The 115343-nt window shown below is 39.7% G+C and carries 95 protein-coding genes, 1 tRNA gene and 3 pseudogenes (2 of these 99 running past the window's edge); 56 read left to right on the top strand and 43 right to left on the bottom strand.

All coding sequences use genetic code 11. From position 1 onward, the window contains the following. From EAH57_RS01995 to EAH57_RS01980, 4 genes are all read left to right on the top strand, one after another. Positions 1–276: the 3' end of an AEC family transporter gene (locus EAH57_RS01995; RefSeq protein ID WP_121928617.1), read on the top strand. 630 nt of this gene lie to the left of the window's left edge; 276 of the gene's 906 nt are visible here — the last part of the coding sequence; the start codon falls outside the window, past its left edge; its stop codon occupies positions 274–276. Positions 277–404: 128 nt separating this feature from the next. Further along, positions 405–1424, top strand: a complete 1020-nt coding sequence (locus tag EAH57_RS01990) for a molecular chaperone DnaJ (RefSeq protein WP_121928616.1) — start codon at positions 405–407, stop codon at positions 1422–1424. Positions 1425–1636: 212 nt separating this feature from the next. Further along, entirely contained in the window at positions 1637–2155 is a 519-nt protein-coding gene (locus EAH57_RS01985) for a hypothetical protein (protein WP_121928615.1), read from the top strand. Then, positions 2124–2783 carry an HIT family protein gene (locus EAH57_RS01980; protein WP_121928614.1) on the top strand — a complete coding sequence of 220 codons (660 nt, stop codon included), beginning with the start codon at positions 2124–2126 and terminating at the stop codon, positions 2781–2783. Before EAH57_RS01985 ends, EAH57_RS01980 begins: the two co-directional genes overlap by 32 nt. 43 nt (positions 2784–2826) lie before the next feature. On the opposite strand, the gene EAH57_RS01975 is transcribed toward EAH57_RS01980, so the two are convergent. After that, positions 2827–5727, bottom strand: coding sequence for a valine--tRNA ligase (locus EAH57_RS01975; RefSeq protein ID WP_121928613.1), 2901 nt, complete (start codon positions 5725–5727; stop codon positions 2827–2829). 254 nt (positions 5728–5981) lie between these two features. On the opposite strand from EAH57_RS01975, the gene EAH57_RS01970 reads away from it, so the two are divergent. The 4 genes from EAH57_RS01970 to EAH57_RS01955 all read left to right on the top strand — a co-directional run bounded on the left by EAH57_RS01970 (position 5982) and on the right by EAH57_RS01955 (position 8964). Next, positions 5982–6662, top strand: a complete 681-nt coding sequence (locus tag EAH57_RS01970) for a hypothetical protein (RefSeq protein ID WP_121928612.1) — start codon at positions 5982–5984, stop codon at positions 6660–6662. A 115-nt stretch (positions 6663–6777) separates the two neighbouring features. Next, complete coding sequence (locus EAH57_RS01965) at positions 6778–7449, top strand: hypothetical protein (RefSeq protein ID WP_121928611.1); 672 nt, start codon at positions 6778–6780, stop codon at positions 7447–7449. A 4-nt stretch (positions 7450–7453) separates the two neighbouring features. Further along, positions 7454–8260, top strand: a complete 807-nt coding sequence (locus EAH57_RS01960; protein ID WP_121928610.1) for an SDR family NAD(P)-dependent oxidoreductase — start codon at positions 7454–7456, stop codon at positions 8258–8260. Then, positions 8257–8964 carry a diphthine--ammonia ligase gene (locus EAH57_RS01955; RefSeq protein WP_171407359.1) on the top strand — a complete coding sequence of 236 codons (708 nt, stop codon included), beginning with the start codon at positions 8257–8259 and terminating at the stop codon, positions 8962–8964. Before EAH57_RS01960 ends, EAH57_RS01955 begins: the two co-directional genes overlap by 4 nt. Positions 8965–9005: 41 nt before the next feature. Here EAH57_RS01955 and EAH57_RS01950 read toward each other — a convergent pair whose 3' ends face one another. From EAH57_RS01950 to sdsA, 8 genes and pseudogenes are all read right to left on the bottom strand, one after another. After that, positions 9006–9446, bottom strand: coding sequence for a YbjQ family protein (locus EAH57_RS01950; protein ID WP_004669264.1), 441 nt, complete (start codon positions 9444–9446; stop codon positions 9006–9008). A gap of 9 nt (positions 9447–9455) precedes the next feature. Next, on the bottom strand, positions 9456–9806 hold the full coding sequence (locus EAH57_RS01945; RefSeq protein WP_121928608.1) for a YbjQ family protein: 351 nt from the start codon (positions 9804–9806) through the stop codon (positions 9456–9458). A 107-nt stretch (positions 9807–9913) separates the two neighbouring features. Next, on the bottom strand, positions 9914–11371 hold the full coding sequence (gene adeK, locus EAH57_RS01940) for a multidrug efflux RND transporter AdeIJK outer membrane channel subunit AdeK (protein WP_121928607.1): 1458 nt from the start codon (positions 11369–11371) through the stop codon (positions 9914–9916). After that, positions 11371–14550, bottom strand: coding sequence for an efflux RND transporter permease subunit (locus EAH57_RS01935; RefSeq protein WP_121928606.1), 3180 nt, complete (start codon positions 14548–14550; stop codon positions 11371–11373). Before EAH57_RS01935 ends, adeK begins: the two co-directional genes overlap by 1 nt. A gap of 12 nt (positions 14551–14562) precedes the next feature. Further along, positions 14563–15786, bottom strand: a complete 1224-nt coding sequence (locus EAH57_RS01930) for an AdeA/AdeI family multidrug efflux RND transporter periplasmic adaptor subunit (protein WP_121928605.1) — start codon at positions 15784–15786, stop codon at positions 14563–14565. Then, positions 15773–16421, bottom strand: a pseudogene (locus tag EAH57_RS01925) (phosphatase PAP2 family protein). The gene EAH57_RS01930 and the pseudogene EAH57_RS01925 overlap by 14 nt, the downstream one beginning before the upstream one ends. Before the next feature lie 159 nt (positions 16422–16580). Beyond that, entirely contained in the window at positions 16581–18623 is a 2043-nt protein-coding gene (locus tag EAH57_RS01920; RefSeq protein WP_121928603.1) for a site-specific recombinase, read from the bottom strand. Positions 18624–18637: 14 nt separating this feature from the next. Next, entirely contained in the window at positions 18638–19615 is a 978-nt protein-coding gene (gene sdsA, locus EAH57_RS01915; RefSeq protein ID WP_004669250.1) for an All-trans-nonaprenyl-diphosphate synthase, read from the bottom strand. Between the two features lie 451 nt (positions 19616–20066). On the opposite strand from sdsA, the gene rplU reads away from it, so the two are divergent. Then, the gene (gene rplU, locus EAH57_RS01910) at positions 20067–20378 is read left to right on the top strand and encodes a 50S ribosomal protein L21 (RefSeq protein WP_121928602.1); all 312 of its coding nucleotides are present in this window, start codon (positions 20067–20069) and stop codon (positions 20376–20378) included. A gap of 18 nt (positions 20379–20396) precedes the next feature. Further along, complete coding sequence (gene rpmA, locus EAH57_RS01905; protein WP_005296333.1) at positions 20397–20651, top strand: 50S ribosomal protein L27; 255 nt, start codon at positions 20397–20399, stop codon at positions 20649–20651. A 59-nt stretch (positions 20652–20710) separates the two neighbouring features. Here rpmA and EAH57_RS01900 read toward each other — a convergent pair whose 3' ends face one another. Beyond that, positions 20711–21589, bottom strand: coding sequence for a pirin family protein (locus EAH57_RS01900; protein ID WP_121928601.1), 879 nt, complete (start codon positions 21587–21589; stop codon positions 20711–20713). A 608-nt stretch (positions 21590–22197) separates the two neighbouring features. On the opposite strand from EAH57_RS01900, the gene lolA reads away from it, so the two are divergent. The 5 genes from lolA to EAH57_RS01870 all read left to right on the top strand — a co-directional run bounded on the left by lolA (position 22198) and on the right by EAH57_RS01870 (position 27220). Beyond that, positions 22198–22893, top strand: coding sequence for an outer membrane lipoprotein chaperone LolA (lolA, locus tag EAH57_RS01890; RefSeq protein ID WP_121928600.1), 696 nt, complete (start codon positions 22198–22200; stop codon positions 22891–22893). A 117-nt stretch (positions 22894–23010) separates the two neighbouring features. Continuing rightward, the gene (locus EAH57_RS01885) at positions 23011–23790 is read left to right on the top strand and encodes an RsiV family protein (protein ID WP_121928599.1); all 780 of its coding nucleotides are present in this window, start codon (positions 23011–23013) and stop codon (positions 23788–23790) included. Between the two features lie 96 nt (positions 23791–23886). Further along, positions 23887–25158 (top strand): serine--tRNA ligase, encoded by a 1272-nt coding sequence (gene serS, locus EAH57_RS01880; protein ID WP_005195541.1) that lies wholly within the window; start codon positions 23887–23889, stop codon positions 25156–25158. A gap of 66 nt (positions 25159–25224) precedes the next feature. Beyond that, positions 25225–26601 (top strand): siroheme synthase CysG, encoded by a 1377-nt coding sequence (cysG, locus tag EAH57_RS01875; protein ID WP_121928598.1) that lies wholly within the window; start codon positions 25225–25227, stop codon positions 26599–26601. A 145-nt stretch (positions 26602–26746) separates the two neighbouring features. Continuing rightward, the gene (locus EAH57_RS01870) at positions 26747–27220 is read left to right on the top strand and encodes a tRNA (cytidine(34)-2'-O)-methyltransferase (protein WP_121928597.1); all 474 of its coding nucleotides are present in this window, start codon (positions 26747–26749) and stop codon (positions 27218–27220) included. An 85-nt stretch (positions 27221–27305) separates the two neighbouring features. On the opposite strand, the gene EAH57_RS01860 is transcribed toward EAH57_RS01870, so the two are convergent. After that, on the bottom strand, positions 27306–27689 hold the full coding sequence (locus EAH57_RS01860; protein WP_121928596.1) for a winged helix-turn-helix transcriptional regulator: 384 nt from the start codon (positions 27687–27689) through the stop codon (positions 27306–27308). Positions 27690–27806: 117 nt separating this feature from the next. Between EAH57_RS01860 and EAH57_RS01855 the strand changes: the two genes are divergently transcribed. Next, positions 27807–28364 carry a flavodoxin family protein gene (locus tag EAH57_RS01855; protein ID WP_121928595.1) on the top strand — a complete coding sequence of 186 codons (558 nt, stop codon included), beginning with the start codon at positions 27807–27809 and terminating at the stop codon, positions 28362–28364. A gap of 58 nt (positions 28365–28422) precedes the next feature. Here the strand turns inward: EAH57_RS01855 and EAH57_RS01850 are convergent, their stop codons facing one another. The 6 genes from EAH57_RS01850 to rpoD form a co-directional block, all read right to left on the bottom strand. Beyond that, positions 28423–29820 (bottom strand): APC family permease, encoded by a 1398-nt coding sequence (locus tag EAH57_RS01850; RefSeq protein WP_004669233.1) that lies wholly within the window; start codon positions 29818–29820, stop codon positions 28423–28425. A gap of 315 nt (positions 29821–30135) precedes the next feature. Continuing rightward, positions 30136–31320, bottom strand: coding sequence for an iron-containing alcohol dehydrogenase (locus EAH57_RS01845; RefSeq protein WP_121928594.1), 1185 nt, complete (start codon positions 31318–31320; stop codon positions 30136–30138). A gap of 1 nt (position 31321) precedes the next feature. Then, positions 31322–31855 (bottom strand): hypothetical protein, encoded by a 534-nt coding sequence (locus tag EAH57_RS01840; RefSeq protein WP_121928593.1) that lies wholly within the window; start codon positions 31853–31855, stop codon positions 31322–31324. Positions 31856–31936: 81 nt separating this feature from the next. After that, positions 31937–32593, bottom strand: coding sequence for a lipoyl(octanoyl) transferase LipB (gene lipB / locus EAH57_RS01835; protein ID WP_121928592.1), 657 nt, complete (start codon positions 32591–32593; stop codon positions 31937–31939). 425 nt (positions 32594–33018) lie between these two features. Next, complete coding sequence (locus EAH57_RS01830) at positions 33019–33306, bottom strand: YbeD family protein (protein ID WP_004669225.1); 288 nt, start codon at positions 33304–33306, stop codon at positions 33019–33021. A gap of 154 nt (positions 33307–33460) precedes the next feature. Next, complete coding sequence (rpoD, locus tag EAH57_RS01825; protein WP_004669224.1) at positions 33461–35338, bottom strand: RNA polymerase sigma factor RpoD; 1878 nt, start codon at positions 35336–35338, stop codon at positions 33461–33463. A gap of 346 nt (positions 35339–35684) precedes the next feature. Between rpoD and EAH57_RS01820 the strand changes: the two genes are divergently transcribed. Continuing rightward, a complete protein-coding gene (locus EAH57_RS01820) occupies positions 35685–35891 on the top strand; it encodes a PA3496 family putative envelope integrity protein (RefSeq protein ID WP_004669223.1) in 207 nt (68 codons plus the stop codon). Positions 35892–35963: 72 nt separating this feature from the next. Further along, entirely contained in the window at positions 35964–36491 is a 528-nt protein-coding gene (locus EAH57_RS01815) for a YecA family protein (RefSeq protein WP_121928591.1), read from the top strand. A 129-nt stretch (positions 36492–36620) separates the two neighbouring features. Here the strand turns inward: EAH57_RS01815 and EAH57_RS01810 are convergent, their stop codons facing one another. Then, entirely contained in the window at positions 36621–37226 is a 606-nt protein-coding gene (locus EAH57_RS01810; RefSeq protein WP_121928590.1) for a LysE family translocator, read from the bottom strand. 102 nt (positions 37227–37328) lie between these two features. On the opposite strand from EAH57_RS01810, the gene EAH57_RS01805 reads away from it, so the two are divergent. Beyond that, the gene (locus tag EAH57_RS01805; RefSeq protein ID WP_121928589.1) at positions 37329–38204 is read left to right on the top strand and encodes a LysR family transcriptional regulator; all 876 of its coding nucleotides are present in this window, start codon (positions 37329–37331) and stop codon (positions 38202–38204) included. 78 nt (positions 38205–38282) lie between these two features. On the opposite strand, the gene tmpT is transcribed toward EAH57_RS01805, so the two are convergent. The 3 genes from tmpT to EAH57_RS01790 form a co-directional block, all read right to left on the bottom strand. Then, positions 38283–38927 (bottom strand): thiopurine S-methyltransferase, encoded by a 645-nt coding sequence (gene tmpT, locus EAH57_RS01800; RefSeq protein WP_121928588.1) that lies wholly within the window; start codon positions 38925–38927, stop codon positions 38283–38285. A gap of 26 nt (positions 38928–38953) precedes the next feature. Beyond that, positions 38954–39565 carry a DedA family protein gene (locus tag EAH57_RS01795; protein WP_121928587.1) on the bottom strand — a complete coding sequence of 204 codons (612 nt, stop codon included), beginning with the start codon at positions 39563–39565 and terminating at the stop codon, positions 38954–38956. 143 nt (positions 39566–39708) lie between these two features. Next, positions 39709–40641, bottom strand: a complete 933-nt coding sequence (locus EAH57_RS01790; RefSeq protein WP_121928586.1) for a rhodanese-related sulfurtransferase — start codon at positions 40639–40641, stop codon at positions 39709–39711. A gap of 110 nt (positions 40642–40751) precedes the next feature. Here EAH57_RS01790 and EAH57_RS01785 point away from each other — a divergent pair, with 110 nt between their 5' ends. After that, positions 40752–41243 carry a DUF1289 domain-containing protein gene (locus tag EAH57_RS01785; protein ID WP_121928585.1) on the top strand — a complete coding sequence of 164 codons (492 nt, stop codon included), beginning with the start codon at positions 40752–40754 and terminating at the stop codon, positions 41241–41243. 87 nt (positions 41244–41330) lie between these two features. On the opposite strand, the gene gltA is transcribed toward EAH57_RS01785, so the two are convergent. Further along, positions 41331–42605: a citrate synthase gene (gene gltA / locus EAH57_RS01780; RefSeq protein ID WP_121928584.1), complete on the bottom strand. Its 1275-nt coding sequence runs from the start codon at positions 42603–42605 to the stop codon at positions 41331–41333. A gap of 902 nt (positions 42606–43507) precedes the next feature. Between gltA and sdhC the strand changes: the two genes are divergently transcribed. The 9 genes from sdhC to sucD all read left to right on the top strand — a co-directional run bounded on the left by sdhC (position 43508) and on the right by sucD (position 55370). Next, positions 43508–43909 (top strand): succinate dehydrogenase, cytochrome b556 subunit, encoded by a 402-nt coding sequence (gene sdhC / locus EAH57_RS01775; RefSeq protein ID WP_051064201.1) that lies wholly within the window; start codon positions 43508–43510, stop codon positions 43907–43909. Beyond that, positions 43909–44274, top strand: a complete 366-nt coding sequence (sdhD, locus tag EAH57_RS01770; protein ID WP_004669203.1) for a succinate dehydrogenase, hydrophobic membrane anchor protein — start codon at positions 43909–43911, stop codon at positions 44272–44274. The genes sdhC and sdhD overlap by 1 nt, the downstream gene beginning before the upstream one ends. Before the next feature lie 9 nt (positions 44275–44283). After that, complete coding sequence (gene sdhA / locus EAH57_RS01765) at positions 44284–46179, top strand: succinate dehydrogenase flavoprotein subunit (protein ID WP_121928583.1); 1896 nt, start codon at positions 44284–44286, stop codon at positions 46177–46179. Positions 46180–46193: 14 nt separating this feature from the next. Continuing rightward, positions 46194–46904 carry a succinate dehydrogenase iron-sulfur subunit gene (locus EAH57_RS01760; RefSeq protein ID WP_121928582.1) on the top strand — a complete coding sequence of 237 codons (711 nt, stop codon included), beginning with the start codon at positions 46194–46196 and terminating at the stop codon, positions 46902–46904. A 726-nt stretch (positions 46905–47630) separates the two neighbouring features. After that, positions 47631–50471 carry a 2-oxoglutarate dehydrogenase E1 component gene (locus EAH57_RS01755; RefSeq protein WP_121928763.1) on the top strand — a complete coding sequence of 947 codons (2841 nt, stop codon included), beginning with the start codon at positions 47631–47633 and terminating at the stop codon, positions 50469–50471. After that, the gene (gene odhB, locus EAH57_RS01750; protein ID WP_121928581.1) at positions 50471–51634 is read left to right on the top strand and encodes a 2-oxoglutarate dehydrogenase complex dihydrolipoyllysine-residue succinyltransferase; all 1164 of its coding nucleotides are present in this window, start codon (positions 50471–50473) and stop codon (positions 51632–51634) included. The genes EAH57_RS01755 and odhB overlap by 1 nt, the downstream gene beginning before the upstream one ends. Before the next feature lie 97 nt (positions 51635–51731). Further along, positions 51732–53165: a dihydrolipoyl dehydrogenase gene (gene lpdA, locus EAH57_RS01745; protein WP_121928580.1), complete on the top strand. Its 1434-nt coding sequence runs from the start codon at positions 51732–51734 to the stop codon at positions 53163–53165. Positions 53166–53300: 135 nt separating this feature from the next. After that, positions 53301–54467 carry an ADP-forming succinate--CoA ligase subunit beta gene (sucC, locus tag EAH57_RS01740; protein WP_121928579.1) on the top strand — a complete coding sequence of 389 codons (1167 nt, stop codon included), beginning with the start codon at positions 53301–53303 and terminating at the stop codon, positions 54465–54467. Positions 54468–54479: 12 nt separating this feature from the next. Further along, positions 54480–55370 carry a succinate--CoA ligase subunit alpha gene (gene sucD / locus EAH57_RS01735; protein ID WP_004669189.1) on the top strand — a complete coding sequence of 297 codons (891 nt, stop codon included), beginning with the start codon at positions 54480–54482 and terminating at the stop codon, positions 55368–55370. Between the two features lie 71 nt (positions 55371–55441). On the opposite strand, the gene EAH57_RS01730 is transcribed toward sucD, so the two are convergent. The 3 genes from EAH57_RS01730 to trpS all read right to left on the bottom strand — a co-directional run bounded on the left by EAH57_RS01730 (position 55442) and on the right by trpS (position 59259). After that, positions 55442–57151 (bottom strand): flotillin family protein, encoded by a 1710-nt coding sequence (locus EAH57_RS01730; protein ID WP_121928578.1) that lies wholly within the window; start codon positions 57149–57151, stop codon positions 55442–55444. Between the two features lie 32 nt (positions 57152–57183). Further along, positions 57184–57828, bottom strand: a complete 645-nt coding sequence (locus EAH57_RS01725) for a YqiJ family protein (RefSeq protein ID WP_121928577.1) — start codon at positions 57826–57828, stop codon at positions 57184–57186. A gap of 417 nt (positions 57829–58245) precedes the next feature. Then, a complete protein-coding gene (gene trpS, locus EAH57_RS01720) occupies positions 58246–59259 on the bottom strand; it encodes a tryptophan--tRNA ligase (RefSeq protein ID WP_005195577.1) in 1014 nt (337 codons plus the stop codon). A gap of 164 nt (positions 59260–59423) precedes the next feature. Here trpS and EAH57_RS01715 point away from each other — a divergent pair, with 164 nt between their 5' ends. From EAH57_RS01715 to EAH57_RS01690, 7 genes and pseudogenes are all read left to right on the top strand, one after another. Beyond that, complete coding sequence (locus EAH57_RS01715; RefSeq protein WP_121928576.1) at positions 59424–60347, top strand: DUF808 domain-containing protein; 924 nt, start codon at positions 59424–59426, stop codon at positions 60345–60347. Positions 60348–60384: 37 nt separating this feature from the next. Continuing rightward, positions 60385–61278, top strand: coding sequence for a neutral zinc metallopeptidase (locus EAH57_RS01710; RefSeq protein ID WP_121928575.1), 894 nt, complete (start codon positions 60385–60387; stop codon positions 61276–61278). Between the two features lie 130 nt (positions 61279–61408). Next, on the top strand, positions 61409–62908 hold the full coding sequence (locus tag EAH57_RS01705; RefSeq protein ID WP_121928574.1) for a cation:proton antiporter: 1500 nt from the start codon (positions 61409–61411) through the stop codon (positions 62906–62908). A 374-nt stretch (positions 62909–63282) separates the two neighbouring features. Continuing rightward, positions 63283–63582, top strand: a pseudogene (locus EAH57_RS16250) (BapA/Bap/LapF family prefix-like domain-containing protein); the annotation flags it as partial. Between the two features lie 252 nt (positions 63583–63834). Further along, positions 63835–69978, top strand: a pseudogene (locus EAH57_RS01700) (BapA/Bap/LapF family large adhesin); the annotation flags it as partial. Between the two features lie 113 nt (positions 69979–70091). Beyond that, positions 70092–71756, top strand: coding sequence for a poly alpha-glucosyltransferase (locus tag EAH57_RS01695; protein WP_121928572.1), 1665 nt, complete (start codon positions 70092–70094; stop codon positions 71754–71756). A gap of 19 nt (positions 71757–71775) precedes the next feature. Next, positions 71776–73482, top strand: a complete 1707-nt coding sequence (locus tag EAH57_RS01690) for a CapA family protein (RefSeq protein ID WP_121928571.1) — start codon at positions 71776–71778, stop codon at positions 73480–73482. Here the strand turns inward: EAH57_RS01690 and EAH57_RS01685 are convergent. After that, on the bottom strand, positions 73479–74210 hold the full coding sequence (locus EAH57_RS01685; protein WP_121928570.1) for a metalloprotease: 732 nt from the start codon (positions 74208–74210) through the stop codon (positions 73479–73481). The genes EAH57_RS01690 and EAH57_RS01685 overlap by 4 nt on opposite strands. A gap of 90 nt (positions 74211–74300) precedes the next feature. Here EAH57_RS01685 and EAH57_RS01680 point away from each other — a divergent pair, with 90 nt between their 5' ends. Together EAH57_RS01680 and EAH57_RS01675 are read left to right on the top strand one after the other, a co-directional pair. Beyond that, complete coding sequence (locus tag EAH57_RS01680; protein WP_121928569.1) at positions 74301–74618, top strand: MGMT family protein; 318 nt, start codon at positions 74301–74303, stop codon at positions 74616–74618. A 98-nt stretch (positions 74619–74716) separates the two neighbouring features. Then, complete coding sequence (locus tag EAH57_RS01675) at positions 74717–75220, top strand: hypothetical protein (protein WP_121928568.1); 504 nt, start codon at positions 74717–74719, stop codon at positions 75218–75220. A 127-nt stretch (positions 75221–75347) separates the two neighbouring features. Here EAH57_RS01675 and EAH57_RS01670 read toward each other — a convergent pair whose 3' ends face one another. The 5 genes from EAH57_RS01670 to carA all read right to left on the bottom strand — a co-directional run bounded on the left by EAH57_RS01670 (position 75348) and on the right by carA (position 81673). Next, complete coding sequence (locus EAH57_RS01670; protein ID WP_121928567.1) at positions 75348–75785, bottom strand: universal stress protein; 438 nt, start codon at positions 75783–75785, stop codon at positions 75348–75350. A gap of 231 nt (positions 75786–76016) precedes the next feature. Next, complete coding sequence (locus EAH57_RS01665) at positions 76017–76640, bottom strand: CatB-related O-acetyltransferase (protein ID WP_121928566.1); 624 nt, start codon at positions 76638–76640, stop codon at positions 76017–76019. Positions 76641–76713: 73 nt separating this feature from the next. Beyond that, positions 76714–77190 (bottom strand): transcription elongation factor GreA, encoded by a 477-nt coding sequence (gene greA / locus EAH57_RS01660; RefSeq protein WP_121928565.1) that lies wholly within the window; start codon positions 77188–77190, stop codon positions 76714–76716. Between the two features lie 92 nt (positions 77191–77282). Beyond that, positions 77283–80516 (bottom strand): carbamoyl-phosphate synthase large subunit, encoded by a 3234-nt coding sequence (carB, locus tag EAH57_RS01655; RefSeq protein ID WP_121928564.1) that lies wholly within the window; start codon positions 80514–80516, stop codon positions 77283–77285. A 17-nt stretch (positions 80517–80533) separates the two neighbouring features. Further along, positions 80534–81673, bottom strand: a complete 1140-nt coding sequence (gene carA, locus EAH57_RS01650; protein ID WP_121928563.1) for a glutamine-hydrolyzing carbamoyl-phosphate synthase small subunit — start codon at positions 81671–81673, stop codon at positions 80534–80536. 362 nt (positions 81674–82035) lie between these two features. Between carA and EAH57_RS01645 the strand changes: the two genes are divergently transcribed. Next, positions 82036–82578 (top strand): hypothetical protein, encoded by a 543-nt coding sequence (locus EAH57_RS01645; RefSeq protein ID WP_121928562.1) that lies wholly within the window; start codon positions 82036–82038, stop codon positions 82576–82578. A 53-nt stretch (positions 82579–82631) separates the two neighbouring features. Here the strand turns inward: EAH57_RS01645 and EAH57_RS01640 are convergent, their stop codons facing one another. Both EAH57_RS01640 and yhbY read right to left on the bottom strand, forming a co-directional pair. Next, positions 82632–83168: a DOMON-like domain-containing protein gene (locus EAH57_RS01640; RefSeq protein ID WP_121928561.1), complete on the bottom strand. Its 537-nt coding sequence runs from the start codon at positions 83166–83168 to the stop codon at positions 82632–82634. A 5-nt stretch (positions 83169–83173) separates the two neighbouring features. Continuing rightward, positions 83174–83497 carry a ribosome assembly RNA-binding protein YhbY gene (gene yhbY / locus EAH57_RS01635; RefSeq protein ID WP_004669144.1) on the bottom strand — a complete coding sequence of 108 codons (324 nt, stop codon included), beginning with the start codon at positions 83495–83497 and terminating at the stop codon, positions 83174–83176. A gap of 65 nt (positions 83498–83562) precedes the next feature. Between yhbY and EAH57_RS16200 the strand changes: the two genes are divergently transcribed. The 7 genes from EAH57_RS16200 to EAH57_RS01605 all read left to right on the top strand — a co-directional run bounded on the left by EAH57_RS16200 (position 83563) and on the right by EAH57_RS01605 (position 90610). Next, the gene (locus tag EAH57_RS16200; RefSeq protein WP_265596653.1) at positions 83563–83691 is read left to right on the top strand and encodes a hypothetical protein; all 129 of its coding nucleotides are present in this window, start codon (positions 83563–83565) and stop codon (positions 83689–83691) included. Between the two features lie 32 nt (positions 83692–83723). After that, positions 83724–84374, top strand: a complete 651-nt coding sequence (gene rlmE, locus EAH57_RS01630; protein ID WP_004669142.1) for a 23S rRNA (uridine(2552)-2'-O)-methyltransferase RlmE — start codon at positions 83724–83726, stop codon at positions 84372–84374. Positions 84375–84511: 137 nt separating this feature from the next. After that, positions 84512–86407: an ATP-dependent zinc metalloprotease FtsH gene (gene ftsH, locus EAH57_RS01625; protein WP_121928560.1), complete on the top strand. Its 1896-nt coding sequence runs from the start codon at positions 84512–84514 to the stop codon at positions 86405–86407. A gap of 131 nt (positions 86408–86538) precedes the next feature. Further along, complete coding sequence (gene folP, locus EAH57_RS01620; RefSeq protein ID WP_121928559.1) at positions 86539–87399, top strand: dihydropteroate synthase; 861 nt, start codon at positions 86539–86541, stop codon at positions 87397–87399. Positions 87400–87516: 117 nt separating this feature from the next. Further along, positions 87517–89112, top strand: coding sequence for a vWA domain-containing protein (locus EAH57_RS01615; RefSeq protein WP_121928558.1), 1596 nt, complete (start codon positions 87517–87519; stop codon positions 89110–89112). A gap of 87 nt (positions 89113–89199) precedes the next feature. After that, a complete protein-coding gene (locus tag EAH57_RS01610) occupies positions 89200–90120 on the top strand; it encodes a pyridoxal-phosphate dependent enzyme (protein ID WP_121928557.1) in 921 nt (306 codons plus the stop codon). A gap of 175 nt (positions 90121–90295) precedes the next feature. After that, on the top strand, positions 90296–90610 hold the full coding sequence (locus tag EAH57_RS01605; protein WP_121928762.1) for a DUF5713 family protein: 315 nt from the start codon (positions 90296–90298) through the stop codon (positions 90608–90610). Between the two features lie 35 nt (positions 90611–90645). On the opposite strand, the gene EAH57_RS01600 is transcribed toward EAH57_RS01605, so the two are convergent. Then, positions 90646–92241, bottom strand: coding sequence for a CocE/NonD family hydrolase (locus EAH57_RS01600; RefSeq protein ID WP_121928556.1), 1596 nt, complete (start codon positions 92239–92241; stop codon positions 90646–90648). 157 nt (positions 92242–92398) lie between these two features. Next, positions 92399–93349 carry a DMT family transporter gene (locus EAH57_RS01595; RefSeq protein WP_121928555.1) on the bottom strand — a complete coding sequence of 317 codons (951 nt, stop codon included), beginning with the start codon at positions 93347–93349 and terminating at the stop codon, positions 92399–92401. A 404-nt stretch (positions 93350–93753) separates the two neighbouring features. Between EAH57_RS01595 and pnuC the strand changes: the two genes are divergently transcribed. Continuing rightward, the gene (gene pnuC, locus EAH57_RS01590) at positions 93754–94329 is read left to right on the top strand and encodes a nicotinamide riboside transporter PnuC (RefSeq protein ID WP_121928554.1); all 576 of its coding nucleotides are present in this window, start codon (positions 93754–93756) and stop codon (positions 94327–94329) included. 48 nt (positions 94330–94377) lie between these two features. Here the strand turns inward: pnuC and EAH57_RS01585 are convergent, their stop codons facing one another. Together EAH57_RS01585 and EAH57_RS01580 are read right to left on the bottom strand one after the other, a co-directional pair. After that, positions 94378–95523, bottom strand: coding sequence for a glycerophosphodiester phosphodiesterase (locus tag EAH57_RS01585; protein WP_121928553.1), 1146 nt, complete (start codon positions 95521–95523; stop codon positions 94378–94380). 171 nt (positions 95524–95694) lie between these two features. After that, positions 95695–97308 carry a phosphoethanolamine transferase gene (locus EAH57_RS01580; RefSeq protein ID WP_121928552.1) on the bottom strand — a complete coding sequence of 538 codons (1614 nt, stop codon included), beginning with the start codon at positions 97306–97308 and terminating at the stop codon, positions 95695–95697. Positions 97309–97639: 331 nt separating this feature from the next. On the opposite strand from EAH57_RS01580, the gene EAH57_RS01575 reads away from it, so the two are divergent. The 3 genes from EAH57_RS01575 to EAH57_RS01565 all read left to right on the top strand — a co-directional run bounded on the left by EAH57_RS01575 (position 97640) and on the right by EAH57_RS01565 (position 103006). After that, entirely contained in the window at positions 97640–100741 is a 3102-nt protein-coding gene (locus EAH57_RS01575; protein ID WP_121928551.1) for an efflux RND transporter permease subunit, read from the top strand. A 269-nt stretch (positions 100742–101010) separates the two neighbouring features. Continuing rightward, positions 101011–102348, top strand: a complete 1338-nt coding sequence (gene mgtE / locus EAH57_RS01570) for a magnesium transporter (protein ID WP_121928550.1) — start codon at positions 101011–101013, stop codon at positions 102346–102348. A gap of 73 nt (positions 102349–102421) precedes the next feature. After that, positions 102422–103006: a DUF4112 domain-containing protein gene (locus tag EAH57_RS01565; RefSeq protein ID WP_121928549.1), complete on the top strand. Its 585-nt coding sequence runs from the start codon at positions 102422–102424 to the stop codon at positions 103004–103006. Positions 103007–103064: 58 nt separating this feature from the next. Here the strand turns inward: EAH57_RS01565 and htpX are convergent, their stop codons facing one another. Together htpX and EAH57_RS01555 are read right to left on the bottom strand one after the other, a co-directional pair. Next, the gene (gene htpX, locus EAH57_RS01560; RefSeq protein ID WP_004669119.1) at positions 103065–103970 is read right to left on the bottom strand and encodes a protease HtpX; all 906 of its coding nucleotides are present in this window, start codon (positions 103968–103970) and stop codon (positions 103065–103067) included. Between the two features lie 219 nt (positions 103971–104189). Continuing rightward, positions 104190–105071: a lytic transglycosylase domain-containing protein gene (locus EAH57_RS01555; RefSeq protein ID WP_171407342.1), complete on the bottom strand. Its 882-nt coding sequence runs from the start codon at positions 105069–105071 to the stop codon at positions 104190–104192. A gap of 494 nt (positions 105072–105565) precedes the next feature. Here EAH57_RS01555 and ttcA point away from each other — a divergent pair, with 494 nt between their 5' ends. Next, a complete protein-coding gene (ttcA, locus tag EAH57_RS01550; protein ID WP_005195634.1) occupies positions 105566–106471 on the top strand; it encodes a tRNA 2-thiocytidine(32) synthetase TtcA in 906 nt (301 codons plus the stop codon). 197 nt (positions 106472–106668) lie between these two features. Continuing rightward, positions 106669–107052, top strand: a complete 384-nt coding sequence (locus EAH57_RS01545) for an SCP2 sterol-binding domain-containing protein (protein ID WP_121928548.1) — start codon at positions 106669–106671, stop codon at positions 107050–107052. 46 nt (positions 107053–107098) lie between these two features. On the opposite strand, the gene EAH57_RS01540 is transcribed toward EAH57_RS01545, so the two are convergent. Beyond that, on the bottom strand, positions 107099–108208 hold the full coding sequence (locus EAH57_RS01540) for a transglycosylase SLT domain-containing protein (RefSeq protein ID WP_121928547.1): 1110 nt from the start codon (positions 108206–108208) through the stop codon (positions 107099–107101). Positions 108209–108583: 375 nt separating this feature from the next. Here EAH57_RS01540 and greB point away from each other — a divergent pair, with 375 nt between their 5' ends. From greB to EAH57_RS01520, 3 genes are all read left to right on the top strand, one after another. Next, positions 108584–109072: a transcription elongation factor GreB gene (gene greB, locus EAH57_RS01530; RefSeq protein ID WP_121928546.1), complete on the top strand. Its 489-nt coding sequence runs from the start codon at positions 108584–108586 to the stop codon at positions 109070–109072. A gap of 96 nt (positions 109073–109168) precedes the next feature. Next, positions 109169–109258, top strand: a tRNA-Ser gene (locus tag EAH57_RS01525). 577 nt (positions 109259–109835) lie between these two features. After that, positions 109836–111134, top strand: coding sequence for a dicarboxylate/amino acid:cation symporter (locus EAH57_RS01520; RefSeq protein WP_121928545.1), 1299 nt, complete (start codon positions 109836–109838; stop codon positions 111132–111134). A gap of 243 nt (positions 111135–111377) precedes the next feature. Here the strand turns inward: EAH57_RS01520 and EAH57_RS01515 are convergent, their stop codons facing one another. Further along, positions 111378–112259 (bottom strand): LysR substrate-binding domain-containing protein, encoded by an 882-nt coding sequence (locus tag EAH57_RS01515; protein WP_121928544.1) that lies wholly within the window; start codon positions 112257–112259, stop codon positions 111378–111380. 134 nt (positions 112260–112393) lie between these two features. Here EAH57_RS01515 and EAH57_RS01510 point away from each other — a divergent pair, with 134 nt between their 5' ends. Next, complete coding sequence (locus tag EAH57_RS01510; RefSeq protein ID WP_121928543.1) at positions 112394–113809, top strand: aspartate ammonia-lyase; 1416 nt, start codon at positions 112394–112396, stop codon at positions 113807–113809. A 68-nt stretch (positions 113810–113877) separates the two neighbouring features. On the opposite strand, the gene EAH57_RS01505 is transcribed toward EAH57_RS01510, so the two are convergent. Continuing rightward, entirely contained in the window at positions 113878–114834 is a 957-nt protein-coding gene (locus EAH57_RS01505) for a M15 family metallopeptidase (protein WP_121928542.1), read from the bottom strand. A gap of 3 nt (positions 114835–114837) precedes the next feature. Further along, positions 114838–115343: the 3' portion of a hypothetical protein gene (locus tag EAH57_RS01500; protein ID WP_121928541.1), read on the bottom strand. 88 nt of this gene lie beyond the right edge of the window; only the last 506 of its 594 coding nucleotides appear in the window; the start codon falls outside the window, past its right edge; its stop codon occupies positions 114838–114840.

The following is a 115343-nucleotide window of genomic DNA, read 5'->3' as shown; positions in this document are numbered from 1 at the left end:
ATGCAGATGAAAAAAGATATTGTAGTGTTATTAGCTGATACTTTTGCCCGACTCTTGGCTGTACCTGCATTGGCTTTTCTCGTATGTACATGGTTGGGCTTGCCAAGTTTACAAACTCAAATTTTAGTGGTGTTCTTTGCTCTGCCAACGGCTTCTGCGGCTTATATTTTAACAAAGGTGTTGGGTGGAGATAGTCAACTGATGGCCGCCGTAATTAGCTTTCAGACCTTATGTGCCGCCGTGACCTTGCCATTGGTGATTTGGTGGATATCTTAAGCGATGAATACCTGAGCTAGCCACTTTGGGTTCTTTTAAAAATACCATGCTGTTTCATACACAAAGGAAGGTTTACTACCTTCATCGTTTGATTGTTGCTACACTTTTTCCTTTTCAGGTGGATGAGCATGTCCTTTGGTCTCAAAGTCAGCTTACAGCAAGGAGCTGAGCCGTCTGCACAGCAGAAAAAGCTGAATCGCCTGATTGATAAAATAGAACAGCAAAAAATCAGTCTTTCCACATGGAAAAATGCCCAAGCCGAAATTCAACAGCACACGCGGCAAAAACTGATGCCTGTGTATCATGAACTACATGAGGTGTTATTTCAGCAGTTAGAGCAACTGTGGAATCTGTTGCACAGCCATGAGTTTTCCAAAGTTGATGTGCAACAACTAGATGAGAAAATTGCCCAACTTGCGCACATGTTGAAACGCTCTCAGATGTTGACTGATGAACAGTTAAAGCTGGTGCAGCAAATCGATAGCTTTTATCAGCAACATGCACAACAATCGATTAAAAAGTCTAAGAAGGTGCAGTCAGCCAAGTTTGAACAAAATGAGAGTTTTGAGCAAAGTGCAGAATTAGAAGAAGATAATTTTGAGCAGTATGCTGCGGAACAACAACAAGCTCGTGAACAAGCCAAACAACTTAGACAACAACAGAAACGTGAACAAGCTGAGCAAATGGCAGCACAGTCGCTAAAAACAGTGTATTTAAAAATTGCTGCCATGATTCATCCTGACCGTGAACAAGATGAGACCAAGAAAGAAGAAAAAACTGAGTTGTTTCAGCAGGCAAGTCAGGCCTATGAACAGCAGGATTTGTTTTATTTGTTGAAACTCCAGTTACAGCTTGAACAGAATAAAGGTATAGGGGTGAAAGAGTTATCAGCAGAGCAGGTGAAGTTTTATAAACTGGCTTTGGATGCGCAAAGTCAGCAGCTTGAAAGTCAAATTAGTGAGATTTTAGATTCTTTTCAGTTGGCGAAGAAGGTGAAAGCGGAGCATGTGCATATTAGTGATGTGTATAAAACTATAGATGCAGATTGTGCTGAGTTAAAGCAGCAGTTGAAGTGGGAAAAAGAACGTTTAAAGCATATGAAAAAGGTGAGTGGGGTAGAGATGTTGTTGGGGTATGGGGTGCTTTAATTCATTCTCCATCTGTAGAAAGGAGATAGTATTGTTATTATGTATCAAACAAGAGGTAAATATTTAAAAGATACTTTCCTTTTTATTGAGAAAAAACATTTAAATGAATTGAGAAATTTATGAAAATAGGCTTGATAAAAGGAAGATATTTAAATCATAAAAAATGTATAATTGATTGTATTTAAATAATTATAAATTTATAGGGGAGAAACGTGTCAAACGATTTAAAAGTAAGTGACTTAGTACCTTTTTTCAAAGAAGGGAAGCACCAAATAATTTTTGAATTTTTCTACTTGTTAATAAGTCTTTTTATATGCTTAGGATTTATTTTTTCACTTCTAACAACAAATTGGACAATTTTTGAACTATTTGATGAGGGGAAAAAGACTTTAATGCTTAGCTTTTTAGCTGGTTATTTGGGTGGTTGGGCTTTTGTTGCAAAATGGTTCTATCGAGTTACTGCTCGTGGTCGGAATGATCAATATCAGTGTATATGGCAATCTAGTAAATTTTATTGGCGCATATTATCACCTTTAATATCAGCTTTAATTGCATTTACTACTTATTTGCTTGTCATTTCAGATTTTTTCCCCCTAGAGTTAAAAAATGGGCTTAATAATAAGACGGCATTTGCGTTCAGTTTTTTACTAGGATATTTTTCGGACATTATTTTAACAAAATTATCTAAATGGATTGAAAATGTCGTCCCAGATCGAAATTCAAATGAATGAATGCAATTTATGTGCAGAATTAAAAAACGAACATCTTTTAAATGGTTTTAATTTAAAGAATCTATTTGAAGATCAGTTTATTTTGTATTCGGACAATTTTTTTTCAATAGTACCAAGTATAGGTGCTTTAAATGATAGCCATATACTGCTTGTACCCAATAGGCATGTAAAGAATTTTTCAGTACTTTCAGATAGTGAAAGGCAGCATCTGTTAGAGGTTATATGTAAAATTGAAAATTATTATTTAGAAAAATTTCAATCTCAAGTTCTCTTTTTTGAACATGGTACAGGCTTTTCAAATAGGAAAAATTGTATAGAACACGCCCATATTCATTGTGTTTTGGACCATAAAGCAGTTTTGCCATTTTTTTTAGAGAATTTATCTGTTACGAAAATTTCGCAGTCATTTTTTTTAGATAATACAGAATTAAAATCAATTAAAAGTAGTGGCTATATTTGGTTTAAAAATAATTGTGGTGAGTGGGTTGGAACTGATGAAAATGTGAAATCACAATATCTTAGGTATCTTTATAAAACAGCAATAGGTGAAACTGATTGGGATTGGAGAATAGAAAGAAATATATCTTCAATTAAAAAAGTTATTTTAAACTTTGAAAATTTTATATAAAAAATCCCCTCATTCGAGGGGATTTTTTGAATCGAACTAGTGCCTAAAGCGCAGCAATCTGCTCCATATTCGCTTTAATCTTCACTAACTGATCAGCAAACTCAGCCAATTTCACTTTTTCACCTTCAACCACAGCCGCAGGTGCTTTCGCGACAAAACCTTCATTGCCCAATTTAGTTGCAATTTGGTCATGCTGCTTTTGCACTTTGTCTAAGTCTTTTTGTAGGCGACCGAGTTCAGCTTTAGGATCAATTAAGCCTTTCATTGGTACAAATACTGATACATGACCCACAACAGAAGAAGAAGACAATGGTGGTTGCTCAGCATCAGCCAAGAACGTAATACTTTCTACTTTTGCCAAAGCTTTAAACAACGCTTCAATACGTGTGATCTGTGCTTTTTCAGCTTCAGTGGTGTTTTGAAGCAACACTGGCAGTAAACGTGCATTACCTAAGCCCATTTCACCACGGATGTTACGCACCGCACCAATCAAGCCTTGTAACCACAACATATCAGCTTCGGCTTGTTCGTTTACACGCTCAGGATTCGCAACAGGATATTGCGCAAGCATAATACTTTCGCCTGAGATACCAAGTTTCGGTGCAAGTGTTTGCCAAATTTCTTCAGTCAAATACGGCATCAACGGATGTGCAAGACGCAAAGATGCTTCCATTACTGCAAGGAGTACACGACGCACTTCAGCTTTACGTTCAACCGATACATTTTCATCATTCAGAACTGGCTTAGTCAGTTCAACATACCAGTCACAGTATTCATTCCAAATGAATTCGTAAATCGCTTGCGCAGCCAAATCTAAACGGTAAGTCGCAAAGGCTTGTTGTACCGCAGCTTCTGCTTTTTGCAGACGACTTACGATCCACTGTTCAGGCAGTTCCCAAAGATCTTGACGGATTTCAGAACTAATTTCTTGGTTTTCACAGTTCATCATGACGAAACGCGTTGCGTTCCAGATCTTGTTGGCAAAGTTACGATAGCCTTCAACACGCTTCATATCGAACTTAATGTCACGACCTGTGTTGGCTAGGGCGCAGAATGTGAAGCGAACTGCATCCGTACCGTAAGCTTGAATACCTTCTGGGAATTCTTTGCGCGTTGATTTTTCAATCTTCGCTGCTTGTTTCGGATTCATCAAACCCGTGGTACGTTTTTGTACGAGGTCTTCAAGGTCGACACCGTCGATCAAATCGAGTGGGTCTAGTACGTTACCCTTAGACTTCGACATTTTCTGACCTTCGCCATCACGGACTAAGCCATGAACGTAAACCGTTTTAAACGGTACTTGTGGCGTACCATCTTCATTCTTCATGAAATGCATCGTAAACATAATCATACGAGCAACCCAGAAGAAGATGATGTCAAAACCAGTGACTAAAACATCTGTTGGGTGGAAAGTCTTGAGGAAATAGTTTTCTGCATCTTTCTTGGCATCACCGGTCCAACCTAAAGTTGAGAACGTCCAAAGCGCAGATGAGAACCATGTATCGAGTACATCTTCATCTTGGTTTAATGCAACATCAGCAGGGATGTTGTTTTTAGTACGCACTTCAGCTTCGTCACGACCAACATAGATATTGCCTTCAGCATCGTACCAAGCTGGGATACGGTGACCCCACCAAAGCTGACGTGAAATACACCAGTCTTGGATATTATTCATCCACGCCATGTACATGTTGCTGTACTGTTCAGGTACAAATTTAATGTCACCATCTTTCACCGCTTTAATCGCAGGTTCAGCCAATGGCGCAATTTTTACATACCATTGATCCGTTAATAATGGCTCAACGATCACGCCCGAACGGTCACCGCGAGGTGGTTTCAACGTATAAGGTTGAATTTGGTCTAACCAACCTTCAGCTTCTGCTTGTTCAACCAGTTTCTTACGTGCTACAAAACGCTCTAAACCAATATAGTCCGCAGGAGCAGGGGTGGTTTTAGAAATTTGCTCACCTGCTTTCGCGATGTATTCAAACTCAGCCAATACTTCTGCATTTTTATTGAAGATATTGATGATTGGCAATTCGCAACGTTTACCGACTTCATAGTCATTGAAGTCATGTGCGGGGGTGATTTTTACACAGCCTGTACCGAATTCTTTATCGACATATTCATCTTTAACGATTGGAACTGCACGACCTGTGATTGGTAGGATAATGTTTTGACCCACAAGGTGCGAATAGCGTTCATCATCAAGCGCTACGGCAACTGCGGTATCACCCAATAATGTTTCAGGACGCGTTGTTGCAACCACGATGTGGTCTTTACCATCATGCGTACGCAGTGATTTGTCTTCAAAGAAATATTTGAAGTGCCACAGTGAACCTGCTTCTTCTTTATCAGATTCTACTTCTAGGTCAGAAAGGGCGGTTTGTAACTTCGGATCCCAGTTAACCAGACGTTTACCACGATAAATCAAACCATCTTCATGTAGTTTTACAAAGACTTCTTTCACTGCATTCGATAAACCTTCATCCATGGTGAAGCGTTCACGTGACCAATCTACCGAAGAACCTAGACGACGGATTTGACGTGTAATCGTACCGCCTGATTGTTCTTTCCATTCCCAAACTTTTTCGATGAATTTTTCACGACCTAAGTCATGACGGCTAACACCCTGAGCACCCAATTGACGTTCAACCACCATTTGCGTTGCGATACCTGCATGGTCTGTACCTGGTTGCCACAAGGTGTTTTTACCTGACATACGGTTATAACGGGTCAGTGCATCCATGATGGCATTGTTAAAACCATGCCCCATATGCAAGCTACCAGTGACGTTCGGCGGTGGAATCATGATACAGAATGATTCACCTTGACCTGACGGTTTGAAATAACCTTTTTGTTCCCAAGTTTGGTACCATTTTTTCTCGATCTTAGTTGGATCGTAAGTGGTTGCGATATTTTGAGCAGATTGAGCGTCAGTCATAGTACAGAAGATCAAAATAGAATAAAAAATTGTGTCTATTGTAGCAAAAATCTGTCGAATCTGTTGTCATTTCACTGATGCCTAAGCTTATCTCATTAAATAACTTCACAAAGTTGCAACAAGCCGACGAAATGCGTTGGTTTTTTACGAATAAAACGTTAAGTTTATGTATATTGGATCACATAACTAAATAATGATGATGCATAAAACAACAAAATAACAATGCTAAAAACTTAAATAAAGGGATGGTTCATATGAGTTATTCAATTCTTTTGAAAATTAACGACGTTACACATGGGCAGTTTGAGTCGATCCGGCAACAATTAAATGCGGGCAGTAATGAAAGCCAATCCCGCGTTTTGGGGGAGGTGCTTTCCGAGATTGCATGTGACATCGTTGAGCAAGTATTCTCGGTCTTACTGATTCAAAACCGTAAACCCTCCCATTTGACCCAACAAAATTCAGCAGAATCAGAAAAAGTCATTCAGCAAATCACGGGCGCAGTACGCAAATATATGCCGTGGTCGATTGCTCTGTTTAGCAATGATCGTTTATGTCCTTTTGTCAATTATTTTTCAGATATGATCAAATATCATGATGAACAGGTCTATGTTTCTTATCCGATAGACCAGCACTTGGTACAACAAGTACATACCTTGGTGGAACAATTAAAACAAAATGAAATCAAGGACATGATGGATGTTTTTCAAACATTGATTCACATCGTAGATTTAGGTGTAACCAATTTGATTCGTGAGCCGAAGAAATGTCTGAACTTTAATCGGGTGGTGGATAAAACATTAAGTGGCGTTATTAATGTGACCGCACAATTAAGTTATAAGCGCTTAGAGAAAATGGGAACACAGGTCGACACTGGAGCAGCTACCGCATGTGTGAATCATTTTTTGGCACTTATGCATACAGAACCGAATTAGGTTGTGCTAAAGTCGGTAGGGAAAGCCAAAACGATATAAAAGATCATTTAATTTGATGAAAGGCTTGTTTTGACAAGTCTTTTTTTATGGAACTCAAAAAATTAAGGTTGTGAGGATGAAGACCGCCGTTTATTTAAATATTCATGCAGATACTTACGCAAGATTTGCCCATATTCGGACACAATTATTGCAAGCGAGCAAAGAAAGTCAGGCAAATGCATTGGGGAGTGTTCTGTCTGAAATGGCTTGTGAAGTGATTGAACAAGTCTTCATGGTGCTATTACACGAAAATCAAGACTATTCTAAAACAGGTGAATCAGAAAAAGTCATTCAGCAAATATTAGAAGCTGTTCGGAAATATATGCCATGGTCTATTTCATTTTTTAGCAATGAACGTTTAGTCCCTTTGGTGGAATATTTATCGAAAACGCTTTTAATCGAAGATGACATGATTTACATGACTTATCCTGTAGAGCAAAAGCTTGCTGAGCAGGTGATGACTTCAGCCCAAAAACTTGCTGAAGGCGATAGTCGTGAAATTGCAAATGCTCTGAAACGATTGACAGAAGTGATTGATGCAGGGGTTACCCACTTAATTCGTGAACCTAAAAAATGTTTAAAGTTCAATTTTGTGGTCGATAAAACTTTAAATGGTGTGATCAATATGACCACACATCTCGGTTATAAGCGTCTAGAAAAGTTAGCGACGCAACTTGATCAGCAAGTGGCAGTAACTTATGTTGATTATTTCCTAAAATTTATGCGTCACCCAACTGACAGAGGATAGAGATATGGCAAAGCTTAAAACTCTTGAAAATAAAGTGGTATGGATTACTGGAGCATCTTCTGGTTTAGGTAAAGCCTTGGCACGTGAATGTGCTTTGCAAGGTGCGCAGGTGGTGTTGACCTCACGCCGTTACGACGAGTTAGAAGCCGTTCGCATCGGTCTACTCAAGCCTGAGCAACATATTTCAATTGCCGCTGATATTACCGATGAAGCACAAGTTCGTCATGCTTATGAGCAAGTCTTGGCATGTAAAGGACGTATTGATTGGCTTATCAATAATGCTGGACTGAGCCAACGCGCTTTGATTCAAGACACCACTATGCAAGCTGAACGTACTATTATGGAAGTGGATTATTTCTCGCAAGTGTTCTTGACCAAAACGATATTGCCGACTTTTTTAAAGCAAAAATCAGGTCGTGTGATCTTTGTTTCGAGTGTCGCTGGTTTGTTGGGTACGCAATACCGTGCGAGTTACTCTGCTGCCAAAGCCGCAATTCACATGTGGGCAAATAGCTTGCGTGCCGAAGTGGCTAAAGATGGGGTTGACGTGTCCGTGGTGTTCCCTGGTTTTGTCAAAACCAATGTTTCCTTTAATGCCTTAAATGGTGAAGGAAAGCCACAAGGTCATCAAGATGAAGCGATTGAAAATGGCTTAGATGCTGATATTTTTGCGGAACGTGTGGTTGCATCGCTAATGGCTGGTGAAGAGTATATTGTGGTCGGCGGTAAAAAAGAGCAACTAGGTGTGTTGGTATCGCGCTTGTCACCAAGTTTGTTGTACAAAATGATTCGTAAAAGCAAAGTGAAATAAGTGTGAGTAGTCGTAAAAAAGCAGTCTTTAATTGGAGTGGCGGAAAAGATTCAGCTTTAGCGCTTTATACTGTATTGCAGCAAAATGAGTTCGAAGTTGTTGCATTATTAACAACGGTCAATGAAGAAACTGAATTGTCTTCGATGCATGCCATTCCACATGCGCTGCTTGAAAAGCAAGCTGAAAGTATTGGGATTCCGTTGTACCCAGTGCTGTTGCCCAAAGATATAAATATCTATGAACAACGAATGCAGGACGCGGCAAATCATTTTAAATCACAGGGTGTTCAACATTTTATCTTTGGGGATATTTACCTCAGTGATGTACGCAAATATCGAGAAGATCGTTTACATCCTTTAGGGATCGAAGTGGTTGAACCGATATGGAATCTCAATTCAACTGAGGTGATGCAGGATTTTCTAGCTTCTGGGATTCGCACCAAAATTATTGTGACCGATGCGACCAAGCTAGATGACAGTTTTATTGGGCAAGATATTGATGCAGCCTTAATCGAGCGAATGCCCGCAGAGGTTGATGTATGTGGTGAAAATGGTGAATACCACACTTTCGCTTATGCAGGGGCGATATTCAAGCATCCTGTAGATTTTGAAATTATTGAAACTCGCAAGATGTCTTATGAGTTTAAATTGGAGGATGGTGAGGAAAAAATCTATCACTATTGGCAAGCGATTTTTGCAGCGTAAGGTGGATGTCCTGTCCAATTGAAATTGCACAGGACATTTTTTTAATGCGGTGTGATGATCACTGTGCCATAGGCAAACACTTCAACCATTCCACCTTGCATTCCCATTTCAGTGGTGCTGAGGCGCACGCCTAAAATCTGATTGCCTCCCATGGATCTAGCTTGTTGTTTTAAACGGACAATCGCTTCGCGACGAGCGCGTTCGACGACACTTTCATAACTGATTAAGCGGCCACCTAAGATATTTTTAATCGATGCAAGTATGAATTTAAAATAATCATGTGAAATGACCACATTGCTGCTAATTAAATGCCCAGCATGCTCGCTGCTTGCAAATCGACGGCTATCCAATTGAATATCGGCCAACAAGCGCTCTTTTTCATCTAGCTCTCTCAAATGTTTTTGTTCGTTATAACGACCAAAGCCCCAACCTACAGAAAAGAGAATCAGGAAAATGACAATTTGAAAAATTAAGCCATCCATTGCATTTTCCTATGAACTAAATGGATCTGGGAGTTTTGGAACAATCGGTTGTACCACCACAGCAGTGCCATAAACAAAAAGCTCTGAAGCGCCTTGTGCAATATTCGATGTGGAAAAACGAATCCCGACGACAGCATTGGCACCCAAGCCTTTTGCTTTCTCAATCATACGTTGCATCGCTTCTTGGCGAGACTCTTCTAACAATTCGGTATAGGCTGTTAATTCTCCCCCGACAATATTTTTTAGACCAGCAAGAAAGTCTCGACCGACATGTTTACTGCGAACTGTACTGCCATAAACAACATCAATTTGACGTAAAATCTCGTGACTGGGAACAGATTCTAAATTGCTCAATAACATCGTATTTTTTATACCATTAAACATTGACCTTGAAGATAAGAAATATTGAGCATGCTTGCAATAAAAAAGCCCACCGAAGTGAGCTTTTCTTGAAAAAAACACAAAGATTATGGTGTGTAGTGCTTTTCAGAACTCGAAAGCTGAGGTGCTACAGTTTCATTCGTTGTGGCTTTTAGACCACCACCCAATGTTTTATACAGCTCAACCTGATTATTTTGTTCAGCTTGTTGTAACAACAATAGACCTTGTTCTGCTGAGTACGCAGAACGCTGAGCATCCAATACGGTTAAGTAGCTATCAATACCTGCACGGAAGCGAGCATTAGATAGTTTATAGGTGGTATTGGTTGCTTCAACTAAACGGCGTTGAGCCGTTAGGCGTTCGCCAATATTGGCGCGTGTTGCCAGTGCATCATTCACTTCACGGAACGCAGACTGTACAGACTTTTCATAGTTAGACAGTGCAATTTTCTGATCAGTTTCAGAGATTTTGATATTGGCTTTACGAGTGCCCCAGTCAAAAATTGGTAAATCGAGACTTGGTCCGATTGACCATGATGCATTGCCTGATTTGAAAAGATCACTCAAATCGGTTGATGCATAACCTGCTGTACCTGTCAGACTAATGGTCGGGAATAATCTCGCTTTTGCAGCACCAATATTTGCGCCTGCAGCACTTAAATTATATTCCGCAGCTTTAACATCAGGACGGTTATTGAGTAAATCACTCGGTAAACCAGCAGACGATACATTTTGCTGCGTAACACGTTGCACAGGTTGCTTAGGCAATAGGTTTTGCGGTACAGGTTGACCTACCAATAGGTTCAACAAGTTGCTTGCCTGAGCAATTTGAGTTTTATAATTTGCAACATCATTACGCGCAGTTTCAACTGAAATCTGAGCCTGACGTAAAGGCACTTCACTGTCGATACCGACATCAAAACGCTTTTTGTTCAGGTTATAAGAGTCTTGTTGTGCTTTAAATGTCTGTTCTGCAAGTTTCAAATTTGCAGTCGCAAATGAATAACTCAGCCACGCTTGTGTCACTTCACTAATCAAACTGATTTGTGTTGAGTCACGCGCACTTTGAGTCGAAAGATAACTGTCGAGTGCAGCGTCTTTTAGGCTACGAACTCGGCCCCAGAAATCTAACTCATAAGCGGTCACACCCAAACCAACTTGATAAGTTGAATATGGGTTATTTGGATCACGGGTAGGGGTAACTTGACGAATTGCACTACCACTTGCCCCAATTGTTGGGAGTTGGTTGTTTTGTGTAATTCGATACTGTTGTTGCGCACGTTCAATATTTAAAGTTGCTGTACGCAAGTCACGGTTGTTACTCAAAGCTAAATCAATCACTTCAAGCAGGCGAGGGTCAGCAAAGAATTGCTTATAACCCTGTTCAGCAATAGAAGTACCAGAAGCGCTGTTATATGCATAGCTTTCTGGAATATCGGTTTTCACGACCGGTTCTGGGCCGCGCATGCTTTGACATGCAGTCAAAGCAAGCGCAAGTGCAGATACCGCAATGCTACGACCTGAAATAGACCATACTGTTTGCATCACGATTTATGCTCCTGAATGTTTGTAGTTTTTGGTTGGTACTTAAAGATACTACGAATCCACACGAAGAAGACAGGGATAAAGAAGATACCTAAAAGTGTTGAAGAAAGGACGCCACCCAATACACCGAAACCAACAGAATGTTGACTAGCTGCACCAGCACCGCTTGAAAGCGCTAATGGTAAAACACCTAAGCCAAATGCAAGTGTGGTCATAATGATTGGACGTAAACGCATTTTTGCAGCATGTAATGTTGCTTCAAAAAGCTCTTCCCCTTGTTCTTGCAATTCTTTGGCGAACTCAACGATCAGGATCGCATTTTTTGCAGAAAGACCAATCACGGCAACAATTGCGACTTGGAAGTAAATGTTAAAGGATAAATTTGGATCTCCTTTAATTGTCATGCCTAACCACGTCAAAGTAAATGCGCCAATAATACCGAGTGGGACCACCAGCAAGACAGCTACGGGTACAGACCAGCTTTCATATAATGCAGCAAGACACAAGAATACGATCAGTAATGAGAAGACCAATAATGGACCCGTCTGGCTACCAGAATCACGTTCATCTAAAGATAAACCTGTCCATTCATAGTCGAAACCTGTTAAGCCCATTGAAGGTAGTTTGGCAATAATCTCTTCCATTGCTAACATTGCGTCACCAGAGCTGACACCTGGTGCAGGTGTACCTTGAATATTTACAGATGATACGCCGTTATAACGTTCCAGACGCGGAGAACCATAAGTCCATTCACCTTTAGCAAATCCAGAGAAAGGAACCATTTCAGCTTTGTTATTACGCACATACCATTTGTTCAAATCTTCAGGCATCATGCGGCTATCAGCGTTACCTTGAACATAAACTTTCTTCACACGACCACGATCAACGAAATCATTGATATAAGAGCCGCCCCAAGCCATGCTCATGGTACTGTTGATGTCTGCAATGCTGACACCCATCGCACTTGCTTGCGCTTGGTCGATTATGATTTGATATTGAGGTGTATCTTCTTGACCATTTGGACGAACACCTGCAAGACGTTTGTCTTGTGATGCCATACCTAAAATTGCATTACGTGCAGCAATCAGTTTTTCATGACCTTGTCCGGCTGAATCTTTCAACTGGAAATCAAAGCCTGAAGCGACACCGAGTTCTGGCATTGCAGGTAATTGTAATGGCATGATGTATGATGCATCTTTGACGATCATATTGAGTGCCATACCACGCTGAATGATGGCTCCGATTTTTGATTCAGGTGTCTTACGCTCACTCCAATCTTTTAACTTAATAAAGCCAATACCTGCATTTTGTCCCACACCTGTAAACGAGAAACCAGAAACTGCAAAGATTGACTCTACATGCTCTTTTTCCTTATCAAGGAAATGATCAGTTACCGTGTCAATGACTTTATTTGTTCGTTCAAGGCTTGCACTTGGTGGTAATTGAACTAAAGTCATGACCACGCCTTGGTCTTCATCGGGTAAGAATGAAGTTGGTAGCATTTTATATAAGCCAAAAATACCAACGAAAGTAAGAAGGTAGACGATCAGAGAAAACATCGAATGGTGAGTCATACGATTCACACCATTTTTGTATTTTTCTGAGAGCTTTTCAAAGCTACGGTTGAACCATCTAAAGAAGCGAGCAAAAATATTATTGCTTTCTTTTTTGTTTGGATCATGTTGTTTTAACAAGGTCGCACATAGGGCAGGGGTAAAGGTTAAAGCAATGATTAATGATAAGATCATTGCAGTAACGAGCGTAATCGAGAACTGGCGGAAAATAACCCCAGTTGTTCCGCTGATGAATGCCATTGGTACGAATACGGCTGTTAAAACACTGGTAATACCAACCAAGGCACCAGAAATCTGTTTCATAGACTTTTCAGTCGCCGCAACAGGTTCTAAGTGTTCCTCGTGCATCACACGTTCAACGTTTTCTACCACAACGATGGCATCATCGACCAGTAGACCGATTGCCAGTACCATCGCAAACATGGTTAATGTATTGATCGAGAAACCAAAAATATTGATGACGGCAAAGGTACCCAATACTACTACTGGGATTGCCAATGTTGGAATAATGGTGGCACGCCAGTTCTGTAAGAACAGGAACATGACGATAAAGACCAAGATCACCGCTTCAATTAAGGTATGAACAACACTCTCAATCGATAGCTTAACAAATGGTGTGGTGTCATACGCAAGCTTATCTTCTAAACCACTTGGATAGTTATGGCGTAATTCAGATAAGCGTTCTTCAATAGCTTCTGCGGTATCTAATGCATTGGCACCTGTTGCAAGTTTAATCGCAACACCACCTGCAGGTTTACCATTAAATTTAGAATCAAACTGATAATTGTCCGAGCCTAATTCAACGCGTGCGACATCGCTTAAACGAACTTGTGCGCCGCCTGCCGTATTTTTTAGGAAAATATTTTTAAATTGTTCTGGTGTTTGCAACATGCTTTGTGCATTCACCGTTGCATTGAGCACTTGGCCTGCAGTTGATGGCGCACCACCTAACTGACCGACTGCTACTTGCGAGTTTTGAGCACGAATTGCTACCGCTACATCAGCAGGTGTCAAATTAAAACTGGTTAGCTTTGCTGGATCTAACCAGATACGCATCGCGTATGATCCACCGAAGACTTGTATTTCACCGACACCAGCAACACGACTGAGCGGTTCAGAAATATTTGAGTTTACATAGTCTTTAATATCTGCGTCTGACAAACTATTGTCTGGCGAATAAAATGCGATGACCTGCATGAAGCTTGCGCCAGACTTGGTCACTTTTACGCCTTGGCGTTGTACGTCTTCAGGCAAAAGCGCCGTTGCTGATTGTAGTTTATTTTGAACTTGGACCTGAGCAATATCTGGATCGATACCTTGTTCAAAGTTCAAGTTAATAGATGCTTGACCATTCCCAGCACTGTTAGACGAAATATAACGCAAACCATCTAAGCCATTCATCTGTTGTTCGATGATCTGGGTGACCGTGTTTTCAACAGTTTGAGCTGAAGCACCTGGATAGATTGCAGAAATCGTAACAGTTGGTGGGGCAATCGTTGGATATTGTGCAACTGGCATTTTTGTGAGCGTAATGATACCCGCCAACATAATGACTAGTGCAATCACCCATGCAAAGATTGGGCGATGGATAAAAAATTGAGCCATTCAATCTGCCCCTTATGCTTTCACAGTTGCTTTTTGTTCTGCTTGAGCTGGTTTCGTTGCATTTTGTGGATTTGCTGGTTGAGCTTGATAAGGTTTTGCTGAAACTTCCTGACCATCTTTCACTTTAGCAACACCATCAACAATCACTTTGTCTCCAGCTTTAAGCCCGTTGGTAATGACCCAGTTTTGGCCTTGTACATTTGCAGTCTCGACTGGGCGTGTTTCAACCGTACCTTTGGCATTGACCAGCATGACCGTCGCCTGACCTGTTGGTAAGCGTGTCACTGCAGCTTGTGGAATCAAATAAGCATTCGGAACCACACCCTGAACAATTTGCGCCGTCGTATACATGCCTGGAAGTAACAAATGGTTTGGGTTCGAGAACACCGCACGTAAGGTTACTGTTCCAGTATCTTGGTTAACCGAAGCATCAGAAAAAGTGAGTTGCCCTTCTATTGGATAGGTTGAACCATCTTCAAGTTTTAACTTCACTTTGGTGTTGTTGCTGTTGCTTAAACTGCCTTTGCTGAGTTGTTGGCGTAAACGCAATAACTCGGCGCTAGACTGGTTAATATCAACATAAATTGGATTAAGTTGTTGAATCGTCACCAAAGGCGCAGCTTGGTTCGCTGTAACCAACGCACCTGCTGTTACAGATGAACGGCTTGATTGACCTGAAATAGGCGAGCGAATCGTTGAATAACCAAAATCAACTTCAGCATTATTAACTTGAGCCTTAGCCGCTGAAACTTGTGCTTCAGCGACATTCACTTGGCCAAGTAAGTCATCATACTCTTGCTTCGATACAGCGTTGCTAGAAACAAGCTGTTGGTAACGGTTTAGCTTAGTCCGAAGAGACGCTAAATTTGCTTGTTGTTGCAAGAGCGAAGCTTTGGCCGTGTCTAATGACGCACGGTTAGCACGAGAATCAAGCTCATAGAGTGCTTGACCTTCAGAGACATAACTGCCTTCAGTAAACAGACGTTTTAAAATAACACCACTGGTTTGTGGGCGAACTTCTGAAATTTGATAAGCAGATGTTCGGCCTGAAAGTTCAACGTTTTGTTCAATACTCTGCGGTTGTGCAACAATAACACCGACTTCAGTAGGTGGCATTTTTTGTGCAGCAGCAGCTTGCTGTGCATCTTCTGGATCTTTGCTACAACCAACAAGTGCAATGCTTGTTGCTAATGCGCAAGCAGTGAGGGCGGGTGCCCAAAGCTTAGCCGACATCATTGTTCCACCTCAATTTAGATTTTGGATCTAAAAAAATTATTGTTAAAATTGCTTTGATACAGCCATAACCAAAGCAACGAAGTCCAAATTAACCCAATTCCCCAACCAGCGAGTACATCTGTCGGGTAGTGAACCCCTGCATAAATTCGCGATATCCCCATCATAATAAACCACAAAGTAGATACTAAAATGACAGGAGTACGGTATCTGTGCTGTTGCAGCAGCAACATAACTAAACTCGCAAGGGTCGCAGCATAAAGACTATGGCCACTTGGGAACGATGCGCCATAAGTTTGGACCAAGTGGTAAACCTCTAAAGGTCTTGCTCGATCAATGCTCCATTTCAGAAGCCAACCAATCGTAATACTTCCACTTACACTCAATGTGATAAAAATTAAACTTTTATAGTTTTGAATCCAAGTTTGATATGCACACAAAAAAGCAGTGAAAAATAATGAAAATGGCATTCCACCGAATAGCGAAAGCAAAATAGCGACATGGTTCAATGCCGTTGAACGATGTTCAAATAATGCTTGAATACTCAATGGATCTAAAGTTGATGTGGTTGGATAAAACAATCCAACCCCACTCAAAACTAAAAAAAAGCAACCAATACAAAGTAGTAGGTACGGCATGCGGAACTCGTTATTTGTATAACCATTTTTTCAGGCTATAGAAAGTTTAAAAGTGTACTCTTGAGTACACTTTAGGTCAAGTCTTGAGCTTTTATAATAATTTATTTCGACGTGTTTTTAAGGTTTAGTAAAAAAACATAACAAAATTTGATGGGTGTCTCACTTTTTATCTGTTGTACTTTTTTCTTCCACGGCAACGGGTTGCTTAGGTGGCCAGAAAAAATCACTTGTTCGAGTGAGGAAATGCGTCATGACCAAATTCGCCAAAGGTTTCCATTGTGCAAAACGAACACGACGGGCACGTAAAGCCACGATAATGGTCAGGGTGAAGCTCACAAATAAGTTAGTTAAACCAATCAGCAGTACACCTAAGAATGACACAACAATTAAACCAATGTCAGGTGATCCAATGGTCATCAAACCTTGAATGAAATTGGCAGAAGCAAAGGCGATGTGACGGATATCTAAAGGAAGACCTAAAATAAAGCCAATGGTTCCCATACTGCCTAACATGATCCCAAACAGGAAATTACCAGCCAAAGCCCCTAAGTTTGTTTCAATATAATTGGCAAACTTGTCGAGACGTTGTTGCCCCATCCAGCGTTTCAAACGGCGATGCTGTCTTAATCGAGGACCGACGTTGCGGTAAACAGCTAAATTATCGAAATAACCCGCAATTAAACCTGAAAAGAATAAACACACGCCCGCGATTGCTGCATGAGGAACTGCAAGTGATGTAAAAGGATTTAAGCTATGTAGTAAGGCTGCTGATTTGGCGTGATTGAGTAAAGGTTCATCCAAATAAAACTGCCATGAAAAAGTGATCAGAGCTGCAACAGGGATCGCAATCGAGATATTGCCGAGGATCGCAATAAACTGAGTACGGATAATATTAATAATCAGCGCTGCTAACTCAGCTATTTGTGCGGTTTTACTGCCTTTTTGCTGTTGAACGGTCGAGGCCAGTGCAGCGGCGGTCATTGCAGGTTGTTTGGTCGCAACAGTGAAATGCAACACATGGATCAACATAAAACCCAAAGAATAATTCATGCTATACAAGAATGCGTGGGCAAAAGGTGCAAGTACCAAGCGAGCGGTTAATATCTTCAAGGTTGCCATCATGGCAATAATCGCACCTGCACCAGCCGCCGCTTTGTACATGCCAAAGAAACCTGCTTTGTCTGTGCTTACATAATGCTCGCCTGTTTTACTTGCATTTTCAGTCACTTGCAACGCAATCAGTTCACTGGTTGAAGAGAGCAAGTGGCGGACACTTTTTTCATCATAATGGGCTTTGGTTAAGTCGATCAGAAGTTCGCCCAATGACTTATATCGGATTTCATCTTTACTGGCCAATAAGCTCAGTAACAGTTCGATGCGGTCTATGGCTTGTTCTAATAACGAAAGCAAATAAGTCAAACTAATGCTGACACCAATTCGCCTCGTGGCGCGACGAATCTTGAGTACAACATCACGACATTGATCTAGCATTACAAAGGCTTGCGAAGCATCTGGCGGTGGAAGCACCACAACTGCATCTTGGTCGTCGATTTGTTTTTTATACTTCTCAATGAAATCAACAATGTCTCGGTTTTGTGCCAAAAACGGAGATTCATATTCGGTAATATCAGGCTGAGCATTAATAAATTCAGGGTATAGACCAATACCGCTAATCCGATAAGACAAAACCGTAATGGCTTTAATCAGTTCATTTTTAGAAATTTGTTTTTCGAGTGTATTACTTTGACCTTCGCCAATTAAATTAAATAGCGTAATCCAGTCTTGGTTTTCAATCAGATCCAACCACTCATGATCATTTTCTTGATGAAAAACTTTTCCAATCAGTGTTCTGAGTTGATTGCCTTGTTCGACTAAGGGAAGAAAGTGCGCACCTAGGCGTTGACTTAACTGATTCCAAAAACCATCTAAAGATAAAATTCCACTATCAGCATATAAGCTAATCTGTTTGTATTGACTCATCAATCTGACGATGAAGTCTTGTAATAAAGTTGCGGAAGTGGGGGTAAGTAACAATATTCTGACGAAGGCTTGAAGACGTTGTTTAACCTCTTCAGCGTCATTGGGGTTTTTTGGACGTAAACGATTGACCAATTCAATAATCAGGTTTTCGTCAAGAACAGCTTGTGGTTGATCAAGCTGTTCCTGCATTTTTAAAAATAAATCAGATAAATTTAAATGCATGGACACTCAGAAAGTTATTGTAGTCGATGTAATGCCATTAAAGTCAAATTGATCAATGCTTGGCGATATTCATTATCTGGTAGAGCTTTTAAGGCTTCTAAAGCGGCATCCGTTTCCTGTTGAGCACGTTTTTGACAATAGTCTAAACCGCCCGAGTTGTGCACTATTTCAATGACTTTATCCAAATGTTCAACACCACCAGTAGCGATGCTACGACGAATAATCGCATGATCTTCACCAGTAGAGTGAGCCAATGCAGAAATTAACGGTAAAGTAGGTTTACCTTCCATCAAATCATCGCCAATATTTTTACCTAATGTTTCTGCATCAGAGGTGTAGTCTAAAATATCATCAATAATCTGGAATGCATTGCCAAAATGACCTGCAAATCGACGTAAAGGCTCACGATATTCCTCTGTACCCGCCAAAATTGCAGCACCTTCGGTTGCGAGCTCAAATAAACGAGATGTTTTTCCGTGAATAATTCTTAAATAGGTTTCTTCAGTGGTGTCTGGTTGATGTTGTGATTGAAGCTGTAAGACTTCACCTTCAGCAATTTCACAAGTACCTGTCGAAAAATCTTTTAATAAGGTCATGTTATTTAAATCGACCAAAAGATCGAACGCACGTGAAATCAAGAAATCGCCGACTAAAACAGCAGTCTGATTGTTCCATGTTGCATTGGCCGTTGGTCGTCCACGACGCAAGTTAGACTCATCGACAACATCATCATGAACTAAGGTTGCAGTGTGTAGCATTTCAATCACAGCCGCCAAATGTTGTGCTTGTTGCATGTTGGCTAAACCACAGGCACGAGCAGCGAGTAGGCACATAATTGGGCGCATACGTTTACCGCCAGCTTCAACCACATGTTTACTAACCGACATAACCAAGCCAACTTTAGAGCTGATCCCTTCATTGATGAGTTGATCCATCGCAGCAAAATCTGTCGCAACAGGGGAGAGAATGTCTTGCTTGAAATCGACGACCATATGAAGAAGAGCCTCGTATAGATGGGTGAATGGTGTAAGTGTACCAAGTAATCTGTTGCTAAACAGTGATAGCAACTGTGTAATTTGTCATTTAAAACATGACGATGTATTTTCTGATCTTAATTTAGCCACAAACAGCGCGCTTCTCAGATAATGCAGAGACGGCACTGAGTGAGGCCTTCTATAAACACAGTTCATTTTGGTCATATTTACTTTTTGAAAATGTATTGCAAATCACAGAAAGAATCAATCAAAACAATGTGTCATCAATCTATTTGATTTTATTATAAAAAATAAATAATGCGTGTATATGTGTGCATTTATGCAAAATAACTTGTTGTTTGATCAAATTTCACTTAAAATTTGTGCCCTTGTATAATCCCAGTGGCGTACGTCTTAAGATCGATATATCCCTTTATCGGCACGGCGACACGGGCATGTTGGAGTACGTATGTACGCAGTAATCCAAAGCGGTGGTAAACAGCACCGTGTAATCGAGGGTGAAACCCTTAAAGTTGAATTATTGAAAGCTGAAACTGGTGCAACTATTACGTTTGATGACGTATTAATGCTTGTAAACGGTGACAACATTCAAATCGGTGCTCCAGTTGTAGCTGGCGCTAAAGTAACTGCAGAAGTAGTTGGCCATGGTCGTCACGACAAAATTCGCATCATCAAAATGCGTCGTCGTAAACACTACCGTAAGCAACAAGGTCACCGTCAATGGTTTACCGAGTTGAAAATTACTGCTATCGCAGGCTAACACGAGGAGTAAATAGACATGGCAACTAAAAAAGCCGGTGGATCGACGAAGAACGGTCGTGATTCGAATCCTAAGATGTTGGGTGTTAAAATTTACGGTGGTCAAACTGTGACTGCTGGCAACATCATCGTTCGTCAACGTGGTACTGAATTCCACGCTGGTGCAAATGTTGGTATGGGCCGTGACCATACTTTATTTGCTACTGCTGACGGCGTAGTAAAATTTGAAGTGAAAGGTCAATTTGGCCGTCGCTATGTAACTGTTGAAGCTTAAACTTTAATTGTTCAGAAAAACCCGCATTTTGCGGGTTTTTTTATGACTGCTTTTTGGACTTATGTGTTTTCGTTTGAATATTTCCCAAACTTTCCTGTTTTTAAGTCTTCGTAAGCTTGTAAAATTTCATCATAGTTATTCATCACAAAAAAACCATGCCCATTTAGCGGTTCATGTAGCGGCTGGGCTGATAAGAATAAAAAATCGCAATTTTCTAAAGCGGTGATTTCAACATCTGTGTCAAAGCTAGACATCATCGCCATCGCTTGTTCTTCCAAAATATCTTCGTCTACGCTGAACTGAATTTTTCCTCTACGCAAATAAATCAGCGTGGTATCACCATGACTCGCAGGAAGTATAGTTCGATGACCTTTTTTAAGGTGTACATCCAATACGTTCATTGGAGTAAAGGTTTGGGCAATGCCTTGAGTCTTTTGGTATTGACCGGCAATGATACGGACATAGCCAGTATCATTTTCAAATAAGATTTTGGGAATATTTTGATTTAATAAACTTTGGTAACGTGGCGCAGACATTTTATCTTTCGCGGGTAAGTTGACCCATAACTGTAGCATTTCGAAATAGCCACCTGTCTCACGAAATTTAGGGCTAAATTCTTCAATATGTTGTATACCTGATGCAGCGGTCATCCATTGCACATCACCTTGTTGAATAATCCCATGATTACCCGTCGAATCAATGTGCTGTAATTCACCTGAGAAAACAAAGGTGACTGTTTCGAAACCACGATGTGGATGTTCACTTACACCCTTTTTATTACTTTTAGGCTCTAAACGACCGGGTCCGAGATGATCCAGTAACAGAAAAGGCGATGTGGTATTGCCAAGTTCATGGTGAGAAAATACAGAAAGTGCAGGGTAGAAGTCCCCGATGGCAAATCGAGTGTCATTGCGATGGATAAAGGCCAGGCTTTTCATTATTTATACTTTTCCAGTGAGTCGTCTTTAGACTAAAAAATCCCGCATTGCGTTTAGTTTATTCTTTATCCAACACTTCTACTATCTTAAAAGAATGGGAAAAGTTGCAGGGCTATTTTAGGGCCTGTTGATATTTCACCTTACGAGCTATAGCTCTCATTGCGACAGTGGATGTTTTTTAGATGGTACAAGGCATGTTTTGCGAAATCTAGTCATTCTAAATGATGAGAAACACTGTTTCGCAAGATAACGCAGTACGAGGAACAACGTTCCGCAAGTAAAATATCCCTGTCCCGTAGGGTTATGGCTAAAACCTCCCTAAACTTCGTTATGAAATTTGACAAGGGGATCGCCATTGTCTGCATTTCACGCCTTGTTTATGTCGTTTTTGCCTATAACGCAATGCATAGCTGAAATGTCAACAGACCCTAGTCATTCAAAATCAAATTTTTGCTATTACAATATCTACATAAAGCCTGCAACTTCATACATAATGCAGAACTTTGCGACACGAACTACACAAAACCGATGCTTTTCTTCATTCTTTTCATGATTGAAAACAGTAAGATGTCGTCATTACAGTAGAAATTTGATAGAAGGTTCACTTTATGAATTTCGTAAAAAAAATAGCTTATGCTGCAACGCTTAGTGCAATGACACTGGCTCCTGTTGTAACGACTCAGTTATATGCTGCACCTGTCGCTGCATCGGCTCAGCAAGCAACCACAAGTTTAGTTCAGCAGTTATCCAGCTTACAACGATTCACTGCGGATTTTGAACAAACCACTAAAGTGACCAATAATAAAGCAGTACAAAGAAAAGGACTAACTGCTCAACACATGAATCAAACCTTTAAAGGGGTGATGAAGGTTGAGCGTCCAGGGAAATTCTTCTGGGAAATCACCAGTCCTTCTAAACAAACGATTGTGACTTCTGGAAAAACTGTTTGGATTTATGATCCAGATTTGCAGCAGGCAATTCGTCAAAATTTAGATGATCAAGTTGCCAATACTCCAGCATTGTTGTTATCGGGTAATACTAATCAGATCATGCAGTCCTATCGAGTGACTCAACCTGATCGCTCTAAGCTGTATTACACATTGTTCCCTAAACAGGAAGATAGTACATTTCAGAGTTTAACCATTAGCTTTGGTGCAAATAAAGCGCCAAACTTGATGATTTTACAAGATTCATTGGGTCAAACCACGTATGTACGTTTTAGTAATGTAAAAGTCAATCAAGCCATTCCTGCTTCGGTCTTTAATTTTGAGCCACCGAAAGGCACAGATATTATTGATCAGTGATCATTTTGATCAACTCAGCAAAAAAGCCGCATTTATTGCGGCTTTTTGCTAGATACATTTCTTAATTTCAACTCTGAACAAAGCTTTGTATAGTGGGCTAAAAGATCTGAGACTTGTATGACAATGAATCCGTTAAAATTATCAAAAATTATTCCAGCACTTTCTATTGTTACGGTGATTGTATTTACAGGGTGCCAACCGAAGCAAGATCCGCAAAATAATAGTGCGACAGACGCGACAAACAAAGTAGATATTCCATTGATTCAGGCACAAGTGGTGGCTGTTAAACTGCCTAAACAGCAAGTATGTTTGGAAGATGGTTGTACCAATTATGATCTTCAAACCGTAAAAACCAATCAGCAGTGGATTGATGATTATTTTATCAATCGTATGAAGAAAGCAGAGCCGAATGCATTTGCTGATTTATCAGATCAACAAGTAAAAGTACCAGAAGGCGAGCCATCTTTAAGTGAGAGTAGTACTTATGTGCGCTTTGTCGGACAGAACTACAATCTGGCGACATTTTCCATTCATAGTTATGCTTATCCCGCTGGTGCAGCACATGGTATGTACCATCAAGAATTTGTAAATTTTGATTTAGCGACTAAAAAAAATATTAGTGTGAGTGAATTGATCAAAGACGGTGTGGAACAAGAATTGCGAGATGAGCTGTATGTTGCAAATCAAAATTGGTTAGATGAGCACAATATTAAAAAAGATCAATTACAGGTCAGCGATAATTATTACTATGGTGTAAATGGCATTGTCTTTGTTTACCCACTGTATGAGCTGGCTTCCTATGCAGAAGGGATGAGTGAGTTGAACTTGCCATATTATGCTGCAAAAGAATTTATCAAAGCAGAATACTTACCAAGCTTGCCTAAAGTCCCGAACTAATCTAAATACAGCATCTGCAATTGCGAGGTAGATGCTGTATTTTTTTAGGTTAAAGCCTTACACTATAGCCAGTTTTTTCTCTATTTATGATTGATTATGATCGACCCAAAATTACTTAGAAATAATATCGAAGTGGTAAATGCTGCTTTGGCAAAACGTGGTATTCAGCTCAATGTACAAGAGTGGGCTGATTTAGAAGTACGCCGTAAAGATTTGCAATCCAAAGCTGAAAACTTACAAGCAGAGCGTAATGCTGGTGCAAAGCAAGTGGGTCAGATCAAGAAGTCGGGTGGAGATGCTTCAGAAATCATGGCGCGTATGGCTGCGATTGGTGATGAAATCAAAGCGGCTGAAGTGGCTTTAGCCGAGTTGCAAGCTGAACTTGAACAAAAGTCGCTTGCGCTTCCAAATTTGCCAGATGAGTCTGTACCCGCAGGTAAAGATGAAAGTGACAATGTAGAAATTTTGAAGTGGGGCACACCGCGTCAATTTGACTTTGACATTAAAGACCACACTGATCTTGGTGAATGGATGGGCGGTCTTGAGTTTGAAACTGCAACCAAACTCACGGGTTCACGCTTTAGTGTATTGAAAGGACCTTTGGCTCGCTTACAACGTGCTTTAACCCAGTTCATGCTCGATACGCATACCCTTAAAAATGGTTATACCGAAGCTTATGTTCCGTACTTGGTCAATGCTGATACTTTGCGTGGTACAGGGCAACTCCCTAAATTTGAAGAAGATTTATTTAAGCTTCAAGGCGAAAAAGAATACTATTTAATCCCAACGGCTGAAGTGCCCATCACAAATTTCGTTCGTGATGAAATCATTGACGCAGATCGCTTACCGCTTAAATACACTGCACATACCCCATGTTTCCGCAGTGAAGCAGGTTCTTATGGCCGTGATACACGTGGTTTGATTCGTCAACATCAGTTCGACAAGGTCGAAATGGTGCAAATCGTGAAACCAGAGCACTCAATGCAGGCACTTGAAGACTTAACTGCACACGCAGAGGGCATTTTGCAGGCATTAGGCCTACCATATCGCAAAATTTTGCTCTGTGGTGGTGATATGGGCTTTGGTGCAATCAAGACTTATGACTTAGAAGTGTGGGTACCAAGCCAAGAAACTTACCGCGAGATTTCTAGTTGTTCGAATATGGGCGATTTTCAAGCACGTCGTATGAAAGCACGCTACCGTGTGGATCAGAAGAAGATCGAATTGGTGCATACTTTGAATGGTTCAGGTTTAGCGGTTGGGCGTACTCTACTTGCTGTGATGGAAAACTACCAGCGTGCTGATGGTTCTATCGAAATTCCTGAAGTTTTACGTCCATATATGGGTGGTATTTCGTATATCGACTAAAATGCATCGAATTTGTGCATAGTTTTTGCTTTAACTCAATCAGATCTAAAAATATAGAGGCATAGCGTGGATATTTTCCCAATCTCTTTAAAGTTGCAACAGCAACGTTGTCTGATTGTGGGTGGTGGGCATATTGCCTACCGCAAAGCAAATCTGCTAGTCAAAGCTGGTGCAATTGTTGATGTTATTGCACCAGATATTGAGCCTGAACTGCGTTTATTGTTAGAAAAATCATCAGGGCAATATATTCAAACGGCTTTTTCTGAAAATGTTTTGGCAACGCCATATCGCTTAGTTATTGCGGCAACAGATCAAGCCGAAGTGAATAAAACGGTATTTGAGCAATGCGAACAGCGTAATATTTTAGTGAATAGTGTGGATGATATTCCACACTGTCGTTTTATGGTACCTGCGATTATTGATCGTTCACCTTTGGTCATTTCAGTTGCTTCAAATGGCGCTTCGCCAGTGTTATCTAGACAGTTGCGTACTCAGATTGAAACGATTGTGCCGCATGGCATGGGTAAGCTTGCAGAGTTTTCTGGACAATGGCGCAAACAAGTCAAAGCAAAAATTTCCAATCCTGATGAACGTCGTATCTTTTGGGAAAATTTGTATGCCAGTCCATTAAAAGAGCAGGTCTTTAATGACAACGTGGATGTGGCAAATGATCTGATTCAGCAAGCACTCACTGAATGGACTGCACCCAAGGGTGAGGTCTATTTGGTCGGTGCTGGGCCGGGTGATCCTGAGTTATTGACATTAAAAGCATTACGTCTCATGCAACAAGCCGACGTAGTGATTTACGATCGTTTGGTTTCAGCACCGATTATGGAACTTTGTCGCCGCGATGCCACTAAGATTTATGTGGGTAAGGCACGTTCCAATCACTCTGTGCCACAAGATGGCATCAATGCCTTGCTGGTTGAGTATGCGCAACAAGGTAAACGTGTTTGTCGTCTAAAAGGCGGCGATCCGTTTATCTTTGGTCGTGGTGGTGAAGAGATTCAAGAACTTGTTGAGGCAAATGTCACTTTCCAAGTCGTGCCTGGTATTACTGCTGCTTCTGGCTGTTCTGCCTATGCAGGTATTCCGTTGACACATCGTGATTATGCCCAAAGTGTACGGTTCCTCACGGGGCATTTAAAGGAGGGTTCACCTGAACTGCCTTGGAATGAACTGGTTTATGAAAATCAAACTTTAGTTTTATATATGGGCTTGGTTGGTTTGGAACGCATTTGCCAACAACTCATTGCTCATGGTCAGCGCCCAACCATGCCTGTTGCCTTAATTTCTAAAGGCACAACCCCTGAGCAAAAAGTTGTGGTGGGAACATTGGCGGATATCGCCACCAAAGTATCTGAACATCAAATCGTAGCGCCGACTTTAACCATTATTGGTGAAGTCGTCAGTCTACGTGAACAGTTAAAATGGCATGAGTGAGGGGAAGCAGAACAACGTTCTACCCTGAGGAATTAAGTTCCGCAAGAAGGCGAAGGTTATGCCTGAGAGACGCTCATGATTATATTCCCTACTAAATTAGGGTCCTGTGCCAAGCTAGCCAATATATGTATAAGTGAGTAATTAAGTGATTCATGTCGTCCTATACGAACCTGAAATTCCAGCGAATACAGGTAATATCATCCGTTTATGTGCCAATACGGGTGCACAACTACATTTAGTCAAACCATTAGGTTTTGAACTAGATGATAAAAAGTTAAAACGTGCAGGACTGGATTATCACGAATGGGCAAGAATGCAAATTTGGGACAATATTGAGTTATGTCTTGCTGATTTAAAAGCCAAAGGTGTGGAGCATGTCTTTCCGCTCACTACCAAAGGAACTGCTACACCACATACAGTTGATTTGAATCGTCCTATAGCTTTGCTGATGGGGCCTGAAACGCGAGGTTTACCTGAACAGGTGCGCATGATGTTTCCGGCAGAGCAGTGGATACGTCTGCCAATGGTTGAAAATTCAAGAAGTTTGAATTTATCCAATGCCACGGCTGTGATTGTGTATGAGGCGTGGAGGCAACAAGGCTTTAAAGAGTTGATCTGATTTGATCAACTCTTTAAATATCACCATACGTGCTAGCTACAACTAATGTATATCCATTTGGATCTTTAAACCAAACCTCTCGATATTATTCAGTTTGTTCTGCTTGTATTTCATCAAAACGTTGTTGAGCCAGTATGATTTCTTCAATATTTTGCTCAGCCCAATCTTTGAGTTGATACGCCATTTTTGCGATCTCTAAACCTAATAAAGTTAACGAATAATCAACGCGAATGGGGGAGGTATTTTGTACTTTTCGCTCAATAAAACCATCTCGCTCAAGCATTTTCAATTTCTGAGAAAGCACCTTAGGTGAAATGCCTTGAATGCTTTTTTTCAATAAATTAAAGTGCTGTGTTTCCTGCTCAAGTTTGTTCAATATCAATAAAACCCATTTATCAGCAATTTTTTCAAAAAATAATCGAGCAGGGCAATGTTGTTGATAAATATTATATTTTAAGCTTTTGATCATACTGATTACCTTTGATTTTTCGATTGAATATACCCAGTTACCAAATGGTAACTAATTGACATCTAGTTTCTAAAATATATCATTAAATCGAACTTTTTAAAAATTCTAGGTGATCTCATGACAAAAATTGTGGTTGTTTATTACTCAGGCTATGGTCATACCAAAGTTATTGCAGAAACGTTTGCTCACGCTATACAAGCTTCTTTGATTGAAATTGATCAAAATGGAGATATTACAGAACAAGATTGGCAAACACTAAATGATGCACAAGGCATTGTCTTCGGTGCGCCTACCTATATGGGTACTGCACCGTGGCAATTTAAAAAGTTTGCTGATGCATCTTCGAAAGTCTGGTTTACACGCGGCTGGCAAGATAAGGTGTTTGCTGGTTTTACTAACAGTGCAAGCTTAAATGGTGATAAGCAGGTCACGTTAATTCAACTACAAACCCTCGCTTCACAACACGGTGGTATTTGGGTGAGTCTAGGCTTACTTCCTGCCAATACTAAGGCAGCAAAACGTGAAGATATCAATAACTTGGGTGGATCGGTTGGCTTATTGGTCCAGTCGCCATCAGATGCGAGTGTTGACGAAATTCCTACAGGGGATTTAGAGACAGCAAAACACTATGCCCAACGTGTAAAAACAATCGTAGATCGTCTTTCTAAGGCGTAAAAAGAAAGGTGCAGTTCTATGAACTGCACCTTTCTTTATGAGTCAGATAGCGACTAAATTAGTGTTTATCGTCAAACTCATTATATTGTGGTGCATTGTACTTAAAGCCCTTGGTTTTATAACCGAGGTAAAGCACACCAAACATCGCCCACCATAAGCCATATTTCAATGCTGTTTCTTCAATCTCGAGCCATAAGGCAAAGATACTGATAAAACCACATAATGGAACGACCACATAGTAGATGATGTCCTTTATATTCTTGGTTCGACCATCACGTAGTGCATAACGTGAGATTACCGACAAGTTTACAAAGGTAAAGGCTGTTAAAGCACCAAAACTGATTAATGAAATCACTGTATCGAGTTTCATAAAGCCTGCAGACAACGCCACGATACCTACGATCACGATGTTGTATGAAGGTGTAAAACTTTTTGGACTGATGTGACCAAAAATCTTTTTGTTAATGATGCCATCACGACCCATCACATACATCAAGCGAGAGACGCCTGCATGGGCAGAAATTCCTGAAGCCATGACCGTTACAATTGCAAAGGCCAATACATACGATTGGAATAATGAACCACCCACCAACAGTAAAATCTCAGGTTGGGTTTCAGCAATATCTTTAAAGTAACTGCTTGGGTTACCCGGGAAATAAAGCTGAATGAAGTATGTGCTGATAATGAAGATTACGCCTGCAAATAAAGCAGTTAAGAAAATTGCTTTAGGCAGAGTCTTCTCAGTATCTTTGGTTTCTTCAGCAAGTGAACTCAATGAGTCAAAGCCGGTAAATGAGAAGCAGAGCAGGGTTGCACCAGTTACTAATGCACCAACTGAGGTGAGCTCATTCCAGAATGGTTCTAAACTCCAGAGTTGGTATTGGGTTTCGGCAGTGATCGGACCATCCGCGTTTACACCCATCTGCAATTTGCTGTAAACCAAGTAGGTAAATGTACCGATAACAATTAACTGTACCAATACGATCCAACTATTAAAGTTTGCAACGAAACGCACACCGCGTAAGTTAACGCCCGTCATAAAGGCCGTCAATAGAATCACCCAAACCCAATGATTAACACTTGGGAATAGTGCAGTAAGATAAATTCCTGCAAGGATGATATTGACCATTGGTGACAATAGATAGTCTAACCACGATGACCAACCCACCATAAAGCCGACATTCGGATGAATTGATTTTTGAGCATAGGTATAGGCTGAACCAGACGATGGATAACGTCTAATCATATGTCCATAGCTAATCGATGTCAGCAAAATGGCAACCAGTGCGAAGATATAAGAGGTTGGGACGTGGTGATTACTTGCTTCCGATACTAGACCGAAAGTATCAAATAACGTCATTGGTTGAATATATGCCAAACCAATAATGATGACGTGCCACAGACCTAATGTTTTTTGCAGTTTAGCTGCTGATTGAGTCCCAGAGATGTTTGTCAACGGCGTTACCCTCGTTATCGTTGATCAAGGATCAGCTATGGTTTAAGGATCATTTGAGACGGAAATGATCCCCCCTACAGAAAAAAAAGCGAAGTGCGCCAATCTATCCTAAATTGGCATAAATTGTCAGCCCTTTTATGCTTTTTTAGCAATTTTTTTGCCAATTGGGGAGAAAAGTAGATGAATTATGGGTTCATTTGAAATAAAAAAACCCTGAGTACCATTCTTGCGGAGTCATGTTCCTTGTGCTTGGGTTGCACGGCAAGGCTAGGGTATCAGGGTTTTGAGTAATAATTATTTATTTAAATAAATGAATTACCAAGCTTTTTGTAAAATCTCACGAAGTTCTTTGATGTTGGCTTCTTTTGGATTGTAAATGATAGAACCATCATTTAAAGCCTTTTCAGCCACTTCATCGAGTTGCACTTCAGTAATTTTACCTGTTTCTCGTAAAGTGCGCGGAAGTTTGGTCAGGCTATATAAACGATCACGCATGGTCAAAATTGTCGCAATTGCTTTATCTGCACGTTGGTTTGCTGGCGTTTGCGAATAAATGTCTGCACCTGCAAGTGGCAATAATAACTCACCAATTTTTTGACCATTGACTTCTTTGTTGTATTCCAACACATATGGCAGGAATAAACTCATGCATAAACCATGAGGTAGGTGAGCAACTGCACCCAAAGCATGACCGAGTGAATGCACTAAACCAACCATTGAGTTAGAGAATGCAATCCCTGCCATAGTTGACGCTTGTGCTAGTTCTAAACGACCTTGGGCATCACTTGGATTGTCTAAAACTTTAAATAGATTTTCACTAATCTTTTTAATACCCGCACTTGCATAAGCATCACTTAATGGATTTGCAGCTAAACAGGTATAGGCTTCAACACAGTGAGTAAGTGCATCCATACCTGTCATCGCTGTAAGATGAGGAGGTAGCGTCATGGTCATGCGTGGATCAAGAATCGCAGCATGTGGCATCAGGTAATATGATGCGAAAGCCAATTTTACATTACGTTGCGTATCCGAAACTACAGCCACCATGGTTGCTTCTGAACCCGTACCTGATGTAGTCGGAATAACAAAGAATGGTTTTAATGGTTTTGGTAGATTATGTGCACCTGAGTACTGGAGTAGGTCATCGCCGCCCTCAGATACTAAGATGTTAGTTGCTTTAGAGGTATCAATGACAGAACCACCGCCAATCGCAATAATCGCATCACAGTTTTGTTTGCGGTAAAGTTCAGCCGCTAAACGTACTACCTCTAAGCTTGAATCTGGTGGAACATCATCAAAGATTGCACCGATGACCGCATCCGTAGTGCTGAACGCAGCTTCGATTGGGCTAAGTAGACCGTTTGCGCGCACGCCTTTATCTGTAATGATGAGCGGGCGTTTAGAGCCTAAAGTCGCAAGTTCAAATGGGATATGCTCTAACGCAGCGTTACCAGCAATGACTTTTACAGGACAGAAAAATTCGTAATAAGGCTTAGCCATGTTAAGCGCTCCGTTTGAAATATGATTTAGCGACTTTGAGATAAATGTTTTTTGCACCTGTGAATTTTTCTTTTAATGTCAATTCAGTTGGGTAGCGTTTTACTGCAAGTGAAGCGACCAATTTAGGCAAGATCAACGCTTCCATTTTATTTAAGCAACGTACTAGACGAATTGCACTGGATACATCGCCATCAGCAATCATGCGATCATTGGCAAAGGCTTGAGCTGTACTTTCCTGAAAAGAGAAAACCAAGAAAGCATGGGTCAAATGTTTAAAGGTAATGGTTAAATCAGGCTTGCCTTTGTAATTAGATAAAAGCTCTAATGTTTTATCTTCTGTCACTCGTGCAACAAATGCAGGTCCATTTGGAAACACATTCATTGAAAGTATAAAATGAACAGGAAACTTTGACACTTCCTCGTGTACTTCATCATCCACTTGACTTGCCATGACTAAACCGCGACCCACGACATCCATCATGAGTTTGACGTAGGCAAGTTGCAAAGTGGGCTTCACTGCTTTGGTTGAAATCACTTGCGTATCCCTTGTTAAAATTGTGCAAAAGCAAATTTAGAGTATTTACTCTAATTTATTTTTTTGAAATTGAAAAGTAGTTTATTCAGATTTGACTGAGAGGTCACGAAAGAAATCTGTATTCTGTAAATAACAAATAAAATCCTGACTGACTTGCTCAAAGCTTGGGTAATTCTTTAGCAAGTCTTGTAAGCGTACCATTTCTAAACCTGCGTATCCACAAGGATTAATGGTCTGAAAACCCGCAAGGTTACAATCAATATTGAGCGCTAAACCATGATAACTCCGACCACGGCGAATTTTAAAACCGAGCGAACCGATTTTACGGTCATCGACGTAAACGCCAGGAGCATCGGACTTGGCATAGGCTTTAATTTGGTATTGTTGAAGTATATCGATCATGGCTTGTTCAGTGAAACTAACTAAGCTGCGCACATTCCACTTCAAGCGATTTAAATCAAAGAGGAAATAAGCCACGAGTTGTCCTTGGCCATGCCATGTGATTTGTCCACCACGATCAGTCTGAACGATCGCGAGATCACTTTGCATCAGGATATGTTCGGCTTTGCCTGCTTGTCCCTGAGTCAGTACATCTTGATGTTGTAATAACCAGACCTCATCAGGTGTATGTTCATCCCGAGTCTCGGTAAAGATTTTCATGGCTTCAAAGCGATCTGTGTAGTCTTGTAGATCATTGAAGCAACGAATGATTAAAGAGGGCTTATGATCAACGCTCATTACAACCTTATTTCCTTTGGTTTTTTCAACTTTATGTAGGGGCTGTTGACATTTCACAGATGCTTGCGACAGTGGAAATTTTTTAGATGGTACAAGGCATGTTTTTCGAAATTTAGTCATTCTAAATGAGAAAGACATAACGTAGTAACAGCAAAAAATGTCCCTGTCCCATAGGGTTATGGCTAAAACTTCCCCAAACTTCGTTATGAAACTTGACAAGGGGATCGCCATTGCCTGCGTTTCATGCCTTGTTTGAGTCATTTTTGCCTATAACGCAATGCATGGTTGAAATGCTAACAGACACTAATTATTTGAATGATATAAACAGAGAACCGTTAAAACGCTGTGTCATGATCTAAGTTTTTGCGTATCTTTTCCCGTTTAAAAGAAAAATCCAAAACACTTTCGTATTTTGGATTTCTTCATTAAAGCGCTGTCTTAATTAAAGGACAAGCCGCAAGATCTGCGTATAAGGCATGAACTTGTTCCAATTCTTCAAAACGCAATTGCGCTGTTAAAGAATGGTATTTGCCTGTACGTGAAGGCTGAACTTTTACTGTTTCGCCATCAAACTCAGGGAAGTGCTTCTGCAAAATATCAACAACAGCCACTCGAAGTTCATCCCCTGCATTACCAATCAATTTGATCGGATAGTCCATCGGGAAAACCCAAAGATGTTCTTGCAATTCACGAGAAGGAGTGCGGTCTAACATGAGCAACCTCTTTTAATTTGAAACGCCTGCATCAGCGCAGGCGTTTTTGATCTAATAGATAAATGGGGATGAAGTGTTTAACTTCAAGTCCTGCACGATCACCTTGTAGCGTATACTTCTCAAGCTTTGATCGTAGCGCAAAACTTCCTCAATATTAGTCGTTTTCCAAGAATGAACGTAAGTGTTCTGAGCGAGAAGGGTGGCGAAGTTTACGCAAAGCCTTTGCTTCAATTTGACGAATACGCTCACGTGTTACATCAAACTGTTTGCCTACTTCTTCTAAAGTATGATCGGTTGGCATATCGATACCAAAACGCATTTTCAATACTTTCGCTTCACGTTCAGTTAAGTTTTCAAGTACTTCGCGGGTTGCTTCTTTTAGACCTTCTGAAGTGGCAGCATCGATTGGAGAGGTGATGTTACCATCTTCAATGAAGTCACCAAGATGCGAATCTTCATCATCACCGATCGGTGTTTCCATCGAAATCGGTTCTTTTGCGATTTTTAGTACTTTACGAACTTTAACTTCGTCCATTTCCAAACGTTCGCCCAATTCTTCAGGTGTAGGCTCACGCCCCATTTCCTGAAGTAGCTGACGAGAAACACGATTGATCTTGTTGATGGTTTCAATCATGTGTACTGGAATACGAATGGTACGTGCCTGATCCGCAATCGAACGCGTGATCGCTTGACGAATCCACCAAGTTGCATAGGTCGAGAATTTATAACCGCGACGATATTCAAACTTATCTACGGCTTTCATTAAGCCGATGTTACCTTCTTGAATAAGATCGAGGAATTGCAGACCACGGTTGGTATATTTTTTCGCAATCGAAATAACCAAACGTAAGTTTGCTTCAACCATTTCTTTCTTAGCGCGACGAGCTTTCGCTTCACCAACAGCCATACGTTTAGAAATATCTTTAATATCCTTAACGTTTAACTCAAGCTCTTTCTCGATATCGGCAATCTTTTGTTGGAAAGCCAATACATCAGGACGAACTTTTTCTAAATGTCCTTTGATCTCAGCAGGTGCTTTCGCGATTTGCTCATCTAACCATGCTGGGTTGGATTCTTGTTCAGGGAACGAAGTACGGAACTGGTGTCGATCCATACGGCCACGACGTACTGCATAGCGCATGATTTCACGTTCATTGGTACGGATTTGTTCATGTGTACCACGAATCATTTCAGAAATGATGTCAAATAGACGAGGGGTAAATTTGAACATCATAAAGACAGTTGCGAGTGACTCGAGCGCAACTTTTGCTTCTTCGCTATTGCGACCATGTTCTGCGATAACCGTCTTTGTTTCGTTCCAAGCTCTTTCTAATTCAGTGAAACGCGCTTTAGCAATTTCTGGATCTGGACCTGAGTCTGCTTCAGAATCATCATCGCTTTCAGATTCTTCTTCGTCATCATCGTCTAGTTTAACTTCTTTGGTTGTCTTTACAGAATCAGTTTCTTCTACAAGTTCAGCTTCTTCAATGACTTCAGGAATTTCTTCGTCAGATTCTGGGTCTAAATAACCAGACAGAATATCGGCAAGACGACGTTCACCTGTTAAATAATCATTATATTCTTGTAATACCACTTCGACTGCGTTTGGCCAGTATGCGATAGAATGTAAAACATCACGTATGCCTTCTTCGATACGTTTTGCAATACTAATCTCGCCTTCACGAGTAAGGAGTTCAACTGTACCCATTTCACGCATATACATACGTACAGGGTCAGTCGTACGGCCAGGTTCGCTTTCAACCGACGCTAATACAGCAGCAGCTTCTTCTTCAGCAACTTCATCTGTTGTTTCAGTAGATTCACCAAACATGGTGTCATCGGTTTCTGGTGCACGTTCATGCACAGGAATACCGACATCTTGAAGCATTTGAATAATGTCTTCAATTTGCTCACTTTCTGTAATTGAGTCTGGGAGATGATCGTTAACCTCAGCGTAAGTTAAGTAACCTTGTTCTTTGCCTCGGCTAATCAGAGCCGCTACTTGTGAAGTAGGGGAATGCATATCGCTCATCTTTGCTTACTCTTTGTTGAATCTGTGGCGGTGAAAAACCGTGCATGATAGCACAATTCACTGGGAATGTTTTGGATTTGATCCGTTTGCTTTAAATAAAAAATATGTTTGATTTTAAGGTCGTGTGTTGAATATGGGGTTAAGCAATATTTTTTCAAGACTTAAATTCCTAAAAGCGTTTTTTATTGGTAATGTCCTTAGACTATAAATACACAAAAAAACCGCCGAAAAAAAGTACAAAACATCATTTTATAGCTAAAAAATCAAATAAAACTTGACACGGAAATCTAAGAAAGATAAATAGCGGCTAGACCCATTTATATTTTTGCATTACGAGGTAGTGTTAGTGTCTTCTACAGATTTTGAATTAGATGATGATAACTACGGTGAGGACGATGCTGGTTTTGATGAGTCGTCAAGTAAACTCACCGCTAAAGAATCATTAGAAAAGCGCCGTTTAATTGATGATCTACTGGCGCAGCGCCGTTTGGAACGAGAATTAAAAGATTTTGACTATGATTTCGACGACGATGATCTTGATGACGAAGACTAAGCAAAATTGCTGAGACTTTATGTCCTAAAATGTTATGCTGTTGTGGATGAATTTTTTAGAATTGGATAGAGAATGAGCACGTTAGATTTAGACTTATTGAGTAATTATCTTGACGGTGATCAAAACGAATACGGTCTAGATTTCGCTGCGACTCATGGCTTTTTGTGTGCGATTGCGGTCGGCCCAAAATTTGATCGTTGGTTAGATGAGTTATTCGATAGTAATCAAAAGAAAGTTCCAACTGAAGTGATTGAGCAAATCAAGCTTTGGTTGGAGGCGCTTCGCCAAAATTTAGCCAATGAAGATGGAATCGAATTTCCATTTGAAATCGAAGAAGCGGATGTGGAATCGAGCTTGGGTGATTGGAGTGTTGGTTTTGTTGATGCGATGTTCTTAAACGAAGATGCTTGGTTTGTACCTGAGTTCGAAGAGCAGTTGATTGATTTAACTTTGCCGATCATGGTGTTTAGTGGAATTGATGAAGAAGATCCACAAATGGAATCTTTCCGTCGTAATGGACAGTTAATGGATGAGTTAGCTGAAGAAATTCCAGATAACTTGAATGAAATTTATCTCATGTACCACACGCCAGCTAAATAAGTCTCAACGATCTAAGTTTAGTCGCTTACGATCCGTGTAAAAGATTAAAACGTCCCTAGAGGACGTTTTTTTTTTCAACTATTGCAAGTAAAGATAGAGTGATCATTGAGTGGATTGTTCTATTCAGCACTATAAATTTGCAAACAATAAACTCAGACCTAAAGCACTGAGTACAACACCAATGATACGATTGATTGCTACTTGTTTGGCGAAAATTTTATTTCTAATCATTTGGGTAGAGCAAAAGACAGCAATTAAACAAAACCAGAGTAAATGGCTACCAGATATAAAAATGCCATAAGCAAAAAGTCTGCTTATATTATTTTCTGAGGTCATAATTTGCGAGAAGATACTGATCACAAATAAAGTGGTTTTAGGATTAAAACTATTGATTAAAAAGCCATGTTTGAATGCTTGTCTGCTAGTTATATCTGTACTGTTTTGATCAAAAACAATGGGTGCTTGAGTGAATGTTTTGTAGCCAATATAGACCAAATAAGCTGCACCAATGTATTGAATAATATAAATTAGGTTTGGAAGGGATTGTTGCAGAAACGTTAATCCAATTAAGCTGTAGCTGATATGGACCCAAACACCACAAGCGATTCCATAGGCAGTCCAGACCCCAGATTTTCGACCGTAGAGATAACTATTCCGCGTGACCAAGGCAAAGTCTGCGCCGGGACTCATAACGGCAAGTATCGTGACCAGAGTTATCGCTATTAGTTCATTCACTCATCTATTCCTGAAATGTTGATTCTAAGTATCTTTATATTTTTCATATATTTGTTATATTGAAAATCGAAATTAATTCTTATTCATATATGAGTTTTTGGAATGATAGAGCGGTTATCCTTGAATTCACTTAAGTTTTTTTATTATGTGGCGCGTTATGAGAGTATGACGATTGCTGCGGAAAAGTTATTTGTGACTCAAGGAGCGGTCAGTAAGCAGCTTAAAAATTTGGAAGATATCTTGGGATTTAGCTTATTTATCCGTGAAGCTAGAAAGTTACGCTTAACCAGTGAAGGCGAGGTGTTGTTCGATTGCTGCCAGCAAGTTTTTCAGCACATTGATCAGTGTTTGATGCAGTTGCAAAATAAGACTAAAGCACAAAGAAATTTAGTCCTTTCGTGTGAGCCAACTCTTGCAATGAAATGGTTGATTCCACGGTTGGCGCAATTTAAACAGCTTTACCCTGAGTTTGAAGTCAGCCTTTTCACGGGTGGTGGAGCGGTCAACTTTAAGGATCAAAATATAGACTTAGCCCTTAGGCGTGATGATTTTGAATGGGGGAAAGCGATTTATAGTGAAAAAATCGCAGATGAATATATGTTGTGTGTCGCTGCAAAAAATAATTCACAACATGCTAAGCAGATGTTTATTTCCACATCAAGACCAAGACTATGGCAACACTTTAAAGAGACTCACAACGGGCAGTATCGGGAATTTAAGAAATCTACACTTGAGCATTTTTATTTATGTATTGAAGCATGTTTGGCTGGATTAGGGGCTACTGTTGTATCTGCGTATATGGTTGAAAGGGAAATAAAATATCGGATGCTGGAACTGCTTCATCCTGTATATCAGGATGGTTCTTCTTATTTTTTATTGTCGGCTCAGCCGTTTGAAGATGATATGCGTAAGGTACTGTTTCGAGACTGGTTAAGTGCTGAGATGAGAGCAAGTCAACTTGGGTTTGGTTTGAGCTGAACTACATGATGACTAGGGTAGATCAAAAGCATTGATCGCTAAAGAGACTAATCAATGCTTTTGTAGTCGACATAAAGTTTAATCATTCGTCGAATGTTTGCTTAGACACCAAGCATGTTCATATGCGGTGAGTTTGCCTTTTAGATTTTCTGTATTTGATGCTAATAATTTAATATCGTAATAACTTGCATAATGTGCTGCTAGTTCATATTCAGGAACAGAAAAGGGTGGTCCTGCTAATAGGTTTTGATCGTAGTCTAAGCTGATAAGTAATTGTGGTGCTTGGTTTGTGATTTTTAAAAGATGTTGCGTATATGATGTGCGCATTTGCTCTGGTAGAGCGATCAGCGCTGCTCGATCATAAATTGCATCAATCTTACCGATTTGGGCTGCTGTTAACTCAAAGAAATCACCGACAAAGAGGTCAATCTGAGTATGCTGAAAATGAGTCAAGTGACCTATTTTGGCTTCTTGAAAAGTGAGTCCCAAGTCTAAAATCAGATCCTGAATCGCAATCGGGCTAAGATCAATTCCGATCACATGATAGCCTTGCTCAATGAGCCAGTTTATATCTAGGCTTTTACCGCATAGAGGAACAAAAATGGTTGCGCCTTTTGCTAAATTTAAGTACGGAAAATATTTTGTAAGTAAGGTGTGAGGCTGGTTTTGATGAAAGCCGATACTGTTGGTTTTCCATTTGTCATGCCAGAAATCATGTTGCATTTTTAAGTCTCAATCTTTATTTAGAATTATCTTTTTGATAAATAAAATTTCTTTGCCAATCGCCACAGAATATAACAGACAGCAATGGCTAAAATAACATACCCAACACGTTGTATGACTGCGGTCATTAATGCCTGATTTTCACTAAAATAATAACCGACACATGCAAGAAAACAGGTCCAAATTACGGTTCCAGCAGCGCTATACGTCATGAATTTACCAAAAGGCATCTTGCTCATTCCCGCAGGAATACTAATCAGCGAGCGAACTGCAGGAATCATTCGACCAAAAAAGACAACACGATGCCTGTGCTTTTCAAACCAAGTTAAAGATTTTTCCAAGTCAGTTGTGCTTATTCTTAAATATTTCCCATAGCGTGCAATAAAATGGAATAAGTGTTGTTGTGGAATCTTTCGACCAACCCAGTACAACAGCATTGCGGCTAACAGTGAGCCTGCACTTCCTGCAATAATCACACCGATCAAACTCAGGTCACCTTTCGCAGCTGTGTAGCCCGCTGAGGTCATAATCACTTCTGAAGGTATCGGTGGAAAAACATTATCGAGAAACATGAGAAATGCGATACCTAGATAACCTAGTTTCTCCATGATGGATAAGACCCAATCTTCTAGTCCCATAGTGCCTTTGAATATTATCTATGAATTTAAAGCAGCTTAATTGTGATTCGATGAACGCTCAATAAGGTATTGGTTAAATGTTTTAACAAAACGAAAAAGCCTTAGTAGAAACTAAGGCTTTTGAAATTCAGGTGTATACACGCTTATAGGCGTTTGCGTTTTGCAGCAGTAATTTGTGATTGACGCATACGGAAGCCTGCTTTTTGTTTGTCCGTTGTTTTATCAATGCAGTAAGCACAGGAAACACCATGTTCATAGCTTGATAACTCTGATTCGGCTTTAGTCAGAGGCCAACCACATGCATGACATTTGATGTTTTCACCTTCTTCAACACCGTGCGTCACCGCAGTGCGACCATCAAAGACAAAGCATTCACCTTCCCAAAGACTTTCTTCGGCAGGGGTTTCTTCGAGGTATTTTAAAATACCGCCTTTAAGATGGTAAACCTCGTTAAATCCTTCTTGTAAGAGTAGGGAGGTTGATTTCTCACAACGAATACCACCTGTACAGAACATCGCAATTTTTTTGTCTTTATGCTGCTCAAGGTTTTGTTTTACATAGTCTGGAAATTCACGGAAAGATTCAGTTTTGGGATCAACTGCACCCTTAAATGTACCTGCTTTATATTCGTAGTCATTGCGTGTATCAATTAAGATCACATCATCACGTGCAATCAGTTCGTTCCATTCTTTTGGATCAAGGTAGTGACCTACTAAATCGCGTGGCTTAACCTCGACACCTAAAGTCACAATTTCTTTTTTTAGTTTGATTTTCATTTTACGGAATGGTTTATCAGAGCTATGAGACTCTTTGTATTCCATTGCTGTAAAACCTTCATCCAGAAAAAAACGATAAATTGTATCAATTGCTGCACGATCACCTGCAACCGTACCATTAATTCCTTCTGAAGCTACAATCAGAGTTCCACACAAATTGATACGATTCACTAAGTCTAAAAGACGTTGTTGCAGATCAGCTGCATCTGAAACTTCTTTAAATTGATATAGTGCCGCAACAACCCAATTTGTGGTCGCTTGCTGTTCTACAGGTGCAAGCTGTTCTACAGTAGCGTTCATGGATAACTCCAAATGTATTAAGATAGGAAAATTAAGGCGCACATTTTAGCGCGAAATCTGAAAATAAGCGAGAAAACCATAAAATTAATATGGTTTTATAGGAGTTGGTTTTGAGTAGTGATCGTCGAATTCCATCATTGACTCCATGTGCAGGGCGTTGTTCAACGGTGTTTGGTGATTTGGTTTGTCGTGGTTGTCGCCGTTTTAATCATGAAGTCATTCAATGGAATACATATAACCCAGAACAAAGATTGGCGGTGTGGCGGCGCTTAGATGCGCAGCTAGACCAAATTTTGGTTCCGTTGTTGCCCGATGCTGATCTCCAGCATGTTGAAGGTTTTATTCATAGTCGGCATATCCGCATACTGGACACCGCGAGCGCAGGGCGTAAGCTTTATCATGCCCTAAAGCTTTGTGAAAAAAATAAACAACTTGCCCATGATAGTGGTTTGGGTGTGGCTGATAAGCAAGTAAAGCCGATCTGGGATGAGTTTGAGCGTCGTGTATTGGCTTTGGCCAAGGCGAGTTATGAATTGGCATGGTTACGTGCAAATGGTATTAGTCATAACTTGATGCGTTTATTAGAAGAAGATGATGATTGATGAGTTAATTGCGTACGGTCTTTTGATTTTAAAATAAAAAAAGCTGCCAAATGGCAGCTTTTTTAAACATTAACTTTGTTTTAAAAATTAACGTTTGATGTCGCGTTGAGCCTCGCCAGTGTAAAGCTGACGTGGGCGACCGATCTTGTATGGAGATGCATGCATTTCTAACCAGTGGCTGATCCAGCCAACGGTACGACCAAGTGCAAAAATAACAGTGAACATATCGGTCGGGATACCGATTGCTTTTAAGATAATGCCTGAGTAGAAATCGACATTTGGATAAAGCTTACGTTCAACGAAGTACGGGTCGTTCAGTGCAATTTTCTCAAGTTCCATTGCAAGTGCAAGCTGAGGATCGTTGATACCAAGCGCTTCAAGAACTTCGTCACACGTTTGTTTCATGACTTTTGCACGTGGATCAAAGTTTTTATACACACGGTGACCGAAGCCCATGAGTTTAACTTCTTTACGCTTCACTTTTTCCATGAATTCAGCAACGTTTTCTACGCTACCGATTTCATCTAACATGCGAAGTACAGCTTCGTTTGCGCCGCCGTGAGCAGGTCCCCAAAGTGCAGAAATCCCAGAAGAGATACATGCGTAAGGGTTTGCACCTGTAGAACCAGCAAGACGTACTGTCGAAGTAGAAGCATTTTGCTCGTGGTCAGCATGAAGCGTGAAGATACGATCCATTGCTTTAGCAAGAACAGGATTTACTTTGTAATCACGGTCAGCAGGTGTTGCAAACATCATGTGCAAGAAGTTTTCTGCATAACCTAAATCATTACGTGGGTAAATGAATGGTTGACCTACTGTGTACTTGTAGCTCCAAGCTGCAAGGGTAGGGATTTTTGCAATTAAACGAATTGCGGTAATTTCGCGGTGATTAACATCTTCAATATCTAAAGCGTTGTGATAGAACGCAGATAAAGCACCAACAACACCAACCATGATCGCCATAGGGTGAGCATCACGACGGAAGCCATTGAAGAAACGGCTAACTTGATCGTGAACCATTGTGTGGTTGCGCACTTTAGCGTCAAATTCTGCTTTTTGTTCAGCAGTTGGAAGCTCACCATTTAACAATAAGTAGCAAGTTTCTAAGTAGTCTGCTTGAGTCGCTAATTGATCAATTGGATAGCCACGGTGTAATAACACACCTTTGTCACCATCAATGAATGTGATCTTAGATTCGCAAGCAGCTGTCGCCATAAAACCAGGATCGAAAGTAAAGTGACCCGATGCCAATACATCTTTAACGTCAATTACATCTGGGCCCAATGTGCCGCTGTAAATTGGTAATTCAATTTCTTTGCCATCAAGCTGTAATACGGCTTTTTTGCCAGTTGCTGCAGACATTCAATAGATCTCCTGTCCTGGTGAATGATTATCTGACTCGAAATCCTAATCTTGTCATGTGCGAATCAGACGGTGTCAAAATTTGCTATAAGATTAGTGGCTACTAAAATTTTGTCAATTATACTTAGGGATAAAAAATGACGTTGCTACAGTCAATTAGTCATTCAGTATCAAAGGAAAAACTGAGTAAAATCACAGCACCGGTCGAGTATAATATGTCAAATCATGTTTCAGGTGCATAAAAAAAATGAAGCATCAGTACAATTGTAAGTAAATTTTTATTTCGGCAATATTTTGGTGCTTATAAAATAAAGACTTAGAATAATTCAAAATCCTATATGCCTCATGGCTTAGAGCTGAATAGTCATTGAAAAAATACTGGAAATGTGTATTCATTTTGGAATAATTGATTCATTGTGGTGCGCTTGTTTGTATAAAAAAACTTCACTTCTTTTTTCGATGAGATCGCAATGAATAGATTATTGATTATTCATATTTAATATATAAATGGGGGGTATTATTTTAGACAATATTTATAACGGCGTGATTTACCCTGTTTTTACGCTAAAAACGTGTATTTTTTATGAAAAAAACAAGAAAAAATCAATGAAAGTAAAAAATATTTATAAATAATCCTCTGTTATTTTTATCTTTAAAAAACATGTGGATATCTTGTTTTTATTTGGTGGATTATCATAGTTATTGTCGCTGCACTCGTGAATGATTCTTATTTAATGGTTTTTTAGACTAAAGCGAAATCTGATTGTTTGTATTTTGATATTTCACGTCTTATAATTCGGTGTCGTTATATATAGGTTAGGCATGTGCTGTTCTTGCCTGACAATGCCAGCTTTCCTTTGAATTAATTCAAACAAACTCCAGTTGGAGTTTCTACCTACAGGATGCCCGCTGTGAAAAGCAACAGACCTGTCAATTTGTCCATGGGTCAAGTGTTAGCGGTAAATTTACGCTCACCCGTGGCTATTGCATCAATTCTACACCGTCTATCAGGTGTAATCGTTTTCTTACTCGTCGCAGTTCTTTTATGGATTTTGGATAAATCTTTATCTTCACCAGAAGGATTTGACTACGTTAAAAATGTCGTTTTCGGAAATATCTGTGTACGTTTTATCGTATGGGTATTTGTAGCCGGCCTAATTTTCCACTTCATCGCAGGGATCAAGCATTTACTTGCTGATGTCGGTTTTGCTGAAGAGTTACAAAGTGGTCGTATTGCAGCTACAGTTTCATTAATCTTGTCTGCGGTTTGTATTGTCGCAGCCTTCGTATGGATTATGTTCTGATGAAAAGTGCTACAGGTTTAACAGGTTCAGGTTCTCGCGATTGGTACATCCAGCGTGTTAGTGCTGTGGTGTTGGCTGCTTATACTGTTGTTATATTCGGTTGGATCCTTTGCAATAGCGGATTCGGTTATGAACAGTGGGCTGGCTTTATGTTGACTTTGCCAATGAAGATTTTTTCTTTATTAGCAGTGTTGTCGCTGGTTGCACACGCTTGGATTGGTATGTGGCAAGTCTTTACTGATTATGTAACGACTCGTCAAATGGGTCCTTCGGCTTCAGGTTTACGCCTTGTGCTCACTACTGCTGTGATTATTTCAGTATTCGTGTACGCAATCTGGGGTATCCAGATTTTCTGGGCAAATTGATAGGAAGAGATCATGGCAACTACCCCTAAAGAAAATTATTCAAACATCCAAACCCTATCATTTGACGCAGTTATCGTTGGTGGTGGTGGTTCTGGTATGCGTGCTGCTTACCAACTTGCTCAAGCTGGTTTAAAAGTTGCGGTATTGACCAAAGTATTCCCAACACGTTCGCATACGGTTGCTGCTCAAGGTGGTATTGGTGCGTCGTTAGGTAATATGCAGGAAGATAACTGGCACTATCACTTTTATGACACGGTTAAAGGTTCTGACTGGTTAGGTGATCAGGACGCAATCGAGTTTATGACGCGTGAAGCACCGAAAGTTGTTTATGAGCTTGAACACTTAGGTATGCCTTTTGACCGTAATGAAGATGGTACGATCTACCAGCGTCCATTTGGTGGTCACTCTGCAAATTACGGTGAAAAAGCTGTTCCACGTGCTTGTGCTGCTGCTGACCGTACTGGTCATGCATTGCTTCATACTTTGTATCAAAGCAACGTGAAAATGGGGACTCAGTTTTACGTTGAATGGATTGCATTAGATTTAATCCGTAACGAAGCAGGCGACGTACTTGGTGTGACAGCGATTGACCAAGAAACAGGTAATATTGCTGTGTTCCAAGCCAAAGCAACATTATTTGCTACTGGTGGTGCAGGTCGTGTTTACCGCGCATCTACCAATGCCTATATCAATACTGGTGACGGTCTTGGTATGGCGGCGCGTGCAGGTATTCCATTACAAGATATGGAATTCTGGCAGTTCCACCCAACAGGTGTTGCGGGCGCAGGCGTATTGTTGACTGAAGGTTGTCGTGGTGAAGGTGGTATCCTTCGTAACAAAGACGGCGAACCATTTATGGAACGTTATGCACCGACTTTAAAAGACTTGGCACCACGTGACTTTGTATCACGTTCTATGGACCAAGAAATTAAAGAAGGTCGTGGCTGTGGTCCTAAAGCGGATTATATCTTATTGGATATGACGCATTTGGGTGCTGAAACGATTATGAAGCGTCTACCATCTGTATTTGAGATTGGTAAGAAGTTTGCAAACGTTGACTGTACTAAAGAGCCAATTCCAGTTGTGCCAACAATCCATTATCAAATGGGTGGTATTCCTACCAATATTCATGGTCAAGTGGTTGTACCGCATGGCGTGGAAGAAGGTGAGTTTTCTGCACATTATGATAAAGATTCGAAAGAATATACCTATAAAGGAACGCGTGATTATGTAAAACCTGTTAAGGGTTTTTACGCAATTGGCGAATGTTCTTGTGTGTCTGTACATGGTGCAAACCGTTTAGGTACGAACTCATTGCTTGATTTGGTTGTGTTTGGTAAAGCAGCGGGTGAACATATCATTGACTATGTGACTAAACATCACGGCGATGACTATGCTCCGCTTCCAACAGATGTATTGGAAAATACATTGGCGCGTGTGCGTAAATTGGATGAATCTGCTACGGGTGAAAATGCACAGGAAGTTGCAGATGTTATTCGTGATATCGTACAAGACCATGCTGGTGTATTCCGTACTCAAGCGTTGCTTGACAAAGGCGTGAAAGAAATTCTTGCGATTGAATCACGTGTGCGTAACATTCATTTAAAAGACAAATCTAAAGTATTTAACACAGCGCGTGTTGAAGCATTAGAAGTTGAAAATTTATATGAAGTTGCAAAAGCAACCTTGATTTCTGCTGCTGCTCGTAAAGAGTGTCGTGGTGCGCATACTGTTGTTGATTATGAATTAGCACCTGATCACCCGACTTATTCTTATGGCCGTCGTGATGATGAGTGGATGAAACACACGTTATGGTATTCAGCAGACAATCGTCTTGAATATAAGCCAGTACGTTTCAAACCATTGACGGTTGAAGCAATTGAACCTAAACCACGTACATTCTAATCGGGAGAACAAAGATGAGTAGAGGCACTCGTACATTCGAAATCTACCGCTATGATCCTGATAAGGATAAAGCGCCGTATATGCAAACTTATAAACTTGAGTTAACCGATAAGCACCGTATGTTGCTTGATGCGTTACTTGCGTTGAAAGTGCAGGATGAGACATTAACATTCCGCCGTTCATGCCGTGAAGGTATTTGTGGTTCGGATGGTGTGAACATCAATGGTAAAAATGGTTTGGCTTGTTTGTGGAACCTGAACGACTTACCAGAGAAGATTGTGATTCGTCCTTTGCCTGGTTTGCCAGTCGTAAAAGACTTGGTTGTAGATATGAACCAGTTCTATGACCAATATAACAAAATTCACCCATTCTTGATCAATGATCAACCTGCACCAGCTAAAGAGCGTTTACAGTCTCAAGCAGAGCGTGAGCATTTAGATGGTTTGTATGAATGTATTCTTTGTGCATGTTGTTCAACAGCATGTCCATCATTCTGGTGGAACCCTGATAAGTTCCTTGGACCATCAGCTTTGTTAAATGCATATCGTTTTATCATTGACTCTCGTGATACAGCAACACAAGAACGTTTGGCTCGTTTAGATGATCCATTCAGCTTGTTCCGTTGTAAGGGAATCATGAACTGTGTATCGGTATGTCCTAAAGGGTTAAACCCGACGAAGGCAATAGGTCACATTCGTAATATGTTGTTAGATCAAGCGGGTTAATTTCGCTTTCTAACGCAAAAACGGAAGTTTCGAAAGGAGCTTCCGTTTTTTATTTATTGGAGTTTTACTTCTAAAAATAGTAGATGAATAAGTCTATGAGCGTGTTAATTAGATATATAAGTCATATTGTTAAGCTTAATAATAAAAATGGATATGTGGTGGTGTGACTTATTTTTAAACACTGTGCGTGATGTTTGTGCAAGAATTGTAGCGTTTGTTAAACTTTGGTCGATAAAAGCGCAACTTTTATAAAAATGGCGGTATATTAGAGCATAATTTGATGTATGTATTTCGCTGCTTTATGGATGGTATGTGTCAAAAAAATCAATCCACGCTTGATAACATGTTAGCATTTCTGCCACAGCTAAAAGCAAAAAATAAGTTTATTCTTAGAGGTGTCTTCGGCTGATATCTCAGGATTTTATTTTGGCTTTTTTTTACTAGAGAAGTCATTTTAGAAAAGTTAAAGTTTGATTTAATTTTTCTAAAATGATTTGCAAAAAATTGCTCGATTTCATCGAGTATAAGAATGAGTTATGTGCTTTGGATTGAAAGTGCATAGCTCATTTATTACATCAAAGGAAATATTCCGGATGTGTAGTAATGATGTCTCAGGGTCGTAAGATCTTGGGCTGTAGTGTCTTGTTACCAATTTGACATTATGAATCATGGGTCCGCTTAAAAGGCAACCCGTAATATTTTTTGCAATAGGAAATGGGTCCAAAAATGCAAGAAGTTGCTGACGCGCTGCGTCTTGACACTGAACTTTCTGCTGATAGTGCAGCGTATATTGAAGATCTTTACGAGCTGTACCTATCTTCTCCAACCTTAGTTTCTGAGGATTGGCGTGAATATTTTGATAAATATCCTAAAGGTGATCAGCCACACGGTAATGTGCGTGAACAGTTCCTTTTATTAGGACGTAATGCCAATCGTGTGCAGCCTATGGTACAAAGTACTGTTAGTACAGAGCACGAGCGTCGTCAAATTGGTGTTTTACAACTCATCGCTGCGTACCGTAACCGTGGTCATCAAAAAGCTAAACTCGATCCATTAGGTCTTGCGAAACGTGAAGAAGTTCCTGACCTTGATTTATCTGAACATAATTTAACTAAATCTGATTTAGATACTGTATTTAATACAGGCAATCTTGCAATTGGAAAATCAGAAGCAACATTGTCAGAAATGATTGAGGCAATGGAAGCAACTTACTGCGGTTCAATTGGTGCAGAATATATGCATATTGTTGACACCAAAGAAAAACGTTGGATTCAACAACGTTTGGAAAGTGTCCGCGGTAAATTCCAGTTAAATGCAGAGCAGAAAAAAGCTGTGCTTGAGCGTTTAACGGCAGCTGAAGGTTTGGAAAAATATCTTGGCAACAAATTCGTTGGCGCAAAGCGTTTTGGTGTGGAAGGCGGTGAGTCTTTTATTCCAATGGTCAACGAGCTGATTCAACGTGCAGGTGCAGTTGGTTGTAAAGAAGTTGTGATTGGTATGCCACACCGTGGTCGTCTCAACTTGCTTGTCAATATTATGGGTAAAAACCCAGCTGACCTTTTTGGTGAGTTTGAAGGTAAAAGCATTCATAAGAAAGGCTCTGGTGATGTGAAGTATCATCAAGGTTTCTCATCTAATGTTATGACCCCAGGTGGCGAAGTTCACCTAGCTTTAGCATTTAACCCATCCCATTTAGAAATCGTTGGTCCAGTGGTTGAAGGATCTGTACGTGCACGTCAAGTTCGTCGTAAAGATATCGGCGGTGATGACGTACTTCCATTGATTGTTCACGGTGATGCTGCATTTGCGGGTCAAGGTGTGAACATGGAAACCTTCCAAATGTCACAAACACGTGGCTATACGGTTGGTGGTACGGTTCATATCGTGGTCAATAACCAAGTCGGTTTTACCACTTCAGATCCACGTGACACACGTTCTACAGAATACTGTACCGATGTAGCAAAAATGATTCAGGCGCCTATTTTCCATGTCAATGGTGATGATCCTGAAGCCGTTATTTTTGCGACGCAAATTGCACATGATTTCCGTCATGAATTCCGTAAAGACGTGATTTTGGACTTGTTCTGCTACCGTCGTCGTGGTCATAACGAAGCGGATGAGCCATCTGGTACTCAACCATTGATGTATCAAGTCATTAATAAAAAAGCGACAACACGTACTTTATACGCAGACCAATTGGTACAAGAGAAAGTGCTTGATCGTTCGACTGCTGATCAAATGGTAGAGGATTATCGCGCTGATTTAGAGGCTGGTAATCACGTTGCTAATGCTTTAGTTCGTGAACCAAATAAACATATGTTTGTCGATTGGACACCGTATCTAGGTCACGAATATACAGATGTTTGGGATACAACTTTTAATATCGATCGTTTGAAAGAACTTGGTAAAAAGATGAATACATTACCAGAAGGTTTTGTGTTGCAACGCCAAGTGCAAAAAGTGATTGATGACCGTGTGAAAATGCAAGCTGGTGAAATGCCACTCAACTGGGGTGCTGCTGAAACTTTAGCTTATGCAACACTTTTAGATGACGGTTTTCTTGTGCGTATTACGGGTGAAGATGTCGGTCGTGGAACGTTCTCTCATCGTCATGCAAAGTTACACAACCAAGTTGATGGTTCTGTATATATTCCTCTTTGTCACATTAAAGAAAATCAGCCTCGTACAGCGGTATATGATTCTTTATTGTCTGAAGAAGCTGTACTTGCATTTGAATATGGTTATTCAACCACTTTGCCAAAGAGTTTGATCGTTTGGGAAGCACAATTTGGTGATTTCGTTAACTGTGCACAAGTCGTTATTGACCAATTTATCGCTTCGGGTGAAACCAAGTGGGAGCGTGTATGTGGTCTGACGATGTTGTTACCACATGGTTATGAAGGTCAAGGCCCTGAGCATTCATCTGCACGTTTAGAGCGTTTCTTACAGCTATGTGCTGAAGAAAATATGCAGGTGATGACACCAACGACTCCAGCGCAAATCTTCCATGCGTTACGTCGTCAAGCGGTTCGTCCTATTCGTAAGCCTTTGATCGTGATGTCACCGAAATCTTTATTACGTCACAAACTTGCAACTTCAACTTTAGATGAATTAGCAAATGGTGCATTCCAAACTGTGATCGATGAAGTGGATCAAATCAACAAAGCTGAAGTGACTCGCTTAGTGCTTTGTGGTGGTAAGGTTTATTACGATTTACTCGAAAAACGTCGTGAGCTTGGTTTAAACAATACTGCGATCGTTCGTATTGAACAATTGTATCCTTACCCAGAGCAGCGCTTAGCTGAAGTCATGGCTACATATCCAAACATTGAAGATCTTGTTTGGGCACAAGAAGAACCGAAGAACCAAGGCGCTTGGTTGTTCATCGTTCCTCGTTTATATGAAGACATGCTTAAATCTGGTAAACAAATTCGTATTAGCTATGCTGGTCGTGAAGCATCTGCCGCACCTGCCTGTGGCTCACCGTACTTGCATGCAAAACAACAAGCTCAGCTCGTCAATGACGCACTTGCAATTGAAGCTGAACAATCAGGAGATTCTCAATAATGGCAACCGAAATTAAAGCACCGGTATTTCCAGAGTCAGTTGCTGACGGTACGATCGCAACTTGGCACAAGAAAGTAGGTGAACCTGTATCACGTGATGAAGTGATCTGTGACATTGAAACCGATAAAGTTGTTTTAGAAGTGGTTGCTCCAGCTGACGGTAGTTTGGTTGCAATCATCAAAGACGAAGGCGAAACAGTACTTTCTGACGAAGTGATTGCACAGTTTGAAGCTGGTGCTGTTTCTGCGGCTGCTCCTGAAGCTGCCGCACCAGCGGCTGCATCTACTCAAGCAGTTGATCAAAACCAAGCGCCTGCGGTTCGTAAAGCATTATCTGAAACAGGTATCAATGCTGCTGATGTACAAGGTACAGGCCGTGGTGGTCGCATCACTAAAGAAGATGTTGCTGGTCATCAAGCTAAACCTGCTGCATCAGTTCAACCATTAAGCGTTGCTGTAGGCGAGCGTATCGAAAAACGTGTTCCAATGACGCGTTTACGTAAGCGTGTTGCTGAACGTTTATTGGCTGCAACACAACAAACTGCAATGTTAACGACATTCAACGAAGTTAACATGAAGCCAATCATGGAAATGCGTAAGCAATATAAAGATGCTTTCGAGAAGCGTCATGGTGCTCGTTTAGGCTTTATGTCTTTCTTTGTTAAAGCGGCGACTGAAGCATTAAAACGCTACCCAGCAGTGAATGGTTCTATTGATGGTGATGACATCGTTTATCACGGTTTCTATGACATCGGTGTTGCTGTATCAAGTGAACGTGGCTTAGTTGTTCCTGTACTTCGTGATACTGATCGTATGAACTATGCAGAAGTTGAAAACGGTATCCGTGACTACGCTTATAAAGCACGTGACGGTAAATTAGGTATCGAAGACATGACTGGTGGTACTTTCACGATCACCAATGGTGGTACTTTCGGTTCATTGCTTTCAACGCCGATTTTGAATACGCCACAAACAGCTATTTTGGGTATGCATAAGATCCAAGAGCGTCCAATGGCAGTAAATGGTCAAGTTGAAATCTTGCCAATGATGTATTTAGCACTTTCTTATGATCACCGTTTAATCGATGGTAAAGAAGCTGTAGGTTTCTTGGTAACAATCAAAGAGTTGTTAGAAGAACCAGCTAAACTCATCCTCGATCTTTAATACATTAATTATAAATCTTCCCTAACCCCTCTTTACTAAAGAGGGGAAGCCCCCTTTTGAAAAAGGGGGGATTAGGGGGGATTAATTGGAGATAAAAATGTCTCAACAGTTTGATCTTGTTGTTATTGGCGGTGGACCTGGTGGTTACGAAGCGGCGATCCGTGCTGCACAACTGGGTTTTAAAGTTGCTTGTATCGAAAAACGTATTCACAACGGTAAGCCATCTCTGGGTGGTACGTGTTTAAACGTGGGTTGTATCCCTTCTAAAGCATTACTTGATTCTTCTCACCGTTATGAAGCGACGATTCACGAACTTGCTGAACACGGTATTAGCACAGGCGAAGTTAAATTTGATTTAGACACTTTGCTTGCTCGTAAAGACAAAGTTGTAGAACAATTGACCGGTGGTGTTGCTCAGTTACTGAAAGGTAATGGTATCGAGTGGTTACAAGGTACAGGCAAATTACTAGCTGGTAAAAAAGTAGAATTCACGCCATTTGAAGGTGACGTACAGGTTTTAGAACCTAAGTACGTGATCCTTGCGACGGGTTCTGTGCCTGTAAACATTCCTGTAGCACCTGTTGATGAAGACTTAATTGTTGACTCAACTGGCGCATTAAAATTCCCAGAAGTTCCAAAACGTCTGGGTGTGATCGGTGCAGGTGTGATCGGTTTAGAACTTGGTTCTGTATGGCGTCGCTTGGGTGCTGAAGTTGTTGTATTTGAAGCAATGGATACTTTCTTGCCGATGGCGGACAAAGCATTAGCGAAGGAATATCAAAAAATCTTGAAGAAACAAGATTTAGATATCCGTATCGGTGCAAAAGTATCTGGCACAGAAATTAACGGTCGCGAAGTAACCGTTAAGTATAACCAAGCTGGCGAAGACAAAGAGCAAGTGTTTGACAAGCTCATCGTTTGTGTAGGCCGTAAAGCGTATGCAGAAGGTCTATTGGCAGAAGACTCTGGTATTAAATTGACTGAACGTGGTTTGGTTGATGTCAATGATCAGTGCTTAACCTCTGTTGAAGGCGTTTATGCAATTGGTGACTTAGTTCGTGGTCCAATGCTTGCTCATAAAGCAATGGAAGAGGGCGTAATGGCTGTTGAGCGTATTCACGGTCATGCTGCTCAAGTGAACTATGACACTATCATCAGTGTTATTTACACGCATCCAGAAGCAGCTTGGGTTGGTCTAACTGAAGAACAAGCCAAAGAAAAAGGTCATGAAGTTAAAGCAGGTCAGTTCCCGTTTGCGGTGAATGGTCGTGCATTGGCTGCTGGTGATACTGCTGGTTTTGTTAAATTCGTTGCTGATGCCAAAACCGATCGCCTGTTAGGTATGCACGTTGTTGGTCCAAATGCATCTGATATCGTACATCAAGGTATGATCGCACTTGAATTTGTATCTTCAGTTGAAGATTTACAATTGATGACTTTTGGTCACCCAACATTCTCTGAAGTTGTACATGAAGCAGCGCTTGCTGTTGATGGTCGTGCAATCCACGCGATTCAACGTAAGCGTAAATAAATAAAAAGTGTGGTTCGCCACACTTTTTTGAATGATGATGATCGCTTTTATAAGGTGATTATTTACTCAATATGTAGCAGTCTAGTTTTAAGTACATCTAGGCTGTATCACACAAACAACATAGTAGGTAACTAAATGAACTTACATGAGTATCAAGCTAAAGCGTTATTGAAAGAATATGGTATGCCAGTACAAGAAGGTATCTTGGCAACCGATGCAGACGAAGCAGTTGCTGCATTTGAACAGCTTGGTGGTAAATTCGCAGTAATGAAAGCGCAAGTTCATGCTGGTGGCCGTGGTAAGGCTGGTGGTGTTAAAGTTGCAAAATCAAAAGAAGATGTTATCGAATTCGCTAACAATATCATTGGTACTCGTTTAGTAACGTATCAAACAGATGCAAATGGTCAACCAGTTAACAGCATTATCATTGCTGAAGACGTTTACCCAGTTGAGCGTGAGCTTTACTTGGGCGCGGTTGTAGACCGTTCTAGCCGTCGTATTACTTTCATGGCTTCTACCGAAGGTGGTGTAGAAATCGAGAAAGTTGCAGAAGAAACTCCTGAAAAAATTATCAAAGTTGAAGTTGACCCACTTGTTGGCTTACAACCATTCCAAGCGCGTGAAGTTGCGTTTGCTTTAGGCTTGAAAGACAAGCAAATCAGCCAATTTGTAAAAATTATGGCTGCTGCTTATCAAGCATTTGTAGAAAATGACTTTGCATTATTTGAAATTAACCCACTTTCAGTTCGTGAAAATGGCGATATTTTATGTGTTGATGCAAAAGTAGGTATCGATTCTAACGCGCTTTACCGTTTACCTAAAGTTGCTGCTTTACGTGACAAATCTCAAGAGAATGAGCGTGAATTAAAAGCATCTGAATTTGATCTTAACTATGTTGCTTTAGAAGGTAACATCGGTTGTATGGTGAATGGTGCTGGTCTTGCAATGGCAACAATGGACATCATCAAGCTTTATGGTGGTCAGCCTGCAAACTTCCTTGACGTTGGTGGCGGTGCAACTAAAGAGCGCGTAATCGAAGCGTTCAAAATCATCCTTGCTGATACTTCTGTACAAGGTGTTTTAATCAACATCTTCGGTGGTATCGTACGTTGTGACATGATTGCTGAAGCAATTATTGCAGCGGTTCAAGAAGTAAATGTAACTGTACCAGTTGTTGTTCGTTTAGAAGGTAACAACGCTGAGTTAGGTGCTAAATTACTTGATGAATCTGGTTTGAAATTAATTTCTGCGAACGGTTTATCTGATGCCGCAGAAAAAGTTGTAGCTGCAGTTAAAGCGTAAGGAGTATCAATCATGAGCGTATTAATTAATAAAGACACTAAAGTATTGGTACAAGGTTTTACTGGTAAAAACGGTACTTTCCACTCTGCACAAGCTTTAGACTACGGTACAAAAGTTGTTGGTGGTGTGACTCCGGGTAAAGGTGGTTCAACTCACCTTGACTTACCTGTATTTAATACAATGAAAGAAGCTGTACGTGAAACACATGCTGATGCAACTGTAATCTATGTACCAGCTCCATTCGTTTTAGACTCAATCATTGAAGCGGTTGATTCTGGCGTTAGCTTGATCGTTGTGATCACTGAAGGTGTTCCAACAATCGACATGCTTAAAGCAAAACGCTACTTAGAAACTAACGGTAACGGTACGCGTTTAGTTGGTCCTAACTGCCCAGGCGTGATCACTCCAGGTGAATGTAAGATTGGTATTATGCCAGGTCATATTCACCAACCAGGTCGTATTGGTATCATCTCACGTTCAGGTACATTGACTTATGAAGCGGTTGCTCAAACAACTAAGCTTGGTTTAGGTCAGTCTACTTGTATCGGTATTGGTGGTGACCCAATCCCAGGTATGAACCAAATCGAAGCACTTCAATTGTTCCAAGACGATCCAGATACTGATGCAATCATCATGATCGGTGAGATCGGTGGTACAGCAGAAGAAGAAGCAGCTGAGTTCATCAAATCTAACGTGACTAAGCCTGTAGTAGGTTACATCGCTGGTGTAACTGCACCTAAAGGTAAGCGTATGGGTCACGCTGGTGCGATCATTTCTGGTGGTCAAGGTACTGCTGAAGAGAAATTCGCTGCATTTGAACGCGCGGGAATGGCTTACACTCGTAGCCCAGCTGAGCTTGGTTCAACAATGATGCAAGTATTGAAAGAGAAAGGTTTAGCGTAATACGTTAGATTTAATCTTAAAAAACCCCAATATTGTTATTGGGGTTTTTTTTATTGTGGGGGAATAAATAATTACTCAGCTTTTGGTTTTAGCCCTTGAGTTAAGCCATTAATATCACCGCCTTGTAAGCCAAGTTCACTCATCAAGCTATCGATGAGAGGCGCTTGTGAGCGATAGCGTAGGGCGCTATTCACGACCTGATCTGATAAAGATGCTTGGCCATTTTCAACTGCTTCGCCAGATGCACCGCTTCCACCAGCAAAACCACCTAAACCATTGACCTGTAAAATCTTGATGTCATCAATATTTTCCATTGGTTTAACACTTTCACGAATAATATCTGGTAAATGTTTAAGAAGTGCTAAGCGTACTTGCATTTCTACCTGTTCAGCAGAGAGTACGTTGGCTGCTTCATTGACAGCACGTGTACCTTCAGCATCAACTTGGTATTGTTTTTCTAAGGCTTGAGCAAGCAATATTTTTGCATCCGCTTCACCTTTTGCTTTTAAGCGAACTTTCTCAGCTTCGGCTTCAGCCCCAATACGGACTGCCTCAGCTTCATCAGCAGCAGCCTTTTTACCTGCATCAGCAGCCACCGTAATCGCAATCGCATCTTTCTCAGCAGATTGTTTTGCTGCAACCAATTCAACGGCTTTCTGACGCTCTGCACGTTGTGTTTCACGTACGGTGATGACTTCTTCTTCAGCTTTTACTGCTTCAGCACGCGCTTTATCGGCTTGCGCTTTGGCTTCAGATTCAGCACGAGATTTTTCAGCAATGGCAATGGCACGATCTTGCTCTGCAAGTTCAATGGTTTTCTTTTGTTCAACTTCCGCTTTTTGAATGAGCTGTGCTTTTTGAATATTTTCATTTTCAACATCACGCGCCGCGGCAATACGCTTTAATTCAACTTCACGCTCAGCAGCAATACGTGCTTCTTCTGCTTCACGTTTTTTGCCAGCTTCTTGAGACGCAATTTCAGCCGATTGTTCAGCTTTTCGAATTGAAATCTCTCGCTCTTGTTGTAGTTTTGCGTATTCTTCTTCACGTGAAATTTCAAGACGTTTACGTTCAGCTTCTAAATCTTTACTGCGAATGGCAAGATCCGTATCTTGTTCGATATCGTTACGTTTTTTACGACGGTCTTCAATGGTTTCTGTTAGTTTGGTTAAACCTTCAGCATCGAACGCATTTTGCGGATTAAAAAACTTAAAGCTGGTTTGATCCAAGCCTGTTAATGACACTGTTTCAAGCTCTAAACCATTCTTTGATAAATCTTCTGATACCACTTGCTGAACTTTTTGCACGAAGTCGACACGTTTCTCATGTAGCTCTTCCATTGCCATTTCTGCGGCAACTGCGCGTAAAGAGTCTACAAACTTACCTTCAACTAAGTCTTTTAGTTCAGGCGGGGACATGGTTTTTCTACCCAGCGTCTGAGCAGCCGTTGCAATTGATTCAGCCGTTGGTTTAACGCGAACATAAAACTCGGCCATAACATCGACACGCATACGATCGCGTGTAATTAAAGCTTGGTCAGCAGCACGCTTTACTTCTAAGCGTAAGGTATTCATATTTACAGGAATGATTTCATGTAAAACTGGTAGTACAATCGCACCGCCATTTAAAATCACTTTTTCACCGCCCCAACCTGTACGCACAAAAGAGACTTCTTTACTTGAACGTGTATATAATCGAGTAATTACAACACCAATAAAAATCAGTACAGCAAAAATAATACCCGTAATAATTAGAATTTCAGTCAATGCTGAAGTAAGCATTTAAATACCCTCTATGTAAATAATATAAAAAATTAAGTGGCAATTGCTTGAAAGCCAATTTTGGTTCTTTGCGTTAAAATAACGTCTTGTCCTTGATAAAATATAATATCAAGTTCTGGTTCAACCAAGACATAATGTGTCTGACCAAATTGGTCTTTAACTTTTGCTTGGGCAGGGGAGTTAGGTTTTGCTTCACCCAAAATAATCTGTGCGGTAAGTCCAATCAGTTCATCACTATGAATCGCGGTGGTTTCATCTTTTGGGATAATTTTTGCAACGAAAGCAGCGCTATAGCGCACAATAGGCATACAAAGAAACAAACATGCTGGTGCGATCAACCAAGCTGAAAAATAATGCTCAGTCAAAAAGAAAAAAATATTCTGAATAATTAAGCCTGTTAGCCCATAAGCCGTTAGAAAAATGATCAGCCAAATTAATAGTGGAACTTTACCCAGATATAACCATTCTAGAAGTTGAGTAAATACATTATTTGAATGTTCAATCGAGACATCGGCATTATTGATTTCAGTTAGGCTATCTGGTAGAAATTGCTCAAAAAAACTAGAGCTGCCACCCAGTAATAATAAAATGATTTCAAGAACACCAATAAATAAACATAGTAATAATGCAATGCTAAAAATAACATTGGATGGATGGGTGAGGAGTTCTAAAATCATTCGCATTACTCTTATTTCTTTTTTTGAAAGAATTAATAAATTTTTATAAAAATAAAACAGTTATAAGGATAAGTGTAAGTGACTTTAAATTCAACTTAAATTACGCGTTGTTGCAGGCGAAAAAAAAACGCAATGATTGGGGTGATCACTGCGTTGAACAACGAATCTGTTTAAAACAGTTTCGGTTGAAAAGGAGAAATGTCATGAGATTAGTGTTTGCTAACCTACTTCGCTATATTATTTAAAAACCTGACCAGATTCATGGGTATTCGTGTTACCTACTGTTAATAGATGTTAATAAGTGACAAAAAGTGTTAGTTTTTGATTTTAAAGAAAAGTTCTTTAATTAGACTTAAATCAAGTGTTTATACAAAAAAAGCCCATTTTGTGGACTTTTTTTGTGAAAAATGAACTAAATTAGAATTTGAATAATCCTAATCCTGCTTTTACTTCATCCAGCGTTTGCTGCGTAATATCTCGGCATTTCTCAGTACCTTGTTTGAGAATATCCATGATGTAATCAGGATCTTTCTCTAGCTCTGCACGACGATCACGGATTGGGGCGATCAGCTCCTGTAAAATACCTTCTAGGCGTTTTTTCACCGCACCATCACCTAAACCACCACGACGGTAATGTGCTTTTAACTCCTCTACTTCTGCTTTGTTTGGATCAAAAGCATCGAGGTAAGTAAATACAATGTTACCTTCCACTTGACCTGGATCTTCAATTCGCAAGTGATTTGGATCGGTATACATCGCGTTCACAGCTTTTTTGATGTCTTTATCTGAAGCATTCAACACAATGGTGTTGCCCAAAGACTTTGACATTTTGGCTTTACCATCAAAACCAGGTAAACGCGCCATATTCGATAATAATGCTTTGCATTCAGGCAATAGATCATGACCAATTTGGCGGTTGACACGACGAACAACTTCGTTGGTTTGCTCAATCATTGGTAGTTGGTCTTCACCAACAGGGACAACCGTCGCTTTAAATGCAGTGATATCTGCTGCTTGAGCGATTGGATAACATAAGAAACCCGCTGGAATATCGCGTTCAAAGTTACGAAGCTGAATTTCTGCTTTCACAGTTGGATTTCGCTCTAAACGCGCTACGGTAACGTAGTTGAGATAAATCATCGTGAGTTCATTGAGTGCAGGCAAACAAGACTGTACACAAATGGTGGTTTTACTTGGGTCAATACCGACCGCTAAATAATCTAACGCAACTTGCAGAATGTTATTGCGTACTTTCTCTGGATTATCGGCATTATCAGTGAGTGCTTGAGCATCTGCCAATAAAAGGTGCTGATGATGACTATCTTGTAAACCTACACGTGAACGTAATGAACCGACGAAGTGTCCGAGATGAAGTTGTCCAGTAGGGCGGTCGCCTGTCAAAATGATTGGGCGATTATCAGCATTACTCATGATATGTTCCAAGATTCAGTGATTTGATCAATATAAGATTGGGATTATTGTACGGTAAATAATTTTTTTTCGTCAGCGATTGCTTCAAATTTTTATTAAATTAATGTTGTGAATTTATTGAGTGATTCTACAATAGTAAAAATAACTACAAACTAGGAAATAAAATGGCCAGTGGTCTATTGTTATTACTCGATGATATTGCAACGGTATTAGATGATGTTGCGGTCATGAGCAAAATGGCTGCAAAAAAAACAGCAGGTGTATTGGGAGATGATTTAGCGCTCAATGCACAACAAGTGAGTGGTGTCCGTTCGGATCGCGAATTACCCGTTGTTTGGAGTGTTGCAAAAGGGTCGTTTGTAAATAAATTAATTTTAGTCCCATTAGCTCTGTTGATTAGTGTTTTTGCCCCATGGTTAATTAACCCATTATTAATGATTGGTGGTTTATTTCTTTGTTATGAAGGTGTGGAAAAAGTAGTACACACATTCCATCATAAAAAAGCAAAAACAGCTGAAGAGGCGAATGAAAGCCTACAAAAAGTCGAGGTTGATTTAGAGAAGTTTGAAAAGGATAAAGTAAAGGGCGCAATTCGTACCGACTTTATTTTATCTGCTGAAATTGTGGTGATTTCGTTAGGTACAGTTGCAACTGCGACATTTATGACTAAATTATCTGTATTAAGCGTGATCGCTATTGCGATGACGATTGGTGTTTACGGTTTGGTCGCAATGATCGTTAAGATTGATGATTTAGGTTTATATTTAACACAACAAGTTTCTGAATTTAAAAATAAAATAGGGCGTGGTTTACTCGCTTTTGCGCCAGTTTTAATGAAAACTTTATCTATTGTCGGAACGATTGCGATGTTTTTAGTGGGTGGTGGAATCATCGCACATACCATCCCTTTGCTGCATCATTTTACTGAAGAAACAGTAGATCATTTAGAACTAATCCCAAGTGTCGGCTCCATCATTGGGGCTGTAACACCGACATTGATCAATTTTGGGATCGGTTTAGTTGCTGGTGTGATTGTATTGATTGTCGTGGGTCTTATTCAAAAAGTATGGTCAAAAGCATCTGCTTAGAAAGAGATCGTCATCATCGTAAGCGTGTGAGGTGTTTATGCGTTGGAAAGGTCGTAGAGTCAGTAGCAATGTTGAAGACCGTCGTGGTGGTGGCGGAGCAAAAGCTGGTGGTATTAGTATTATAGGTTTGGTAATCGCTTTTGTTGCATGGAAATTTTTTGGCGTTGATCCACAACAGGCCTATCAGGCAACTCAAGCCGTAACGAGTGCTCAATCTATTCAAGAAGGGAGTGTTCCTCAAAATTTAACCGCTGATCAAAAAGAAGCAAGTGATTTTGTTGGAACCATTTTGGCTGATACAGAGGATACGTGGACACCTATTTTTCAGCAAATAGGAATGACTTATAAACCACCCAAGTTGGTTTTATTTAGTGGTGTGGTTCGTTCTGGTTGTGGTTCGGCACAAGCGGCTATGGGGCCATTTTACTGTCCTGCTGATCAGAAGGTTTATATTGACACTTCTTTCTTTAAAGATATGCGACAGCAAATGGGCATTTCAGGTGAGCAAAATCAAACGGAACTTTCTCGTCAAGACCAAGCAGGTGATTTCGCTCAGGCGTATGTGATTGCTCATGAGGTCGGGCACCATATTCAAAATTTATTGGGTATTTCGAGCCAAGTGCAGCAAGCACGTGCTCAAGCGAGTCAAACTCAAGGCAATCAACTTTCAGTTCGTTTGGAGTTACAAGCAGATTGTTTTGCAGGGATTTGGGCACACCAAAATCATCAACGTACGCAGTTTCTAGAGCAAGGGGATATTGAAGAAGCGATGGATGCTGCCAAAAAGATTGGTGATGACTATTTACAGCGACGTGCTACAGGGCAGGTCGTACCAGATAGTTTTACGCATGGCAGCAGCGAGCAGCGTATGCATTGGTTTCAGCAAGGTTTGAAATCAGGTGATATTAATCAATGCAATACCTTTGGCTAAGTAGCTGATATTTTTCATTTGTTTCTTATTTGTGCAGATTATGCGTGTTGATTTTTTAAGTCTAGCGAATGATATTTTTAAAATTTAGATGAAATGTAGTGTTTTGAGTTGAGAACAATAAAGAGGTTATATGGGTAATTATATTCTTTTACAAGCATTAACGGTGATTTTTGCATTATCCATAGCAACGACTATTTTTAATAAACGTATATTGGGTTTCCCACAAGCCATAGGTGTTCCTATTGTTTCTGCAATTTTTGTTTTTATATTGCAGTGGGGGGCGAGTTTATTGAGTGGTAATCAGTTTATTACTATTAATATTCATAATATTGAAGCTGCTGTAAGAAATATCGACTTTTACGATTTTTTAATTAACGGTGTAATTTGTTTTATCTTAACTTCCTCCGCTTTGAAATTTAAGATCTCAGACTTGAGGAATTATTGGAAGCCAATCAGTATTTTAGCCACGATTGCATTGGTACTCTGTGCTGGTTTTTATGCTGGGCTATTATACTTATTTCAATGGCTCATTGGTTATCCTGTCCCATTTATAGTTTTATTACTCCTTGGCGCAGCTTTGGGTGCAACTGATCCCATTGGTGTTAAGGGGGTATTGAACTCGATTCGCGCACCACATCATCTAATGGTTAAGCTAGAAGGTGAGTCGTTGTTCAATGATGCAATGTGTATTGCCTTATTTATGACATTGCTCAATGTTATACAGGGTGAACACTTTTCATTAATCGCAACAGTTGAAACCTTGTTATATGAAATTATTGTTGCTGTGATCATTGGCTTTGCATTTGGGTTGGGTATCTTGCGCTTGTTACGTGGCAAGCATGAAATGGAATCATTGATTTTAACTACTGCTTTACTTGCAAGCGGCTCTTATCTCGTTGCTTTATTTGCTCATGCATCGGCTCCAATTGCATGTGTTATCGGTGGTTTGATTGTCGGTAATAAATGGCAAGAGATTCGTGAGCAGCGCGAAATACGTGAGGTGAATCATTTTTGGCATACCGTCGAAGGGATCATTAACTCATTCCTTTTTACCTTAATTGGCTTGGAGTTATTCATTTTAGACTTAAATGCAGGTTTGATTATTGGAGGCGTTATTGCTTTCCTTATCTTGCATTTATCCAGATTCGTCGCAAATTTTTCTGCATTTGCTTTGTTTCCTTCGTTTCGTAAAAAGAGTTATAACGGGAGTCTAGCGATTTTATCTTGGGGCGGTGTGAGAGGTGGGATTTCGTTAGCATTGATTCTTGCTGTTGCAAATATCCCTGCACTTAGCGCCTATAGTAGTATTTTAATTGGTTATACTTTTATTAGTGTGTTGCTGTCTGGTGTGGTGTGTGGTTTAGGCTTACCAGCCGTAATGAATGCTTTTTATTATAATCCAAATGAGGAAACTAATGGTTTAAAAGGCTTTTATCAGCGCATGTGTAATAAGATGAATCGACGTGGTTTTAAATATATTCTTGGTGAGGATTCGGCTGGTAAAGAAATTATTACAATTTATAATCCAGAAGTTTTATTAGATCAAAAAACTGAGGATGGGGTTGCAACCATGCATCACCCAAATAAACGAGAAGAAGTGAGACGTTTGGAGGATCCTGATAACTTTTAATATTAAGTTGCTATGCTAAGTTATTAATATAGCATATAAAAAATAAATTATTTATATAAGGGGGATTAGTTTTAATGTGATTTATTTATTTAATAAAAGTTAATACAGTTTTCATATCTATTGATGCTTTAATGTAATTTAAAAACCAAATAAATAAAAAAAAATATTAAAAAATAAAAGCTTGAATTTTCTTGTGAACTCGGGCTTGTCACGCAAAACTATTTTTTTTTGAGGACTGTTTAACATTTTTAAAAATTGGTTTAGAGTAGATGTGATAACTGTATCGGATGTAAAAATACAAAAATACGTGAAATTTTAGCACTTTAAATGATAAGCAGTTGAAAACAAATACATTATAATTGAGGAACAGGACCATGTCTGAAATACAAATAATTTCCAAGGAAAGTCATAAAACGCTTTCTAATACAATGGAAAATACTACGACTCTACCTTCTGAGGCAGCAGTAGTATTAATTAAAGTTCCTTTAGCGGACATACTTGTAATTAAGAGAGAAGGATTAAATGCCGTTGTTTTCTTGAAGAATGGAGAAAAAATAGTTATTCAAAACTTCTTCAATGAAAATAATAATCTTGACAATAGCCTTGTCATTCAGGACGAGAATGGGCAGTTAGTTTGGGCTAAGTTTAAGGATGCGGAAAGTGATGCTGATGCTGATGCTGATGCTGATGCTGATGCTGATGCTGAAGGGGCTGTGTATTTAGAAGAAACTCCTGCAGCAGTACCTGAAGTTGTAGAAGCTCCTGTATCAGATGTCTTGTTTCAACCTATTCAATCGATAGAGCCCTTATTGTATCATGATGCTGCCATGAACCCTTGGTTATGGGCTGTGCCACTAGTGGCTGGTGGTATTATCGCTGCCGCAAGTGGTGGTGGTAGCAAAAACAACAATAACAATAACAATCCAGATACAATCCCTCCAAATACAGACGATGTTGTTTTTGATGTTGATCCGTTGACATCAGATAATGTATTGAATGTAGCTGAAGCGGCCGGTGATGTGACTATCACAGGTAAACTCACTAATATTCCAGCAGATGCAGCCACAACAGTGGTTACTGTTGTTGTAAATGGTGTTAGTTATACTGCAACAGTAAATGCAGCAAATGGAACGTGGAGTGCAACAGTACCTGGTAGCGGCTTACTGGCAGATGCAGACAAAACCATAGATGCGACAGTTAAATTTACAGATGCCGCAGGCAATAGCAGCACAGTAACAGATAGCCAAGTCTATAACGTTGATGTGACCCCACCAGATGCTCCGGTAATTGATCCAGTCAATGGCACTGATCCAATTACAGGTACAGCAGAACCTGATTCGACGGTGACGGTGACCTTCCCCGATGGCAGTACAGTAGACGTTGTTGCTGGGCCAGACGGCAGTTGGACAGTACCAAATCCAGGCTTAGAAGATGGTGATGAAGTTACCGCAGTAGCAACAGACCCAGCAGGCAATACATCCGATCCAACAACAGCGATTGTAGATGCTGTTGCGCCAGATGCTCCGGTAATTGATCCAGTCAATGGCACTGATCCAATTACAGGTACAGCAGAACCTGATTCGACGGTAACCGTAACCTTCCCAGATGGCAGTACAGCAGAGGTTGTTGCTGGACCAGACGGTAGTTGGACAGTACCAAATCCAGGATTAGAAGATGGAGATGAAGTTACCGCAGTCGCAACAGATCCAGCAGGCAATACATCAGATCCAACCACAGCGATTGTTGATGCTTTGGCGCCAGTTGTGACGATTGATGATGTATTGACCAATGACAGTACACCTGCATTGAGCGGTACGATTGATGATCCGACAGCGACGATTGTAGTGACTGTAGATGGAGTGGACTATCCAGCGACCAACAATGGCGATGGTACATGGACTCTCGCTGATGACAGCTTGGCAGCACTTGCAGATGGTGACTACACCGTCACAGTGACAGCCACAGATGCAGCAGGTAACGAAGGTAGCACTACAGGTACGATCACCATTGATACCGTAGCGCCAGATGCTCCAGTGCTTGATCCAATCAATGCCACAGATCCGATTAGTGGTACAGCAGAACCTGATTCGACGGTGACGGTGACCTTCCCAGATGGTAGTACAGCAGAGGTTGTTGCTGGACCGGATGGCAGTTGGACAGTACCGAACCCAGGTGGTTTAGTTGATGGTGATGAAGTTACTGCGACAGCAACAGATGCAGCGGGTAATGAATCAGCACCAGGTACAGGAACAGTTTCAGCAGACATCACCGCGCCAGTTGTGACGATTGATGATGTATTGACCAATGACAGTACACCTGCATTGAGCGGTACGATTGATGATCCGACAGCGACGATTGTAGTGACTGTAGATGGAGTGGACTATCCAGCGACCAACAATGGCGATGGTACATGGACTCTCGCTGATGACAGCTTGGCAGCACTTGCAGATGGTGACTACACCGTCACAGTGACAGCCACAGATGCAGCAGGTAACGAAGGTAGCACTACAGGTACGATCACCATTGATACCGTAGCGCCAAATATAGTGGTGGATGATTTTATAACTAATGATTCAACCCCTGCATTGAGCGGTACGATTGATGATCCGACAGCGACGATTGTAGTAACTGTAGATGGAGTGGACTATCCAGCAACCAACAATGGTGATGGTACGTGGACTCTCGCAGATGATAGCTTGGCAGCTTTAAATGAAGGGGCTAATACAATCACTGTGTCTGCAACAGATGAAGCAGGAAATATTGGAACTGATACAGCTACTATTACTTTAGATACCGTAGCCCAAGACTTGATCACAGCAATCACCTTGCCAGAAGACCTGAATGGTGATGGCATCTTGAATGCAGATGAACTCGGTACAGATGGTGTATTTGATGTCCAAGTTGGTTTAGGACCAGATGCAGTAGATGGCACCGTAGTGAATGTGAATGGCACAGACTACACCGTGACAGCCGCAGATATTGCCAATGGCTTTATTACCGCGACGCTTGATGCAAGTACAGCAGATCCAATCACAGGTGAGATCGTGATCCACGCGGAAGCAGTGGATAGCGAAGGTAACGTTGATGTTGCAGATGCAGATGTGACTGTGATCATCGATACCGTAGCCCAAGACTTGATCACAGCAATCACCTTGCCAGAAGACCTGAATGGTGATGGCATCTTGAATGCAGATGAACTCGGTACAGATGGTGTATTTGATGTCCAAGTTGGTTTAGGACCAGATGCAGTAGATGGCACCGTAGTGAATGTGAATGGCACAGACTACACCGTGACAGCCGCAGATATTGCCAATGGCTTTATTACCGCGACGCTTGATGCAAGTACAGCAGATCCAATCACAGGTGAGATCGTGATCCACGCGGAAGCAGTGGATAGCGAAGGTAACGTTGATGTTGCAGATGCAGATGTGACTTTAACTATACTTAGTACAAGCTCAATAACAGCATTTGATAATACAGATACTGCTGTACTGGCTCCGCAACCATTACTAGTACAAGATGATGCCGCGTTGGGCAGTGAAACTTACTTAGCGCTAATTTCACTTGCTGGACTAGATTTACAGTTAGGTTCGGAATCGATTGATTTCAACGTAGCTGCAGATCAAGAAGGTACAGCAACATTTACATATAGTGCTCTAATTGGTGTTGATGCATTATCAGATTACTCATTAGTTGTTCAAAAATTTGATACAACAACAGGCCAATGGACCTCAATATATGGTGGTGGTGAAGCTGATATTCTGGACTTGACATTATTAGGTTCAACACCAGGTGTTGTAATCGAAGGACTAGAAGAAGGCCAGTACCGTGCATTTATGACATATACAGGACTCGCAGGTATTGGTCTACTCGGTACCTTAACTGGAACTATGGATGTCTATGATACAACTCAAATCGGTGGCTATTATACTGAAAACGCCGATGGTAATGTCATTACAGATATTAATACCAGTGGTGAGACTGATATTGTAACGCCAACGACTATTTTAACTGCTGTAAATGGTCAACCAGTAACTGGTGCTGATACAGTAATTAATGGTACTTACGGTACTTTGGTGATTGATCCTGATGGTACGTATACGTATACGCCTAATTTAGATGCTGCTGGTGTCGGTCAAACTGATGTATTTGTCTATACGTTATTTGATCCTGTTACCGGAGACGCGGCAGAAGCTACTTTAACGATTGAGTTAAGTTCAGTGAAAGCCGTTGATAATCTTGCTGTTGCGGAAATTAACCCAGAACCGTTGCTCGTTGCTGATGATGTTGCTCTTGGAAGTGCAAGCTATCTTGCAGCAATTTCTTTGGCTGGTTTAGATCTTCAATTACTTGGTAATGATGCTATTGCATTTACAGTAGATGAAAATCGCGAAGGTACAGCAACGTTCGCTTTTGATGCATTATTGACAGCTGATCTATTAAGTGATTATGCGATTGTTGTTCAAAAATTTGATGCAACGACTGGGCAATGGGTATCAGTAGGCGGTGACAATCCTGAAGCTTCATTGATTAGTTTATCTCTAATAGGTGGTACACCAACAGCTGTACTCGAAGGGCTAGATGCTGGTCAATATAGAGCATTTATTGGTTATGACGGTTTGTTAGGTATAGGCTTGGGTGGCACTTTAACTGGAACAATGGATGTATATAACCCATTCATTATTGATGGTTATTCAGTTGTGCCAGTATCAGGAAATGTAATTAATGATTCTGGTATAACTGGTGATGTTGATGCAGCAAGCAGTAATGCCATCATATCAATGGTTGATGGAGTTGCTATCGATCCAGCAGGAACAACCATTATTGGTACTTATGGAAATCTAGTCATAGATCAAGATGGTAATTATACTTATACACCGACCGCAGATGGATTAAACCTTGGTCAAGTGGAGCAGTTTACTTACACGTTACTTGATCCTGTAACGGGCAATTCTTCAGATGCGATACTCTATGTACATCTGGATAGTGACAGTGTTGATATGACATGGAATGATCTAGATCCGTCTCAACCGGCTGTTATTAACAGCCCACTTCCTGTCGATGCTATGGATAATGTTGAGTCAGCATCTATCGATATGGTTTATCCAGTTACTCAAGAAGTATTGGATAATGCAATTAGCTATAGTTGGTTACTTGGTGTCGGTGGCATAGTTATTGGTGCAAACGAAGGTACAGCAACATTTACGGTTGATCCAGGTAATCTCACAGATGCTTTAATCTCAGTTGATTTTGGTTCACTTGTAACTGTGATTGATGGTTTGAATGTCGTATTAACACGAGTTAATCCAGATGGTTCTCGAACTGTAATTGCTGACAATAGTGATACTGGTCTGATCGATCTACTTGGAATCTTTGGTTCTACTGTCGAATTCCAAGTTGATAATCTTGGCGCTGGTACCTACGAACTGTTCATGGAAAGTGACACACTGCTTACAGCTTTAGGTAGTGTTACTGCTGACATTACATTGAATCATGGTGATATTACTCAACCGCCAACATTGGTTGCTAATACTGTAAATGGCAATGTTCTTACTGATGATGATTCAACAGTTTATGGTACTGGTTATATGCCTGACTATATTACTAGTGACTCTGTTGTGACTTTTGTTGAAGCAGAAAATGGCAATACCTCTCCAGTAGTGGTTGGTACCCCAACGATTATCAGCGGTGTTTATGGTGCTCTGACATTAAATGCTGATGGAAGTTATAGCTATCAGGCGATAGCAGATACTGCGAATATCGGTAAAGTAGATAGCTTTGTATATACCGTGACTGATCTAATTACTGGCAGAACAGACACAGCCACATTGCATATACAAATTGGTTCACCTGATGTTGATATCACTTGGGATACAGCAGATCCATCGTTGGATGCTGTAATACCTGCACCAGTGGCAAATCCTGATGCGAATGATGCAACTGTCAGTATGGTGAATGAAACAGGTAGTATTGCTGATACAGATGTCTTCAGTTTCTCTACTACTTCATCCATATTGAATCCAATTAAATCTGGTAGTTCTTCTGGAGCAATTACTGTTGCAGCTGGTACAGCATCTGATCTGACGATTACTGCCGAAATGGGAGCGTCAATAGCAGGTTTATTCCCTAGTTATACGTTTACATTAGTTAATGCACTGGGTGTAACTGTCGCAACAGCTACTGAAACTGCATTGCTCGATTTACTTGGAGGTACCACTGCACAAGTAGTATTTGCTGATGTTCCTGAAGGTACATATACACTACAAGTATCAACAAGCGGGGCTTCTGTAACAAACTATGCTTCTACAGTTTCGGTAGCCCAAGACTTTGTATACCTCAATCAATATATTGCCGATGGCCAATCAGATTGGATTCAAGGAAATATTTTGAATGGTGATGCATCTGGCGGTGTAGCTGATGTATTCGAAGGTTCTCAGTTGTTTGTATTGAATCCTGTTACTGGTCTTTACGAGATTGCAGCAGGTCAATTGATTGATACTGGTGAAGGGCAGTTAGTCATGTATACGGATGGTAGTTACTACTATCAAGCCAATGATGCGACTGTAACTCCTGCGATTGATGTAATTGATTATAAGTTAGTTGGTCTAGATGGAACCGAGTCTATTTCATCACTTACGATTGATGTAACAGCTGAATTAAATCAAACAGTATTGAGTACATCTGCGAATGATACCTTTACGCTTGGAAATGGTTCAGACACATTGATTTATAGTATTTTGAATATAGCGGATGCGACGGGTGGTAACACATCGGGTGGAGGAGTAGATACTTGGACTGATTTCCATTTAGGTGATACAGCAACTGATGGACAAGCGGATAAGATTGATTTATCTAACTTATTAGATGGTTCTCAAAATGCGCTTACCATCGGCCAATATATTGATATTAGCTATGATGAAGGAACTCAGACCGTTACCGTTAGTGTTGACCGAGATGGTGGGTTACTTCTTGAAGGTACGTATACCGAAACCCCATTATTGCAATTAACTAACATTACAAGCGAGGTTACGTTGCAAGACTTACTTAACAATGGTCAAATTATTTACTAATTATTACGCTTAAAAAAAGAGAACCTTCGGGTTCTCTTTTTTTTGTTATGTTGAACTGATAAAAATATATGTTATCTTGTTTAAAATATTTATAAATTATAGAAACTTAGTATATGAAACTTACTTTGAATTCGGACTTTAAACAACTAAAATGTCAATTGGATGACTTCCTAGAGAAAGCACGACACCATAGTGGAATTGATAAAACTGTACTTTTTTATTCTTACGGAGATAGAACTCAGCGCTGTCAAGTTTGGAAGTCGGTAAATGCAGACTTTTCTACAGTTCGGCAGGAGCTTTTCCATTTTCTTGAACAACAATATGAAGAGGATCAATCATTATGTACATTTTTAAAATTTGATTTTGCTTTTAATATTCAAAAAGAAAGTTGGAAAAATGTTGAGGAGATTGTAAGGAATCAGTTTCATAATAATCACTATAGAAAAGGAATCAGTTTTGATGAAAATTTCGAAATTTGTTTCCTAGAACAAGAACTATATGGTCGAGCCATTATTCGTGGTTTAAGTTACGACAAACCTAATTTTTTTGATGAAAAAAACTTAAATACCACTATATTGCGTAAATATAACGAACAAAAAGAACCAGTAAAGATAAATGAACTTCAAGATGTTTGGACATTTGATACTTATGCTGTGTTCTATGAAAATGGTCAATTTAAGCAATTACAAAGTCAATTTACAGAAAATGGAGTTCGATATTTAGCTGAGCCTAAAAAACAACATCTTAAAATGATGATTAAGCAAAATGCTGATTTTATAGATTCACAAATTTTGGAGGATGGAAAATTTATTTATGGAAGTTTTCCTGCTTATGATCGACCAATTCGTAGTTACAATACGATTCGGCATTGCACAACCGTATATGCTCTCATTGAAACACTAATGATAGAAAAAAAAGAAAGTCGCTTAAAAAAAATTAAGTTAGCAATACAATACGCTTTAACAAACTTTTATATTGAGATAAACGCGAAACTTGCTTATATGTTGGACGGTAGTGAGTGCAATAAATTAGATGAAATTAAATTAGGTGCAAATGCAGCTGCGATTCTTATGTTAACTAAGTATCAGGAGCTTACAGGGGATAAGTCTTATATCCAGTACACTGAGCATTTAGCCAATGGAATTTTATCTATGGTGGGTGAAGGTGGTTCAACCACACATGTACTGCATTACCCCAGTTTAGCTTTAAAACAGAAATTTAGGATTGTGTATTATGATGGTGAGGCGGCGCTCGCGCTACTACGTTTATATCAACTACAACCAGAACAAAAACTACTAGAAACAGTGAAATTAATGTTTGAACATTTTATTGCTGAAAGGTATGAGCGTTATCATGATCATTGGTTAAGTTACTGTACAAACGAACTTACGAAAATTTGTCCTGAAGAAAAATATTTCTTGTTTGGAATGAAAAACTACCTACGACATATGATTTTTATTCGTAATCGGAAGACCAGCTATGCCACTTTGTTAGAAATGATGATGGCTGCTTATCAGATGATTGATAGAATGAGAATATTAGAATTGGAAGAACTTTTTAACAAATCATATTTTGAAGAATTAAAGAAGCTAATAGAGTTTCGCACAGAGTTTCAACGAACTGGATTTTTTTATCCAGAAGTTGCTATGTATATGGCTCATCCAGATAAAATATTACACGCTTTTTATGTGCGTCATGATCGTTTTAGGGTTCGTATTGATGATCAAGAACATAATCTCTCTGGATATATTTCTTATGTTCAGAACTTTGAATATTAAGAGGTTAGGATTTAAATAAATGGATTTATCTCAAGAAATTAAAATTATAAGTCATATAGAAACAGAGAACTTCCAGCATGCCGTTTGGCAAACAAAAATTGCTGTAGATTGCTCGAATTGGGTCATGCTACTTCTTGGTTTAGAAATGGTAAATACAGACTCATTGCAACTTCAGCAGGAGATCGTATATGAGGGGAGTGTTCCAGATGATTCATTCGATTCTAATAAAAAACAATCTTATTCAGTTTTGGAATTATTACAGTATCTGGCTTTTGTTCAATCATCTGAGCAAAGTTTAAAGCTTGGGACTCAATTATTCGGTGGTTTGGATCAGGCTGAATTTGCGATTAAAGAAAAATTGATACAATTAAAAGTTGACTCAATTACGCAGAATATTAAAGACCTATATCGGTTGTCTGAAGCAATTTTTAGTATGCCGAATAAATTGATTAAGCAAGTCTTCCAAAAACCATCAGTACTGAAAGGGCATACTATCGGACCAATTAGTTCACTATTAACATGTTCTCAACTTGATGCTGTTTTATTTTTAGAGTATTTAAATAAGCCAATATATTTTTCATATCGTGCAGAAAACAGAAGTATTGGGATATTTTATTTACTAGATCAAATTCATCGTATAGACCATCTAGTACCTTATTATCATTACTTTAATTCGGGTCAAATTCCTGCAAAGTCAATTCTAGCAAAGAGTGACTGGATTAATATTATTGGTGATACTTATTTTGGAGAATATTATACAGATATTCGTAAATATAAGGGAGTTGATGATGCACTACAGCGTTATGGATATCAATATTCATTTGAAAAAATAAAAAAATTTTTTAATCAAGAAGACGTAAATATTGCAAATTTTGAGGCTGTTTTTAACTTAGAAAAAACGTCTCCTTTACAGCAAAAAAAAGCTTTTATTTTAGGTGCTAGAGCAAATGAAACTCTTAAAGAGCTCCAGCGTATTCATATAAATGCCGTTTGTTTGGGTAATAATCATTCAAATGATTATGGTGAAGAAAGCTTAAAATATACTTTGCAATGTTTTGAAGATAAAAATATTAATTTTATTGGTGCAGGGTTAGATCAACAACAAGCTCATAAATGTATCGAAATAAAAAATAATAATAAAATAATTGCAATTTTTAATGGTTATTGGCATCGAGATATTGCATATCAGGATTATAATGCATATGCATTAGGAGATAATGCTGGTGTTGCTTGTTTGAATGCAATTTTATTTGAACAAATCATTCAATATAAAACAAAATACCCAAGCCATAAAGTCATTTTGATCTGTCATTGGGGCGTAGACTTTAAATCAACTCATCCTGAACAAGAGGTTTTAGCAAATTTATTTACTCAGATCGGTGTTGATCTCATACTAGGACACGGTGCACATACGATTCAACCAATCAAATACCTCAATAATAAACCTGTTATTTTCGGGATTGGGAATGGCGTATTTAATAGTAATGGAGAGTATGATAAATACCAGGCTTTACCATTTGGTGTAGTTGTACGATTTAACTTAAATGAAGAAATTGTTCAACTTTATCCTATTTTTACTAATAACCTTGAAACCTTTTGGCAGCCATATCCTGTCAATGAGCATCAGTTTGAGCAAGCGAGTTCTTTTTTAACGGCTTCATTAATGAAGGATGATTTTCGATGCAAAAGGAATGATCTGGGATTCTTTATTGAGTTGAAGGTTTAAGGGTATTTTGAATAATTCTCTAAAATTGTATTTAACTGATTAGCGGTAAAGCCAAGATTACGTAACCCCCCACTTCCTAGTCTACAATCATAGCTGGTCATAATATTGGTTGGTGTTGTTTTTTTCGCTTTGGGTGCACATACATGTCCTAGTCCAAAAGCATGTCCCATTTCATGAATACTGGCTGCTTGAGTTTGATGATTAAGCCTTTCCCAATCTATGAGAATAAATGGCTGTGCATTATTCCTAAAACCCCAACTTGTGATATCACTATATTTTAGTTTTTGACTATACGAATCATAGATAATAAAAAGCACCTCTTTACTTTTACGTCGAGGAAAACAACGTTTAACTGCATCGGGTATATTTTGTGTGATGATTGGTGATGGTTGGTTTAAATGATTTGCTAAATCACATTTTCTTTTATTAAAGTCACGATATGAATAGTAATGATTAATTTTAAATTTAAAAATCTTTTGATTTTTTTCATCTATGAAATAGCGATTTAAAATTTCTAACTCTTTATACATTTGCAAGGGTGTATCGAATACTTTTGCTTGAGGGCGATTGATTGTGAAAATAAAGCTAACATAGACGATAGGAAGATCATTTGGGGAGTCAATTTTATATTTATAAGGTGTGATTCTTACAGATGGTTTTTTTTGAGTGGTACATGAGGTTGTAAAGGTCAAACTCAATGCAGAAAGAAGTATAAGTTGTGATCGCATTTTCATTTCTCTATCCCTAAGAATTTTAATTGTTCTTTAGAAGTTTTACTCTCAGATTTAATATGCTAACAGATTTTTTAAGGAAAGATTATGAAAGATAACGATGAACTTCACCGACAAATCTTAGAAGTTATTGCATTGATTCCCTATGGAAAAGTAGCAAGTTATGGGCAAATTGCAAAATTAGCCGGTCTGCCTAAACATGCTCGCTTAGTAGGTTATGTATTAAAGCATTTAGATAAAGAGAGCAAGATTCCTTGGCATCGAGTGATTAATGCACAAGGGAGAATCAGTGTGACACGAATAAATGATCAAGGTGAAAATATTCAACAAAACTTACTGGAGGAGGAAGGGGTTTATATGCTGAACGGTAGAATAAATTTAAAAATTTTTGGTTGGACCATTTGATAAAAAAATAAACTTAAACAGCATCAATATATTGAATGTGAGTTACGATTTAAATACAATCCGGATACATAATATTACGTATGTTTTTTGGTATTGAGATGAAAAAATTATCTATTGTTTTTGGGGCTACTGCACTTAGTTTATCGGGCTGTGCAAGTATTATGTCTGGTGGAAGTCAAACCATGACGTTTGCAAGTACACCTGAACTTAGCGATATTACTATTTTTAATAAAGCTGGAAAAAAGGTACATGTGGGTCAAGCACCTGTTACGGTAAACCTAAAGCGCAGCGCGGGCTTTTTTGTTCCTGAGCGCTATAGTGTGGTATTTGAAAAAGAAGGCTATGAGAAAAAAACTATTAATGTTTCTTCTCATATAAATGGCTGGTATGTGGGTAATATTTTACTAGGTGGTTTGATTGGTTTGTTAATCGTTGACCCTGCAACAGGCGCAATGTATAGCTTAAGCACTAAAGAAACCAGCATTGTGCTGAATGCCTTAAATAAAGGTGATACAAACTCAGATGTTCAATCATTAACAATTATTTCGACGACTGAGCTACCAAATGGTGTTTTAGACAAAGCTCAGCCAATTCAGTACTGAAAAACTTGCATAAATTAATTAAAAAAGCATGGTCATTATATTTACCATGCTTTTTTATTGGTTGAACCGTTGTTACTTTTATTCAGTTAGATGTGGAAGAAAAGCAGGGTATTGGTGTTTTATAGATTTAACGTATGATCAGCACTGGAATATGGCTTTCAGCTAAAACTTTTTGCGCAACACTGCCTAAAACGAATTGTTTAAAACCTGTTCGTCCATGTGAACCCATAATAATGAGGTCTGTACCTAGTTTTTGGGCTGCGCCAATAATTTCTTGGTGAACAGAAAGACCTTCCAATATTTGGGTGGACACGCTAACATTTAAAGCTTCGAATTTTTCTTCAGCTTTCGTTAGATTATCTTGTACATAGCCTTTAACACGTTCAATCAATTCATTGCTTTGACCAAAACGGAGATAGGTATCAGCTAGATATGGATCTAATGTGACCACGCCAACAACTGTAATTTGGCTATCTAAAGCTTTGGCGAGTTGAGCGGCTTCCCGAATGACATTATTTGAGGTATCTGAGTCATCAATCGCAACTAAAATTTTTTGATAGGTCATGTTTATTACTCCTTATTTCTAAGATCTTCTATGGATTTAGCTTATAAAATTTTGTTCAAAATATGCTTTATAGTTCTATAATAAACCTGTTATTTATAAAATAAAACCTAGTATTTTTATAGGGATAGTTGTTTTTAATATGCTTAAATTGAAGAATTATTGCTGGTAAAAATAAATGAAATTTCCTGAAAACAGAGTGATTGTATATCAATGGCTTAGGGTGATAATTGATCAATTATCTTTAACGTAACAGGCCAATTGATTAATATCGTTTGTTTGTAATAGGTCGCGTATTTTTAAGATTTTCTTTTCATCTAAGGTATAAAGCTTCAAAGCCAATAGCTTTTCTATCTGCTCTGGTGGAAATCGATATTTAATTACTTTTGCAGGAACACCACCGACAATCGCATAAGCGGGCACATCTTGTGTTACTACAGCTCCCGTCGCCACCACAGCACCTTCACCGAGTTTAACCCCTTGCATGATCATGGCACGGCTGCCAATCCAGCAACCATCTGCAATAATCGTATCGCCAGCAGGTAGAAAGCTACGGGTATCAAAAGGGAAGGTCGAGATCCAATCGGGTCGATGTAATTGATTACCGCCCATCATAATCACGCACTCTGCACCAAAACAGACGAAATTACCGATATAAAGTTGATCAATCGGCTTTTCTTGTGTTGATGGTTTGTCGTGTAAATAACGTACTACACAGCGTTCAAAACCTTGATCCCAATAGGCAGAGTAATAACTGTAGTTGCCTTTAATATGGATATTGGGATTTTTAACTGTTTTGGAAATAAACTCGAACTCACACCAATGTTTTAATGGGGTATTGATCTGTGCTGTGTCCATGTTAACTCCAAAAGTGTTATACATCTTGCTGAACAAAAACCCCTCTAAAGAGGGGTTAAGTTAAGATGAAATATTAAATATATTCCACACTCACGATTTCGTATTCAACTTCACCTTGTGGTGTTTGGATTTTGGCTTCATCGCCTTCGCTTTTACCAAGTAGACCACGAGCAATAGGTGAGTTCACCGAGATTTTATTAATTTTAAAATCTGCTTCATCATCACCGACGATTTTATAAGTCTTACGTTCTTCGGTATCAAGGTTTTCAATGGTTACTGTTACACCAAATACCACACGACCATTTTGTTCGAGTGTTTTGACATCAATTTCTTGTACTGCACCCAGTTTACCTTCGATATCCTGAATACGACCTTCACAAAAACCTTGCTGTTCACGCGCAGCATGATATTCAGCATTTTCTTTTAAGTCACCATGTTCACGAGCTTCCGCAATCGCTTGAATGATACGTGGTCGATCAACCATTTTTAACTTTTGTAATTCTTTCTCTAAGGCAACTTTGCCTTCGGGAGTCATCGGATAACGTTGCATTCTAGTCCCCTCTAAATGGGTTGGGAAAATACAGGATTAAAAAAAAGAAAAAGCCCGCCACCAATAAGGTGGCGGGACTTATCGGTAAATAATTAACCTACAGTTTGTAAATCTTGCAAGCGGTATACATCCATTGGCAATTTCACAGCAAATGCTTGGCAAACTGCTTCTGCACCATTGATTGTCGTGGTGTAATACACCTTGCCTTGTAGGGCTGCACGGCGAATCATGGCAGAATCATATTGAGCTTGTTTGCCTTCAGTTGTGTTGACAATAAGATGAATTTCACCATTTTTCAAGCGATCAACAATATGAGGGCGGCCTTCAGTTACTTTATTGACCGCTTCACACGTTAATCCAGCCTCTTTAAGGACTTGGTAAGTACCATTGGTTGCAATGAGTTTGAAACCATAAGCGATTAACTGTTTAGCGATGTTGGCGATATATTTCTTGTCTGATTCACGAACAGATAAGAAAGCATGTTTCACTTCGCCTTCAGTTGGCAAGCCTGGTAAACGTTCATTTGAACCAAGTACCGCTTTATAGAATGCTTCACCAAATGTTTGACCAACACCCATCACTTCACCTGTAGACTTCATCTCAGGACCAAGCATTGGATCAACACCTTGGAACTTAGCGAATGGGAATACAGCTTCCTTCACAGCAAAGTGTGTAGGAATAATTTCTTTAGTGAAACCTTGCGACTCGAGTGATTGACCTGCCATACAGCGTGCAGCCACTTTTGCTAACGATTCACCAATACATTTAGAAACGAAAGGTACAGTACGTGATGCACGTGGGTTCACTTCAAGGATATAAATATCATTGCCTTTAACCGCAAACTGGACATTCATCAAACCAATTACGCCAAGTTCTTTTGCCATTGCAACGGTTTGACGGCGCATTTCATCCTGAACTTCTTCTGAAAGAGAGTAAGGAGGAATTGAACATGCTGAGTCACCTGAGTGAATCCCTGCTTGTTCGATGTGCTGCATGATACCGCCAATCACAACGTCTTTACCGTCAGATACACAATCAACGTCAACTTCAGTTGCATCATCTAGGAAACGGTCAAGTAGGACAGGGGCTTCATTCGACGCTTGAACTGCTTCACGGAGGTAACGTTTTAGTTCATCTTCGTTATAGACGATTTCCATCGCACGACCACCCAATACATAAGATGGACGAACGACCAATGGATAGCCGACTTTAGCCGCTTCAGAAATACCTTCTTCAGCAGATTTCACGATGCTGTTGTTCGGTTGACGAAGCTGTAGACGTTGAATCATTTGTTGGAAACGTTCGCGGTCTTCTGCGCGGTCAATCGCATCAGGAGATGTACCGATAATTGGCGTACCTGCTTCTTCTAAAGCACGTGCCAATTTCAAAGGTGTTTGACCACCGTACTGTACGATCACGCCTTTAGGCTTCTCTATACGAACGATTTCGAGTACATCTTCAAGTGTTACTGGCTCGAAGTATAGACGGTCAGATGTGTCATAGTCAGTTGAAACTGTTTCAGGGTTACAGTTAACCATGATCGTTTCATAGCCGTCTTCACGCATTGCAAGAGCAGCGTGGACACAGCAATAGTCAAACTCGATTCCTTGACCAATACGGTTCGGACCACCACCAATGACCATGATTTTGTCACGGCTTGATGGATTTGCTTCACATTCTTCATCGTAAGTTGAGTACATGTAGGCTGTATCAGATTCAAACTCTGCAGCACAGGTATCAACACGTTTGTAAACTGGATAAACACCCAAGTTCCAACGTTGTTTACGGAATTGCTTTTGTGAAATACCCATCAAGTCCGCAATACGAAGGTCTGATAAACCTTTGCGTTTGAATGAACGGATATTGTCAGCGTTTAAGTCACCAAAACCTAAAGTTTTTACTTGGGCTTCAGCTTTAACGATATCTTCGATTTGGATCAAGAACCAACGGTCGATCTTAGTCGCTTCAAATACATCATCAAGTGAGAAACCATGACGGAATGCATCAGCAACGTACCAAATTCGCTCAGGACCTGGAACTTTAAGTTCTTTTAGAATAACGTCTTTTGCATTGGCAGCACCGACTTCGATTTTTTCATCAAAGCCGCTTACGCCCACTTCAAGACCACGAAGTGCTTTTTGTACAGATTCTTGGAAGTTACGACCAATCGCCATGACTTCACCCACAGATTTCATCTGAGTTGTTAATACAGGCTCAGCTTGTGGGAATTTTTCGAAGTTAAAACGAGGAATCTTGGTAACAACATAGTCAATTGCTGGTTCAAAGCTTGCAGGAGTGATACCACCCGTGATGTCATTTTTCAATTCATCAAGCGTATAACCGACTGCTAGTTTTGCAGCAATCTTCGCAATAGGGAAACCTGTTGCTTTCGAAGCCAATGCAGATGAACGAGAAACACGCGGGTTCATCTCGATCACGACCATACGACCATCGACTGGATTAATACCAAACTGAACGTTTGAACCACCTGTTTCCACACCGATTTCACGAAGAACAGCAACCGATGCATTACGCATGATTTGATATTCTTTATCTGTTAGTGTTTGAGCAGGGGCAACGGTAATTGAGTCACCAGTGTGTACGCCCATTGGGTCAAAGTTTTCGATCGCACATACGATAATACAGTTGTCGTTTTTGTCACGAACAACTTCCATTTCGTATTCTTTCCAACCAATTAAAGATTCATCGATCAATAATTGTTTGGTTGGAGAAAGATCGAAACCACGTTCACAGATTTCAATAAATTCTTCTTTGTTATACGCAATACCGCCACCAGAGCCACCCATCGTAAATGATGGACGAATGATCACTGGGAAGCCGAAACGTGATTGAATTTCCAGTGCATGTTCCATGCTTTCAGCAACATCAGCACGAGGACATTCCAATCCGATTTTACGCATTGCGATGTCAAACAGTTTACGGTCTTCGGCTTTCTCAATCGCTTCTTTTGATGCGCCGATGAGTTCAACATTATATTTTTCTAGAACGCCATGTTCATCCAGTGCAAGCGCACAGTTCAATGCTGTTTGGCCACCCATGGTTGGGAGGACTGCATCTGGACGTTCTTTTTCAATGATTTGTGCAACAGTTTGCCAAGTGATTGGCTCAATATACGTTGCATCTGCCATTGAAGGATCGGTCATGATGGTCGCTGGATTTGAGTTGACCAAAATAACGCGGTAACCTTCTTCACGAAGGGCTTTACATGCTTGCGCACCAGAGTAGTCAAACTCACATGCTTGACCAATGACAATTGGACCTGCACCAATAATTAAGATGCTTTTAATATCCGTACGTTTAGGCATAATTTACTCGCTCTTGATTACTGTTTAGATGCTTCAATTAATTCAATAAAATGATCGAATAATGGAGCACAGTCATGTGGGCCAGGACTCGCTTCAGGGTGACCTTGGAAGCTGAACGCTGGTTTGTCAGTACGATGAATACCTTGGTTTGTACCGTCAAACAGTGAGCGATGAGTCACTTTTAAGTTTGTTGGTAAGGTACTTTCATCAACAGCAAAGCCGTGGTTTTGAGAGGTAATCATCACTGTACCTTTCTCAAGATTTTGTACAGGATGGTTAGCACCGTGGTGACCATGATTCATTTTCATGGTTTTTGCGCCAGAAGCGAGTGCTAAAATTTGATGACCTAAACAAATACCGAACACAGGTAAGTTTGTTGTTTCAACAATGGTTTTTACTGCTGCAATCGCATAATCACATGCTGCTGGATCACCAGGACCATTTGATAAGAACACGCCATCTGGATTTAACGCGAGCACTTGCTCAGCAGGGGTTTGCGCAGGAACGACTGTGAGTTTACAGCCACGGTCCGCAAGCATACGTAAGATGTTGGTTTTGACACCATAATCGTATGCCACAACATGAAACTTCATTTCAGGTTGAGTGAAGCCTTGATTTAAAACCCAAGAGCCTTCAGTCCATTCAAAACCTTCTGGATCACAGCATTCTTTAGCAAGGTCTAAACCAGTTAAGCCGCCAAATGCACGTGCTTTGGCAATTGCTTCTTCTTCTGTAATATTTTCGCCAGCAAGGATGCAACCATTTTGTGCACCTTTGTCACGTAAAATACGTGTCAGTTTGCGTGTATCAATATCAGCAATCGCAACAACATTGTGTTGTTGTAAGTACTCACTTAGAGATTGTTCAGCACGGAAATTACTGTGTAATAAAGGAAGATCACGAATAATCAAACCATTCGCCCATACTTTATGGATACGACCTGATTCAACGTCTTCGCTATTACAGCCTGTATTTCCGATATGAGGATAAGTCAGCGTCACAATTTGTTGTGCGTAACTTGGATCAGTCAAAATTTCTTGATAGCCAGTCATGGCGGTATTAAAAACGACTTCACCAGTCGTATTTCCCGATGCACCGATAGACGTTCCTTTAAAGACCGTTCCATCAGCGAGGGCTAAAATGGCGGGGATGCTCAAACCAAAGCTCCTGAACTAAAACCACAAAAATAAGGCTGTAAAAAAGCGAGAAGACATAAAAAAAGGCAGGCTGTCTTTAAAAAAACATGGCCTCCTTCTGGTCTGCTCGCTTATAACTTAACAGCGCATTATACGCATGAGTGTGCCAGAAGTCTATGAGTTTTATTTATTAAAAACAGGAAATGCTGGATTTCTTTAATTGCGTAGACGTGGATTGGTGTCTATTGCAAAATCCGTCATTTTTAGATCGACATCGTGAGATATTATGCAAATTGTCTAACAATTTATTGGTGGTTTTAGACAAAAGCGTTTTATCTTATCTTTAGCCAAAAAATCAACAATCAGTATAGAGGGGAATCATAATGGCTGAGAATCAAACTACAGCAGCAGCTGAAGAAGTGAAAGACGTTGTTGTTGAAAAAACTGCAAAAGCGAAAGAAGCTGTAGCTGAAAAAACGGCAAAGGCGAAAGAAGTTGTTGCAGAAAAAACAGCAAAAGCAAAAGAAGTGATTGCTGATACTCAAGAGCAAGCAAAAGAAGTCATTGCTGAAACTCAAGAGCAGGTTAAAGAAGCTTTAGTCGATACTCAAGCAAAAATTGAAACTGAAGCAAAAGAGTTGAATCAAAATATTCAAAATCAACTTACGCAAATCAAGCAAGATATTTTACAGCGTATTGATGTGATCAAGACTCAATTGAACTCGTCTCAAGGTAACTTGGTTGAGCTCAAAAATGCACTGAAAACTGAGTTAAATACTTTGATCGAAGATTTAACCAAAGTGAGCAAAGAGCTTAAAGATGACATCAGTCAAATTTCAGTGAAGCATAAAGATACTTTAGTGGATAGCTTTAAGCGTACTAAAGGTCAAGCTGTTGAAGCTTGGAACAAAGTACGTGCAAATTAAGCACTAAGTTAGAATGAAAAAAAGCGAGAAATTTATTTCTCGCTTTTTTTGTTTTAAAACTGATGTAACCAATCTCGTTTATTATGGAAGTCTGCTTGGGGACTACTATGCTGCATCGCAAAATACTGCACGCCTTGTGAAGTATTCAATACTGCTGCTAAGCCTAAATATAAGTCAGACCATTTTAGTTGATGTTGTTGCATAAATTTGGATAAATCTAAGCTGACATTCAAACCATAATGGGTTCGCTGTAAATGATTTAGCTCGATGTCGTATGCCGCAACCGGCGGCATATCTTCAGGAAAGCGGTATTCTTCAAATTGATACACTTGCCAAGCTTGTGAAGGGGAGAGGTTGATTTCACGATAGAAATCTTGGTCTTTCACACCCACAAAGAGTTCAAAACAAGTGTTTTCCCACAAAAAGTCCTGACGTGGGTGTGCCGCGACTTTTTCTGGATAAATCAAAAACTGATTTGGATCACTCACCCAGAAAGCAACATTTAAGGTTGCTGGGGTTAGCTGCTCAATCGCTGCCACCACACTAATACTGTGAAAACGATCAAAAGCAGAAAGATCATAACTTGCCATTGCGATTACTGACTTAGATGAGCAAAACGAACGAGGTTAGATAAGTGTTGATTTTGTTTTGCTGCTTTTTTGTAGAGCAAAACGATTTTACCGATCTTTTGTACTGCTTCTGCACCTGTAGCTTCAACAATTGCATCAACCACAGCTGCACGCGCTTCGCGATCTTCACCTGCAATCTTTACTTTAATCAATTCATGATCATTTAACGCACGATGCGCTTCTTCAATTACACTTTCTGTAAGCCCTTGGCCACCAATCATGACAACTGGATTAAGTGCATGACCGATTTGACGTAAACGTTTACGTTCATGGATAGATAAAGCTGCCATTGAAAATACCTGATTTGAAAAACGACCTAGTATAGCTTGCATCCCGATTCTAAGATAGATTCAGGATGCAAGCACTTGCGGCAAATGTATGGAAAACTGCTGAAATGAGCCGTGATGATGATCAAAAAACTGCAAAAGATCGTCGCATTGAATGGCTTCGATACTGTAATAAGCTGAATTTTCACGTACAATGATCAATCAGAGGTTTTTTGAAATTTAGAGAGTTATGGCGACACGCATTACCAATCAAAAATTGTCGAAAAGCAGTCGTGTATGGATGAGAGAGCACTTAGATGACCCTTTTGTAAAAAAAGCGCAAAAGGAGGGTTATCGTGCACGTGCAGCATATAAGCTACTTGAGATCCAAGAAAAATATAAAATGATCAAGCCGGGTATGACGGTGGTTGATTTAGGTGCAGCACCAGGTAGTTGGTCGCAAATTGCGGGTAAATTAGTCGGCGCGAACGGTTTGGTTGTTGCTTCAGATATTTTAGCAATGGATGCATTGCCCGATGTAACCTTCTTACAAGGTGATTTCCGCGAAGAAGAAGTCTTCGAAAAATTGTTAAATATTTTAAATGGGCGTCAAGTAGATATTGTAATTTCAGATATGGCCCCCAATACATCAGGTAATAAGGCTGTTGATCAACCACGTCAAATTTACTTATGTGAATTGGCTTTGGACTTTGCTCAGAAGGTATTAGGACCGAATGGCCAGTTTTTGGTTAAAGTGTTCCAAGGTACTGGATTTGACGAGTTTAGAAAACAAGTGGTCGATAGTTTTGATGTGTTAAAAACAGCTAAACCGGCGGCGTCGCGTGCTCGATCAAAAGAGGTTTTTTTGATTGGACAAGGTCGTAAAAAGGCCTTGAAATAAAAAGTATACTTGCCAAGTTGTTAAAAATTGTGCATTTTGTACCTTTTAAGTTTTTTGCAACGCAAATTCATTGCTGTTTTTGTGAAGGTCAGCCAAGATTAGGTATGATCAAATTAGATTGATATGGGAATAAAGCCTTGAGCGATTACTTCAAGAATGCCGTATTGTGGCTCGTCATACTCGGTGTTCTGATTTTGATTTTTAGCAACGTCAGTGACCGAAATAAACCTGCGGCGATGAAATACTCTGATTTCGTTGCAGCGGTGAATGCTGGACAAATTAAACAAGTCACCATTGATGGTTTAAATATCAGTGGTGAAAAAACTGATAGTTCTCCATTTGAGACCGTTCGTCCACAAGTAGAAGACACTCAGTTGCTACCAAGCTTAAACAAACAAAATGTTGTGGTTGAGGGCATAGCGCCACAACGCCAAGGCATTTTGATGCAACTTCTCATCGCAAGTTTCCCAATATTGCTCATTATTTTGTTGTTCATGTTCTTTATGCGCAACATGGGGGGCGGTGCCGGTGGTAAGAATGGCCCAATGAGTTTTGGTAAGTCAAAAGCGAAAATGCTATCTGAAGATCAGATCAAGATCACTTTTGTTGATGTTGCTGGTTGTGATGAAGCAAAACAAGAAGTGGTTGAAATCGTTGATTTCTTAAAAGACCCAACCAAATTTAAACGACTTGGAGCAACAATTCCACGTGGCGTGTTAATGGTTGGTCCTCCTGGTACAGGTAAAACCTTATTAGCAAAAGCAATTGCTGGTGAAGCCAAGGTTCCATTCTTTAGTATTTCAGGTTCTGATTTTGTCGAAATGTTCGTTGGTGTGGGTGCATCGCGTGTTCGTGATATGTTCGAACAAGCAAAACGAAATGCACCGTGTATCATCTTTATTGATGAGATTGATGCAGTTGGTCGTCACCGTGGTTCAGGTACAGGTGGTGGTCATGATGAACGTGAGCAAACACTTAACCAAATGTTGGTCGAGATGGATGGTTTTGAGGGCAACGAAGGCGTTATCGTTATTGCTGCCACCAACCGTGCTGATGTTCTCGATAAAGCACTTCTTCGTCCAGGACGTTTTGACCGTCAAGTGATGGTTGGCTTGCCTGATATTCGTGGGCGTGAGCAAATCCTCAATGTACACTTGAAGAAGCTTCCTTCTGTAACAGGTGTGGATCTTAAAATTCTTGCACGTGGTACACCAGGGTTTTCGGGTGCACAGCTCGCAAACTTAGTCAACGAAGCGGCATTGTTTGCTGCTCGCCGTAATAAAAATACGGTAGATATGCATGACTTTGAAGATGCGAAAGATAAGATTTATATGGGGCCTGAACGTAAATCGATGGTAATTCGTGAAGAAGAACGTCGTGCAACGGCTTACCATGAAGCAGGACATGCGATTGTTGCTGAAATCTTACCAGGTACAGATCCTGTGCATAAAGTCACGATCATGCCACGTGGTTGGGCGCTAGGCGTTACTTGGCAGCTTCCTGAACAAGACCAAACCAGTCACTATAAAGATAAGATGTTGAATGAACTTTCCATTTTATTTGGCGGTCGTATTGCAGAAGAAGTATTCATTAACCAAATGTCTACTGGTGCATCGAATGACTTTGAACGTGCAACCAAAATGGCACGTGCTATGGTCACAAAATACGGTATGTCTGATGCGCTTGGTGTAATGGTTTATGAAGATGAAAACCAAAGCGGTTTCTTCGGTAATGTCGGTAGTCGCACTATTTCTGAAGCTACGCAACAAAAAGTGGATGAAGAAGTACGTCGTATTCTTGATCAGCAGTACAAAGTTGCTCGTGATATCTTAGAAAATAATCAAGATATCGCACATGCAATGGTAAAAGCGTTGATGGATTGGGAAACCATTGATCGTGACCAAATCCGTGACATCATGGAAGGTCGTGAACCACAACCACCAAAAGTATATGTAGCTGAAAATCCTGTGGCTGATTTTGAACCACCTAAAGATGGTCCATCTACACCACCACCATTGCCAGCAATGAGTTAAACGGTTTTAGAAAGAATGAGCGACTTAGGTCGCTCTTTTTTGTCTTGGTTTTGACCTAAGCTGAAAATAAATCATCAAACATTAAACATTGTTCTTGTTAATATAATGTGATTAAAGTGAGGAGTGTTTTGATGAAGTTGATGCCATTACCACAGCAGCAGTTACAGTGTGGTCGTTTTACATTAGATTTATCTCAGCCTCACATTATGGGAATCCTTAATGTAACACCTGATTCATTTAGCGATGGTGGGCAGCATCATCACCGAGATCAAGCCATTAAACATGCTTTGCAAATGATTGAGGATGGTGCAACCATTATTGATATCGGTGGTGAATCTACTCGCCCAAATGCCTCGCCAGTTGCTGTTGAAGAAGAAATTCGCCGTGTGATTCCTGTAGTACAGGAATTATCAAAATATGATGTGATCCTGTCGATTGATACCAGTCAGCCTGAAGTGATACGTGCAGCCATCCAAGCAGGTGCACATATATGGAATGATGTCCGTGCATTAACGCGTCCGCAAGCATTAGAAACCGCTGCTGAACTCAACATTCCAGTGGTATTGATGCATATGCGTGGTGAACCAACCAATATGAATCAACTCGACCAATATGACGATGTTACTGAGGATGTGATGAGGGAACTACATCAGCGATTGGAGCAAGCAATTGCGATCGGCATTAAACCTCAGCATATTATTCTTGATCCGGGGTTTGGTTTTGCTAAAAACGCCCAACAAAATTTTCAACTGCTGCATGATTTTTGGAAACTCAATCAAATGGGTTATCCAATTTTGTCAGGCTTGTCGCGCAAACGTTTTATTGGCGAAGCATTAAATGGTGTTGCTGCCCAAGAAAGAGTGGTCGGTAGTGTGATGGGGCATTTACTCAGTATTCAACAAGGTGCAAGCATTGTGCGAGCACACGACGTGAAAGCAACAAGTGATGCTGTAAAGATTTGGAATGCTATGCGTATGGTTGAATCAGCGTAGTGACTAAGAAAGAGTAATAGATACATTCGAATACGGTGTCTTTATATTTTTTTGCATACAATAAAGTGAATACTGCTATTCATTTGAAATGACAAAATAAAACTTGGGGATTATAAAATGTATCAAGGCACAAAAATATTTTCACTCTCTTTGCTCGGTTGTATGATCGCAGCTTGCCAGCCGATGTCGAGTTCTCAGCAACGTATGATCGGGGTGGGGGTATATGAACTGGCACAAGCACCAAGTTTTGCACAAACGGTCATGCCAATACCCATTTCAGAACAACAACGCTTAGAACAAGACACCGAAAAATATCAGAAAAATGAAGTTAATCCAGTTTTTAGAGTTTCTGATCAATCTATCTCAACTTTTAGTATTGATGTGGATACAGGAAGTTATAGCAATACGCGCCGTTTTTTAAATAATGGTCGTTTACCTCCAGCAGACGCGGTTCGTATCGAGGAAATGATTAATTATTTTGACTATCAGTATCCACAACCTATTGGTATACATCCATTTTCAGTGACCACGGAAACAGTGGATTCGCCTTGGAAACAAAATGCCAAACTCATCAAAATCGGGATTCAGGCCAAGGATTTAGCACTTGCACAACTGCCACCTGCAAATTTAGTTTTCCTCGTAGATGTATCGGGGAGTATGAGTGCGCCAGATAAGTTGCCATTGGTAAAGCAAACATTACGCTTGCTGACGGAACAATTACGACCACAAGATAAAGTCACGATTATTACCTATGCCAGTGGTGAAAAACTGGTGCTTAAACCGACTTCAGGAGATCAAAAAGATAAGATTTTAAGTGTCATTAATGCATTAAAAGCGAATGGTGCAACCGCAGGTGAGCGAGCGATCCAACTGGCATATCAGCAAGCTGAGAAAGCTTTTGTGAAAAATGGCATTAACCGTATTTTATTGGCAACAGATGGTGACTTTAATGTGGGGATCACCGACTTTAATACTTTAAAATCAATGGTAACTGAAAAGCGTAAAAGTGGTATTTCACTCACTACATTAGGTTTCGGTACAGGAAACTATAATGAGCAATTGATGGAGCAAATAGCGGATGCAGGTGATGGTAATTACAGCTATATCGACAATAAAAATGAAGCTAAAAAAGTAGTGCAGCGTCAGCTTTCATCGACACTTGCAACGGTTGCGCAAGATGTCAAGATTCAGGTTGAGTTTAATCCTGCAACGGTCAAAGAATATCGTCTCGTTGGTTATGAAAATCGCATGTTGAAACAAGAAGATTTTAATAATGATAAAGTGGATGCGGGAGATATAGGTGCAGGACATCGTGTGACCGCATTTTATGAAATTATTCCCGCTGGTCAGCAGGGCTGGTTAAATGACTCGCGCTATCAGGCACAGACAAAGATCAATGCTGCTAAAAAATCAGAATATGCTTTTGTGAATTTACGCTATAAGCTACCGAATCAAGATAATAGTATTTTATTGAATCAAGCCGTGAAAATGGGCAGTAAACCGCTTGCTCAGGCGCATAGTGATACTCGTTTTGCGGTCGCTGTTGCCTCTTATGCTCAACAACTCAAAGGCGGGCAATACAATGGTTCAGTCGGATGGGATCAAATTATTCAATTGGCACAGCAGTCTGCTCAACCTGACCCTTATCAAATGCGTGAGGAGTTTGTTGAATTGGCGAAAATTGCAAAAAGTTTAAGCGCTAAAAAAGATTGAATATTCATGTTATAAAAGTGGTCGGTGACGATGACCTAACCGACCATGAATGGTACATATTTATAGCAGGATGGAATAACAATCACCATGAAAACACCATTAATTAGATCAAGTGAATTAAGCGAACTCAATAACTGTAATGTCTGGTTGAAAATGGAGTCTGCTCAGCCTACAGGTTCTTTTAAGCAAAGAAGTATCGGCAATGCCTGTCTAAAATATGTAGAACAAGGGGCAAAGAAATTCATTAGCTCTTCTGGTGGTAACGCTGGTATTTCAGTCGCTTATATGGGAAAAGCACTTAATATTCCTGTCACCGTTATTGTTCCTAAAACGACTTCGCAAAAAGCGATTGATTTAATGCTACAACAAGATGCTGAGGTGATTGTCCAAGGTGAATCTTGGGTGGAAGCCAATGAACTGGCACTTTCATTGGTGAATGATGAAGCCATTTATATTCATCCCTTCGACAATCAATATTTATGGGATGGTGTTGCAACGATTATTGATGAAGTCATTGCGGATGGTATTTATCCGAATGCTGTCATTTTATCAGTAGGAGGAGGCAGTTTAATCTCTGGAATTCATCAAGGTTTAAAACGGAATCATCTAGATATTCCAATTTATGCAATTGAAACGGATGGAACCGCTTCTTTGAATACCGCAATGAAGATAGGTAAGCATATAAAGCTAGATGAAGTGACAGGGATTGCAACAACACTTGCAGCAAAACAAGTCTGTGAAAATGCATTTCTCATTTCGCAAAGTGAAAATGTTCAAGCTATGACTGTTTCGGATCAAGACGCGGTAACTGCATGTCTGAAATTTTTAGATCATCATCGAACATTGGTTGAGCCTGCTTGTGGCGCAACACTATCTGTTCTATATGATAAAAAAATTAGCTTTGCACCAACAGAGGATGTGCTAGTGATTGTATGTGGTGGCGCATCTATTACCATTGAACAGCTTTCAAAATATGCTGAGCAATTTTCTGTAGAAACAGTGGCTTAAATGTATCAATTAGCTTTAGCAATATTTTTCTTTATCCCCACACTGGGAGAGGTTGAAATCGAATAAGGTAAATTGATCTAGAGCGGTCGGAAAAACCGCTTTTTTTATGCCTAAATATCGTGATTTTTGCGGGATTGTGGTATAAGCATGGCGTTTTATTGGCATGTTACTTTTTATGTTTGAAAATTTACTCCTCCCCATGTTTGATGATGAATATTATCCCGATATTCTGGTTGCTGAAGTCAAACAACATATACATCAGTTCGCAAAAAAAGTCAGTCGTTCTGGCTTATCTGAAACTGAGATTTATCGTTTTGCGAATCGGACTATCATCGAAATTAATGAAATGAAACCGCAGTTCGAAGAGTTGGATTCATCTTTAGATGATGCTGCGGCGGATTATATTGCCGAAGCGATGATGATGATCGTGCAAGAAGCGGGTTATTTCGATATTGAAATGGAAGAATTAATTGTGAATCGAGAGTGGTAGACGTCACTCTCGATTTTCATTTTCAAATAAAATTTCTAATGAGCATCTATCCATAGTTTGGGTAAAATAATTTGTCCTGAAACCCACGCTTCTATTTTAGCTTGTTGAAATTTTTGATAATAAATACTTTCACTATTGATCAGCAAGCCCAAGGTATCTCCCTGTTTCAACTCCCCATTTATACTTGGTAGCTCAATGCTTTGTAGTGATTTATTGGGGTCAGCTAAGTCTAAGGTAATCTGATCATAAATTTGTTTTCTGCCGTTATTAAAGGGAGCAGTCTGTTCATTTAAAACAACATATTTCCCCGTTTCTTTCGACTTTACTGCTACAGATATAAATAACACGGGATCACTTGACTCAGCTTTTGCTTCGACATTTAAGCTTAAGCGAGGCGCACCAGTGATATGCGTAACTTGCTGCGCCACATGAATCGGGACAAATACAGCTTGGGTTGTCGTTGCTGCAATCCATGTTCTATTCAATGTGTAGGACGTGGTCGGGTTTAGATCTGCGAGATGGTTAACTGGGCTATGATCCACGCATAATTCAGGTAGTTTCATTTTTGGTGTTTTATCTTTTAACTGCTGATCGAACCACATTAAGATTATGTCTTGTAAGTTGTAGTGTTGTTTATTGCCACAATGAACAGATTTTCCTATATACCAGAAAGGTGTTTGACCTGACGGGGACTGTTGTGCCAATGGTTGCAGATGTCCGCCTTGTACCCCGATTAAATGGACTTTGTGCCGCGCTTGTTTGATACATTCAGCGGCTTTTACGCCCTCATTGAACGGGAATAATATATCTCTAAATCCCTGAATAATCAGTGCGTCTGCTTGGGGTGCTTGGTCATGTTCACAAAACCAGCGTGCTTGATGTGTTTTTAGAAAATCATAAGATGACGCATTAAGTTGACCTTGTTGCGTTTCTCGATAGGCTTGCTTAAGTTCGGAATCAAATTTATTCCAATTCCACCAGTCACCGATTAAATTTAAGAACCTAATCCAGTTGCTTTTAGGAACGCCATTTGGTGCAAGACTATTTATCAGATCATACCAAGTGGTAATCGGGACAATCGCTTGTAAGCGTGGGTCCAATGCCGATGCGATGTACTGTACACCACCTGCATAAGATTCTCCGATCATACCTGTACGAACGCCGTTTTGGTTTTTTGCTAATTGGGGCAGGTGCTTTTCAGCCCAGTTCATGATGGTAATCACATCCTGTGCTTCTTTATCTGGATCAGCTAGACGGATTTTACCTTGACTATTACCATGTCCACGTTGGTCATAACTAATCACCCAATAACCTTGTTTCCATGCAGTTTTGGCGACTTGACCTGTAGGTAAGAGAAAACCGTATAAACTCAGTTCAGGTCGTTTCATGCGAGATAAGCCAAAGCCATGCGTATGCAAGAGTAACGGGGCTGTTTGTCCGACCTTTAAATGAGGCTGATACACTGTGAAAGCCAGCACAGTTCCATCTGCGCTTATGGTTTTGGCGTGATAATAACGTTGTTTTAATTCAACTGATTTTTGATAGGCATGAATGGGCGTCGGTGAGTGATAAGCACAACCTTGTATGACGAGCGCAAAGCTCAAAAATATCCATAAAAGGTAAGTACGCATAGATTCTTTCATCCTTGAATAAATCTCTGTGAAGTTATGCTGTGATACATAAGGAAATCATATATCTTCAATGACTGTTCTGATTTAAAGCATCAAACGCTCAAATACTATAATCTAAATTGATAGATCATTTTACTGATCTATCGGTTTTATTGTCTTATAGGTTGTAGGCTTTCTTGCGATAAGCATATAAAAATAGACCACAGCATAAGCATATCAAGCCCATAATCAAATGCGAACTGAGTGGCTCATGGTTGAGCGTGATTCCCCAAAGTGTTGCCAATACAGGAGTTATGATCATGATGAGCATCACTGTGGTCGGATTCAGTTTTTGAATTAAATGATAATAAAAAATCATAGCAAGCACTGAAGAAAATAATGCGCTATACAGCAATGCCATAGTGGCTTGTGGACTTGGCAATTGTATTGGAACCTCTGAGATAAAAAAAGGTAATAAACAGAGATAGCCGATCCATGAAATTAAGGTTGAGCCAGCGGTTTGAGTGATCGGATGAATTTCTGCACCTACTTTTGCAACGGCTAGCATAGAAAGAACATAGAGTAGAACTGCAATCATTTCATAGGCAATGCCTAGCATGTCGAGCTGAACATTATCTGTAGCTAAACCCATTGTCAGTAATAAGCCGAGAAAGGCAAGAATTAAACCGTACCATTGACGTGGATGAAAGTGTTCACGTTTTAAAATAAAGACCGCAATCAAACCTGACCACAAGGGTGCTGTGCCATAAATAATTGAAATCATACCCGATGGAACACGTGTCGCACCCATATAACAAAAAGTCATAGAGCCAAATAACCCAATTGCACCTGCTGTATAACTGGTGATTGCTTTGAAATTTATGCTGAGCTTGAGTCCAAAATAAAACAGACAAACAAAGCTAAGTGGAATGGCGAGACTGTATCGTAGAAATAAACCCCAAGCCCAATGAATATCTTGCACTGTCCATACCGCTGCTAACGGGGTGAATGACCAAATCAGAACAACTGCAATAAATTGACCGACTGGCGCTGGGCGTGGGGAAGTAGAGGCGACAGTCGGTTGCATCTGGGGTGTGGATATAAAACTTTTTTCATGCAATTGTGACATGGGGTGCTCCAGTAATAACAACAGTAGGTTTGAAGGTTCAGAAATCAAGGCGAAAAAAAAGCCGCCATTGAGGCGACCTATGTTTCATGTAATGTTATTTTTTAACGCGTCATCGGATCAAATAACATTGCAAAGCCTCCTCGTATAGAGATGCAGACACGTCGCCACATTGCATTGGAGAGAATGCAATATGCGATACATGCTAGATCTAGAGCGGGTGCTTTGTTCATCTGAGTCATATTAAAAATAAGCTTAAGATTTTTATAGCATAAGGTCTGAATAAAAAATAGTCATTGTTCTCAATAAGCTTAAAAATATATCAATGCACCTTGAAGATTTATAGTTGCTTAAATTTAAGATTTTTTCATAATGACAGTATTCGATATTTAAACAGAAGTTTTCCTTTGTCTCCTTTAGAAATCATTGCCGTCTTGATGAGTATTATCGGTGTCACCTTGACCATTCAACGTCATATGTGGTGTTGGGGTTTCAATATTTTGGCTTGTGCATTGTACGCTTATCTTTTTTTCGCCTATAAATTGTATGCCGAAACTATTCTGCAATTTTTCTTTATCGCATTCAATTGTTATGGTTTTTATTTTTGGTTAAAAGGAAAACGCCAAGACCACGAGATTCGGATTGAGCCGATCGGCATTCAAATTGCAGTCGCTCAAATCTGTTTGGCTGCGATGGGCGGATTATTATTAGGTCTCATTTTAAAGCATTTTACGGATGCTGCTGTGCCGATGCTAGATTCTCAGCTTGCTGCATTTAGTTTACTTGCGACCTATTGGACCAGTCAAAAACATATTGCAACTTGGGTACTCTGGATATTTGTGGATATTGTTTATGTGGGTATGTTTATTTACAAAGAACTGTTTTTAACAGCAGCTTTATATGCCGCATTTGTGGGCTTGGCGACTTATGGTTGGTGGCAGTGGCAACAGGTGCAACGAAAGCAGTTGATGAAACTATCCTAAATAAGGACAGCCGAGTGAGCTATCCTTATCATTGAGTGATTGATTAGATTATTTAGACGCTGTTGCCAGATATTCTTTCACTGCTTGGCGTGCAATCGCTGGATCATCCGCAAATACCCCATCCACACCTGCTTTGAAATAAAGCTGTAATTCTTTGATTGATCCTGTTGGACAACGCTCGGCTGCTTTTGATGCTTCAGCACTACATTTTAAAGTCTCAGGCAAGAAGTTATTTTCTGGACGGAATGTATATGGATGTACTTTTAAGCCGACTTGATGAGCATCAGGAATAAACGACGTGGTTTCGGTCATGGCTGCATCTTTAAAGATATAAGGCTTCCACGGCCCAACACCATTTGCATAAGTTGCAACATCTTTTAATCCTTGCGCTGTTGCCATATCCGCATAGGTGGTTGAGATATTTTGCGCAACATAATCTGCTGGTTGTGCTGTTTTATCATCATAGAGTTGGATGAGCTGAGCGTGTTTGATGCTCTTATGTAGATCAAGCTGTTGTTTTAAATATTTTAAATTGCCCACTTCAAATGATTGTAAATAGATCGGAGCAATGTCACGGCTATATTTATATTTGGCTAATGTTTTTAGCAATGTATCTTCCATTGCTAAATTTTGTTTTTGGAAGAAAGTCGGGTGTTTGGTTTCGATATATAAACCAATGATTTTACCTGTTTTTTTATAATGTGCTTCAGCCAGTTCAATGATTTGCTCTAAGGTCGGTATGCTATATAAATCATTGTATTGTTGATTTTCTGGTCGATATTGTGGAATACGTTCACGTGCTTTAAGTTGTTGTAATTCTTTGAGGCTAAAGTCCTCGGTGAACCAACCTTCAAAAGTGACGCCGTCAATGATTTTCGTGGTTTTACGATCGGCAAATTCTGGCAGGCTGGCAACATTTGTGGTACCGCTGATTTCATTTTCATGGCGGGCGATCAAAACACCATCTTTGGTTGATACTAGATCAGGTTCAATAAAATCCGCGCCATCATCAATCGCTTTTTGATAAGCCTCAAGGGTATGTTCAGGTCGAAGCGCACTTGCACCACGATGTCCGACCACTAAAATTTGTGGCAATTGATATTGTGGTTGATTGGCGTTGGATGAAGCATTGTCATCATTGTTACAACCCACAAGGCCGATCAGACAGAGACTCGCGACTGTTTGCTTTAACATACATAAACTCATGTGTTTTTATTTGAGTCGTTAGTGTGCTGATTAAATTTATCAAATGGATGACAAAGAGATGATCATTTGATGAAATTACAAATAATTTTTAGATAAAACAATCTGGATTGAGTATCCAATTTTACTCAATGTTAAAAAGAATATTCTATCAAGCAAAATCTAATGCTTTTTTCCCCAATAGGGCCAGTTGATTTCAGGGCTAAAGTGATAATCTTTGTCTAGCCAATAGGACTGAGGCGGAGCATATTTATCTTTGAGTCCCATGATTTGCATGAGATTATTATCGAGTTCAGCGGTGTTAATGGTTTTGGTGAGATCCACGCCTGTTGAAGGCATATGGTCATACCACATGATGACTGGAACTTGATAACCTGCCTTGGTATTTGGACTATGTCCTGCATAGTCCATCTCATGCCCGACCTCATTACCATGATCTGAAACAACGGTAAATGATCTAAAGTCTTGGTTCTTTTCAGCGATAAGTTTATCTAAAATCTGAGCCAATAAGCTGTCTTGATACAAGATCGCATTGTCGTAGTGGTTACGCATAGAGCGTATCCATGGATCAATATCATTTTTCTTGAGTAGCATTTCTACTGCATCATTACTATCGCTACTAAACTGATTATAAATGGCAGGGTAGCGTTCTTTATAATTGGGGTGTGTACCGATCATATGCAAAATAATTAATTTTTTAGGTTCTGGGTCAGCAAGGGCTTGTTGATAAGCTGGCAAAAGATTTTCGTCTAATGATGTGCTGCTGCGTCCTGAACGGGTGTTTTTATAGATCGCTTTATCCGCATAAGAACCGAACAATGAGGAAAGGTAAATATCATCTTGATTACTGAGCCAGTAGATTTTATAACCTGCTGCTTTTGCATAAGCAAGTATGCTTTCTGGTGAATATCGATCATGTTCTGAAGCAGGACTTTCGGTCAAAAGTACCCGTAAAGCATTAATCGTGGAGGGAGACGGCGAAAATGCATTACAAAACACTTTAATTTGGCTGATTCTTTTGGAAAGTTCTGGTGTGGTGTCTCGCGTATAACCACATAGGCCGAGGTCAAGACTGGTAATACTTTCAGACAAGACCAATACATGGGTTTGTTTCTGTTTAATTTGATCTGCAACGATTAGATTTTGTTTCGCACTACGATCCCACTGTCGATGAACATCTTTATGTTGCTTGATTCGGTTTTTAAACGCCTGAATTTTTTCCTGATAATTACTCCAAAATACAATTGGATGAACGTTACGTGATGGTTTCATCAGATAGCAAGTCAAGGTAAGAAGAACCAAAAAGATGATACATGCACGGTAAAAATAGCTGTGCCAAAGTTGTTGGAAATTCTCAGCTTTCAAATATTTAAATACGATATAGTGATAGGCGACAGTAACTGAAACCAAACCAAATAACACCGCAATAATGCTAATCGCATGAAGTTGAAAAAACTCCCATGTCTCGGTATAACTGGTATTCGCAATCGCTTCAATAATAAAATAGGCTTCATTGTCACTGCTAAATAAAATCCAAGTACTGGAACGTAAAACTGAGTCGAACCAAAAAATCAGCCACCAAATGATGGACAGAATATACCAAGATTTTTTATTTTGAATGGCCGCCAAATATAAAAAAATCGCACCTGGTAATGATAAAAAACCAAGCCTTAAACCATCAGACAAGTTACCTGAAAAAATTAATAAACCGCCAGTAATCAAAGCTGGTAGCAAAATGAATAAGAGAATATTAAAGTTCTTCAGAGTGACCTTCATCGATGTTTAATAAAATTAGGGAGCGCAATAAGCGTGCTACTATCGGTTTTAGATTCGCTATTGTCAATCTGAATTTAGGAACTCATTGATCGCAAAGTAATTTCAATTTGTTGTTTTTTTAGTTGTTTGAATTTAATCAGTTTATTTTGCTGTGGATCTGTTTTAATGTGCGTGAAAAATCCATAATTTCTTCGTAATTCTAGCTTTTTGCAATGATATGTTAATAGGGATAGTGTTTCCTTATTGGCTCAGTAATGATCAGCGTTTATATTTGCCAATATTTAGCTATCTTTTTGACAAATTGACTGTTTCAGGAATGGAATGAACAGCCATGTTATCTAAATTTTTTATTGATCGTCCCATTTTTGCAGGTGTCTTAGCGATTATCGTGATGGCTGTTGGGTTACTTGCTGTTTTAAATTTACCTGTAGAGCGCTATCCAGATATTGCTCCTCCTAGAATCACTGTATCTACCAATTATAGTGGTGCTGATGCACAAGCGGTTGAAGACAGTGTTACGCAAGTCTTAGAACAACAAATTAAAGGGATTGACCATCTTCTTTATTTTAGTTCAAGTAGTGATGCTAATGGTAATAGTCGGATTAGTTTATTTTTTGCGCAAGGCACTGATCCTGATCAGGCGCAAGTGCAAGTTCAAAATGCAATTAATGGCGCAATCAATCGTTTACCAGCGGACGTACAGCGACAGGGGGTGAATGTTCGCAAATCGCTCAGTGATTCTTTTATGGTCATTGGCTTAGCCGATGCTTCTGGACGTTCCACCAATATCGATATCTCTGATTATTTAACCAATCATTTTGAGTTAAATCTGAGTCGTCTCGAAGGTGTTGGGGAAATCAATGTTTTTGGCTCACAGTACGCGATGCGTATTTGGCTGGATCCTAAAAAATTACAACAATATCAACTCAGTGTCAGTGAAGTCCGTACTGCTTTAGAAAATCAGAATGCTCAAGTGGCAGCAGGCGCGATTGGGCAGTTACCGAGTGTCGATGATCAATATTTAAATGCCAAAGTCACCTCAGGCTCTTTATTGCGTACGCCTGAGCAATTTGAAAACATTATTATCAAAGCGAATAGCGATGGTGGCATGGTCTATCTAAAAGATATTGCCCGAATCGAAATTGGCGCAGAAAATTATCAGGTTTTCAACCGAATCAACGGTTATCCTGCTTCTGGGCTTTCAGTTTCATTGGCTGTGGGCGCCAATGTAATGCAAACCGCGGATTTAGTTTACCAAGAAATAGAACGGTTAAAAAAAGGATTGCCTGAAGGTTATTTTGTGGTCTATCCACGTGATGATACCCCCTTTGTAAAAGAATCAATGTCTCAGGTGGTGACAACACTGGTTGAAGCGATCATTTTGGTTGTACTGGTGATGTTCCTTTTCTTACAGAATTGGCGAGCAACCTTGATCCCTGCGGTAACGGTTCCAGTGGTGATTTTAGGAACTTTTGCAGTGCTTGCTGTATTGGGGATGAGTATTAACACCCTGACGCTATTTGCAATGGTGCTTGCGATTGGGTTGTTGGTGGATGATGCAATCGTTGTGGTTGAAAATGTCGAACGGATCATGCATGAGCAGAAGCTGGATGCCAAACAAGCCAGTATTCAGTCTATGCAAGAGATTAGCGGGGCATTGGTTGGGATTACCTTAGTATTGACGGCAGTATTTATCCCAATGTCATTTTTTACCGGTGCAACGGGAATTATTTATCGCCAATTTTCGATCACTTTAGTCGCAGCGATGTCTTTATCATTGCTGGTTGCATTGATTCTTACACCTGCTTTATGTTCGATTTTATTGAAACCGCAGCAACAGAAAGCCAAATGGGCCGTGTACTTTGAGCGTGGATTAGATCGTGTTCGAGGTTTTTATCTGAATGTCGCCAAAAAAGTGATACAGCTTAAATTTCTGTCGCTTGTCGCTTTATTGTTTTTGGTTAGTGCTTTTGCTTGGACCTATCGTGAATTACCTACCAGTTTTTTACCACAGGAAGATCAGGGGATCTTGGGTGTTCAGTTTCGCCTAGCTGAAGGTACGCCGATGAGTCAAACCCAAGTCATCGGCAAACAAATTTCAGACTATTTTTTGGCAGAAGAAAAAGATAATTTAAATGGCATCATGGTGATACATGGGCGAAACTTCTCAGGCTCAGGTCAAAACCTAGGGCAAGCTTTTGTCTCTTTAAAACATTGGGATGATCGTCCAGGTGTGAAAAATAGTGCACAAGAAATTCGTGCGCGTGCCATGAAGCATTTTGCTCAAAATAATCAGGCACGTATTATGGTAATGATGCCTGCGGTCATACGAGGGTTAGGCAATTCAGACAAAATCAATTTTTGGCTACAAGATACCCAAGGCTCTGGGCGAGATAGTCTCATTCGGTCTTTTGAAAATCTTCAACAGCAGGGCAATGCATTAAGTAGCATCGAAAACCTTGATAAAAAAAGCAATGATGATCAGGCTGTTCTCAATATTAAGATTGATCATCGTACTGCGATGCTACACAGTTTAAACATTAATGAAATTAATCGTACAATCTCGACGGCTTGGAGTGGAAGCTATATCAATGATTTTATTGATCGTGGGCGAATCAAACGTGTTTATTTGCAAGGTGATGCACCTTATCGTTCGAAACCTGAAGACTTGAGTTTTTGGCATGTGAAAAATGCACAAGGACAAATGATTCCCTTTACTCAATTTAGCCAAGTTGAATGGCAGGGCGCACCACCCTTGTTGGAACGTTTTATGGGCTATCCTGCGATTGAATTAGAAGCTGATGCCGCCAGTGGTTTTAGTAGTGGTCAAGGCATGCGAGCAATGGAAAATATAGCGGCGCAAATGCCAGAAATTGGACTGGCGTGGAGCGGTTTATCCTATCAAGAACAACAATCGAGTAATCAAGCGATTTGGTTATATTTGATCTCGATTGCTTTTATTTTCTTGTGCTTAGCTGCTTTATATGAAAGCTGGTCTATTCCTTCGGTGGTCATGGCGGCTATTCCGCTCGGTATCGGGGGAACGATCTTATTTAGTCATTGGTTTGGTTTTGCCAATGATATTTACTTTCAGATCGCACTGCTCACCACAATCGGGTTGTCCTGTAAAAATGCGATCTTAATGGTTGAGTTTGCAGCCAGTCTTCAGCAGCAGGGACGAAATGTTCTTGACTCTGCTCTACATGCTGCAGGGTTACGCCTACGTCCGATCCTCATGACCTCGATTGCATTTGGTGCAGGGGTGATCCCATTGATGTTTTCGACAGGTGCTGGAGCACTCAGCCGACAAGCCATTGGCTATAGTGTTTTTGGTGGAGTGGTCTTTGGTACGGTGTTGGTCCTTATTTTTATTCCTTTAATGTATGTGCTCATCCGATCAGTTTTTAAAGGGAAAATCGTTGCAGTGAGTTGAGTTTTTTAAATATTTTTGATAGAAACAAAAAATCACATATTCCATGTAGATAAAGGCTTGTGTCCGCTTGACTCAAGCCTTTACTATGCACGCGCCGTATAAACGGTTAATTGAGGATTAACTCCCTAAATGGACACGCAGAGTTGTAGTTTATTACGAATTACACATTTTATATTCATAAAAATCAGAATGAAGGTCGTTACTCGACAGTAAAATAATATGCTGTGTCTAACTCTTCATTGCTGATCTATTGTAGTGAAGAGGTAGAGATGAGCTACAACAACTTTTTATATTTATTGCAAGACGCATTGAAGAATAACCATCTTGAACTCGCACTTGCGTCGGTCGAAACTTTTCCAGCAGTCGATATTGCTGATCTTTTACCCCAACTCCCTATAGAACAAAGCCAATTGCTATTGAAGCATTTGCCTGATAGAGCTTATGTTTTTTCTTATCTTCCGCCGAATGAACAAGTCAAACTCGCCAAAGCAATGCCAAGAAATATTTTGGCTGAAATTATTGGTGAAATGTCATCGGACAAACGAGCTGATGTTTTTAAATGTTTAGATAAACAACAACAAAAAGCATTGCTTCCTGCACTTGCTCAAGCTGAAAGAGAAGACATTCGTCAACTTTCATCATATCTCGAGGGAACAGCAGGGGCGATTATGAGCTCCGAATATGCGACCTTAAAACCTAATATCACGGTCAAAGATGCAATTAAAATGTTGCGTCTTGAAGCACCAGATACAGAAACCATTTATTTTGCTTATGTTTTAGATGAAGCGCGAAAAATATTGGGAGTTTTGTCATTAAAACAATTGATCCTTGCACCTGAAACGCAGAATATCAGTGAGCTGATGGTCACCAATGTTTTGACTGCCTATGTAGATACCGATCAAGATGAGGTTGCTAAAACCATCGCAAGATATGACTTATTGGCACTCCCAATTCTTGATCATCATGACATGATGGTGGGGATCGTGACCTATGATGATGCGATGGATGTTGCCAGTGAAGAAGCAACTGAAGACTTCTTAAAAGTTGGTGCGGTGAATGCATCTTCGAAACTGAGTATTAAAACAGCTCCCATTTTACAACTGTATCAAAAGCGCGTTTTTTGGTTAGTGATTTTAGTATTTGGGAGTTTGTTGTCTGGTTTAGGGATAGCACATTATGAAGATTTGATCGCACAACATTTGGTTTTAGTATTTTTCTTACCTTTATTGGTTGGCAGTGGAGGGAATGCGGGTTCTCAGTCTTCTACCTTGATGGTAAGGGCGTTGGCGACAGGTGATGTACAGTTTAAAGATTGGTTTTATCTCCTCGGCCGAGAGAGCTTAGTTGCTTTAAGTTTGGGAGGAACGATGGCGATCGCAGTTTCACTCCTTGGATATTTCCGTGGTGATGAATGGGTGGCATTGGTGTTGGCCTTGAGTATGATGGGAATCGTGTTAATGGGGTGTCTGATTGGCATGAGTTTGCCTTTTATTTTAAATAGAGTCGGACTAGATCCAGCAAGTGCTTCAGCGCCATTGGTCACTTCAATATGTGATGCGACTGGTGTAATCGTATATTTATTTATAGCTTCTATGATCTTATTTTAGTTGTAAAAATAATACCCTCTCGATTTAAAAAGTATTTATGATCAAGCTATAAACTTGGTTTAAGGTTGGGCAAATGTCAGAACAAAAAAAATTAACTCAGCAGCAAGCAATCATTGTGGAGCGTGATTTGGCGAAATTCGCCAATACGATGGACAGCTTGGTACGAATTCCGTTCACTAAACAAGGTGTCGGTGCGGATGCAGCATTAAGTACGATTCCTTTTGCGGGAGATATAGCAGGTTTTGTTCTGACTTTGTATGCTTTCAAAAAAGCCAGAGAAGTGGGTGTTCCGCAACATAAACTCAATGGTGTGGTGAAACTTGCGATCTTAGATATGTTGGTTGGTTTTGTACCGATTGTAGGGACTTTATTTGACGTATTTATTCGGCCAAGCCGCAAAACCCTTGAGATTGTGCATAATCATATCCGTGAGGAATATCAAGTACACAGCGATATTCATGTGGTGCATCCATTTTTGCATGAATCTCTAGAGCAAAAACAGAAAACCTCAGCGTTTTGGCGTAATCCGATAGTGAGCTGGATTTGGCTGCGGATACCTGATTTGCTCGGCATCGCCGTTTTGATTTTACTTGTGCTTGCACTTTGGCTTGGCTTGAGTTACGCGTGGCAGTTGTATCAGTCTTTTACAATCGGTTGATTTTGAACTAAAAAATAAAGCCTCCAACTTGGAGGCTTTATTCGTGTATCTGTTTGGATTAGTGAACGTTTAATTGCTTTAATGCAGCAACACGTTGTTCAATGCTTGGGTGGGTGTGGAACAATGCAGCTAAGCTAAAACCTTGTTCTTTACCTTCCGCGATTGCAAATGCTTTCATTTCTTTCGGCATTTGATCTGGCATTTCTGATTCTGCTTGTAAGCGAAGTAGTGCAGAAATCATTGCATCTTTACCAGCCAAACGTGCACCTGCTTCATCAGCACGATATTCACGTTGACGAGAGAACCACATCACGATGGTTGATGCCAAGATACCAAATACGATATCTAAAGCAATCGTAATCGCAAAATAGGCAATTCCTGGCGCTTCGCCATCTTCACGACCAAATACATTACGGTCAATAAAGTCCCCAGCAATACGCGCAAAGAACATAACGAAGGCATTGACTACACCTTGGATCAAGGCAAGGGTAACCATATCACCATTTGCAACGTGACCAATTTCATGCGCAAGTACAGCACGAAGTTCATCTTTGTTCATACGTTCTAATAGACCTGTTGAAACAGCTACTAGTGCGTCGTTTTTATTCCAACCTGTTGCAAATGCATTAGATTGATAAGATGGGAAGATACCAACTTCAGGCATTTTAATACCTGCACGTTGGGATAATTGAGCAACTTCTTGTAATAACCACGCTTCGGCTTGATTACGAGGTGCATTCGGGTCGATTAATTCGGTCCCAGTGGTTTTTTTAGCCATCCACTTTGATAGGAATAGGGAAATCAAAGAACCTACCATACCAAAGACAAGGCAGATAACCATTAGGTTGCCTAGATTTAAGCCACCCGCGCCATGGTAACTACCGACACCGAAGAGTGACAAAATAATGCCAGCTACAACCAGTACCGCGAGGTTGGTTAGCAAGAACAAACCAATCCGCATCATTGAGAAAACCCTCTTATAAAGAAAAAGTGATCTGATTTATAAATATAAATCACCCCAATAATATGCAGGTTGAACCTCAAAAATTCAAGGGAAAAAATAGATGTTATTGCAAGTTCATAGACAAAATAATGAATCTACAGATAAACAAGGACTTAAAAGCAATTTTAGCGTGAAAAAAGTAACAAATCAGTGCTGATTATCGTTGTTTTAATGTACATATTAATCCGTTAAACGGATATGTGCAGAAGCAGTGGCATTCGCTGTGGAGTAGCTTCCTGCTGGCGCATCTGTAAAAGTACCATCAGCCAAAGTGATGATTTGTCGATTGTACTGTTTTGACGTTGATGCGGTTTCGGCGTTTGTACTGTTATTTGAGCCTGAATAATTAACCGATTGTGTGATCACTTGCCCATTGGTTGAATGAGCTGTCGGTTGAGATAAATTAGTCCCTAAACCTGATACATAGAGGTTTTGATAACGGCTAGTGACACGACGAACATAATCCTGTGTTTCTCGGAATGGGGGGATGCCTTTATATTTATCGACATTGCCTTCTCCTGCGTTATAGGCAGCCAAGGCCAAGCGTGTATCACCTTTAAACCGTTTCAGTAACCAACTTAAATACTTTGCACCTGCAAAAATATTTTGCTGAGGGTCGTAAGCATTGGAGACATTGAAGCGTTTTGCTGTTGCGGGCATCAACTGCATTAAGCCTTGAGCACCCACAGGTGAGCGTGCATTGACATTGAAACCAGATTCAGTGTGCATTACCGCTTTTATTAAGCCTTCTGAAACACCATGTTGTTGTGCTGCTTGACGGATTAAATGGTCGAAAGTATTTCGGTTACGGCTATAACTGGGTAGAACTGAAGCTTCGCTATTGCCCCAATTACGATAGCTATGGATATTGCTATCGGGATAATAGGTTGCTTTAACCACTTTTAAATGGCTGTATTCTGCTTTCTTTTTATTGGTCAGCAGTGTAGTACCATTGCTATCTTTAAATTGATAGATGGTTTGCCCAGCGTGTGCAGTTACTGTTGTATTAAAAAAACCGATTGTCCCCAAATACAACATAAAAAAATAAGTTATTTTGTTCATCGTTATAATATTCACAAAAGATGAGCTTTAATTCATTTCAGCAGTGTAACAAAAAAATCTCTAAAAAGTACTTTCGCTACATTTTTTTATTTTCTACTGTCTAACAAAAAATCAAGTCCTTTTGCTCGAATGTTCAGCAAAAAAAAAATTAAATTTTTTTTAAAATTTAAGTGTTGACTTATATAAGCTATTGTTTTTAATAAAGTAAAATGATTGGTTAAAAAATGATCAATTTGATTGAAAGCCTTATTCTAAGATAAAAAAAGTTTGTCAATAGCGAAGAAATCCACAATTTTATCCACAGTTTTTGTGGAAAACTGTGGAGAAGTCTGAAATATAAGCAATCTAGACGATTTTGATAACTTTTTATTAGAATTTTACCAGTATGAAACTCAAATATGACGATTGAGAGAAATTGAAAAATTCTTTAGGTGCGCATTTTTTCGGAATGGGATAAAATCTTGCGGTATTTTGTTTATGAGTAAATCACGTCTATGTACGCGCCAGTGGAGTCCAACCAAGGATTTAATTTCAAGCCAGAGCTTCCTACTAGTTCGGCCTATTATCGCTTGTTGAAAAAACTACGTCGCCAAGTGGGGCATGCAATTCGTGACTACAAGATGATCGAAGATGGCGATAAAGTCATGGTATGCGTATCGGGTGGTAAGGACAGTTATACTTTGCTCGATATCTTGCTGCAATTCAAACGTATTGCGCCGATTAATTTTGATATCGTTGCCGTTAATCTGGATCAAAAGCAACCCGGCTTTCCTGAGGATGTTTTGCCACGTTATATGGAAGAAAATAATATTCCATATTATATCCTTGAAAAAGATACCTACACCATTACCAAGCGCTTAACACCTGAAGGTAAGACCTATTGCGCCGTATGCTCTCGGTTGCGTCGCGGTTCACTCTATGGCTTTGCCCAAGAAATTGGTGCAACGAAAGTGGCTTTAGGTCACCATCGTGATGATATTTTAGCGACATTCTTCCTGAACCTATTCCATGGCGGTAGTTTGAAAGCGATGCCACCGAAATTGCTGTCTTCAGATAAAAAGAATATTCTGATTCGTCCTTTGGCTTATGTTGAAGAAAAAGACATTATCAAATATGCAGAAATGCGTCAGTTCCCGATCATTCCGTGTAACTTGTGTGGATCTCAAGAGAACTTACAGCGCGCGATTCTCAATGACATGTTACGTGAGTGGGATAAGCAATACCCTAAACGTTTACATAGTATTTTTGGCGCATTACAGAATGTATCGCCATCGCAGCTAGCTGATCGAGAGTTATTTGATTTTGAAGCTTTGGATGAACAGCGTGAGTTCGATATGAAAGATCCAGAAGAATTGAAAAATCGTCTAGATGTGGTGAATTTAAGTTTCGCTGCTGAATAAAATGTAAGAAATTTTTTAAAGGCACTTTGTTAAGTGCCTTTTCTTTATAAATTTTTTAAAAATTGAACCCTACGTACAAAAAGTCATAGCCTAAAAGAAAATATACGTGCTATAACATGGCACAAGCAAATTGCTTCATGTGATGTCGTCTGGATAGATGGCACAAGAAATTGAACAAATATATTTGAGGAATAATCATGGCTGCATTTTTAACTGATGATTGGTTTGCAACTGTCGATACACTTACTGCTGAAGCAGGTGATTTAAACTTACCACCAGCACTTGCGAATTTGGCAATTAACTTGGTTGTAACAGATGCAGCTGGTAATACAGAGTTGGCTTTAGACGCTGGTAAAATCCAAAAAGGATTATCTTCAAAAGCTAAAACGACTTTAAATATGGATGCTGAAACTTTACGTAAAGTATTCTTAGAGTTTGATATGGCTGCTGCAATGCAAGCGTTCATGACCGGTAAAATCAAAGTACAAGGCGATATGTCTCAGCTTATGGCTTTACAAACTGCTAAGCCAAGCCAAGAGCAAAAAGATTTATTCAAAAAAGTTCTTGAGCAAACTGCTTAAATTCTTTAAAAAAAAAGCTTACCGAACTGGTAAGCTTTTTTTTGTTTTAGACATTAATTAAACTGCTGGTCTTGATATGCTCTAAATAAGTGCGGATACGTTTAACGTATTTTACAGCTTGTTTATAGCGACTATTTCGAGCTTGGTTACGCTCTAAATAATCATATAAATTTACCCATTGATTTGGGTCTTTACCTTGGGCTTTGATTCGTTTTTGCACTTGGCTGACTGCACCTGGTCCCATATTATACGCCACTAAGGCATACCAGTTACGGTCAGGGTAGGGAACATTGGCAAATTGATCCAGCATCAAATCATAATACTTGGCACCCCCTTGGATGCTTTGTACAGGATCTACACGGTTGCTGACACCCATTGCTCGAGCAGTACTATTGGTTAACATCATTATGCCACGGACGCCAGTAGGCGATACCGAAGTGGGTTTTAGATAAGACTCTTGATAACCAATTGCTGCCAATAAATGCCAATCTAAATTGTATTTAGATGCACTTTGTTTAAAGCTCGCTTTGTAGATAGGTAAACGTTGATTCAGATCTTTTTGGATTGTTGACCAAGATTCAGGTTTAACTACATTACGATTGTAGAAAGAAGCGAGTTGTTGCGTTGTGCCTAATTGCTTACTTTGGCATACAAAGCCACTTGCTGTCAGTGTGAGCGGATCATCAGCTTGTTTAAATACCCAATTGAGTTGTGGGTTTAAACCATTTTTGCTCAAGCTATCTTGATCACCACAACTTGCAGAGAAAGAAACCAGTTGTTTTTTTTCAATCTGATTTAGATTCGCTGTCGTCATAGCCAGATTGGCTTTGCCTTGGGCGATCCATTTTAATGCAGTTGCATTATCTGGAACTGTTTTAAAATCGAGCTTTACATTTAAACTCTGTGCATAGTTTCGTGCTAAATCATAGCCAAAACCATGTAAAAACTGATCTTCTTTAAATACGATCGTTGGATTTTCAACTGCAACCACGGTTAATACATTGCTTGCCAAAACAGTATTGTATTGATGTGATTTTTCAGCGCTCAAGCTATTAAAAGGGAGAATGACCACACCTAATGCTAAAGCTTGAAATGGAAGTTTGGAAGATAAAGAGTTAAGGCTAAGCCTCGACCCAGAACTTGAATTACTGTGCATGTTGTCTCCGCTACAGGTAATTTATGCCCTAAAAGTTCAGCAAAAAAATGCTCTAACTTTTTAAAGTTGATAAATTCAATAAGGGTGGGCAAATCATGACGCCATTCAAAATGACATTGAATTAATCTGGAAAAATGATGTTCGTGTTACACATCATTCACAAAGTGTATAAAAAATAAACAAAAAGTTAACTTAGGGGCGCATAATAAGCGGCAAAAATAGGATTGTCAAATTTTGAACAATAAAATACTGAGAGATTCATCACAACCGCATGATTTGAAAAAGAATAAAATTTATACACTTTAGTGATGTTGAAATAAGGAATACAATGCAACGACTTGTAAACAGACTGTTATATTAGCGTATTTTTTTCTTATGAAATCAAATTTAATTACTCGTAATGGACATGATTTGTTGGTCGCAGAGTTAAAAAAACTCTGGCATGAAGAACGCCCTGAGATTACTAAAAAAGTAAATTGGGCTGCTAGTTTAGGCGATCGGTCTGAAAATGCAGACTATCAATATAATAAACAAATACTTAGGAAAATTGATCGTCGTGTCCGATATTTGGGAAAACGTCTCGAAGAGTTGAAGATCATCGACTATGTACCTGAGCAAGAAGGAAAAGTCTATTTCGGGGCTTGGGTTGAAATAGAAAATGATGCTGGTGAGAAGACAACATTGCGTATCGTAGGCGTTGATGAGATCTACGATCATCATCCTCAGCATATTTCGATTGAATCACCAATGGCACGTGCATTACTTGGTAAAGCCGTTGATGATGATGTTGAAGTACATACGCCGCTCGGAAAAAAAGTATGGTATATCAACTCAATTCGTTATGAAAAAAACGAAAATTGTTAAAATAACAGGGTGTTGATTTTATTTTGATCATTTGATGCATGATTTTGCATAAAAGGTTTGCCAAGGCGCGGTTTTATTTATATGATAGCCGCCATTGGAAGCGTGGCAGAGCGGTTTAATGCACCGGTCTTGAAAACCGACGAGGGTGTGAGTCCTCCGTGAGTTCGAATCTCACCGCTTCCGCCAAATTCAAAAAGCCCTTGTTTTTACAAGGGCTTTTTTATATCTATAGTTTTATATCCCATATAAAAAGTACTTGGATTAGAGTAAATCTTTGAGTGCGGATTAAAATAAAAATGAATGGTGATGTTCTTCAGTAAATAGCTATAGATGCAAAATCATTTTTTGTAGTGAGGAGAGTCGATTTAGCATGTCATGAAGCGTGATTGTTGAGTTTGTCCTAAAGCACTTTTTTACAAGACCGTTATAGAAGATGTGAAAAAATCACTCTATTTATCAAATAAATATGAATCAAATTATATCCGCCAAAGCTTACTTTTTTGGGCTTTTAGTCTAAATTTAATTTCATTTATATCACTCAAAAAATACTCAAAATTATGCATTTTTTGCATGAAATATTTAATTTTTGCATTGTTGTTTTTTTTGAAAAAAAGTAACACTTGCCTCTGCTAATTGTTGAGTCAATTGGTCTGTGCTTCCAGAAAAGCACAACCTATCTGATGAGATCAGCATGGATCGTCATCGAAGATCAAATGTATGTTTGAGATTTGATGCAAAGCGAAATAGGGAAGGAATAACTATTATGAATCAAAAAAAACTGCTCAAATATATTCTGATTGCGATGATCACAGGAATATTAGTGGGTTGGGCATGTCATAGCACTTTAAGCACTGCACAAACAACAGACATCGTGGGTTATTTTAAGATTGTTACCGATGTATTTTTAAGACTAATTAAAATGATTATTGCACCTTTGGTGTTTGCAACCATTGTTTCAGGTCTAATTTCAATGGGGAAATCATCCTCACTCGGATCGATTACGTTCAAAGCAATGACTTGGTTTATTGGTGCATCGTTCATTTCTCTTTTACTTGGGATGGGCTTAGCCAATTATTTCCAACCTGGGGCAGGAATGAATCTCAGTATTCCACAAGAAGCTGTGGATGTTGGCGTGAGTGCTTCTAGCTTAAGCTTGCAGACATTTATTACGCATATTTTCCCGCGTAGTTTTGCAGAAGCGATGGCAAATAATGAAATTTTGCAAATTTTGGTGTTCTCAATTTTCTTTGGTTCAGCATTAGCGTATGTACAGCATCAAACAGGTGCTTCTGTCATTGGTCGAATTATTGATGAACTATGCCGTGTCATGTTCCGTATCACCGACTATGTCATGGCTGCAGCACCGATCGCGGTATTTGCAGCAATCGCATCAGCAATTGCGGTTCAGGGACCAAAATTAATTCTTGATTATAGTATTTTCATTGGGCAGTTCTATATTGGTCTATTGATCCTTTGGATGATCCTCATTTCATTTGGTTATATCTTCTTGAAACGAGATGTTTTTAGATTGATGCGAGCGGTTCGTGAGCCAACCATGTTGGCATTTGCAACAGCCAGCAGTGAGTCTGCATATCCAAAAACGATGGAAGCTTTGGATAAATTTGGTGTTCCGAAACGTATTACCAGCTTTGTATTACCTTTGGGTTATTCATTTAATCTCGATGGTTCAATGATGTATATGGCTTTTGCGGTGTTGTTTATTGCACAAGCCTATAATGTGGATTTGAGTTTTGCTCAGCAGGCTTTGATTTTATTAACCTTGATGATCACCAGTAAAGGCATTGCTGGCGTTTCGCGCGCATCTATTGTGGTGATTGCTTCGACACTTGCGATGTTTCAACTTCCAGAAGCGGGTATTTTATTAATTCTTGCAATTGATCAATTTTTAGATATGGGACGTACTGCAACCAATGTCATCGGAAATAGTATTGCAACCGCGGTTATCGCACGAACTGAAGGTGATAAGCATGAGGTTGAAGAACAAGATGAAGTCATGGTTGAACCAATTATTCCTGTCAGTCGATTGGCAGATAATAGTTAAGATTTAAATTATTCCTATAAAATAGACTTCTTTCATCATTATTTAGCCTTTTTATTTTCTCCCGTCAGGCGAAGAAAAAATATTTATGAAAGCGGTCTATTGAATAATTTATATTTTTAAAATGCTTCGTTTATAGTGATTGTTTAGTTTTTTGGATGTTAATCAAAAATAAAATTTCTAAACAATCACTATTTATATTTTATTGATTTAATAAATTTGAAGAAATTATAAGAAGTATTAAAATTAACGAGAAGTTAATGAATTCCATATATAGCCTATTCGATTTGAAAGTATTATTTCACGTCTGATAATATATATATTTTGAAATGTATGATAATTTTCCTGATCTACGATCATTAATTTTTTTTCAGAAATTTCTTTTTCAATAAGTAGTTTTGGTAACCACGCAATACCTAAACCTTGTAAAGCTAGTTCTTTTAAGTCACCGGCATTATCTGTTTCATATAATGTACGGTAATTTAATTTATTCTCAATAACTTCATCGACACAGTTTCTTAAATAAGCTTGTTTACTATAAGCCAACAGTGGGAAAAGCTGATCAAATGAAAATTTTGGTTGGTTATTATTAAGTGCGGTAACGGGGAGTATTTCCATTTTTACGATTTTATGGAAAGCGAAAAGGGAAGGGTCAAGTTGCTGTAACGTTTTTTGATCACAATAACAAATTAAAAAATCACATGAACCATCCTTGAGCAAACGCATTCCTTGTTTCTGGTTGGCTGCAATAATTTCTAATTTTAAGTCTTCTAAATTGAGTGACAAATCGTGGATAAATCTTGGGAAAAATTGCGTTATTAATGAGTGTGATACTGCGAATTTAACTGTTAATTCATTGTTTTTAATGTTTTTTTCTAGATAGTTTATTGTTGTTTCAAGTTGGTTCTGGATGTTCTTTGCTGAAGCCAATAAAATTTGTCCAGCTTCGGTGAAGTCAATATTTTTACTATGCCGTTTTAAAATTTGGAAACCCAATGCAGTTTCAATATTTTGAATTCTACGTGAAAATGCAGATTGTGTGACGTGTCTCATCTCTGCTGCTTGGGAGATCGATTTTTCTTGCTCGAGTGCAAGTAAATCTTCAATCCATCGAATTTCCAAGGTCATAACCTATCCTTAACGCCTGCTTATATACATTATAATCTATTATGCAAAAAATGCATGTAGTAATATTTTTTTACATTAGAAAAAAATCAATCTGTCCACTAATATAAATTCATTGTTAAGCAGAGTCTATTTAAATGAATGTTAAGATTAACACACGGACTGAAAAAGATTTATTAGGTAATAAAGAAATTCCATCACATTGTTATTATGGTGTTCAAACTTTAAGAGCAATTGAGAATTTTAATCTAAGTCAGAATAAATTGAGTCAATTTCCCGCTTTTATTAAAGCACTGGCAATGGTGAAGTCTGCATGCGCACACGCAAATTTTAAACTCAATAAAATTGAAGAAAATAAAAATAATGCAATCCAATATGCCTGCCAACAGATTTTAAATAATCAGTATCATGAACAATTTATGGTGGATATGATTCAAGGTGGTGCTGGAACTTCAACCAATATGAATATAAATGAAGTTGTTGCAAACGTAGGCTTAGAATATCTTGGTCATTTAAAAGGTGAGTATCAATATTTACATCCAAATAATGATGTAAACATGTCTCAATCAACCAATGATGTCTATCCAACAGCGATAAAAATTGGCTTAATCACTGCAATTCAACAATTAAATGTACCATTCAACGATTTAATTGAAAGCTTCAAAACTAAGTCAGATGAGTTTTCAAATATCTTAAAAATGGGGCGTACCCAGCTACAAGATGCTGTACCTATGACTTTAGGACAAGAGTTTGGTGCTTTTGCAACGACTTTGCAAAATGACTTAGACAAATTAAATCAGATCATGCCTGAAGCATTAAGTGTGGTTAATCTAGGCGGAACAGCAATCGGTACAGGCATCAATACTGAAACGCAGTATCGTGAATATGCCATTGCATCATTGTCAGAGATTACCCAGCGAAACATTAGCAGTGCACCTGATTTAATCGAAGCAACATCAGATATGGGCGATTTCGTATTATTGTCGAGTTTGTTAAAACGTACAGCAACCAAACTTTCAAAAATCGCCAATGACTTACGTTTATTATCTAGTGGTCCACGTGCAGGTTTAAGCGAAATTTATTTAGAAGCGCGTCAGCCAGGCAGCTCGATTATGCCAGGTAAGGTGAATCCTGTGATCCCTGAGGCAATGAATTTGGTCTGTTATCAAGTGATTGCCAATGATTTGGCTGTTACTCTAGCTGCGGAAGCGGGTCAGCTACAGTTGAATGCGATGGAACCATTGATTGCATTTAAACTGTTTGAATCAATCGAGCTATTAGGCAAAGCGATGCAGATGTTCCAATACAAGTGCATTGAAACGATTCGTGCCAATGCCGAACTTTGTCAGTCACAGGTCGAAAATTCAATTGGTATCATTACTGCGCTTAACCCATATTTAGGTTACGAAACGACCACACGTATTGCGAAACAAGCCAATGAGTCTGGGCAAAGCGTGTTGGCTTTGATTAGAGCTGAGAACTTAATATCAGATCAAGTTTTGGCGGATATTTTAGCTGTGAAAAACATGGTACACCCGAAGCAATCGGTATAATTCATTGATCTAATTCATGAATGAATTAGTTAAAGAAGCCCATATATATGGGCTTCTTTGTTATACGGTTAAGAAATATTGCTATTGACCTGACCTTCAGAGGTGAGCATTTCCGCCATTTCTCTGGTTTTCTTCAAGCCGGGCATGCGATATTCAGTATGACCGAAGTCTTTAATGGACTTCCAACGACCACCCCAAGTTAAACCAACTGATTCAGCAACTTGGCCATATAGTTCATAGCCTCTCATCGCCCATGGGTCGCGTTCAGTGATGACCACTTTACCATTTCGTTTAAACGCTACATCGGCAGCCAGTCCAAATTGATGGTAGCTTTGATAACTTCTAGCGCGTGTTGTATTTGGATTTCCTGCCAACATATTCTGACGTTCGGGGCTACGATAACCTTCCAGTAACACCAGCTCATATCCATACTGTTCCTTCATAATCTTAAAGACCATGAGTAACCGCTGCTTATAACGCGGATTCATCTTATCCCATTTACGGTCAACCATGCTGCTGTCCAAAGCACCGTGGGAATGAGTGATTGGTACCTCTATTTGTGATGCATCAACCGAACCGCTGTGTTGAGCGAGATATTCTTGTTCGATACGTGTTGCTTCTATGAGTGCATCATGAATTAAGGTGACATCGACTTCTGGCGGTGGGCTTAGTATTTCACCATTCAATAAAGCATAAACCTGAGGGTCTGTTTCTTTTAAATATTCAGCTTCGATACGGGTTGAATTAATTGGGCGTGTGAAAGCAAAGATCAGAATACTGGCAAATAAAAAGAAACCTGCAATTAAAATCCACCACTGTTGTAGATGCCAGTGTGATTGGATTTTTTCAGGCGCAGCAGCTTGATGCATGTTTTCTGCAAACTGCATCGCATTGACGATTTTCTTTCTGCTACTGGGAAGTAGTGACTGTAATAATTGTACGCATTTAGAGCGTAACTCATAAGACATTAACAACGTCAGTGTCACAGCGACCAAAATAAAACAGAAAGAAATAAACCAAATCATTGGCTATTTCAGTTCATTTACAGAAAATGGTCGTTGGGTCACATTGATTTGTACCGTTGCCTCTGGTGCTTCGGCTTCAACCTCGACCTCCTTTGCTGCATTGGTTTTGGTTGGTTGAGTCGTTATTTTATTTACTTTGTCACTCACAGGTGTTTGCCCATTTTTATTATTGCTAAGCTGTGGAGTCTTTGGTTGTGCTGTTTTTCCCGCATTATGTCCAATTGGGAAAGGAGAGGTCTGTTGTCCTGAATTTACTGGAGGCGGCGCGGCATGTTGGAAAAATTTATTTAACTCACTACTTTGTGGTTGAGTAAAATTACTATCTTCGTCAGATTCAGTGCTTTCTTGAGTCGTAAATTCGATCACGTTAGTGTTTTGAGAATCTTGTTGCGTACTTGTTGGGGGCGGCAACAATACTTCTGCCTGTTCAGACTCATTTGGTTCTTGGTGCGACTGGGCTTTAAAAAATATGAAAAATATCAATAAACTAAAGATGATTCCTGATAGGA

Origin of the sequence: Acinetobacter sp. 2JN-4 (genome assembly GCF_003687745.1) — a bacterium.
Lineage (GTDB): Bacteria > Pseudomonadota > Gammaproteobacteria > Pseudomonadales > Moraxellaceae > Acinetobacter > Acinetobacter halotolerans.
The sequence above is the reverse complement of the archived record's forward strand: the minus strand, read 5'-3'. Positions and strand labels throughout refer to the sequence as shown.

Coding starts and splice junctions, on each gene's coding strand:
- EAH57_RS01990 (WP_121928616.1), top strand. CDS start 405: ATGTCCTTTGGTCTCAAAGTCAGCTTACAGCAAGGAGCTGAGCCGTCT.
- EAH57_RS01980 (WP_121928614.1), top strand. CDS start 2,124: ATGTCGTCCCAGATCGAAATTCAAATGAATGAATGCAATTTATGTGCA.
- EAH57_RS01975 (WP_121928613.1), bottom strand. CDS start 5,727: ATGACTGACGCTCAATCTGCTCAAAATATCGCAACCACTTACGATCCA.
- EAH57_RS01970 (WP_121928612.1), top strand. CDS start 5,982: ATGAGTTATTCAATTCTTTTGAAAATTAACGACGTTACACATGGGCAG.
- EAH57_RS01965 (WP_121928611.1), top strand. CDS start 6,778: ATGAAGACCGCCGTTTATTTAAATATTCATGCAGATACTTACGCAAGA.
- EAH57_RS01960 (WP_121928610.1), top strand. CDS start 7,454: ATGGCAAAGCTTAAAACTCTTGAAAATAAAGTGGTATGGATTACTGGA.
- EAH57_RS01950 (WP_004669264.1), bottom strand. CDS start 9,446: ATGGATGGCTTAATTTTTCAAATTGTCATTTTCCTGATTCTCTTTTCT.
- EAH57_RS01945 (WP_121928608.1), bottom strand. CDS start 9,806: ATGTTATTGAGCAATTTAGAATCTGTTCCCAGTCACGAGATTTTACGT.
- adeK (WP_121928607.1), bottom strand. CDS start 11,371: ATGCAAACAGTATGGTCTATTTCAGGTCGTAGCATTGCGGTATCTGCA.
- EAH57_RS01935 (WP_121928606.1), bottom strand. CDS start 14,550: ATGGCTCAATTTTTTATCCATCGCCCAATCTTTGCATGGGTGATTGCA.
- EAH57_RS01930 (WP_121928605.1), bottom strand. CDS start 15,786: ATGATGTCGGCTAAGCTTTGGGCACCCGCCCTCACTGCTTGCGCATTA.
- EAH57_RS01920 (WP_121928603.1), bottom strand. CDS start 18,623: ATGCATTTAAATTTATCTGATTTATTTTTAAAAATGCAGGAACAGCTT.
- sdsA (WP_004669250.1), bottom strand. CDS start 19,615: ATGGTCGTCGATTTCAAGCAAGACATTCTCTCCCCTGTTGCGACAGAT.
- rplU (WP_121928602.1), top strand. CDS start 20,067: ATGTACGCAGTAATCCAAAGCGGTGGTAAACAGCACCGTGTAATCGAG.
- rpmA (WP_005296333.1), top strand. CDS start 20,397: ATGGCAACTAAAAAAGCCGGTGGATCGACGAAGAACGGTCGTGATTCG.
- EAH57_RS01900 (WP_121928601.1), bottom strand. CDS start 21,589: ATGAAAAGCCTGGCCTTTATCCATCGCAATGACACTCGATTTGCCATC.
- lolA (WP_121928600.1), top strand. CDS start 22,198: ATGAATTTCGTAAAAAAAATAGCTTATGCTGCAACGCTTAGTGCAATG.
- EAH57_RS01885 (WP_121928599.1), top strand. CDS start 23,011: ATGACAATGAATCCGTTAAAATTATCAAAAATTATTCCAGCACTTTCT.
- serS (WP_005195541.1), top strand. CDS start 23,887: ATGATCGACCCAAAATTACTTAGAAATAATATCGAAGTGGTAAATGCT.
- EAH57_RS01860 (WP_121928596.1), bottom strand. CDS start 27,689: ATGATCAAAAGCTTAAAATATAATATTTATCAACAACATTGCCCTGCT.
- EAH57_RS01855 (WP_121928595.1), top strand. CDS start 27,807: ATGACAAAAATTGTGGTTGTTTATTACTCAGGCTATGGTCATACCAAA.
- EAH57_RS01845 (WP_121928594.1), bottom strand. CDS start 31,320: ATGGCTAAGCCTTATTACGAATTTTTCTGTCCTGTAAAAGTCATTGCT.
- lipB (WP_121928592.1), bottom strand. CDS start 32,593: ATGAGCGTTGATCATAAGCCCTCTTTAATCATTCGTTGCTTCAATGAT.
- EAH57_RS01830 (WP_004669225.1), bottom strand. CDS start 33,306: ATGTTAGACCGCACTCCTTCTCGTGAATTGCAAGAACATCTTTGGGTT.
- rpoD (WP_004669224.1), bottom strand. CDS start 35,338: ATGAGCGATATGCATTCCCCTACTTCACAAGTAGCGGCTCTGATTAGC.
- EAH57_RS01815 (WP_121928591.1), top strand. CDS start 35,964: ATGAGCACGTTAGATTTAGACTTATTGAGTAATTATCTTGACGGTGAT.
- EAH57_RS01805 (WP_121928589.1), top strand. CDS start 37,329: ATGATAGAGCGGTTATCCTTGAATTCACTTAAGTTTTTTTATTATGTG.
- tmpT (WP_121928588.1), bottom strand. CDS start 38,927: ATGCAACATGATTTCTGGCATGACAAATGGAAAACCAACAGTATCGGC.
- EAH57_RS01795 (WP_121928587.1), bottom strand. CDS start 39,565: ATGGGACTAGAAGATTGGGTCTTATCCATCATGGAGAAACTAGGTTAT.
- EAH57_RS01790 (WP_121928586.1), bottom strand. CDS start 40,641: ATGAACGCTACTGTAGAACAGCTTGCACCTGTAGAACAGCAAGCGACC.
- gltA (WP_121928584.1), bottom strand. CDS start 42,605: ATGTCTGCAGCAACTGGCAAAAAAGCCGTATTACAGCTTGATGGCAAA.
- sdhC (WP_051064201.1), top strand. CDS start 43,508: ATGCCCGCTGTGAAAAGCAACAGACCTGTCAATTTGTCCATGGGTCAA.
- sdhD (WP_004669203.1), top strand. CDS start 43,909: ATGAAAAGTGCTACAGGTTTAACAGGTTCAGGTTCTCGCGATTGGTAC.
- EAH57_RS01760 (WP_121928582.1), top strand. CDS start 46,194: ATGAGTAGAGGCACTCGTACATTCGAAATCTACCGCTATGATCCTGAT.
- EAH57_RS01755 (WP_121928763.1), top strand. CDS start 47,631: ATGCAAGAAGTTGCTGACGCGCTGCGTCTTGACACTGAACTTTCTGCT.
- odhB (WP_121928581.1), top strand. CDS start 50,471: ATGGCAACCGAAATTAAAGCACCGGTATTTCCAGAGTCAGTTGCTGAC.
- lpdA (WP_121928580.1), top strand. CDS start 51,732: ATGTCTCAACAGTTTGATCTTGTTGTTATTGGCGGTGGACCTGGTGGT.
- sucC (WP_121928579.1), top strand. CDS start 53,301: ATGAACTTACATGAGTATCAAGCTAAAGCGTTATTGAAAGAATATGGT.
- sucD (WP_004669189.1), top strand. CDS start 54,480: ATGAGCGTATTAATTAATAAAGACACTAAAGTATTGGTACAAGGTTTT.
- EAH57_RS01730 (WP_121928578.1), bottom strand. CDS start 57,151: ATGCTTACTTCAGCATTGACTGAAATTCTAATTATTACGGGTATTATT.
- EAH57_RS01725 (WP_121928577.1), bottom strand. CDS start 57,828: ATGATTTTAGAACTCCTCACCCATCCATCCAATGTTATTTTTAGCATT.
- trpS (WP_005195577.1), bottom strand. CDS start 59,259: ATGAGTAATGCTGATAATCGCCCAATCATTTTGACAGGCGACCGCCCT.
- EAH57_RS01715 (WP_121928576.1), top strand. CDS start 59,424: ATGGCCAGTGGTCTATTGTTATTACTCGATGATATTGCAACGGTATTA.
- EAH57_RS01710 (WP_121928575.1), top strand. CDS start 60,385: ATGCGTTGGAAAGGTCGTAGAGTCAGTAGCAATGTTGAAGACCGTCGT.
- EAH57_RS01705 (WP_121928574.1), top strand. CDS start 61,409: ATGGGTAATTATATTCTTTTACAAGCATTAACGGTGATTTTTGCATTA.
- EAH57_RS01695 (WP_121928572.1), top strand. CDS start 70,092: ATGAAACTTACTTTGAATTCGGACTTTAAACAACTAAAATGTCAATTG.
- EAH57_RS01690 (WP_121928571.1), top strand. CDS start 71,776: ATGGATTTATCTCAAGAAATTAAAATTATAAGTCATATAGAAACAGAG.
- EAH57_RS01685 (WP_121928570.1), bottom strand. CDS start 74,210: ATGCGATCACAACTTATACTTCTTTCTGCATTGAGTTTGACCTTTACA.
- EAH57_RS01680 (WP_121928569.1), top strand. CDS start 74,301: ATGAAAGATAACGATGAACTTCACCGACAAATCTTAGAAGTTATTGCA.
- EAH57_RS01675 (WP_121928568.1), top strand. CDS start 74,717: ATGAAAAAATTATCTATTGTTTTTGGGGCTACTGCACTTAGTTTATCG.
- EAH57_RS01670 (WP_121928567.1), bottom strand. CDS start 75,785: ATGACCTATCAAAAAATTTTAGTTGCGATTGATGACTCAGATACCTCA.
- EAH57_RS01665 (WP_121928566.1), bottom strand. CDS start 76,640: ATGGACACAGCACAGATCAATACCCCATTAAAACATTGGTGTGAGTTC.
- greA (WP_121928565.1), bottom strand. CDS start 77,190: ATGCAACGTTATCCGATGACTCCCGAAGGCAAAGTTGCCTTAGAGAAA.
- carB (WP_121928564.1), bottom strand. CDS start 80,516: ATGCCTAAACGTACGGATATTAAAAGCATCTTAATTATTGGTGCAGGT.
- EAH57_RS01645 (WP_121928562.1), top strand. CDS start 82,036: ATGGCTGAGAATCAAACTACAGCAGCAGCTGAAGAAGTGAAAGACGTT.
- EAH57_RS01640 (WP_121928561.1), bottom strand. CDS start 83,168: ATGGCAAGTTATGATCTTTCTGCTTTTGATCGTTTTCACAGTATTAGT.
- yhbY (WP_004669144.1), bottom strand. CDS start 83,497: ATGGCAGCTTTATCTATCCATGAACGTAAACGTTTACGTCAAATCGGT.
- EAH57_RS16200 (WP_265596653.1), top strand. CDS start 83,563: ATGCAAGCACTTGCGGCAAATGTATGGAAAACTGCTGAAATGAGCCGT.
- rlmE (WP_004669142.1), top strand. CDS start 83,724: ATGGCGACACGCATTACCAATCAAAAATTGTCGAAAAGCAGTCGTGTA.
- folP (WP_121928559.1), top strand. CDS start 86,539: ATGAAGTTGATGCCATTACCACAGCAGCAGTTACAGTGTGGTCGTTTT.
- EAH57_RS01615 (WP_121928558.1), top strand. CDS start 87,517: ATGTATCAAGGCACAAAAATATTTTCACTCTCTTTGCTCGGTTGTATG.
- EAH57_RS01610 (WP_121928557.1), top strand. CDS start 89,200: ATGAAAACACCATTAATTAGATCAAGTGAATTAAGCGAACTCAATAAC.
- EAH57_RS01605 (WP_121928762.1), top strand. CDS start 90,296: ATGTTTGAAAATTTACTCCTCCCCATGTTTGATGATGAATATTATCCC.
- EAH57_RS01600 (WP_121928556.1), bottom strand. CDS start 92,241: ATGCGTACTTACCTTTTATGGATATTTTTGAGCTTTGCGCTCGTCATA.
- EAH57_RS01595 (WP_121928555.1), bottom strand. CDS start 93,349: ATGTCACAATTGCATGAAAAAAGTTTTATATCCACACCCCAGATGCAA.
- EAH57_RS01585 (WP_121928553.1), bottom strand. CDS start 95,523: ATGTTAAAGCAAACAGTCGCGAGTCTCTGTCTGATCGGCCTTGTGGGT.
- EAH57_RS01580 (WP_121928552.1), bottom strand. CDS start 97,308: ATGAAGGTCACTCTGAAGAACTTTAATATTCTCTTATTCATTTTGCTA.
- EAH57_RS01575 (WP_121928551.1), top strand. CDS start 97,640: ATGTTATCTAAATTTTTTATTGATCGTCCCATTTTTGCAGGTGTCTTA.
- mgtE (WP_121928550.1), top strand. CDS start 101,011: ATGAGCTACAACAACTTTTTATATTTATTGCAAGACGCATTGAAGAAT.
- EAH57_RS01565 (WP_121928549.1), top strand. CDS start 102,422: ATGTCAGAACAAAAAAAATTAACTCAGCAGCAAGCAATCATTGTGGAG.
- htpX (WP_004669119.1), bottom strand. CDS start 103,970: ATGATGCGGATTGGTTTGTTCTTGCTAACCAACCTCGCGGTACTGGTT.
- EAH57_RS01555 (WP_171407342.1), bottom strand. CDS start 105,071: ATGAACAAAATAACTTATTTTTTTATGTTGTATTTGGGGACAATCGGT.
- ttcA (WP_005195634.1), top strand. CDS start 105,566: ATGTACGCGCCAGTGGAGTCCAACCAAGGATTTAATTTCAAGCCAGAG.
- EAH57_RS01545 (WP_121928548.1), top strand. CDS start 106,669: ATGGCTGCATTTTTAACTGATGATTGGTTTGCAACTGTCGATACACTT.
- EAH57_RS01540 (WP_121928547.1), bottom strand. CDS start 108,208: ATGCACAGTAATTCAAGTTCTGGGTCGAGGCTTAGCCTTAACTCTTTA.
- greB (WP_121928546.1), top strand. CDS start 108,584: ATGAAATCAAATTTAATTACTCGTAATGGACATGATTTGTTGGTCGCA.
- EAH57_RS01520 (WP_121928545.1), top strand. CDS start 109,836: ATGAATCAAAAAAAACTGCTCAAATATATTCTGATTGCGATGATCACA.
- EAH57_RS01515 (WP_121928544.1), bottom strand. CDS start 112,259: ATGACCTTGGAAATTCGATGGATTGAAGATTTACTTGCACTCGAGCAA.
- EAH57_RS01510 (WP_121928543.1), top strand. CDS start 112,394: ATGAATGTTAAGATTAACACACGGACTGAAAAAGATTTATTAGGTAAT.
- EAH57_RS01505 (WP_121928542.1), bottom strand. CDS start 114,834: ATGATTTGGTTTATTTCTTTCTGTTTTATTTTGGTCGCTGTGACACTG.